The sequence below is a fragment of the Acinetobacter sp. AG3 genome, assembly GCF_022343575.1.
Lineage (GTDB): Bacteria > Pseudomonadota > Gammaproteobacteria > Pseudomonadales > Moraxellaceae > Acinetobacter > Acinetobacter guillouiae.
In genome coordinates this window covers 1,268,775-1,384,117 of the sequence record NZ_JAKQZD010000001.1, presented here as the reverse complement: position 1 = coordinate 1,384,117, position 115,343 = coordinate 1,268,775, and the positions used below count along the sequence as shown (strand labels likewise).

Annotated in this window: 111 protein-coding genes, 1 tRNA gene and 1 pseudogene (1 of these 113 only partly in view); 52 read left to right on the top strand and 61 right to left on the bottom strand. The window is 38.5% G+C overall.

Features of this window, described 5'->3' with window-relative positions:
* From L3V46_RS06410 to L3V46_RS06380, 7 genes are all read left to right on the top strand, one after another.
* A protein-coding gene (locus L3V46_RS06410; RefSeq protein WP_239045230.1) for a hypothetical protein crosses the window boundary here: on the top strand, window positions 1–164 show its end. The gene continues 337 nt to the left of window position 1, outside the view; the window shows 164 of its 501 coding nt (coding positions 338–501); its start codon lies beyond the left edge, outside the window; it ends in the stop codon at window positions 162–164.
* A gap of 493 nt (window positions 165–657) precedes the next feature.
* Window positions 658–1,407 carry an SDR family oxidoreductase gene (locus L3V46_RS06405; protein WP_239045229.1) on the top strand — a complete coding sequence of 250 codons (750 nt, stop codon included), beginning with the start codon at window positions 658–660 and terminating at the stop codon, window positions 1,405–1,407.
* 113 nt (window positions 1,408–1,520) lie between these two features.
* Complete coding sequence (locus L3V46_RS06400) at window positions 1,521–2,210, top strand: glutathione binding-like protein (protein ID WP_239045228.1); 690 nt, start codon at window positions 1,521–1,523, stop codon at window positions 2,208–2,210.
* A 312-nt stretch (window positions 2,211–2,522) separates the two neighbouring features.
* A complete protein-coding gene (locus L3V46_RS06395; protein ID WP_239045227.1) occupies window positions 2,523–3,245 on the top strand; it encodes a YggS family pyridoxal phosphate-dependent enzyme in 723 nt (240 codons plus the stop codon).
* Window positions 3,246–3,254: 9 nt separating this feature from the next.
* Window positions 3,255–3,533 (top strand): hypothetical protein, encoded by a 279-nt coding sequence (locus tag L3V46_RS06390; RefSeq protein WP_239045226.1) that lies wholly within the window; start codon window positions 3,255–3,257, stop codon window positions 3,531–3,533.
* A gap of 41 nt (window positions 3,534–3,574) precedes the next feature.
* Window positions 3,575–4,297, top strand: a complete 723-nt coding sequence (locus tag L3V46_RS06385) for a glutamine amidotransferase (protein WP_034616295.1) — start codon at window positions 3,575–3,577, stop codon at window positions 4,295–4,297.
* 10 nt (window positions 4,298–4,307) lie between these two features.
* Entirely contained in the window at window positions 4,308–5,621 is a 1,314-nt protein-coding gene (locus tag L3V46_RS06380; protein ID WP_034616294.1) for a GntR family transcriptional regulator, read from the top strand.
* A gap of 104 nt (window positions 5,622–5,725) precedes the next feature.
* Here L3V46_RS06380 and L3V46_RS06375 read toward each other — a convergent pair whose 3' ends face one another.
* From L3V46_RS06375 to L3V46_RS06365, 3 genes are all read right to left on the bottom strand, one after another.
* Complete coding sequence (locus tag L3V46_RS06375; protein ID WP_034616293.1) at window positions 5,726–6,778, bottom strand: triacylglycerol lipase; 1,053 nt, start codon at window positions 6,776–6,778, stop codon at window positions 5,726–5,728.
* Window positions 6,779–6,911: 133 nt separating this feature from the next.
* Window positions 6,912–7,964 carry a lipase secretion chaperone gene (locus L3V46_RS06370; RefSeq protein ID WP_239045225.1) on the bottom strand — a complete coding sequence of 351 codons (1,053 nt, stop codon included), beginning with the start codon at window positions 7,962–7,964 and terminating at the stop codon, window positions 6,912–6,914.
* 68 nt (window positions 7,965–8,032) lie between these two features.
* Window positions 8,033–8,728 carry an alpha/beta hydrolase gene (locus tag L3V46_RS06365; protein ID WP_034616282.1) on the bottom strand — a complete coding sequence of 232 codons (696 nt, stop codon included), beginning with the start codon at window positions 8,726–8,728 and terminating at the stop codon, window positions 8,033–8,035.
* 210 nt (window positions 8,729–8,938) lie between these two features.
* On the opposite strand from L3V46_RS06365, the gene L3V46_RS06360 reads away from it, so the two are divergent.
* Window positions 8,939–9,826: an AraC family transcriptional regulator gene (locus L3V46_RS06360; protein ID WP_151802995.1), complete on the top strand. Its 888-nt coding sequence runs from the start codon at window positions 8,939–8,941 to the stop codon at window positions 9,824–9,826.
* A gap of 70 nt (window positions 9,827–9,896) precedes the next feature.
* On the opposite strand, the gene L3V46_RS06355 is transcribed toward L3V46_RS06360, so the two are convergent.
* From L3V46_RS06355 to L3V46_RS06345, 3 genes are all read right to left on the bottom strand, one after another.
* Entirely contained in the window at window positions 9,897–10,205 is a 309-nt protein-coding gene (locus L3V46_RS06355; protein ID WP_004717116.1) for a helix-turn-helix domain-containing protein, read from the bottom strand.
* Between the two features lie 290 nt (window positions 10,206–10,495).
* On the bottom strand, window positions 10,496–11,356 hold the full coding sequence (locus L3V46_RS06350) for an arylamine N-acetyltransferase (RefSeq protein WP_239045224.1): 861 nt from the start codon (window positions 11,354–11,356) through the stop codon (window positions 10,496–10,498).
* Between the two features lie 27 nt (window positions 11,357–11,383).
* Entirely contained in the window at window positions 11,384–12,211 is an 828-nt protein-coding gene (locus tag L3V46_RS06345; protein ID WP_239045223.1) for an NAD(P)H-binding protein, read from the bottom strand.
* Between the two features lie 798 nt (window positions 12,212–13,009).
* On the opposite strand from L3V46_RS06345, the gene L3V46_RS06340 reads away from it, so the two are divergent.
* Window positions 13,010–13,870, top strand: coding sequence for a glycerophosphodiester phosphodiesterase family protein (locus L3V46_RS06340; protein WP_096734769.1), 861 nt, complete (start codon window positions 13,010–13,012; stop codon window positions 13,868–13,870).
* 37 nt (window positions 13,871–13,907) lie between these two features.
* Here the strand turns inward: L3V46_RS06340 and L3V46_RS06335 are convergent, their stop codons facing one another.
* Entirely contained in the window at window positions 13,908–14,771 is an 864-nt protein-coding gene (locus tag L3V46_RS06335; protein ID WP_239045222.1) for an AraC family transcriptional regulator, read from the bottom strand.
* 118 nt (window positions 14,772–14,889) lie between these two features.
* Between L3V46_RS06335 and L3V46_RS06330 the strand changes: the two genes are divergently transcribed.
* Window positions 14,890–15,423, top strand: a complete 534-nt coding sequence (locus L3V46_RS06330) for a peroxidase-related enzyme (protein ID WP_239045221.1) — start codon at window positions 14,890–14,892, stop codon at window positions 15,421–15,423.
* A gap of 97 nt (window positions 15,424–15,520) precedes the next feature.
* On the opposite strand, the gene L3V46_RS06325 is transcribed toward L3V46_RS06330, so the two are convergent.
* Window positions 15,521–15,967, bottom strand: a complete 447-nt coding sequence (locus tag L3V46_RS06325) for a thioesterase family protein (protein WP_239045220.1) — start codon at window positions 15,965–15,967, stop codon at window positions 15,521–15,523.
* A gap of 90 nt (window positions 15,968–16,057) precedes the next feature.
* Window positions 16,058–17,458: a Do family serine endopeptidase gene (locus L3V46_RS06320; protein ID WP_004823133.1), complete on the bottom strand. Its 1,401-nt coding sequence runs from the start codon at window positions 17,456–17,458 to the stop codon at window positions 16,058–16,060.
* Window positions 17,459–17,684: 226 nt separating this feature from the next.
* Between L3V46_RS06320 and nadB the strand changes: the two genes are divergently transcribed.
* Window positions 17,685–19,328 (top strand): L-aspartate oxidase, encoded by a 1,644-nt coding sequence (gene nadB, locus L3V46_RS06315; protein WP_239045219.1) that lies wholly within the window; start codon window positions 17,685–17,687, stop codon window positions 19,326–19,328.
* Between the two features lie 283 nt (window positions 19,329–19,611).
* Here nadB and L3V46_RS06310 read toward each other — a convergent pair whose 3' ends face one another.
* From L3V46_RS06310 to pabC, 8 genes are all read right to left on the bottom strand, one after another.
* Window positions 19,612–20,385 (bottom strand): helix-turn-helix transcriptional regulator, encoded by a 774-nt coding sequence (locus L3V46_RS06310; protein ID WP_239045218.1) that lies wholly within the window; start codon window positions 20,383–20,385, stop codon window positions 19,612–19,614.
* Window positions 20,386–20,403: 18 nt separating this feature from the next.
* Window positions 20,404–20,784 (bottom strand): hypothetical protein, encoded by a 381-nt coding sequence (locus tag L3V46_RS06305; protein WP_034616260.1) that lies wholly within the window; start codon window positions 20,782–20,784, stop codon window positions 20,404–20,406.
* Between the two features lie 108 nt (window positions 20,785–20,892).
* On the bottom strand, window positions 20,893–21,774 hold the full coding sequence (locus L3V46_RS06300) for a histone deacetylase (RefSeq protein ID WP_034616257.1): 882 nt from the start codon (window positions 21,772–21,774) through the stop codon (window positions 20,893–20,895).
* 4 nt (window positions 21,775–21,778) lie between these two features.
* A complete protein-coding gene (locus tag L3V46_RS06295; protein WP_004823139.1) occupies window positions 21,779–22,759 on the bottom strand; it encodes a hypothetical protein in 981 nt (326 codons plus the stop codon).
* 488 nt (window positions 22,760–23,247) lie between these two features.
* Entirely contained in the window at window positions 23,248–23,664 is a 417-nt protein-coding gene (locus L3V46_RS06290) for a PaaI family thioesterase (RefSeq protein ID WP_151803289.1), read from the bottom strand.
* A 449-nt stretch (window positions 23,665–24,113) separates the two neighbouring features.
* The gene (tmk, locus tag L3V46_RS06285; protein WP_004823143.1) at window positions 24,114–24,713 is read right to left on the bottom strand and encodes a dTMP kinase; all 600 of its coding nucleotides are present in this window, start codon (window positions 24,711–24,713) and stop codon (window positions 24,114–24,116) included.
* Window positions 24,714–24,722: 9 nt separating this feature from the next.
* Entirely contained in the window at window positions 24,723–25,784 is a 1,062-nt protein-coding gene (mltG, locus tag L3V46_RS06280) for an endolytic transglycosylase MltG (protein ID WP_239045217.1), read from the bottom strand.
* Window positions 25,777–26,598, bottom strand: a complete 822-nt coding sequence (gene pabC, locus L3V46_RS06275; RefSeq protein ID WP_239045216.1) for an aminodeoxychorismate lyase — start codon at window positions 26,596–26,598, stop codon at window positions 25,777–25,779. Before pabC ends, mltG begins: the two co-directional genes overlap by 8 nt.
* Before the next feature lie 163 nt (window positions 26,599–26,761).
* Here pabC and L3V46_RS06270 point away from each other — a divergent pair, with 163 nt between their 5' ends.
* From L3V46_RS06270 to L3V46_RS06240, 7 genes are all read left to right on the top strand, one after another.
* The gene (locus L3V46_RS06270) at window positions 26,762–27,772 is read left to right on the top strand and encodes a sulfate ABC transporter substrate-binding protein (protein WP_004823146.1); all 1,011 of its coding nucleotides are present in this window, start codon (window positions 26,762–26,764) and stop codon (window positions 27,770–27,772) included.
* 43 nt (window positions 27,773–27,815) lie between these two features.
* Window positions 27,816–28,421 (top strand): alpha/beta hydrolase, encoded by a 606-nt coding sequence (locus tag L3V46_RS06265; RefSeq protein ID WP_209827220.1) that lies wholly within the window; start codon window positions 27,816–27,818, stop codon window positions 28,419–28,421.
* 80 nt (window positions 28,422–28,501) lie between these two features.
* A complete protein-coding gene (gene cysT, locus L3V46_RS06260; protein ID WP_004717179.1) occupies window positions 28,502–29,335 on the top strand; it encodes a sulfate ABC transporter permease subunit CysT in 834 nt (277 codons plus the stop codon).
* The gene (gene cysW, locus L3V46_RS06255) at window positions 29,332–30,228 is read left to right on the top strand and encodes a sulfate ABC transporter permease subunit CysW (protein ID WP_004717181.1); all 897 of its coding nucleotides are present in this window, start codon (window positions 29,332–29,334) and stop codon (window positions 30,226–30,228) included. Before cysT ends, cysW begins: the two co-directional genes overlap by 4 nt.
* A 10-nt stretch (window positions 30,229–30,238) precedes the next feature.
* Window positions 30,239–31,300: a sulfate ABC transporter ATP-binding protein gene (locus L3V46_RS06250; protein ID WP_004823148.1), complete on the top strand. Its 1,062-nt coding sequence runs from the start codon at window positions 30,239–30,241 to the stop codon at window positions 31,298–31,300.
* A gap of 55 nt (window positions 31,301–31,355) precedes the next feature.
* Entirely contained in the window at window positions 31,356–32,285 is a 930-nt protein-coding gene (locus L3V46_RS06245; RefSeq protein ID WP_004717184.1) for a CysB family HTH-type transcriptional regulator, read from the top strand.
* A 253-nt stretch (window positions 32,286–32,538) separates the two neighbouring features.
* Window positions 32,539–33,756, top strand: a complete 1,218-nt coding sequence (locus tag L3V46_RS06240) for an outer membrane protein transport protein (protein WP_239045215.1) — start codon at window positions 32,539–32,541, stop codon at window positions 33,754–33,756.
* 93 nt (window positions 33,757–33,849) lie between these two features.
* Here the strand turns inward: L3V46_RS06240 and carO are convergent, their stop codons facing one another.
* Window positions 33,850–34,578 (bottom strand): ornithine uptake porin CarO, encoded by a 729-nt coding sequence (gene carO / locus L3V46_RS06235; protein ID WP_004823152.1) that lies wholly within the window; start codon window positions 34,576–34,578, stop codon window positions 33,850–33,852.
* A gap of 304 nt (window positions 34,579–34,882) precedes the next feature.
* Here carO and dapD point away from each other — a divergent pair, with 304 nt between their 5' ends.
* From dapD to L3V46_RS06205, 6 genes are all read left to right on the top strand, one after another.
* Window positions 34,883–35,704, top strand: a complete 822-nt coding sequence (dapD, locus tag L3V46_RS06230; protein WP_239045214.1) for a 2,3,4,5-tetrahydropyridine-2,6-dicarboxylate N-succinyltransferase — start codon at window positions 34,883–34,885, stop codon at window positions 35,702–35,704.
* A 109-nt stretch (window positions 35,705–35,813) separates the two neighbouring features.
* Window positions 35,814–36,524: a 7-carboxy-7-deazaguanine synthase QueE gene (gene queE / locus L3V46_RS06225; RefSeq protein ID WP_239045213.1), complete on the top strand. Its 711-nt coding sequence runs from the start codon at window positions 35,814–35,816 to the stop codon at window positions 36,522–36,524.
* Window positions 36,525–36,560: 36 nt separating this feature from the next.
* Window positions 36,561–37,232 carry a 7-cyano-7-deazaguanine synthase QueC gene (gene queC, locus L3V46_RS06220; protein WP_004717194.1) on the top strand — a complete coding sequence of 224 codons (672 nt, stop codon included), beginning with the start codon at window positions 36,561–36,563 and terminating at the stop codon, window positions 37,230–37,232.
* Window positions 37,233–37,245: 13 nt separating this feature from the next.
* Window positions 37,246–37,656 (top strand): hypothetical protein, encoded by a 411-nt coding sequence (locus L3V46_RS06215; protein ID WP_004717195.1) that lies wholly within the window; start codon window positions 37,246–37,248, stop codon window positions 37,654–37,656.
* A 65-nt stretch (window positions 37,657–37,721) separates the two neighbouring features.
* Window positions 37,722–38,414: a diphthine--ammonia ligase gene (locus tag L3V46_RS06210; RefSeq protein ID WP_239045212.1), complete on the top strand. Its 693-nt coding sequence runs from the start codon at window positions 37,722–37,724 to the stop codon at window positions 38,412–38,414.
* A gap of 9 nt (window positions 38,415–38,423) precedes the next feature.
* A complete protein-coding gene (locus tag L3V46_RS06205) occupies window positions 38,424–38,885 on the top strand; it encodes a peroxiredoxin (protein ID WP_239045211.1) in 462 nt (153 codons plus the stop codon).
* 156 nt (window positions 38,886–39,041) lie between these two features.
* Here the strand turns inward: L3V46_RS06205 and L3V46_RS06200 are convergent, their stop codons facing one another.
* Window positions 39,042–39,641, bottom strand: coding sequence for a LysE/ArgO family amino acid transporter (locus tag L3V46_RS06200; RefSeq protein WP_239045210.1), 600 nt, complete (start codon window positions 39,639–39,641; stop codon window positions 39,042–39,044).
* A 181-nt stretch (window positions 39,642–39,822) separates the two neighbouring features.
* On the opposite strand from L3V46_RS06200, the gene L3V46_RS06195 reads away from it, so the two are divergent.
* Entirely contained in the window at window positions 39,823–40,713 is an 891-nt protein-coding gene (locus L3V46_RS06195) for a LysR family transcriptional regulator ArgP (protein ID WP_004823159.1), read from the top strand.
* 208 nt (window positions 40,714–40,921) lie between these two features.
* On the opposite strand, the gene gstA is transcribed toward L3V46_RS06195, so the two are convergent.
* Window positions 40,922–41,527, bottom strand: coding sequence for a glutathione transferase GstA (gene gstA, locus L3V46_RS06190; protein ID WP_239045209.1), 606 nt, complete (start codon window positions 41,525–41,527; stop codon window positions 40,922–40,924).
* A 97-nt stretch (window positions 41,528–41,624) separates the two neighbouring features.
* On the opposite strand from gstA, the gene L3V46_RS06185 reads away from it, so the two are divergent.
* Window positions 41,625–42,536: a LysR family transcriptional regulator gene (locus L3V46_RS06185; RefSeq protein ID WP_239045208.1), complete on the top strand. Its 912-nt coding sequence runs from the start codon at window positions 41,625–41,627 to the stop codon at window positions 42,534–42,536.
* 75 nt (window positions 42,537–42,611) lie between these two features.
* On the opposite strand, the gene L3V46_RS06180 is transcribed toward L3V46_RS06185, so the two are convergent.
* Both L3V46_RS06180 and L3V46_RS06175 read right to left on the bottom strand, forming a co-directional pair.
* A complete protein-coding gene (locus L3V46_RS06180) occupies window positions 42,612–43,175 on the bottom strand; it encodes a YceI family protein (protein WP_239045207.1) in 564 nt (187 codons plus the stop codon).
* Window positions 43,176–43,237: 62 nt separating this feature from the next.
* Window positions 43,238–43,804: a nicotinate-nicotinamide nucleotide adenylyltransferase gene (locus tag L3V46_RS06175; RefSeq protein ID WP_034612542.1), complete on the bottom strand. Its 567-nt coding sequence runs from the start codon at window positions 43,802–43,804 to the stop codon at window positions 43,238–43,240.
* Window positions 43,805–43,905: 101 nt separating this feature from the next.
* Here L3V46_RS06175 and L3V46_RS06170 point away from each other — a divergent pair, with 101 nt between their 5' ends.
* Both L3V46_RS06170 and L3V46_RS06165 read left to right on the top strand, forming a co-directional pair.
* Complete coding sequence (locus tag L3V46_RS06170; RefSeq protein ID WP_004717217.1) at window positions 43,906–44,706, top strand: enoyl-CoA hydratase; 801 nt, start codon at window positions 43,906–43,908, stop codon at window positions 44,704–44,706.
* Window positions 44,707–44,804: 98 nt separating this feature from the next.
* The gene (locus L3V46_RS06165; protein ID WP_004717220.1) at window positions 44,805–45,563 is read left to right on the top strand and encodes a nitroreductase family protein; all 759 of its coding nucleotides are present in this window, start codon (window positions 44,805–44,807) and stop codon (window positions 45,561–45,563) included.
* A gap of 56 nt (window positions 45,564–45,619) precedes the next feature.
* Here the strand turns inward: L3V46_RS06165 and L3V46_RS06160 are convergent, their stop codons facing one another.
* The 6 genes from L3V46_RS06160 to L3V46_RS06135 all read right to left on the bottom strand — a co-directional run bounded on the left by L3V46_RS06160 (window position 45,620) and on the right by L3V46_RS06135 (window position 54,021).
* Window positions 45,620–45,934 (bottom strand): NGG1p interacting factor NIF3, encoded by a 315-nt coding sequence (locus tag L3V46_RS06160; protein WP_239045206.1) that lies wholly within the window; start codon window positions 45,932–45,934, stop codon window positions 45,620–45,622.
* Between the two features lie 195 nt (window positions 45,935–46,129).
* Entirely contained in the window at window positions 46,130–49,153 is a 3,024-nt protein-coding gene (gyrA, locus tag L3V46_RS06155; protein ID WP_239045205.1) for a DNA gyrase subunit A, read from the bottom strand.
* A gap of 522 nt (window positions 49,154–49,675) precedes the next feature.
* Window positions 49,676–50,494 carry a zinc ribbon domain-containing protein gene (locus L3V46_RS06150; RefSeq protein ID WP_239045204.1) on the bottom strand — a complete coding sequence of 273 codons (819 nt, stop codon included), beginning with the start codon at window positions 50,492–50,494 and terminating at the stop codon, window positions 49,676–49,678.
* 735 nt (window positions 50,495–51,229) lie between these two features.
* Window positions 51,230–52,162 carry an FAD-binding protein gene (locus L3V46_RS06145; RefSeq protein WP_004717227.1) on the bottom strand — a complete coding sequence of 311 codons (933 nt, stop codon included), beginning with the start codon at window positions 52,160–52,162 and terminating at the stop codon, window positions 51,230–51,232.
* Window positions 52,163–52,179: 17 nt separating this feature from the next.
* Window positions 52,180–52,932 carry an electron transfer flavoprotein subunit beta/FixA family protein gene (locus L3V46_RS06140; RefSeq protein ID WP_004823176.1) on the bottom strand — a complete coding sequence of 251 codons (753 nt, stop codon included), beginning with the start codon at window positions 52,930–52,932 and terminating at the stop codon, window positions 52,180–52,182.
* Between the two features lie 483 nt (window positions 52,933–53,415).
* Window positions 53,416–54,021, bottom strand: a complete 606-nt coding sequence (locus L3V46_RS06135) for a LysE family translocator (protein ID WP_056518144.1) — start codon at window positions 54,019–54,021, stop codon at window positions 53,416–53,418.
* A 116-nt stretch (window positions 54,022–54,137) separates the two neighbouring features.
* Here L3V46_RS06135 and L3V46_RS06130 point away from each other — a divergent pair, with 116 nt between their 5' ends.
* The 3 genes from L3V46_RS06130 (at window position 54,138) to L3V46_RS06120 (ending at window position 55,916) form a co-directional block, all read left to right on the top strand.
* On the top strand, window positions 54,138–54,632 hold the full coding sequence (locus L3V46_RS06130; RefSeq protein ID WP_004717233.1) for an Lrp/AsnC family transcriptional regulator: 495 nt from the start codon (window positions 54,138–54,140) through the stop codon (window positions 54,630–54,632).
* Between the two features lie 24 nt (window positions 54,633–54,656).
* Complete coding sequence (locus L3V46_RS06125; protein WP_239045203.1) at window positions 54,657–55,211, top strand: GNAT family N-acetyltransferase; 555 nt, start codon at window positions 54,657–54,659, stop codon at window positions 55,209–55,211.
* Window positions 55,212–55,364: 153 nt separating this feature from the next.
* A complete protein-coding gene (locus L3V46_RS06120; RefSeq protein WP_239045202.1) occupies window positions 55,365–55,916 on the top strand; it encodes a GNAT family N-acetyltransferase in 552 nt (183 codons plus the stop codon).
* A gap of 1 nt (window position 55,917) precedes the next feature.
* Here L3V46_RS06120 and L3V46_RS06115 read toward each other — a convergent pair whose 3' ends face one another.
* The 3 genes from L3V46_RS06115 to L3V46_RS06105 all read right to left on the bottom strand — a co-directional run bounded on the left by L3V46_RS06115 (window position 55,918) and on the right by L3V46_RS06105 (window position 58,458).
* On the bottom strand, window positions 55,918–56,289 hold the full coding sequence (locus L3V46_RS06115; protein ID WP_004717237.1) for a hypothetical protein: 372 nt from the start codon (window positions 56,287–56,289) through the stop codon (window positions 55,918–55,920).
* Window positions 56,290–56,518: 229 nt separating this feature from the next.
* A complete protein-coding gene (locus L3V46_RS06110; protein ID WP_239046755.1) occupies window positions 56,519–57,418 on the bottom strand; it encodes a tyrosine recombinase XerC in 900 nt (299 codons plus the stop codon).
* Between the two features lie 80 nt (window positions 57,419–57,498).
* Window positions 57,499–58,458, bottom strand: coding sequence for a M28 family peptidase (locus L3V46_RS06105; RefSeq protein WP_239045201.1), 960 nt, complete (start codon window positions 58,456–58,458; stop codon window positions 57,499–57,501).
* Between the two features lie 139 nt (window positions 58,459–58,597).
* Between L3V46_RS06105 and rlmH the strand changes: the two genes are divergently transcribed.
* From rlmH to L3V46_RS06085, 4 genes are all read left to right on the top strand, one after another.
* Window positions 58,598–59,080 (top strand): 23S rRNA (pseudouridine(1915)-N(3))-methyltransferase RlmH, encoded by a 483-nt coding sequence (gene rlmH / locus L3V46_RS06100; RefSeq protein WP_004717243.1) that lies wholly within the window; start codon window positions 58,598–58,600, stop codon window positions 59,078–59,080.
* 126 nt (window positions 59,081–59,206) lie between these two features.
* Complete coding sequence (locus L3V46_RS06095; protein WP_239045200.1) at window positions 59,207–59,983, top strand: class III extradiol ring-cleavage dioxygenase; 777 nt, start codon at window positions 59,207–59,209, stop codon at window positions 59,981–59,983.
* A 166-nt stretch (window positions 59,984–60,149) separates the two neighbouring features.
* Window positions 60,150–60,920 (top strand): META and DUF4377 domain-containing protein, encoded by a 771-nt coding sequence (locus L3V46_RS06090; protein WP_004717248.1) that lies wholly within the window; start codon window positions 60,150–60,152, stop codon window positions 60,918–60,920.
* A 277-nt stretch (window positions 60,921–61,197) separates the two neighbouring features.
* Window positions 61,198–61,614, top strand: coding sequence for a DUF4377 domain-containing protein (locus tag L3V46_RS06085; RefSeq protein WP_004823181.1), 417 nt, complete (start codon window positions 61,198–61,200; stop codon window positions 61,612–61,614).
* 76 nt (window positions 61,615–61,690) lie between these two features.
* Here the strand turns inward: L3V46_RS06085 and gdhA are convergent, their stop codons facing one another.
* A complete protein-coding gene (gdhA, locus tag L3V46_RS06080) occupies window positions 61,691–63,034 on the bottom strand; it encodes an NADP-specific glutamate dehydrogenase (RefSeq protein WP_004823182.1) in 1,344 nt (447 codons plus the stop codon).
* A gap of 345 nt (window positions 63,035–63,379) precedes the next feature.
* Here gdhA and L3V46_RS06075 point away from each other — a divergent pair, with 345 nt between their 5' ends.
* Window positions 63,380–64,183: an RnfABCDGE type electron transport complex subunit B gene (locus L3V46_RS06075; protein WP_004823183.1), complete on the top strand. Its 804-nt coding sequence runs from the start codon at window positions 63,380–63,382 to the stop codon at window positions 64,181–64,183.
* Entirely contained in the window at window positions 64,180–64,857 is a 678-nt protein-coding gene (nth, locus tag L3V46_RS06070) for an endonuclease III (RefSeq protein WP_034612511.1), read from the top strand. Before L3V46_RS06075 ends, nth begins: the two co-directional genes overlap by 4 nt.
* Before the next feature lie 118 nt (window positions 64,858–64,975).
* Here nth and L3V46_RS06065 read toward each other — a convergent pair whose 3' ends face one another.
* From L3V46_RS06065 to L3V46_RS06045, 5 genes are all read right to left on the bottom strand, one after another.
* Complete coding sequence (locus L3V46_RS06065) at window positions 64,976–65,326, bottom strand: SH3 domain-containing protein (protein ID WP_239045199.1); 351 nt, start codon at window positions 65,324–65,326, stop codon at window positions 64,976–64,978.
* A 188-nt stretch (window positions 65,327–65,514) separates the two neighbouring features.
* Entirely contained in the window at window positions 65,515–65,730 is a 216-nt protein-coding gene (locus L3V46_RS06060; protein WP_004823188.1) for a hypothetical protein, read from the bottom strand.
* 91 nt (window positions 65,731–65,821) lie between these two features.
* Window positions 65,822–66,475: an adenylate kinase gene (adk, locus tag L3V46_RS06055; protein WP_004717260.1), complete on the bottom strand. Its 654-nt coding sequence runs from the start codon at window positions 66,473–66,475 to the stop codon at window positions 65,822–65,824.
* A gap of 83 nt (window positions 66,476–66,558) precedes the next feature.
* Window positions 66,559–67,875 (bottom strand): hypothetical protein, encoded by a 1,317-nt coding sequence (locus tag L3V46_RS06050; RefSeq protein ID WP_004717262.1) that lies wholly within the window; start codon window positions 67,873–67,875, stop codon window positions 66,559–66,561.
* Window positions 67,876–67,936: 61 nt separating this feature from the next.
* Window positions 67,937–68,476 carry a hypothetical protein gene (locus tag L3V46_RS06045; RefSeq protein WP_004823189.1) on the bottom strand — a complete coding sequence of 180 codons (540 nt, stop codon included), beginning with the start codon at window positions 68,474–68,476 and terminating at the stop codon, window positions 67,937–67,939.
* A 347-nt stretch (window positions 68,477–68,823) separates the two neighbouring features.
* On the opposite strand from L3V46_RS06045, the gene mrdA reads away from it, so the two are divergent.
* Entirely contained in the window at window positions 68,824–70,893 is a 2,070-nt protein-coding gene (gene mrdA / locus L3V46_RS06040; RefSeq protein ID WP_239045198.1) for a penicillin-binding protein 2, read from the top strand.
* 4 nt (window positions 70,894–70,897) lie between these two features.
* Window positions 70,898–71,446 (top strand): 16S rRNA (guanine(966)-N(2))-methyltransferase RsmD, encoded by a 549-nt coding sequence (rsmD, locus tag L3V46_RS06035; protein WP_035371214.1) that lies wholly within the window; start codon window positions 70,898–70,900, stop codon window positions 71,444–71,446.
* A gap of 162 nt (window positions 71,447–71,608) precedes the next feature.
* Here the strand turns inward: rsmD and L3V46_RS06030 are convergent, their stop codons facing one another.
* Window positions 71,609–71,809, bottom strand: coding sequence for a hypothetical protein (locus L3V46_RS06030; protein WP_239045197.1), 201 nt, complete (start codon window positions 71,807–71,809; stop codon window positions 71,609–71,611).
* 137 nt (window positions 71,810–71,946) lie between these two features.
* On the bottom strand, window positions 71,947–72,567 hold the full coding sequence (locus L3V46_RS06025; protein ID WP_081407368.1) for a hypothetical protein: 621 nt from the start codon (window positions 72,565–72,567) through the stop codon (window positions 71,947–71,949).
* Window positions 72,568–72,942: 375 nt separating this feature from the next.
* Between L3V46_RS06025 and L3V46_RS06020 the strand changes: the two genes are divergently transcribed.
* Window positions 72,943–73,704 carry a 3-oxoacyl-ACP reductase gene (locus L3V46_RS06020; RefSeq protein WP_239045196.1) on the top strand — a complete coding sequence of 254 codons (762 nt, stop codon included), beginning with the start codon at window positions 72,943–72,945 and terminating at the stop codon, window positions 73,702–73,704.
* 149 nt (window positions 73,705–73,853) lie between these two features.
* Here L3V46_RS06020 and sucD read toward each other — a convergent pair whose 3' ends face one another.
* From sucD to sdhC, 10 genes and pseudogenes are all read right to left on the bottom strand, one after another.
* Window positions 73,854–74,744: a succinate--CoA ligase subunit alpha gene (gene sucD, locus L3V46_RS06015; protein ID WP_004717274.1), complete on the bottom strand. Its 891-nt coding sequence runs from the start codon at window positions 74,742–74,744 to the stop codon at window positions 73,854–73,856.
* Window positions 74,745–74,756: 12 nt separating this feature from the next.
* On the bottom strand, window positions 74,757–75,923 hold the full coding sequence (sucC, locus tag L3V46_RS06010) for an ADP-forming succinate--CoA ligase subunit beta (protein WP_004717276.1): 1,167 nt from the start codon (window positions 75,921–75,923) through the stop codon (window positions 74,757–74,759).
* Window positions 75,924–76,091: 168 nt separating this feature from the next.
* Window positions 76,092–77,525, bottom strand: a complete 1,434-nt coding sequence (lpdA, locus tag L3V46_RS06005; protein WP_004717278.1) for a dihydrolipoyl dehydrogenase — start codon at window positions 77,523–77,525, stop codon at window positions 76,092–76,094.
* A gap of 60 nt (window positions 77,526–77,585) precedes the next feature.
* Window positions 77,586–78,800: a 2-oxoglutarate dehydrogenase complex dihydrolipoyllysine-residue succinyltransferase gene (gene odhB, locus L3V46_RS06000; RefSeq protein WP_004717280.1), complete on the bottom strand. Its 1,215-nt coding sequence runs from the start codon at window positions 78,798–78,800 to the stop codon at window positions 77,586–77,588.
* Complete coding sequence (locus L3V46_RS05995; protein ID WP_004717282.1) at window positions 78,800–81,637, bottom strand: 2-oxoglutarate dehydrogenase E1 component; 2,838 nt, start codon at window positions 81,635–81,637, stop codon at window positions 78,800–78,802. The genes odhB and L3V46_RS05995 overlap by 1 nt, the downstream gene beginning before the upstream one ends.
* A 138-nt stretch (window positions 81,638–81,775) precedes the next feature.
* Window positions 81,776–81,878: pseudogene (locus tag L3V46_RS05990) on the bottom strand (hypothetical protein); the annotation flags it as partial.
* A 370-nt stretch (window positions 81,879–82,248) separates the two neighbouring features.
* Complete coding sequence (locus L3V46_RS05985; protein WP_004717284.1) at window positions 82,249–82,959, bottom strand: succinate dehydrogenase iron-sulfur subunit; 711 nt, start codon at window positions 82,957–82,959, stop codon at window positions 82,249–82,251.
* A 14-nt stretch (window positions 82,960–82,973) separates the two neighbouring features.
* On the bottom strand, window positions 82,974–84,872 hold the full coding sequence (locus L3V46_RS05980) for an FAD-dependent oxidoreductase (RefSeq protein WP_004717286.1): 1,899 nt from the start codon (window positions 84,870–84,872) through the stop codon (window positions 82,974–82,976).
* A gap of 12 nt (window positions 84,873–84,884) precedes the next feature.
* Window positions 84,885–85,250: a succinate dehydrogenase, hydrophobic membrane anchor protein gene (gene sdhD / locus L3V46_RS05975; protein ID WP_004717289.1), complete on the bottom strand. Its 366-nt coding sequence runs from the start codon at window positions 85,248–85,250 to the stop codon at window positions 84,885–84,887.
* On the bottom strand, window positions 85,250–85,648 hold the full coding sequence (gene sdhC / locus L3V46_RS05970) for a succinate dehydrogenase, cytochrome b556 subunit (protein WP_126606943.1): 399 nt from the start codon (window positions 85,646–85,648) through the stop codon (window positions 85,250–85,252). Before sdhC ends, sdhD begins: the two co-directional genes overlap by 1 nt.
* A 1,070-nt stretch (window positions 85,649–86,718) precedes the next feature.
* Between sdhC and gltA the strand changes: the two genes are divergently transcribed.
* From gltA to L3V46_RS05955, 3 genes are all read left to right on the top strand, one after another.
* Complete coding sequence (gene gltA, locus L3V46_RS05965) at window positions 86,719–87,993, top strand: citrate synthase (protein WP_004717293.1); 1,275 nt, start codon at window positions 86,719–86,721, stop codon at window positions 87,991–87,993.
* 262 nt (window positions 87,994–88,255) lie between these two features.
* The gene (locus L3V46_RS05960; protein ID WP_239045195.1) at window positions 88,256–89,824 is read left to right on the top strand and encodes a peptide MFS transporter; all 1,569 of its coding nucleotides are present in this window, start codon (window positions 88,256–88,258) and stop codon (window positions 89,822–89,824) included.
* Window positions 89,821–91,623: an aminopeptidase P family protein gene (locus tag L3V46_RS05955; protein ID WP_239045194.1), complete on the top strand. Its 1,803-nt coding sequence runs from the start codon at window positions 89,821–89,823 to the stop codon at window positions 91,621–91,623. The genes L3V46_RS05960 and L3V46_RS05955 overlap by 4 nt, the downstream gene beginning before the upstream one ends.
* Window positions 91,624–91,947: 324 nt before the next feature.
* On the opposite strand, the gene L3V46_RS05950 is transcribed toward L3V46_RS05955, so the two are convergent.
* Together L3V46_RS05950 and L3V46_RS05945 are read right to left on the bottom strand one after the other, a co-directional pair.
* Complete coding sequence (locus tag L3V46_RS05950; protein ID WP_239045193.1) at window positions 91,948–92,598, bottom strand: hypothetical protein; 651 nt, start codon at window positions 92,596–92,598, stop codon at window positions 91,948–91,950.
* Window positions 92,599–92,634: 36 nt separating this feature from the next.
* Window positions 92,635–93,303 carry a YARHG domain-containing protein gene (locus L3V46_RS05945; RefSeq protein WP_239045192.1) on the bottom strand — a complete coding sequence of 223 codons (669 nt, stop codon included), beginning with the start codon at window positions 93,301–93,303 and terminating at the stop codon, window positions 92,635–92,637.
* A 206-nt stretch (window positions 93,304–93,509) separates the two neighbouring features.
* Between L3V46_RS05945 and L3V46_RS05940 the strand changes: the two genes are divergently transcribed.
* A complete protein-coding gene (locus tag L3V46_RS05940) occupies window positions 93,510–94,193 on the top strand; it encodes a DUF2306 domain-containing protein (protein ID WP_239045191.1) in 684 nt (227 codons plus the stop codon).
* A 43-nt stretch (window positions 94,194–94,236) separates the two neighbouring features.
* Here the strand turns inward: L3V46_RS05940 and L3V46_RS05935 are convergent, their stop codons facing one another.
* The 4 genes from L3V46_RS05935 to L3V46_RS05920 form a co-directional block, all read right to left on the bottom strand.
* Window positions 94,237–95,763, bottom strand: coding sequence for an NAD(P)/FAD-dependent oxidoreductase (locus L3V46_RS05935; protein ID WP_239046754.1), 1,527 nt, complete (start codon window positions 95,761–95,763; stop codon window positions 94,237–94,239).
* A gap of 293 nt (window positions 95,764–96,056) precedes the next feature.
* Window positions 96,057–96,902 carry an SDR family NAD(P)-dependent oxidoreductase gene (locus tag L3V46_RS05930; RefSeq protein ID WP_239045190.1) on the bottom strand — a complete coding sequence of 282 codons (846 nt, stop codon included), beginning with the start codon at window positions 96,900–96,902 and terminating at the stop codon, window positions 96,057–96,059.
* Window positions 96,903–96,930: 28 nt separating this feature from the next.
* The gene (locus L3V46_RS05925; RefSeq protein ID WP_034612487.1) at window positions 96,931–97,884 is read right to left on the bottom strand and encodes a metal-dependent hydrolase; all 954 of its coding nucleotides are present in this window, start codon (window positions 97,882–97,884) and stop codon (window positions 96,931–96,933) included.
* Window positions 97,885–98,260: 376 nt separating this feature from the next.
* Window positions 98,261–99,217: a metal-dependent hydrolase gene (locus L3V46_RS05920; protein ID WP_239045189.1), complete on the bottom strand. Its 957-nt coding sequence runs from the start codon at window positions 99,215–99,217 to the stop codon at window positions 98,261–98,263.
* Between the two features lie 726 nt (window positions 99,218–99,943).
* On the opposite strand from L3V46_RS05920, the gene L3V46_RS05915 reads away from it, so the two are divergent.
* The 3 genes from L3V46_RS05915 to L3V46_RS05905 all read left to right on the top strand — a co-directional run bounded on the left by L3V46_RS05915 (window position 99,944) and on the right by L3V46_RS05905 (window position 103,514).
* The gene (locus L3V46_RS05915) at window positions 99,944–100,453 is read left to right on the top strand and encodes a hypothetical protein (protein ID WP_239045188.1); all 510 of its coding nucleotides are present in this window, start codon (window positions 99,944–99,946) and stop codon (window positions 100,451–100,453) included.
* 386 nt (window positions 100,454–100,839) lie between these two features.
* Window positions 100,840–102,465: an NAD+ synthase gene (locus L3V46_RS05910; protein ID WP_034612475.1), complete on the top strand. Its 1,626-nt coding sequence runs from the start codon at window positions 100,840–100,842 to the stop codon at window positions 102,463–102,465.
* 5 nt (window positions 102,466–102,470) lie between these two features.
* A complete protein-coding gene (locus L3V46_RS05905) occupies window positions 102,471–103,514 on the top strand; it encodes a hypothetical protein (RefSeq protein WP_239045187.1) in 1,044 nt (347 codons plus the stop codon).
* 129 nt (window positions 103,515–103,643) lie between these two features.
* Here L3V46_RS05905 and L3V46_RS05900 read toward each other — a convergent pair.
* The 5 genes from L3V46_RS05900 to rlmE all read right to left on the bottom strand — a co-directional run bounded on the left by L3V46_RS05900 (window position 103,644) and on the right by rlmE (window position 108,120).
* A tRNA-Met gene (locus L3V46_RS05900) sits at window positions 103,644–103,720 on the bottom strand.
* Between the two features lie 221 nt (window positions 103,721–103,941).
* The gene (locus L3V46_RS05895; RefSeq protein ID WP_004717317.1) at window positions 103,942–104,256 is read right to left on the bottom strand and encodes a DUF5713 family protein; all 315 of its coding nucleotides are present in this window, start codon (window positions 104,254–104,256) and stop codon (window positions 103,942–103,944) included.
* Window positions 104,257–104,414: 158 nt separating this feature from the next.
* Window positions 104,415–105,269, bottom strand: coding sequence for a dihydropteroate synthase (folP, locus tag L3V46_RS05890; protein WP_239045186.1), 855 nt, complete (start codon window positions 105,267–105,269; stop codon window positions 104,415–104,417).
* A 131-nt stretch (window positions 105,270–105,400) separates the two neighbouring features.
* Entirely contained in the window at window positions 105,401–107,290 is a 1,890-nt protein-coding gene (gene ftsH / locus L3V46_RS05885; RefSeq protein WP_004823226.1) for an ATP-dependent zinc metalloprotease FtsH, read from the bottom strand.
* Between the two features lie 179 nt (window positions 107,291–107,469).
* Window positions 107,470–108,120 (bottom strand): 23S rRNA (uridine(2552)-2'-O)-methyltransferase RlmE, encoded by a 651-nt coding sequence (gene rlmE, locus L3V46_RS05880; RefSeq protein WP_004717323.1) that lies wholly within the window; start codon window positions 108,118–108,120, stop codon window positions 107,470–107,472.
* Between the two features lie 198 nt (window positions 108,121–108,318).
* On the opposite strand from rlmE, the gene yhbY reads away from it, so the two are divergent.
* Together yhbY and L3V46_RS05870 are read left to right on the top strand one after the other, a co-directional pair.
* Complete coding sequence (yhbY, locus tag L3V46_RS05875) at window positions 108,319–108,642, top strand: ribosome assembly RNA-binding protein YhbY (RefSeq protein WP_004717326.1); 324 nt, start codon at window positions 108,319–108,321, stop codon at window positions 108,640–108,642.
* 11 nt (window positions 108,643–108,653) lie between these two features.
* Window positions 108,654–109,193, top strand: coding sequence for a DOMON-like domain-containing protein (locus L3V46_RS05870; RefSeq protein WP_004717328.1), 540 nt, complete (start codon window positions 108,654–108,656; stop codon window positions 109,191–109,193).
* A gap of 113 nt (window positions 109,194–109,306) precedes the next feature.
* Here L3V46_RS05870 and L3V46_RS05865 read toward each other — a convergent pair whose 3' ends face one another.
* Window positions 109,307–109,771 carry a hypothetical protein gene (locus L3V46_RS05865; RefSeq protein WP_004823229.1) on the bottom strand — a complete coding sequence of 155 codons (465 nt, stop codon included), beginning with the start codon at window positions 109,769–109,771 and terminating at the stop codon, window positions 109,307–109,309.
* Window positions 109,772–110,090: 319 nt separating this feature from the next.
* On the opposite strand from L3V46_RS05865, the gene carA reads away from it, so the two are divergent.
* From carA to greA, 3 genes are all read left to right on the top strand, one after another.
* Window positions 110,091–111,230, top strand: coding sequence for a glutamine-hydrolyzing carbamoyl-phosphate synthase small subunit (gene carA / locus L3V46_RS05860; protein WP_004823230.1), 1,140 nt, complete (start codon window positions 110,091–110,093; stop codon window positions 111,228–111,230).
* A 14-nt stretch (window positions 111,231–111,244) separates the two neighbouring features.
* Window positions 111,245–114,478 carry a carbamoyl-phosphate synthase large subunit gene (carB, locus tag L3V46_RS05855; RefSeq protein WP_004823231.1) on the top strand — a complete coding sequence of 1,078 codons (3,234 nt, stop codon included), beginning with the start codon at window positions 111,245–111,247 and terminating at the stop codon, window positions 114,476–114,478.
* 93 nt (window positions 114,479–114,571) lie between these two features.
* Entirely contained in the window at window positions 114,572–115,048 is a 477-nt protein-coding gene (gene greA, locus L3V46_RS05850; RefSeq protein WP_004717337.1) for a transcription elongation factor GreA, read from the top strand.
* Window positions 115,049–115,343: the final 295 nt, after the last annotated feature.

Here is a 115,343-nt window from a genome sequence, read left to right as displayed (position 1 = left end):
TCAAATCTCAGGTGATCTTCTCTTCTTTCTTTAGCCGCGGTCATAAATGGTTCTCAACACCCACCTTGAAAATGATGACAGTTCCGCATCGCCTCATTGCACCATATTTACTTAACACTGCTACTGAACGTATGAAATTAAAATCATACATTTTTGTTGTTTAAAAATAGCACATCTCAAAATTGAGTAATGTCACTCATACAATTGCATGTTTTTTTTACAGATAAGCTCTCCATTGAGAGCTTTATTTTATTTCTTCATCTTGCTCAAATTATTTTTCCTAACCCCATATTCCCTTCTAATCGATGTTGTAATTTTGCCTAGCTTGATTGAGCAGCCACTCCATTATCCTGCCTTTTCGGCTGTAGATGATGATTTAAAGTGATTCAACACATTTAAGCGTAGATGATAAAAATCATGTCCTGCGTAAAGAGTCCCTCCAATCTCTTTCGATTCCACACCCCCTCTCATCATCGCAAGTTATCAATACACATCCACATGATCAGACTGATCAGCGACCCATCAACTGATATAAAAAGTCGAGTCGAAAGTACGTTGCTAGATCAAATTAAAATAATTTAGAGGCTTTTTGACTCTTTTCCAAGGCTCCAATCGTTTTAGTAGTACATCACTTCATTAGACATTGGAGAAATCGTCATGAATCTGAAAGATAAAAAAGTTGTGGTTACTGGTGGTAGTCGTGGTCTCGGTTTAGGTCTAGTTGAAGCGCTGGTTGATCAAGGTGCAAAAGTAACTGTGGTTGCACGTAATGCCAAAGATCTTGATGCTGTCGCTGAACGGTTAGGGGTTGATACAATTTCTGCGGACATCACAGATGAAGCTGCGGCACATCGTATCATTGCAGACATTCGTCCAGATGTCCTTGTGTTAAATGCTGGAGCAGCGCCGCGAATGGGGCTTCTGGATGAATTAACTTGGGAAGAGTTTTCTATAAATTGGGAAACTGATGTCAAAGCAGCCTTTTTCTGGTTTCAAGCTGTATTAAAAACACCGCTAAATCCAGGCAGCCGAGTTTTAGTGGGATCTAGTGGTGCAGCTGAGTCTGGTTCTCAGATGACAGGTGGCTATGCCAGTTCTAAACGTGCGCTTTGGTTCATGACCAAATATGCCAATTTGTTTTCGCAAGATAAAAATCTTGGTATTCAGTTTCAGGCCATCGTTCCTCGCATGATGATCCTTGGTACGGGCGTTGGTGACTCAGCAGCAGGTGCTTATGCAGCTGCCATGGGAATTACACCTGAAGAATTTGTGTCCCGTTTCGGATTACCTATGCCACCAAGAGCTTTTGGTGATCATGTGATTTCAATACTTAAAGAGCCTCAATTTGCTGAGAGTATGGTACTGGGACTCAATGGTAATGATGGCGTGACGGTTATCGATTTATAACCACCACTCAAAAGATCAGGGTTATACAGCCTGCGCTAAGTGAAGCTGTTATCTCCCTGACCATAATTTAAATCAGTTGATTTTCGCTCAAAACCTTATTAAGGCATCATCCTATGATTCACCTACATTACTGGCCAACGCCAAATGGCCATAAGATCACTATTTTTCTTGAGGAAGCAGGACTTAAATATGATGTAATACCTGTGAATATCGGTCGGGGGGATCAGTTAAAATCAGCCTTCCTTGCTATTTCACCCAATAACCGTATTCCAGCAATCATCGATGATAGTCCAGACGATGGTGGCGAGCCTTTGAGTGTGTTTGAGTCTGGCGCAATTCTTCAATATTTGGCTCAAAAGAGCGGATTATTTCTCTCCAGTGAACCCAGAGCACGAATCATGGCCTTGGAATGGCTGTATTGGCAAGTCGGTGGGCTTGGTCCAATGTTAGGTCAGAATCAACATTTCGCAAAGTATGCACCTGAAAAAATTCCTTATGCAATCGAACGTTATGTCAATGAAACCCGACGCCTCTATAAAGTGTTGAATACTCATCTCGACGGACGTACTTTCATTACAGGTCAAGATTACTCAATTGCCGATATGGCAGCATATCCTTGGATCGTTCACCATGAAGAACATGGCATAAAGCTTGCTGATTTCCCTCATATTAAATCTTGGTTTGAAACAATCCGTGAACGCCCTGCTATTCAGCGTGCATATAAAGTAGCTGAGAAGGTACAAGTGATGGATCCAACTCAGGACAGCTTGGCACACAAAATATTATTTGGTTTGACTCAATAACGTCAGGTCGTAACGAAATGAATTTGTTGCTGAACGATACATTATTCAGTAATCGTGTAGATGAGTCCTGAGATGCATGTCGTTACGATCAAATCCACTAGAGTCTGTTGACAATTCGTCAGGTACCATTTACTGGCAAAAAAACACGCTAATCCCCACTACGCCTTACGCTACAAACAAAGCAGGGCTTTGCTCTTGCTCAGGTAGCAAAAATAAATTCTGCTGAGTGGAGGTGTTCTTTAATCATTTGTTTATTGAACACGCTCATGATATTGTTCTATACAATAAATAGTTTTGTCATAGGTCAATATTGTGCTCAAAGAAATTATTTCAGACAGACTGAGTGAAATTAAATTAACGATTGAGAAAGCCTGCCTCAAGGTGAATCGAGATCCTTCTGAAATCAGATTATTGCCCGTCAGTAAGACCTTTTCAGCAGAACATGTCCGAGCAATTCACGCGCTAGGATATGACTGTGTAGGGGAAAATAAAGTTCTTGAAGCCAAGAGTAAATATGAGGAACTAAAACAACTTAGCAATTTAAAATGGGTGCTGATTGGGCATCTACAGCGCAATAAAGTGAAATATGTAGCCCAATTTATCAGTGAATTCCATGCCTTAGATCGCGTCGAACTTGCTTACAAACTGAATAGCGCCTTAGAAAAAGAAAATCGGGTTATGCCTGTCTTTGTCCAAGTCAATACATCAGGCGAAAGCAGTAAATATGGCATTCAGCCTCACGAGCTAGAACATTTCATAGAACAATGTCTGCCATTTAGCTACATAAAAATCGTTGGATTGATGACTTTGGCAATACATAGCCATGTCCCTAATGAGGTCAGGCAGTGTTTTCAGCTTTTAAGAACCCTAAGAGATCAAATTTCAAAAAAGCACCCAGAGATACAACGGCTTTCAATGGGTATGTCTGGAGATTTTGAACTTGCGATCGCTGAAGGTGCAACAGATATCAGGATTGGACAAGCAATTTTTGGCGCACGTTCCAAACCAGACAGTTATTACTGGCCTACTGAATAGAGCATCACGATGAAAACTCATTATCAGATCAATATATATCGAGAAAAAAAGTTACTCGGTACTTTTACACCCAATCATCTTGCTTCACAAAATTCCATTCAACAACTCATCGCAACATTGACAGCAATTGATCCTATTGAAGTTGAGTTTGTACAAGTGACTGAAGATATGCGTGTTCTGATCTATCAAAATGGTCAGATGAGAACGTTATCCTCTCAATACTCTTATCAAAATACAACTGCAGATTCAGTTTTTCAACAGAATGAAGAGTCATCCAATTCAGTTTGATTTATAGCGCTGACCCACACTTATTTTACCGAGAGACAAACATGAACATGATAAAACACCAAGTTATTAATGTGATCCAATTTTTAAGTTTTGAGGATACAGGAAGCTTTACTCCCGTACTAAAACAGATGGGCTATGACATTTGCGTTTTTCAAGCAGGTGTAGATGACCTAAGTGCCATCTTACAAGAAAAGGACCCGCTTATCATTCTTGGCGGGCCAATCAGTGCATATGACATCATCACCTATCCTTATCTCAAAGAAATCATCGTGGGATTGAAGCAACGATTAATAACCAATTATGCAACTTTTGGTATTTGTTTGGGTGCTCAACTGATTGCCACTGCTTTAGGTGCAAGAGTATATCCCGGTCACATCAAAGAAATAAGATGGGGGCGTTTATCCTTGAGTGCTCAGGCATTTGCATCACCTTTAAGGTTTCTTGAAGGTATACACGTTTTACATTGGCATGGTGATACCTTTGATTTACCTAGCGTTGGCACACACTTGGCTAGTTCAATTTATTATCCAAATCAAGCATTTAGTGTAGGAAATAATATTATAGCATTACAGTTCCATGCTGAAGCAGATCCTAAACAATTTGAAAGATGGCTCATCGGTCATACTGATGAATTAAAGCAACATAAGATAGATATTTTGGATTTAAGACTTGAGAATCAATATTATGGCAATATACTGGCAGACAAAGCAAAACTTGTACTTGAAGACTGGTTAAATAACTTGATCGGGTTTGAAAGTAAATGATTGGATCTATATGGCTGAAATTAAAGGTAAAACATCTCAGGACATTCAAAATAGTATTCGAGAACTTATTCAGAATGGGATTTTGAAGGAGGGGGAATTATTACCCAATATTCGCGCTTTGGCCACTGAGCTGGAAGTCAATCGTAATACAGTTGCTGCCGCCTATAAAGATTTAGCCTTAATGGGGATTGTTGTATCCAAAGGGCGTGCAGGCACTCAAGTTCGCAAAAGTCCACAAATTAATCGTTTTGAAAATCTTCAAAAAACCAATCAAACATTTTTTGACCTCGCGCATGGAAATCCATGTCAGAATTTTTTACCTCAATTAAATGAAATCAACTTTAATTTTAATACTTCGTATTTATATGGTGACAGTACCAAGCTTTCAGTGCTTGAAGCGTTTGCACGAAATGAAATTTTTGCTGATGTAAATAATCAAAATTCTGAAATTGAATTTACCCATGGTGCGGTAGATGCAATTGAAAGAATTCTCAATGCACATTTAATCCAATCTGACAGTATTGCGATTGAGCAACCAGGTTTCATTACCAGTATTCATACTTTACAGGTGAATCGCTTTAATATGGTGTTTTTCCCAGTCACAGCACAAGGCTATGATCTTAATAGTATAAGAAAAGCACTAGAGCAAAAAGCCAAAGCAATTGTTATTACACCAAGAGCGCAGAATCCGACCAGTTATAGTCTTGAGGCTAAAACGGCACAAGAATTACATCAGTTATTTTCTGAATACCCTGATGTACTCATTATTATTGATGATCACTTTTCATTACTTGCCACAACACCTTATTATCACATTGTGCCTGAATCTACCCGACATTGGGCGGTGATAAGATCTGTATCAAAATTTTTAGGTCCGGACTTTAGATTTGCATTTATCAATTGTGATCCTCAGACTGCGACCAGACTAAGGATGAAACTAAATCCAAACTGTACCTGGGTGAGTCATATCTTACAAAAGATGATTTTTTCGCTTATGACATCGGAAAAAGTTCATCAATTAATGAATAAAGCAAAAATACAATATCAGACAAAAAATCAAGAAATCGTTAAAAAATTATTGGATCAAAAGCTTCTAGATATAAGTTATTGTGATGGTTTAAATCTATGGATCGAACATGTGCAAGCTCAGGAAATAGCCTATCAACTCGCGCTAATGGGATGGAAAGTCAGACTTGGAAAAGAGTTTTCATTAGGCCAAGATATTAAAGCTATACGTATCACCACTTCTGAATTAGATGAACAAAAAGCGATGGACCTATTCAATGATTTATCATTTATCTTAACTAAAATAATGACACTCTAAAATTTATGCTTTTCATCCATTATTTTTTGATAGCGATCTTAAACTAAGGAAAAGTAGAAAACTAATTTCCTACTTTCCTTCATGAAAAACATTGAATTTAAAAATCAGAAACCTGCCAATTTTAAACGATTAGCATGCTGACTATATAACGGAACTGGATCTGCACCAGCACCAGAGCCAACAAGTCCGACAATCTGATTAACTTCATCCAAATGGTTCTGTGGATAATTATCGCGAATGACATTGCCCAAATGAGATGAACATATTGGTACCAAACCATCACTATCACTACCAGTGCTCAATTTGATAAATGCTTCACCCGCAAGCAACCCGTAAGCTGTAGGATCTAATAAATTTGTGAGTCCGCCTTTACCTGACCATGAATAATAATTCACACCATTTACTGTAGCTGCTCCAGAACCACACTCAGTCACTGGAATACCTTGCGGGAAAGTGGCATTAAACTCACCAGCCCCAGCCTTGGTCAAACCTGCAAGTGCACTTAAAACATCTTGATCATATGCACCACCATTGCTAGAAGTCCCCCCCAGAAAACTTTCTATACCTGTAAACATATTGATTACAGCTCCGATAGTTTTATCAAAGCCTATTACACTGGCTGGTTTACGTATAAATGTTTCCACCAAATCTGCAACAGGACTCCCTTTATTTGAACCCGCAATACCTGTTACGGATGCAACTAAATCAGGACGAACCCCAGCAACATAGCGAACAGTTTGCACACCTTGGCTATGACCAATCAGGTTAACTTTTTCTGCACCTGTTAAAGCCTGAATCGTGAGAACTTGTTTAAGTAATTGTTCACCACGTACTGCATCAGAGTTAGCAGCAGATGTGTTAGTTACATATACATCAGCGCCTTGGCGACTTAAATCTTGAGGAATACCATGCCAGTAATTGATCGGTCCAATCTGAGAAAAACCAAATAAACCATGTGCAAATATCAAGGGATACTTAGTTTTGGCATAATCTGTTTTTTTAGAGAACAGTCCCCAATCCGTTGCAGATGTTTTGCTACAACCCGCTTGATCGTTTTTGATACCGCAATTTTGATAACTTGTAGTTACAATTGCTGAGCTGTTAACCGATGTGAATATGATGGCCCCAAATACCAAGGCCGGGATTGCTTTTTTCATTGTTCAAGACTCCATATATTTGAACATTATTTTTGTATTACATTGATTTCTTGATACTTCAAAATATTTCCCTGAAAATCTCCTTGTTTAATTCTCAATGCTATATTTCTGTTATTGATCGTTTCCTCATTGCCTATTCAGCGACTTTTTTATTCGAATTAGCCTGCATCTGTTCAAAAGTCTGTGCACGAATTCGTTCTTCTGGGCTGCTAAAAGATTTATTACGTAATTCATTTATTGCAGCCTGTTGTTGAGTCGCATCTTGCTGACTCGCTGTAATTTGTGCTCTCGCTGCAAGATAACTATCTACTCTTTTTTGCCACTGGCTTTCCTGTAAATCAACCTGAGTGAGGCGATCTGCTGCTGCCGCACCGACTAATTTTTTACGCATCTCGTACAGCTCACTTGCTGAACCTCCACGTTGATTAATCTCAGTGGTCAATTCCTGTAATTGGTTGTATTGTAAAATTGGCTGCATACTTGCTTTCAGTTCTTCTGGCTGTTCATTCAGCAATGCTGCACTTTTTTCTGCCTTCTGATTTGTGCTTAAGCGTTTATCATTATTGATCGCGTATTGTGCAATTGCGTACTGGTCATAGCTTTCTTCTTGGGCAAAAAATACATCTGCTTCCTGTGGCGTAAAAATCTGTCTACGCAGCTTAACTATAGCTGAAGCTACTGTTTTAAAGTCCTTTGCACTGTTGGTCTGAGCTGCAGGTAGCTTTTCACGCTGATGCAGATAATCCATATACTTATCAAGTAATTGATAAGAATATGGTTGAGCAGTCGTTGGTAGAAGACCAGCAAGGTATTGACGAATATCAACAACAATACTGCTTTCAGTTTTTTCACCAATACTTGAAAGAAAATAATCGAAACAGTCGCGAATGCCACGCGACAAAACCAATTGCCCTTTCGTATCAACCTGTAAAGGGCAGTTCACCTCTGTCCCCCGCAGTGATGGTGCCAACTCAGGCATAACACCATGAAACTTTAATACTTGTTGATTTGTATCAGAAACTGACGCAACAGTACTTACCGATTGCTGATTTTGTAATGCGGAGTCTGAACTTGATGGGGCTATTACAGTATTGGTTTCTGGTTTTAAATACCATACTATTCCGACAAGAAATAATACGACCAAACCCAGTAATAGAAATTTTCTATATCGGTTTATAACATCCATGTTATATCTCTTTTCAATATTTTATTATGTTTTTCACAACCTCAGATTTTCTGATACTTCGAAAATCTTTAACCAGCTAGAAAAGTAGCTGCTTCATCAATAAGTTCTGTTACTTCAACAGGTTTTGATGCCAAAGATGCATGACTGGCATTCAGTGAAATTATTTTTTTAGCTGACATTCGTGCTGACATCATATTTTGATTCTCAGGATTAATCATTCGATCATCTATAGAGATTTGATACCAAGATGGTTTAGTTTTCCATGCTGGTGAAGTAATCACATCACCAAACGTACTAGCCAACGGTGCCTTTTGGGTTACTGCCATGACCAAACCTTCATCCGCAGTCAAATCTTGACAAAAGCTTTCATGAAATTTATCAGCTTTTAACCAGAGATAACCATCACTGTCTGGTGCTAAATTTGGCGCCGCTTCAGGTAAATTTTGTTGGGTAATCGCCCCAGGGCTTTCACCTGAATCAGGTGCAAATGCAGCAATATAAACCAGACCTACAACATTGGGTAAATTTCCAGCTTCTGTGATGACAGCACCGCCATAGGAATGACCAACCAACAAAACATCACCATCTATTTGTTTAATCATTTTTTTTGTACGTTCTACATCATCAGCCAGTGAGGTCAACGGAATCTCAACAGCATGCAGAGATGAATATCCTCTAGCTGCCAATTCTAGAATAACTTTATTCCAGTGCGCTGCGCCTCCCCAAAAGCCATGTACCAATATAACCGTTGGTTTTAAACTCATTTGCTACTCCAGAAAATTATTATGTTCATATTCAAGTGATCTAGCTTTTCAAGAAGTTTCATGGCATAACTATTAAGAGCGAATTAATAATTGATACTTTTGGTCAGTCAAAGCTTCCTGCAATGATTATTAGGCATATATTACCGGCTAACAATCACCAAGAATGCAAAGTTTTTGCAGAAACAGTATTTTTCTCGGAATTCCAAAAATATGCTTAGTTCGTTTTCAGATACTTTTTTTGATATCTATCGGTTATCAGGTATAGCAGGCAAAATCCATAGTATTTCAACTCTTTTGTCTGGAGAAATACTAGAATTTTCTCCAAATCATGGCTATATACATATTATTCAGAAAGAAAAATGCCTTTTAACAATGGATCATCTGGAACATCATCTGGAATTAAAACATTGCGACATAGTTGTGGTCTTACCTGGTAACTTTCACAGTATAAGCTTGAATACAGATGCATTTCAGGATGCTAAAATCATCACCTGTACAATCGATTTTTCAGGTATTTATGGCTCAGCTATTGCCGAGGGGTTACCTGCTTTTATTCATGTCCCTTTTACCTGTAAAGCCACAAATATTATTGCAGAATGGGTTCCAATCACTGTTCATGCAATTCAACAGGAACTCAAAGCGCCTTCGATAGGCAGTCAGATTATGCTAACCAGAATTATTGATCTATTATTTATCTGGTCAATTCGGTGCTGGCTTAGCACTGTTGAACCGAATCATAAAAGCTGGATTTCAGCATTACAGGAACCGATGATCAGTAAAGCCATGTCTTTAATGCATAATCACCCACATTTTGACTGGACTGTTGAAGAACTTGCAAAATCTACCAATTATTCTAAATCAAGCTTTTACAAGAAATTTACAGAATCTGTCGGGACCACCCCAATACAATATTTAAAATCGCTGAGAATGCGATTAGCCAGTGAATTGTTATTAACCACGCAAAAAAGTATTTTTCATATTGCTGAGCTTGTTGGCTATTCCTCTCAGGCTGCATTCAGCCGAGTATTCTCCCAAACATTTAACTACTCACCTTCTGAGTTTAGAGAATCCTTTAAAAATAATCCTGCACAGGAATAAAACACAACTGCGCTTATTAACAATGTATTGTGCAAAATATTGTTAAATCAAAGTATTTTAATAGTTAGCTTCAGTATTCATTTAAGTCTGCTTCGGAATCTGGCATGCCAAATTTGAGTTCATCACCAACTTTGGCGATTGCGTGAATAGCGGGTAGGAATTTTGCACCAATAACTGTTAATTTGTATTCTACAGAGGGCGGCGATGTCGGGATTGGCAGACGTTGTATAATTCCTTTACTTTCCAAATGACGTAGACGTTCTGTTAATACTTTTGCGGTAATTGATGGCAAGTCAGCTCTTAACTCGCCAAATCGACGTGGTCCAGCACTTAAACACCAGATGATTTCTGCAGTCCAAGCGCCCCGTAGCAGTGCCATACTCTTACTCAAGGGACAGACATTATTTGGCGAAGGCGCACGGTTTTTTCGTAGCTTTAGCCCCAAAGTTTCCTCCATTCATTCTTGAGATTTTCTCTGAGATTTCTTATTTATTCATGTATTGAATATTAATTCCAAGGATGATATTCCACTGACATACTATGCTGAAAATATGCGCAAGCTGCAACCTGATGATTATCGTGAATCTTACTTAAGCCTATTTGCGATGATTCATTCAGGTCTGTTTAACAGCTTGCAAGCGTTGCTTGTTGTTCTTAGAAGCGCATCTTTCACTCGGCAGGATTGATTATTTTTTTAAATATGAAAGCCACATTCAGTTGTTGCGTATTAATTTTAAAATACTTCTCAAGATATTCGCGAAATTCATCTTCGCTTGTGAGCTCTTTTTTTATTGAATGATTTTTACCATGGATCTTTACAGTCGTTCCACTTAAGTTTATTCGTTCATCTCGAGTAACTGCAGCAAGCATCAAATGTTGAGTAAATATAGAATCTGGTGATGTTGCAATATACCAATTGGCAATCACAGCATCCGACTCCGAGACTTTCTGTTCTGGATCAAGTGCATAAATATTGACCCACTCATCACGTATATAAGCTTGAAGCATAATCTTCACACCCGTCAGGGCACTTTCAGCAACACCACTGTCTTTTACATCAATAAAACGGAAAGCTTCATGCGGTGTATTCTGAATTTCCCCGAGCTTATCCAGTGAAAGAACGGCAGTCGGAGTCGTTCCACCAAAACTGGGATCAAATAAATATAATTTATCCACCAGTTTTACCACAGTCACCAAATGAGTACGAATCGGAGCTTCTATAGGTTGAGATTGATAATATACGCGCCCCAAAAGATTAAAAGCCTCATATCCCAGTTCGTTTAATACTGTTCTAGTCAGCGTACTCTGTTCCAAACAATAGCCTTCTCGTCCTTGATCAAGTAATTTATCTGCGATCTGTGATAATTCCATAGACACGTTATCACCAAGAAAAGAAGAAATATTTCCAAACGGGATGCTGGTTACATGTAGAAATAACAACTTTTTTAGATTCTCAAGCGTAGCTAAATACTTGTCTTCTACGCCCAATTTGGTTAAATATTTTTGTGAAACTGATAATTCTAAAGACATCGCTTTGCTACCTTATAAATTATAAAACTAGAATTTATTTGATTTTACAAAATCAGTGAATTTAATCGGATCGCGCCCCAGAACCTGAGTAACTCCCTTGCCAATATTTTCATTTCGCCCATCGAGAATTTCAGAAAATGCCTGCGTCATATGCGCTGCAATAAATTCATCCAGTCCTGCATTCTTTAAATATTGTCTATATGCTTCTTGATTAAGGTATTGATACTGTATATTTCGTTTAAGCTTTACTCCAATAGCATTCACCGCTTCAGCGAAAGTCAATAACTCTGAGCCTGTGACTTCATAAATTTTGCCGTTATGTGCATTATTAGTCAGACATTCAACCACCACGTCTGACAAATCTTCTAAGTCAACGAACGGCTCTTTTACAGTATCTGCCATAAACGTCACTTCGCCAGATTTTATGCCATGTAGAAAATGACCTTCACTGAAATTTTGGTTAAACCATGCTGAACGAATGACAGTCCAATCAAGTTCAGCCTGCATTAAAATTTTTTCACACTTCTCAACAGATGCTTGACCTCTGCCTGATAATAATACAGCTTTGGAAACAGACTGATTCATCATTTCTGTGATCAATCCTTCAATCTGTTGTTCTGCTCCTGACATTGAAGTATCTGGATGAACAATGTAAACAATTTCAATATTCTTCAGTGCTGGGCCAAATGTACTGCTATCATTCCAATCAAAATACCGTTCACTTTCTACATGCGCATTGATGGTACGAGTAGTGACAATTGGATTAAATTTATGCGACTTTAATTTCTCTGCGACGCGTCGTCCATTTTTGCCTTTTCCACCGATGATCAGAATATTCTTGGTCAAACTTTTCATAGATTACCACTTCATTAATTTAAAAAATTACTAGATTTTAGATACTGTTTAACGAAACAGTGCATATTTAACTACATGAAAAATTTCATCAAATTAATAATAAAATTCATAAGCTAAGGAGCCTTTTGATGTAGTTATCATTGCACTTACTGTCTACATTGAGCGATCTCAGTATGCGCAAAGCATGATCCAATATGAATAGAATTACAGAAGACTTATACAAATCTATGGTATCCATTTGGAAACGAGTTTAATCACGAAATCGCTAAAAATTGCTCGTAATACCCACGGCATCTAATCCATGATCTCTACTCTAATATTTTGTTTTTAAAATAAATATTTTTTGATCTGCGTATGTATATTTAACAGGATTTTATCAATGCGAAATAAAGATGGTCAGTCAATGATATGTATGATTACGCATTAAAAACCATTTAACTTTCAAAAACCCCTAATGAATATTTAATTATTTGACATGCCATGATATTGTTCTGTTGTTTTAATTATTTTGTCACAGGACAAATAATAAAGATCTAATCTTCTTTTCAGTTATGGATCTTAAGCTAATGATTGAACAGAAAAATTTATTTAAGTTAAACAAAATCATTAGTTTAATTTATTCACTATAAATAGTCACATTTTATAAATGACGACAATTTAAGCTAAAAATATAGTGAAAACGGCATAAGACTCCAATATAGCTATAAATTTTAATCCATAGGTTGCAATATTATTATGAAAAATAGCGTGTTTAAAAACATCATGTTGATATGCATATTCGGTCATGGACTACATAGCATGGCATTAAATGCAGCGCCTTACTCAAATCAAACGGGTCAATCACCACTAATTGTTGCGCATCGCGGTGGAACGGCGGATGCGCCTGAGAACACAGCCTATGCAATTGATCTCGCTCTAAGGAATCACGCAGATGTGATCTGGATCAGCGTACAGTTAAGCAATGATGGTGTTCCAGTACTCTATCGTCCTAATAATCTGAATGCTTTAAGTAATGGCCAAGGTTTGGTCTCTGCATATACTGTAAAACAATTACAGGGCTTGGATGCAGGATGGAATGTCGCCCGCAATACAGGACAACAAACGATTTACCCATGGAGAGGTAAAGGAATCCGTATCCCAACACTTCAACAGGTGCTTACTCAATTTCCTCGAACCACTTTTTATATTGATATTAAATCGCCTGATGCAGATCCGGTGCAAATTGCTACGGCTATTAAACGTGTACTCGTTTCCACCAACTCACTTAACCGAGTAAGGCTCTACTCCACTGAACGCCGTTATACAGATGCCGTCAAACAGGTCGGTCAACTTCCGTATTTTGTTGCAAGAGATGATACTCGGGATATTTTAGCTCGTGTCGCGTTAAACCATAATTGCCAGGCTGCTCAGGAACCAATTGGGTGGCACGGTTTGGAGTTAAGACGGCAGGTTGAGGTTGTAGAAACCTATACCTTAGGTGAAGGCCGTTCAAAAGCAGAGTTTGTTTGGGATAAGGAAATTATGAACTGCTTTAGGACACAAGCAGCAAATCGTATTGTGCTGTTCGGTATCAATTCTGAAGCAGACTATCGGATAGCAAAACAGTTAGGTGCTGAAGCCGTAATGGTTGATTCCCCTGCTCAATTTTCCAATCGGTGAAGTGTTTAAGTTAAGTCATAAATCATTACACTAAGCATTAGACAGGATGGCTGGTCAACCATTCTCGGGGAGACATGCCTACTCTGACTGAAAATGCGCGAGATAATGCTGATGGATTAGCATAACCCAGTTCTTCAGCCAATATTTTAATTGAATGCCCTTCACGTAATCTACTTTGTGCCAAAGCAATACGCCAGTCTGTTAAATATTCAGCTGGTGTCTGTCCCATCACATCACGGAAGGTATTGGCAAAAGCTGTTCTAGACATACATGCCAGTTCAGCCATGCGCTCTAGTGTCCACGATTCACCCGGATATTCATGCATTCCCACCAGCGTGCGTGCCAAACGTGGATCTGAAAGGCCAATAATAAGTCCAGTACTTACCTCTGCTTCATGAGGATGATCTAATAGCCAACGTAATAGTTGAAGCACCACCACTTCAAATAAGCGATTCGCTAATAATCGTTGCCCACAACGGGCATGGTCGGTTTCAGCAAATAATAGTGCAAGCGCCTGATCCAATCCTTGTACACGCGCTAGAGGGAGTGCAATTACGGCAGGTAATGCCCTTACCAGTGGATTCTGTTGTCCACCATCCAGTATCAACCGTGCGCAGGTAAAATCAGCACCTTCTCTGGGCGGGTTATGAAAATGATGTGTAATTGGCCCAGGATAAAAAAGAAGCGTTGGTTCATCAAAACGCATGCGTCTTGGCAAATGCGCCATAGCTGGATGACTGACTTCCAGTTGTCCCTGACGTAAGACATGTAAATAGCCATACCCGTCACAAGCATCAAAATGGCTGACGCCACATAACACACCAGTATGGTACAACTCTGCCTGCATGCGGAAACGATCAAGCAGACCTGAAAGGCGATCAATGGGGTGAATAGTTTTCATTTGAACGAATTGATATATTTTATGAACATATTGTATCTAATCATACAGAAAATTTACACATAATAATCAAAGTTTGATGCACTTCTACTATCACTACGATCCTTTTAAGGAGATCAATATGTCACGTATCAACCTTGACACTCAACTCGCACCCCGAGCAAGTCAGCCTTTATTAAGCCAAATTCAACAAGCTTTTGGTACGACTCCAAATATGTTTAAGGTAGTGGCAAATTCGCCAGCAGCTTTACAAAGCATGTGGTCCTCTTTTGCTGCTTTAGGTAAAGGTACACTTGGTGCAAAATTAGGTGAACAGATTGCTGTTGCAATCGCCAATTTAAACCGCTGTGAATATTGCTTAGCAGCACATACTGTACTCGGTCAAAATGCTGGCGCTAGCGCTGCTGAAATGGCTGAAGCGCAAATAGGAAAAGCAACTGATGATAAAACAGCAGCAGCACTGACTTTTGCTTTAAAGGTGGTCAATCAACGAGCTCAGATGACTGACGCTGATATCACAACACTTCGCAATGTAGGTTTTAATGAGCAACAAATCGTTGAGATCATGGCGCATGTGGCTTTGAATATATTCACCAACTACATCAATATTGCACTAGATACGCCAGTAGACTTTCCACGAGTCGAATTGATATAAAACCTACCGACCTCTCGTGTAAAACAGAGAGGTCGCTTTCATTAAATATAAGATTTTCTTTATGTGTTATTGCACTTCATCTAAAAATCCAAGTAATTTAAATAATTGAACTTAAATCAAAAGGATCTATTGCAGGATCAATGGGTTGATAGGCTTGGATAAAAGTTGGTGACATCCGTTTCGGACGCCCTGAAGCAATTTCTATACATGCCCATTTGGTATTGCCAGTAAAGAGTAAGCTGTTATCTTTGGCATTAAAAAAAGCATACTGACGGAAAGAATAAAGTGCGTTGATCTCGTATAACCAAGTTCTCAAAATAACATCATCATCTAACATTGCGGCTTTGCGATACTGAACATGATGTTCTACGGCAACCATTGCATGTTTCATTTCTAAATACTGATCGAGTCCAACACCCAATGTTTCGATATGTGCAGATGCAACATCCTGCATCCATTGTACATAGACCACATTGTTTACATGACCTAAGACATCTATATGCTGTGGTTTTACTTTGATTCTTAAATCAAATACTGAACTCATATCTTCTTTCCTTTTCCACTCTTTCAACCATCCGTATAAGTTTGACATAAAAAAGCCACTCTTTGAGTGGCTGATTCTGATCAGTTGTATTTATTGAATACGTAATCCAATCATAGCATGTTGTCCTTCACGAACAATCGCTACACGCGCTACCGTATTTTTCTGTAGCTCTGAAATAGCATCAACAAAATCATTCGGTGTATTTACTTTCTTGTTATTTACTTGGGTGATCACATCACCAGGTAAAATCCGTGACTGTGCCGCTAAACCGCCTCTGGTTACATCTTGAATAAACACACCACCCTTAACATTTAAACGATTCTTTTCTTGTTCAGTTAAAGCACGAATCGCAACACCAATGATAGGCCCTTTATTTGGCTTAGCCGAAGTGTTGGTATTGTCAACTTTTGCAGGGGTATCATCTGGTGCAACAGTTAAAGTTGCTGTAATTACTTTTGGTTTATCGTCACGTAAAACTTCGAGCTTAACAGATTGATTAGGTTGAGTACGATTCAAATAATTTAATAATTCAGAGGTGCGTGATATTGGCGAACCATTATATTTTAAGATTACATCGCCTGATCTAAAGCCCGCTTTTTCTGCAGGTGAATTCGGCGCAACTTGGGTAATCAACGAACCTTCTGGTTTATCTAATTTATAAGCTTCTGCTAAGTTTCGATCGATATCTTGCAGCATTACACCAAGATAAGAACGGGTTACTTTACCATTCTTTTTCAACTGATCAGCGACATCCATTGCTACATCAATTGGAATAGAGAATGACAAGCCCATATAACCACCCGTACCACTAAAGATACGAGAGTTTACACCGACAACCTGACCTTGTTGGTTAAATAGCGGACCACCTGAGTTACCCGGATTTAACGCCACATCGGTTTGAATAAATGGTACAGAGGTTTCCCCCATCATATTCCGTGACTTGGCACTGACAATCCCTGCTGATGCAGAATAATCAAAACCAAATGGTGAACCAATTGCAAGAACAGGCTGCCCGACTTTAAGTTGATCTACATTACCCACAGATAATGATGGGAAATTATTCCCCTCAACTTTCAATAAAGCCACATCTGTACGTTCATCGCTACCCACCACTTTTGCATCAATTTCACGGCGATCATTCAGCATAATCGTCACTTTAGAAGCATCTTCAACCACATGGTGATTTGTCAGTAAATAACCATCTTTACTAATAAAGAATGCACTACCATACGCAGTCTTTTCTTGTGGCGCGCGTTGTTGTGGAATAATGATTTGATTACCAAAGAAACGCTTTAGAATTTCAGGTACTTGTTGCTGTAACAACTCTTCCTGAGATAACTTTTTAACAACATTAACACTCACAACAGCTGGACTGACTTGTTCAACCAAGTTAGAAAAATCCACAGGTGTTGAAGCTTGAACTTGTGATGTTGCCGCAGCGACAGTAAATACTGCTGCATACATTCCTTTTTGTATTAGACCATTACTCATTTCTCACGAACCTGCATCTGATGATTATTTGCTTAAAAATGTTTGTAACATATTATTTAATATCGTTACGTAAAAATATGTTTACATTTTTTTATAAAACAAGACTTTACTTAATTTTATATTAAAAGCCTTGGAATATCTTATTTATACTAAAATCTGACACATGTGACTATTGTAATTTGTTAAAAAAAAGAGTGTTATTAGCAAACATTTTTCAAATTAGCTGATGGACATGTCTAATTTAAGTACAACTCATCAATTTGACGTGGTTATTGTGGGGAGTGGCGGTGCAGGCTTAAGTTTAGCCTTATCTTTGCCTGAACATTTTAATATTGCTGTTTTAGCGAAATCAACCTTAACCGATGCAAGCACATATTTTGCACAAGGTGGCGTTGCTGCTGTACTTGATGAAACAGATTCCATTCAACAGCATATTGATGACACTATGATTGCAGGCGCACAGTTATGTGAGATTGATGCAGTCAAACATACCGTTGAAGGTGGTCGACCTTCTGTCGATTTCTTACTCAACCATGGTGTACAGTTTACTTTAGATGAAGATGAACAATTACATCTCACTCGTGAAGGTGGACATTCACAACGTCGCATTATTCATTCAGCCGATGCCACAGGTAAAGCCATTTCGACCACACTGGTTCAACGCGCTCAAGAAAAGAAAAATATTCATATTTTTGAAAATTACATTGCGATTGATTTAATCACCACACATAAATTAGGACATAAACAACAGCCCAATCGTGCGGTCGGTCTTTATGCACTTGATGAAAACAACGAAAAAGTTCATACCTTTTTAGCCCCATTTACTGCCCTGGCTTGTGGTGGTGCAATGAAAGCTTATTTATATACATCAAATCCTGATATTGCCACAGGCGATGGTATTGCCATGGCATATCGTGCAGGCTGTCGTGTTGCAAATATGGAATTTAATCAATTCCATCCAACCTGTTTATATCATCCTCAAGCACGCTCATTTCTGATTACGGAAGCAATGCGTGGTGAAGGTGCATATTTACGTTTACCTGACGGTGAACGCTTTATGCTGCGCTTTGATGAACGTGCCGAGCTTGCTCCACGAGACATTGTTGCACGCGCCATTGATTATGAAATTAAACGCTTAGGCATCCGTCATGTCTGGTTAGACATCAGTCATAAACCAGCTGAATTTGTTAAAGAACATTTCCCAACCTTATACGCGCGCTTATTGGAACTTGGTATTGATATCACCAAGGATATGATTCCCGTTGTCCCCGCAGCACACTATACTTGTGGTGGTGTGGTGGTCGATGAACATAGCCAAACTGATTTAGCTGGTTTATATGCGATTGGTGAAACGTCATATACAGGGTTACATGGTGCTAACCGTATGGCCAGCAATTCACTACTTGAATGCTTTGTATATGGTATGAGTGCTGCCAAGGATATAGAAGCAAAGTTTAATTCTCACTTTGATATACCGACCGTGCCTGAATGGGATGCTTCACAATCGACCAATCCTGATGAAGATGTTGTGATCCTGCAGAATTGGGATGAACTCCGCCAAACCATGTGGAACTATGTCGGGATTGTAAGAACCACAAAACGTTTACAACGTGCATTGCATCGTATTGAAATGTTGAAGAAAGAAATTACTGAATATTATCAGGATTATCATGTCAGTAAGAACTTGATTGAACTACGTAATTTGGTCATGGTTTCAGAGATGATTGTTCGTTGTGCCATGCAACGTAAAGAATCACGTGGTCTACACTACACGCTTGATTATCCTGAGCTTTCACCTGAGTTAAGAAAAACGGTATTAACACCACCAAACTTTACAGTCGAAACACCATTGGTAAATGAAGCAGTTTAAACCCCTTTAAAATTGTAAAAAATAGTCAGATCATTCTGGCTATTTTTATATAATGGAGCTTAATGAGCAAGAACAAAGCACTGCTTTGTTTGTAGCGCAAGAATGTGATAACACAAGGAGAGGCACCGCTACAGATATAGTAGCGCAAGGTCAGACATCGTCTACGCAAATCAATTTAAATTTTTCAAGCTAAAATGCGACAGTGCAAATCTTTTAATAATTCATAAAGTTATAAATTCATTTTGATAAAATGCAATAAATTCTTCTACTTAAAAATAAAACCTTATGTTTGCTGCATATAATTTCGAGGAGAAAGCTGCATTATTTTCTTAAACATCACAATAAATGAGCTATCACTGTCATAGCCTAATTTCATCGCAACCTGATGTACTGAATCTCCTTCTGTTAACCACTGTAATGCCAATACAACATGTAACTTTCTTCGCCATTGATTAATACTCATCCCTGTCGTTTGATGAAAAGTTCGTGTAAGGCTTCGTTCACTCATACAACATAACTTTGCCCATTCAGCCAAACTTTGATTTTGCTCAGGATATTTTAATAAATGGTGGGCCAATTTGACTAAACGAAGATCTTGTGGAATGGGTAAATAAAATGTTGGCTTTACAACTGATTGAATTTCATCTAACAAGCATTGCTGCAAACGGAGGTCTTTTTCTGAAAGTACCGTATCAGACAAGGTTTCAACTCTTTCCAATAAGGCATTCAGCAAATTTGTCACTTGCAACATGGTGCAATTCGGTTCTAAAAGATGATCAAGTTGGGAATCAATAAATGCAACATAGCCAGAAGAGACACCATAACTACTGACTTTATGTGGCACATTTGACGGAATCCATAAAGCCTGTTGTGCTGGAACAACCCAAATACCAGACGGTGTTTCCACCGTAATTAAGCCATTAACCGTCATCATCAATTGGCTTTTTACATGCTGATGTGACGCAAGCTCCCAATCAGGAACTTGCTGATGTATTTTTAATACAATAATTGCTTGGTCTATTTGATCTACAAAAAAAGGATCCACATTATCAAGCATGGTTTGCCTATATATTTATCACTTTAAAACAGCGTCGATGACTTTCTGCGCTTGTTGTTGATTGTCTACAATAAACATCGGGTAACCAGTAAACTTAATAAAGTTATTGGCAAATTTTTGCGTTTCAAGTCGAATATTTTCATCAGGTTCAATATGAATCAATGCTTTCACATATTGGGTTAAAATTTCACGTTTTGCTTTAACCCATGCTGCAACTTGCTTGCGTTCTTCATGATCATTTTTTTGTTCAGGAAAGGCCCCTTCACTGATAAAAACAAAAGTTTCTTTGCGACTCAATAATGACTCATAAATTGCAATTGTTTCATCAACTGAAACTGCATCTTCAGCTTGATAACTAATACGAACGATTGGAAAGTTTTCTAAATTTTGAATAAACATGATAATCACCATAAATGAGAATAATTATCATTGTATGGATTTATACAGATCGTACATTACTAAATTCAGCCAAAAAATACGGTATTCCAGCCAAATTTAACAGCGAGTTTAGTCTTTATTTTTTCCATAATAAATACGATGCGCTATATGAAAAGTTTCAGCATGTAATTTTGCTAAATCATCTAAGTTCTGATAGCCCCCTGCAAGTACAAACATGATCGGAATATTGTCACGTTTGGCAAGGTTAAACACCATTTCATCTCTTTTTTGAATCAACTCTGTCGTAAACCATGCTGAACCATAAGGATCTGCTTGATGACAATCCATCCCTGCCTGATAAATAATAATATCTGCTTTCCACTCATTTGCTCGCTGAAAAGCTTCATGCAATGCCATGGTATATTGAGCAAAACTTCCATGCTTGGTGTGAATATGACGGCTTTCCGCCCGCTCATAGGTGGGGTAGCCAAAAGCCAATCCGTAAATACTAAAATTATATAAATTATCTAATCTGCGAGTAAAATCAGCCGTCCCATCACCACCATGCTGATCGCAATCCAAAATAAAGATGCGCTTATTTGCATAATGTTGTGCAATTAATGCCAAACCATTAAAAGTACAATATGAGCCGCCATATTCATAATTGGCATGGTGAAACCCTTGCGCAATATTGGCGGCAATCCCATGTTGGAATGCCAGTTCAGTTGCCAACAATTGCCCAGCATTGATGGAGAGTACCGCATCCCTTAATTGTTCATTCCAAGGCTTAAAACCAGCAAACGTTGCCAGTTTTGCCGGTTGTCCTGTTAAAAAAGCCTCAACATATTTAGGCGAATGTAAGGCCTTTAAAATTTCTGGATCAATTTGTTGTGGTTCATGAAATTTATAATGATTAAATTGCTGTAGTTGCTCTGCGACTGCAACAAGTTTTTCCATGCTATTGGTATGTGTTTGAGCAAAATAGCGTGGAGAAAAACAAACATTTAACATAAAGCTATCCGAGACTGAGTGCTCTCAATTGTGATTTTGCAACATCATTGAGTTGTTTTATAAGTGTTGTGTCAGGACTAAACAGCCCATTATTCACTTGTTGTTCAAAATGTGTCGTAAATGCCCTTTGTCGATTCTCAGGTGAAATGGCTAAAGTGGTTAATCGCAAAAACCAAAAACCTTGAATCTCTTTATAAGGAATAATATAGCCTTTAAACTCTTGATTGGGGACTTTGTTGGCAATTTGTTCAATATCATAATCGACAGAAAATAAAGAACCAATCGGAATACGAATTCCATTCATCAATAAAGGTTGTAAATTTATACAGGAATGATTATCCCCCATATTCATTTTTTCAATCAACAGCGGACGATTTTGATCATCTACAAAAATGTTGATTGAGCCTTGTCTTAACATGGAACGATGGGCAATCTTTAAGAAAAATGCTTCTGCCATTGGACATGAGCCCACTTTAGGCTTGCCGTCAAGCGTCGCAATTTCAACATAACCTGTTTCATCTGCTGTTTTGGGTAAAATCACATCTTCCAACATAGCGCAAATCACATGGCTTTCTTCTAATTGTGCTTGTTGCGATAAGCGTCTTAAGTTTGCTTGGATTGCAACTTCTTGTTCAACTAAGGCTTTAAACTCATCATCTTTGGCTTGAGTAAGAAAATTTTGAATCGATTTATTTTGATCTAAGTTATGCCAATCATCGATGTCTAAACCATAAGCATTTTTTTGCTCAAGGATCTTTTTTAATTTCTTAAAATCATAATCTTTAAATATTTTTAAATCAGTTGCTTCAACTTGATCACGCGGAAAATTAATGTACTCAGCCAATACGCGTGTAGCCTGCGTATAACCGCAACCACGGCGTTCAGTTTGATGTGAATAGTGTTCATTCAACATCTCCGTCAATTTATCTGATAAAGGAAAAACCTGTTCCTTAAACAAATCTACGACTTCATGACCTGATGACATATTCTTTATTCCATTTAATCTATATTAATTTTCAAAATAAACTATTTATTATGAATAAATTAGCATTATCCCTTGCAGAACTCAATATATCACTCAAGTTGTAATTGCATCTATATCAATCAATACAATTGATTATTTATTATTCTTTTTGATATTCATGCTCACATACCCATACATGATTTAAGTATCCATTAAAGATCTTTCATAAATCAAAAAATGACCATGTTGAGTGAATCAGATTGGTATTGAAAGTCCCTTCTCCCTTTGGGAGAAGGCTAGGATGAGGGGGATTTTATGATGATCTATGGCTTTAAAAAGAACTAACGTAAGAAGTCTATTGTTAATGACGCTATAACCAAAAATATAGATTGATGATCAAAACAATTTAACCATCACTAAAAATAGTGAGTATTAACACACCATCAGAAAACCCAGTAAGGACTATAAAAAATTTCGTCCAATACGCATTTTTAAAATCCCTGAATGATTTATTTTTGTGGTGGAACAGAATACGTTCCTGTCACATGTGCAACAGGATCATCCGAACCTAAAGAATAAATCCAGACCTCACCGACAATTAAAGCTTTACCCACTTTCATCAATTTACACACACCACGAATATCAACACCACCCGTTGGCTTGCGTAAAAAATTAATATTCATATTGGTCGTAACCGTCAAACCGACTAAACCAATTTCACCCATAATCGCAACATAAAGTGCAAAATCTGCTAGGGCCATCATGGTTGGACCTGAAACAGTTCCACCTGGTCGTATATCTTGATCACTGACGTGCCAAACCAAAGAAGCCCCTTTTTCAGTTACTTCTTCAATTTCACAACGTTGTAAGCTAGGTGAAAAAAATTGCTGTAAGAATTGTACGATTTCAGCTTTCGAGCTTTTCATAATTAAAGTCTTTATATCCCTGACCTAAAACAATATAAAGACTTTTTCGGTTCAAAACACTAGGGGCTGTTGACAATTCGTCTATGTTTGCGACTATAAGTGTTTTTTAGGCAATACTAGGCACGAAATACGAAATTTAGTCATTCTAAATGATGAGAAACATCGTTTCGCAAGGTAACAACGTATCGACAAAAAACACTTAAGTCCCCCGCTGCGCCTTGCGCTGCAAACAAAGCAGTGCTTTGTTCTTGCTCAGGGTTGTGACTAAAATTATCTCAGTCTGCGTTATGAAACTCGAAAATAGTCTCGCTATTCTCTTCCTTTCATGCCTTGCCTGCTCAATTTTAGCCTCCAACGCAAGCCATTTATGAAATGCCAACAGCCCCTTTATCGTTCAAATCAATAGAATAAATTGCTCAATTTCACTTATTTAGAGGATTGATTGGCGCTTATTTTAAATAACTCAACGCCTCAGCAAATACTTGCTCTGGTGCTTGAGTCGCATCTAAGCGTTTCATTCGTTGAGAATCACGCAAATGAATTTCAGAAAACCCACTGCGTACCGATTCAAAAAACACCACTTTTTCTTGTTCAAAGCGGTCTAATGCACCGCGTGCACGGGCACGGTTCATTCCCAATTCAATTGGCGCATCCAACCAAAAAGTAATATCTGGCATTTTAGAAACAAAATTTTCATTGAGCAGTTGTAACTTATCTCGACTTAACCCGCGACCTGCACATTGATAAGCAAAACTTGAATCGACAAAACGGTCACACAGTACAATCTTGCCCTCAGCCAAGGCAGGTAAAATCACAGCTTCCAAATGTTGTGCTCGTGCTGCATACATCAGCAATAACTCCGTGTCATTACTCATCTGTTCTTCATGATTGACCGACAGCAATAATGAACGGATTTGTTCAGCTAAAGGCGTACCACCAGGCTCACGTGTTAAAACAACCTGTTGACCTTGTTGTTGAAAGTAATCAAATAACTTTTGAATGAGCGTGGTTTTTCCTACACCTTCAGTACCTTCAAAACTTATAAACATGCTCATTCCTTAATTCTTAGACCGCATAACTTGAATATATTCTTGCACTGCACGATTATGATCATTCAGATTGGTTGTAAATTTGTGCCCACCATTACCTGTGGCAACAAAGTAAATGTTTTCAGAGTTATCTGGATGCATCGTCGCTTCAATGGCTTTTTTGCTTGGTAAAGCAATCGGTGTTGGCGGTAAACCATTGATCGTATATGTATTATAAGCACTCGGAGTACGTAAATCCTGCTTTGAAATCTTACCCGTATATTTATCACCCATCCCATAAATCACGGTAGGATCGGTTTGTAAACGCATGCCCAGTTTTAAACGACGATAGAACACACCTGAAACCTGACGTAACTCGCTGTCTACACTGGTTTCTTTTTCAATAATCGAGGCCATGATTAAGGCTTCATATTTATTTTTATAAGGTAAGTCTGGCGCGCGTTTTTCCCAAGCTTCATCTAAAATTTTCATTTGACGTTGGTACAGGTCAGTCAAGATTTGCTTATCCGTTGCACCTTTATCAAAGAAATAAGTATCAGGCGCAAATAAACCTTCTGGGTGATCATAAGGAATATTTAAGGCTTTCAGCATTTCACCACTCGGAAGCTGAATCACCGATTTTTCAACCAATGGATCTTTTTTCAATGACTGAATTAATTGCTTCGCTGTCGTCCCTTCTATCACCAAAAGTCGACTCATCTGTGCATTTTCAATATTAGAAACCATTTCTAATACTTGGCGTACATTCATACCTTTAGTGACTTCATACACACCAGCTTTCATGGTGTCATGAATGAAAATTTTCCGATAAAGCTTAAGAATGATTGGAAAACTAACCTTATCTTCCTTGGCCAATTGATCAATAAAACCGGTATAGGTTTCACCATTTGAAATAGACAGCTTTTGTTTTTGACCCGTCACTGGATACGCTTTAAAAATACTCATTTTTAAAATGATTGCAGTCATGATCAAAAAAACAACCAGAACGATCGCAATGCCTTTATAGATGTTATTGCTCACTTGGGCTTGAGTTTTCTTTTTAGATTTTGGCTTAGGTTTGGTTTTAGGCATGAGAATTAAACTGACTTAAATTTAAAGTATTAAATAACTCAACACAGGATTGAGTGTCTAGATGTTGATGACTCAACGTTTCGACCACTTTCATTGGACTGAGGGCATTGCAAAAGAACAGGCTTTGAAAATGTCGAATTTCATCCATATCGATAAAACGCTGTTCACAGGTGACACCATAATGTTGCATCCGTGACAAAATCTCGGCACGCATCACACCATGTACACCATTATAACGAAGTTCAGGCGTAATCCATCTATTGTTTATCCGAATAAAACAATTACTGCTCACACCTTCAACAACTGAACCTTGTACATCTGTGACTAATGCTTCTAACCAGCCTTTTGCCTGAGCTTCTTTTTTCAGTAACACTTGTTCTAAACGGTTTAAGGTTTTTAAACCCACCAAATTCGGCATCAATAAACCAATTGCTTGGTCCAATACACCACTGTGAATTAATTCAGGCTGGAAGCACGCGGTTGTTTTTGGATAATAAACCACATAAAGATCGGCCTCATGTTCAGGCATTGCATAGCCACGATCGCCATCGCCTCGACTAATGATGATCTTCAATGTACCGTTTAATATTCCATTTTTTTGTCTTAAACATTGTAGCGTCTGATCCAACAACTCAAAATTCACATCTAAAAATAAACGTTCAGCCGCCAACTTCAATCGAGCACGATGTAAAAGCTCCAACTCCATAACATCTTGATGTATTCGAACTGTGCTAAAACAACCATCTCCATAATGAAATGCTCGATCTAAAAGTGAAATAGAATCAACAAATTGAGCATTTTTAAAACAGATCATTAAGCAATTTCCTATGGCTTTGCACGAATACTATAAGCAATATCAGCATTTTCTTTTTCTCTTTTATTCATATAAAATTCGTTTTTTATTATTTTTTATGGATAAAGACTAGCGTTATCCTCACTCCATCTTACCGAACTTCAGAATTAAATGGGGCAAAAAAATGCAGTTCTCTAAACTTAAATTTGCTGTGGCAGCAGTACTGATCTCAACCACATCTTTCAGCGTTGCTGCAAAAGATTTTTTAAATGTATCTTATGATCCAACACGAGAATTGTACGATAATTTTAACAAACAATTTGCAACGTTTTGGAAATCTAAAACGGGTCAAGACATCCAGTTTAAACAATCACATGGTGGCTCTGGTAAACAAGCGCGTGCGGTTATTGATGGTTTGCAAGCAGATGTTGTGACTTTAGCATTGGCCGCAGATATTGACGCAATTGCGCAAAATACAAATTTATTGCCAAAAGACTGGCAAAAGAAATTCCCACAAAATTCTACACCGTACACATCAACAATCGTTTTCCTCGTCCGTAAAGGTAACCCGAAAGGCATCAAAGACTGGGGCGATTTGGTAAAACCAGGTGTAGAAATTGTAACACCAAACCCTAAGACTTCAGGTGGAGCACGCTGGAACTATTTAGCAGCATGGGCTTGGGCAAAACATAAATATGGTTCAGACGCGAAAGCACAAGAGTTTGTACGTCAAATTTATAAACAAACTAAAGTACTCGATTCTGGTGCGCGTGGTTCTACGACGACATTTGCAGAACGCGGTATTGGTGATGTGTTATTGGCTTGGGAAAATGAAGCGTATTTATCTACACGTGAACAACCAGGTAAATTTGAAATCATTACCCCATCACTGTCGATCTTGGCAGAACCACCTGTCGCAATTGTTGAAAAGAATGCTGAAAAAGACGGTAACTTAAACTTAGCGAAAGCATATTTAAACTATCTGTATTCACCTGCTGGTCAAGACATTGCAGCGAAAAACTTCTACCGTCCGCGTAATGCAGCAATCTTGCAAAAGTATGCGACAACATTCAAACCGTTAAAATTGGTCACAATTGATAAAGAGTTTGGTGGTTGGACTAAAGTTCAAAAGCAACATTTTGAAAATAATGGTGTTTTTGATCAAATCGTCAAAGCCAATGCAAGTAGCAAATAACTGTTTAAAATAAACTTAAGTGAAAGGAAACAGGAGCATAGACATGATTCATACAATTATTGTTCCAGGCGTTGGTGGTAGTGATTACGATCACTGGCAGTCTAAATTACAACGTGAACTCATGTCTTGCTCGCGCGTACAACAACAAGATTGGAACTTACCTATTCTTAAAGACTGGATTGCCCAATTTGTTGCGACTGTCGTAAATGCTACGCAACCTGTTCAAATTGTTGCACATAGTTTCGGATGTTTAACCACGGTTGCTGCTTTGGCTCAGCACCCTGAAATCACAGCTAAAGTAAGAAAAATTATTTTAGTTGCACCAGCTAATCCAGCACGTTTTGGTGAGGCTGGTTTTGCTCGAAACAGTATCGGTGACTATGAAGCTTATTTTCACGAATTGAAAATCACAGTCCCTGCTGAAATGATTATTTCTGAAAATGATCCTTGGTTAAATTTTGAAGATGCACAGAAGCTTGCGAAAGCATGGAAAATTCGACCTCGAAATTTAGGTCAGGTTGGACATATCAATGTTGCATCAGGCTTTGGACACTTTCCTGAAATTTATGATCATTTAATTTTTAATCAGCAAAATTTCTTTATCAGTAATGCTGATGACAACAAGTTGTTATTTAAATTTGCAATTTAATCATTGCCTTTTAAGCTTGCAAAATCGTTTTAAATTTGCTTATTGATTTCAATAAGCTTTCTCTCTTTTGAGGAGTCATCATGTCGCAGCGATCCCGAGTGCTGCCAGGTTTTGGTCTTTCACTAGGCTTCACCCTAGCGTATCTATCATTAATCGTACTGATACCACTGTCTGCCGTATTCATAAAATCATTAGGCGTAGGTTGGGATGGTTTATGGGAAATCTTGAGCTCTGAACGTATTTTAAAATCATTACAGCTCAGTTTTACCACCGCCCTGATTGCAGCTTTGATCAATGTCATTTTCGGCTTTTTATTGGCTTGGTGCTTAGTCCGTTATTCATTTCCTGGTAAACGTATAGTAGATGCATTGGTGGACTTACCCTTTGCATTACCTACAGCGGTCGCAGGTATTGCGTTAACCTCTTTATATGCATCAACAGGTTGGATTGGTCATTTGCTTGAGCCTTTAGGGATTAAAATTGCCTATACCTCACTGGGTATTACGCTTGCTTTAATTTTTATTGGTATTCCTTTTGTGGTTCGTACAGTACAGCCAGTTTTAAGTGATCTTGAAACTGAGCTAGAAGAAGCCGCTTCTGCATTAGGTGCAAATCGTTTTCAGATCGTGACAAGAATCATTTTACCGATTTTATTTCCAGCATTACTGACTGGCTTTGCATTGGCATTTGCGCGCGGTGTGGGTGAATATGGTTCGGTCATCTTTATTGCAGGCAATATTCCTTACGAAACTGAAATTGCTCCGTTAATGATCATTACCCGTCTTGAAGAATATGATTATGCAGGTGCGACGACAATTGCAGTGGTGATGCTGGTGATTTCTTTCTTTATCTTGTTCCTAATTAACTTGGTACAAGCTTGGGCAAGTCGCCGTACAGGGAGAACCGCACGATGAGCTTAAATACCAACAGCAATGCTTTAGCTGAAAAACTGCAATCTCGTGATGCGACACGTGAACCAGCTTGGGTACGTAATACCCTACTGATTATTGGTCTGATTTTCTTTTTAGGCTGCTTAATTCTACCGTTGGTGCTTATTTTTGTTGAAGCATTTAAACAAGGGATTCAAGTCTACTTTGCCTCACTGGTTGACCCTTATACCCTGTCTGCAGTCAAACTCACATTATTGACTGCAGCCATTGCAGTACCTTTGAATGTGATTTTTGGTGTTACAGCAGCATGGTGTGTTGCCAAGTTTAATTTCCGTGGAAAATCATTCCTAACCACCATTATTGATACGCCATTCTCAGTCTCACCGGTGATTGCTGGTTTAATGCTGGTTTTGATCTTTGGCTCTCAAGGTTGGATTGGATCATGGCTAATTGAACATGATATTAAAATCCTCTATGCGACACCGGCCATTATCCTCGCAACTGTATTTATTACTGTTCCTTTTGTTGCACGTGAATTAATTCCATTGATGGAAGCACAAGGAACAGAAGAAGAAGAAGCTGCAATTGTGCTGGGTGCTTCGGGTTGGCAAACCTTTTGGAAAATTACCATTCCAAATATTAAATGGGGTCTCATTTATGGCGTGATTTTGTGTAATGCGCGTGCCATGGGTGAATTCGGTGCAGTATCTGTGGTTTCAGGCCATATTCGTGGCGAAACCAATACCTTACCGTTGCATATTGAAATTTTATATAACGAACCAAATTCGATTAGTGCTGCTTTTGCCGTCTCAACATTGTTAGCATTTTTGGCCATCATTACCCTAATTTTAAAAACATGGGTTGAATATCGCCAAGAAAAACAAGATCGCGAAAGTAAAGAATCAACTGTTTCTTAAGGAATTGCACATGAGTATTCAAGTTAAAAATATTGAAAAAAACTTCGGTGCATTCCATGCACTTAAAAACATATCGCTAGATTTTCCAGAAGGTCAATTGGTTGCCCTGCTTGGTCCTTCTGGCTGTGGTAAAACCACATTACTGCGCATTATTGCTGGTTTAGAATCAACTGATAGAGGACAAGTTATCCTTGAAGGAACAGATGCAACCAATATTCACGTACGTGAACGTCAAGTTGGTTTTGTATTTCAGCATTACGCACTGTTCCGTCATATGACTGTTTATGACAATGTTGCATTTGGTTTACGTGTTCGTCCAAAGGCGACTCGACCAAATGAAACTGAAATCAAAAAACGTGTTACCCGTTTATTGGATTTGGTACAACTTGGTTTCTTGGCAGATCGTTATCCAGCACAATTATCTGGTGGTCAACGCCAACGTATTGCATTGGCACGTGCCTTAGCTGTTGAACCACGTGTATTGCTCTTAGATGAACCGTTTGGTGCATTGGATGCCAAAGTACGTAAAGAATTACGCCGTTGGTTACGGACTTTACATGATGAATTACATATCACTTCAATCTTTGTAACCCATGACCAAGAAGAAGCCTTAGAAGTTGCTGATCAAATCGTGGTGATGAACAAAGGTGATATTGAACAGATTGGTTCACCGCGTGAAGTTTATGAAAAGCCTGCAACCCCGTTTGTATTTGACTTTTTAGGTCAAGCAAACCGTTTTGAAGGTGAAAACCATCAAGGCATCATTCAAATTGGTGAAGATCGCATCCAACTGCCTACGGCGACACAAACCGCAAATGGTAAAGTGATTGCCTTTGCTCGCCCAAATGAATTGAAAATTCACACGCAACCGACTGAAAATACAATTCAAGCAACCTTCTTACGTGAGTTATGGATTGCGGGTAAAGTCATGGCAGAGTTACAAGATCGTCAAGGACAACTGATTGAAATTGCTTTAAATCCTGATGAAGCAAAATTACATCAATATCGACCAAATCAAACAGTTTGGGTAAGTGCATCTACACTTCACCTATTTGAAAATCAAGTCGCGTAATCGACGACAGGATGAATATTACCCCTATTCATCCACATTTGAGGTATCGAACATCATGAACTTTCAACAATTACGAATTATCCGAGAAACAGTTCGTCAAAATTACAACTTAACCGAAGCATCTGCTGCACTTTATACTTCGCAATCTGGTGTCAGTAAGCATATTAAAGATTTAGAAGATGAATTGGGTGTACAGCTGTTTGTTCGTAAAGGTAAACGGTTATTAGGTTTGACAGAACCTGGTCAAGCGCTGTTGAGTATTGTTGAACGCATGCTTATTGATGCTGACAATATTAAACGTCTTGCCGATGATTTTAATAAAGTTGATGAAGGTACGCTTACAATCGCAACAACACATACACAAGCACGTTATGTGTTACCACCGATTGTCAATTTATTTAAAAAAGCATTTCCCAAAGTTCATTTGATTTTGCAACAAGCCAGCCCTGTTGAAATCTCTGAAATGTTATTGCTTGGTTTGGCTGATATCGGTATTGCAACTGAATCTCTAACCACTGAAGATAATTTGGGCAGTGTATCTTTCTATAACTGGAAACACAGTATCATTACGCCACAAGATCACCCACTGACTAAGCTGAATCCTAAAGAGATTACCTTAGAAAAATTGGCTGAATTTCCAATTATCACCTACCACGGCGGTTTTACAGGACGTTCTAAAATTGATAAAGCGTTTGAAGATGCCAATTTAGATGTAGATATCGTCATGTCAGCACTGGATGCCGATGTGATCAAAACTTATGTTGAACTGGGAATGGGTGTCGGTATTGTCAATGATGTTGCTTATGACACAGAACGCGATAAACGTCTAAAACAAATCGATACTGATATTTTTGGTTTAAATACAACATGGATTGCGGTTCGTAAAGGCCATTTACTTCGTGGCTATGGCTATGAGTTTATTTCACTCTGCTCACCAGAAGCCGATATCAAAGCATTGAAAAAAATTGCCTATCCTGATGATTAAACTTTGAGATAAATGATTAAGAAAGAAATTAAGTCATCAAGGAATAAATCGTCAATAAATAAACCATCAAATAGTCATGATGATCAAAGATAGAGAGCTACGGCTCTCTTTTTTATCATTTAAAAATTAAACACAAACTCTTAAGAATAATTAATCTATTTGATTTTATTTAATATTTTATTATAAGCATGGCTTTTTAGTATAAAATTTAGTCTTATCTTTATCACTGATCAATTTATTTCGGGGGGAATGAATGAATTCTATTGCTTGGGGCTTAACCCTTGGAAGTTTTGTTCCTCTTTTTAGCCATGCCGCGGGTATGGAGAAATCTGACCAGTCTATCCTTGCTTTTTTAGAACCAAATCATTATGTAGAATTGTCTTATGCAGAGCTCTATGCAAATGTTTCAGGGCAACTCCCTCAACATGAGCAATTCAAACAACTCGGCGTTGAAGATTTTTCCACAGGCAACCTTGTCAACAATTACCACTTTGTCAATGCTGCTGCAAAACTGCAAATGGCCCCACAACTTTCATTTGGACTGATTTATGATCAGCCTTATGGTGTTGATCTTAGTTATGAATATCGCCCACAGAGCTTTGCTGGAAAACAACTTTTAGAGTCGGGTCAATTTAATTTTAAAAGTCAAAATTTTTCGATGCTATTGGGTTATCAACCTAGTGCGAATTGGAATATATATGCTGGTGGCATTTATCAACAGTTCGAAGGTGAACTCAAAGTCTTTGGAGCAAACTATTCAGCGATGAGTGGCTATCATGCACAGCTAAAACAAAGTTCAGGTCATGGTTGGCTCGCAGGTTTAAGCTATCAAATTCCAGAGTATGCAATAAAAACTGCGATTACCTATCGTTCCAAGATCAATCATCAATCTGCAATCACTGAGGATGTTTCAGCGCAAGCTTTAAGTATTATTCCTTTTGCTAAAACACAAATCACCACGCCTCAATCCGTCAATCTGGATCTTCAGACAGGTTTAACACCATCGAATATTCTTTATGGCAATTTGAGGTGGGTCAATTGGAAAGATTTTGAAATTCAACCAAGACAATTTGGTGCAGTGGTTAAGATTGCTGCTGAACAATACCCTGAACTGATCAAACCTTTTAATCTGATTGATTACAACAAGGATCAATGGTCTGCAAAGCTTGGGCTTGCGCATGTATTTTCACAGCAATGGGTTGCCACTACAGATATTTCATGGGACTCAGGCAATGCTAATCCCGCTGGAACACTCAATCCTTCAGATGGTTTTTATGCTTTAGGCTTGGGTGCTTTATATAACATCAATCCCCAGAGCTTTATTTCTTATGGGGTTAAATATTTTAAATTCAATAAAGCAAAAGTTAGCAACTTAGACGCCAATACTTCAATTGTCCAAAACTCAACTTTATCTGAAGTGGGCCATAATGATGCTTTTGCACATGGAATTCGAGTTGGCTATCGCTTTTGATTCATCTAAAAATTCAATTCAGCTATCAAAAATACCAAGTTCAAAATAAAAAACGAGCCGGAGCTCGTTTTTTATTACATGATTAACAATAAATTACCAGTGGTAGCTTACGCCCACTTTACCAACTGGTAACCATTTATATTTGTCATCGTTACGGATTTTGTTTTCTTCAGCAGCTAAATCTCTATCAAAATTAGCACCGTTTACGTTTACGAACTCACCTTTTGAAGCTAAGTTTACAGATGGGTTACCAGTATAGTACGCACCAACTTCACCGAATACACCAATATTTTTAGTGATCTTAGGCGCAAAACCAAAACCTACATATGGAGCAATATTGTTTTCATAGCTCATTTTCCCTGAAACTTCACCATTAAAGTTATAGTTATTTCCATTTACTTTAATAGTGCCGTCATTTGAGCGCTTTTTCAGATCATACTCAGAATCTACATAGCCTACACCAGCTGCTACATATAAACCTTGAGCCCAAATATTCTGACTAGCACCCCAAGGGCGAATCTCAGCATTTAAATAAGCTAACTTATTGTCCATATCTGCATCGTATTTTGTACCGTTGATAGAAACATCATCAGTCCAAGAAATATCACCACCGTTATAACCCAATGCTAAACCAACATAAGGGTTAGCAGTCCAAAGTAAAGCACCACCGTAGCCAGTTGTACCCACTTCAAGACGAGCGCCTGTAGGGATTAATTGGTTTGCTTCAAATGCATAACCTTGGTCAACAACAGACCCATCAGCCATTGCTAAACCAGAAGCAGATAATGCAGCTGTAACAGCCAATAATTTTAACACTTTCATTTATGTCTCCTCAAAAAATAGAGTTTGTTCTTTAATCATTAATGTGTTGGACTCGAAACGATCATATGTGATTCGTTCTTCACAATTAATAGAGAAATTGATTACTTTTTGTTATTTTTTGATACAATTGGATATTAATTGTTGTTTTTAAAAGGAATAAAATAAATAAAAACTTAACAATTCACTTATTTGGTTGTTTTATTTTAAATTATAAGATTAGTTTTTTCGATTGAAACTAGATTTTATATCTAATCTGAGTCGAATTTGGTGTAGAATCTTTTAAAATTTTTTGGGAAGGAAGATCATGTCTCAGCTTTCAACGATCATTGAACAAGCGTTTGAAAACCGTGCCAACTTTACAGCAGTAGATTGTCCTGCTGAAGTACGTCAAGCTGTTGAAGAAGCCATTGCTGGCTTAGATAACGGTACACTTCGTGTAGCTGAAAAAATTGACGGTGAATGGATTGTTCACCAATGGTTGAAAAAAGCTGTTTTATTGTCTTTTAAATTAAACGATAACAAGCCAATTGAATCATGTGATCTTCGTTTCTATGACAAAGTAGAGACTAAATTTACGGCTTGGACTGAAGAACAATTTAAAGCTGCTGGTGTACGTGTTGTACCACCTGCTGTTGCGCGTAAAGGTTCTTTCCAAGCGAAAAATGTTGTATTGATGCCTTCTTATGTAAACATTGGTGCTTATGTAGATGAAGGCACAATGGTTGATACATGGGCGACTGTAGGTTCATGTGCGCAAATCGGTAAAAATGTTCACCTTTCAGGTGGTGTAGGTATTGGTGGTGTGCTTGAACCGCTTCAAGCAAATCCAACAATCATCGAAGATAACTGCTTTATTGGTGCACGTTCTGAAATCGTTGAAGGCGTGATTGTTGAAGAAGGCTCAGTCATTTCAATGGGCGTATTCATTGGTCAATCGACTAAGATTTTTGACCGTGAGACAGGTGAAATCCATTATGGTCGTGTACCAGCTGGATCTGTCGTTGTTTCAGGCAGCCTACCGTCTAAATGTGGTACATATAGTTTATATGCTGCAATTATTGTCAAGAAAGTTGATGCTAAAACACGTGCTAAAACAAGCTTGAACGAATTGCTTCGCGAAGACTAATTTATTTTCCCTCGTGGAATTTTAGTTATCTAGCGTAGCAATCGCTTCTCATCTCTACGGTCAATCGTGATCGTAGAGATTTTTCATTTTGTAATCTGTGGTAAATTTCATGAATTCTCTTCGTTCTTCGACTATTCCTGTTTCTGATCCGTCTGCGGGGCTGCGTATCACGGAGATTTTTTATTCATTGCAAGGTGAAGCCAACACTGCGGGTTTACCGACTGTTTTTATTCGTTTAACAGGTTGCCCATTACGCTGTTCCTATTGCGATACCACCTATTCTTTTGAAGGTGGCGAACGCCAATCGCTTGACCAAATAATTCAAACAACATTAGATTATAAAACGCCTTATATCTGTGTCACAGGTGGCGAACCGCTCGCTCAGCCGAATGCCTTACCCTTAATGCAACGTTTAGCAGATTTAGGTTGTGAAGTTTCTTTAGAAACCAGCGGTGCTTTAGATGTCTCTAAAGTCGACCCACGTGTTTCAAAAGTTTTAGATTTAAAAACCCCAACTTCGGGTGAGGTTGCACGAAATTTACTCAGCAACCTTGATCATTTAACTCAACATGATCAAATCAAATTTGTGATTTGTAATCGTGAAGACTATGAGTGGTCTAAACAGCAAGTTGAACAATACGCTTTAGCGCAAAAAGTCAGCACAGTATGGTTTTCTCCTGCTTTTGCAGTGGAAAAAGGTGCGGCACGTTTGCCTCAGCTTGCGCGTGATTTAGCACAATGGATTTTAGAAGACCATCTCCCTGTTCGCTTTCAGTTGCAATTACATAAATTGCTTTGGAACGATGAAACTGGTCGTTAAATTTATCGTCAATTATTAATATTTGGAGAGTTGGATATGCGCCCTCGTGCCGTAGTCTTATTATCTGGTGGCTTAGACTCAACGACGTGTTTGGCTTGGGCTCAAGCAAACTATGACTGTATTGCCCTAAGTTTTATGTATGGTCAACGCTCTACCACTGAACTCGATGCAGCCCGCGCTTTAACGCAACGTGCAGGTGTAGAACATCGTGTGATTAATATCGATTTAGGTAATTTAGGTGGTTCAGCGCTTACAGACCTTAACATTGATGTTCCTGATCATGAAACAGATGGTATTCCTGTAACTTATGTTCCAGCACGTAACACCATTTTCTTGTCTTACGCACTTGCAGCCGCAGAAGTTTTTGATGCTCAAGCGATCGTGATTGGTATCAATGCTGTTGATTATTCAGGATATCCTGACTGCCGCCCAGAGTTTATCGAGGCCTTTGCCAACATGGCTCGTCTTGCAACGAAAGTCGGTGTAGAAGGAAAACCTCTTAAATTTGAAACACCTCTGTTACATTTATCCAAAGCGAATATAATACGCTTAGGCATCGAACATGGCGTAGACTATAGTCAAACGGTTTCATGCTATCAAGCAGATGACCAAGGACGTGCTTGTGGCAAATGTGATAGCTGCCGACTTCGTAAAGAAGGTTTTAAGGATGCAGGTATTGCAGACCCAACACGTTATATACCGCAATAACAAGGTACTGTTTATGAAAAATTTAAAATCAAGTCTTATTCTTTCTGCTTTATTTTCAGCTTCGGCTTTAATGGGATCTACGGCTTTTGCTGCTGAATCAAATGCAGTTCAACAAGCCTATAAGAGTGCAAATGTTAAATCTGCACTTATTGGCGTGTGTAAAACGGAAACAGCTAAAGGTGGTAAATTAACTTCTGCTGAAGTAAGTAAATACTGTAGCTGTGCTGTTGAATCTGATGGTAAGTTAACCAACGATCAAAAATGGCAAATTCAAAGTGCCATTAACCAAAAGAAAAGCCCAGCAACACTTGCTTTCGTTCAAAAAAATAATCAAGACCTTCAAACATGTTTTGGTCCTCAGTTAACAGGTAAATTAAAAACCTTAACTGAAGAAGCAATGAAAGCAGCACAAGCGAAGAAATAATTTCTTCTTGTTGCAAAGAGCCTGCCCATGCAGGCTCTTTTTACAATTGGATGATACAAAACCATATGCAGGACCAATGGAATACTGTGATACAGCAACAAAAATTTGTTGCTTCATATAGTGGCGGGAAAGATAGTAGCCTAGCTTTATATCACGCTTTGCAAAGTGGACAAGCCGTAGCTCTCATTGTCATGCTAGAAGAACATGGACAAAGATCTCGTTCTCATGCCATGCCGCTTGATATCATTGATGCCCAAGCAGAGCTGATTGGTTTACCTATACTTAAAGCATCAGCCACGTGGGATGACTATGAACATCAATTTGTAAATCTCCTCAATCAAACCAAACAACTGGGTGCAGAAGCACTTGTTACTGGTGATATTGATCTGATTGGACATGCGCAATGGAACCAATCAGTCTGTGAACAAAGCCAATTGCAGTTATGTATGCCATTATGGCAAAAACCTCGGCTTGACATTGTGGGTGAATTTATTCAACTGGGTTTTGTCAGCATCATTGTGACGATTAATTTAAACCTCGGTATGCGGATTGAAGATTTGGGTAGAGTTTTAACAGCTGATTTTGTGGATGAATTAATCGAACGTGGGATTGATCCATGTGGTGAAGCGGGTGAATTTCATACCACGCTGATAGATGGTCCAATTTTTAAAAAGCCACTTTTACTAAATAAAGGTGATATTCTCTATCATGAAAATTATGCCTTTTTAGCACTTGAACTTAAACACAACAGCATTTAAGGACAAACAATGACTGAACAAATACAACTTCCGAATCAGAAATTCCCAACGACGACAGGTGAAATCAACCTCACTGAGCTCTCTACAGATTGGTTAGTTTTATATTTTTATCCAAAAGATTCTACACCTGGCTGTACCACTCAAGCGGTTGGTTTCTCTTGTATAAAAGACCAATTTGACGCTTTAAATACCACCATCCTTGGTGTATCACGTGACTCTGTAAAAGCACATCAGAACTTTACGGAGAAGCAAGCATTGACCATTAATCTGATCAGTGACAAAGAAGAAGTATTATGTAAACACTTTGATGTGATTAAAGAAAAAAATATGTATGGTAAACAAGTGATGGGGATTGAGCGCTCAACATTTATTTATCATCAAGGCAAACTGGTTAAAGAGTATCGTAAAGTTAAAGCGGCTGGACATGCTGAACAAGTTTTAGAAGACTTAAAAGCACTACAAAAAGCTTAACTGCAAAAGTCCCTACTCGCTCTAAAGTTAACGTGATTTTAAGCGTGTCAGGGACTTTAAATCTTCTTATTGAAAACATCCTCAAGCCCGACATAGATTGTTTCCTCTTTCCGTATTGAAAAAGATCATTACGCTGACTTGATCCAACAATACCAATCAAAGCAGCAAAGAGATTGCAATTCCCCACATAACCAATGCAATAATAAAATCTAATATTTGCCATGCGCGTTGATTTTGAAAAACCGGGAGTAAAAAGCGTGCACCAAAACCTAAGCTAAAGAAGAATAACCACGATGCTGTTACTGCACCAATCGCAAAATAAAGTGCGGTAGCTTCAAACTTTGTCGATATAGAACCAATTAAAACCACTGTATCCAAATAAACATGTGGATTAAGCCAAGTTAAAGCTAAACAAATCAGAAGCATTTTCATCAGCTTGGATTCATTTTGTTCACTCGGTTTTAAACCTGTCGATGTTCTAAAAGCTTGTAGAAAATGTTGCGCCCCATAAACCAATAAAAACGTTGCTCCAAAATATTTTGCCCAATCGACAAACTCTGGATGGGTTTGAATGACTTTTGAAAATCCAAGTACACCCAATAAAATTAAAATCGAGTCAGATGCGGCACAAACAACACAGACCCAAAATACATGTTGCTTTTTTAAACCTTGTTTGAGTACAAAAGCATTTTGAGCGCCAATTGCAATAATCAAGCTAAACCCAACAGCCAACCCCTGCATATAACTTTGCAACATTTTAAAACTACACTTTTAAAGTTTTGAATGGACTGTGCTATTATCCAAACTTATCTCTTTAAATGAGTATTTCTAAATAAATATCATCTTAGCTAAGTTTTTCTTAGTTGCTTGTGATGTGGCATTTTTAAAATAACTTATATCTTTATATAAAAAACGCCCAATTTTTTAGAGGATCAGCATGTTACAAAGTAAGCATAGTGAAGCATTTCTAGCAGTTGCCGAAACAGGTAGCTTTGAGCAAGCTGCTATTCGTTTAAATATCACAGCATCAGCGGTAACGCTACGTTTACAAACTTTGGAAAAACAACTAGGGCAAGTGCTGATCATTCGAGAAAGACCATGTAAAGTCACTCTAGCGGGTCAGGAAGTGTTACTTTTCCTGCAACATCATCGCTTGATGGAACAAAATTTAATTCAGAATCTTCAAGGGCAAAGTTCACAATCACAATTTTTTAAATTAAATATCGCCACTAATGCCGATTCATTGGTGACGTGGCTATTACCGACAATTCAACACACCTTACTCACAGAAAAAATTGTTATAGACTTAAAAATTGATGATCAAACCCAAACCCACCACCTTCTTGAAGCGGGATTGGTCAATGCCTGTATCTCAACCGAATCAAAACCTATGAAAGGCTGTGAGGCGATTCATTTAGGTACAATGAGCTATAGGATGGTTGCTACACCGAATTTTATTCACACTTACTTTCAGCATGGTATTCAACGTGAAACGTTACGGCATATCCCTGCTGTTATTTTTAATGATAAAGACCATGTACATGCCGAAGTTTTACAACACGTTTTTGGTTTGATGCCAAGCAGCTATCCATGCCACTTTATTCCTTCTGCAACATCTTTTGTAGATGCGATTTTGCTCGATTTGGGTTATGGCATGGTACCTAAAATGCAAATTCAAAAAGAATTAGCAACAGGACAATTGCTTGAAATCATGCCCAAAGCAAGAACCGATTTACATCTATATTGGCATCATTGGAAACAACAATCCAAGCAACTGGAAAAGCTCACATTAGATTTAATTCGCAATACTCAGTCTATTCTGGATTAGGCTTTATAGAAGCTATGACTCGTCCTAAATTAAAGTATCTTATTTTAATGCGTATAATCAAAAACTTTTAGAATAACCCAGTCACGATTTTCGCTATAAAGCAGTGTTAAAACATCATAGAAATACTTTGCTTCAATCACATACTTCAAGCTTAGAGCTGCCGTAGTTTTACTCAGTATTTATAAAACATACGGCATTGGATTTTTTCCTAAAGAAGACCTTCAGCTTGCATGGCTTTTTGTACAGATGGATGTTGTTGCATTTGCTCCATAAAAGCCTGTAAAGATTTCAAATGACTTAAGTCCAAATTGATCAATGTTGCCCAACGAGTCACAACAAATAAGTAAATCTCTGCAATGGTAAATCCTTGCCCCAACAGATTTTCTGAATCATAAATTTGCTCGTCGACCCATGTATATTGTTTTAATAATTTCTCTTTAAAAATATTTTTACTCGTATCATCAAACCCTTTTTGAAAAAATGGTGCATACGATTTATGTAATTCTGAACTAATATAGTTCATCCACTCCAATACTTTATAGCGCTTTAAATCACCAAATGTAGGTAATAAATCACTACGTTTAGCAGTCTCAACCAAATACTGGCTAATGATCGCACCCTCACTCAAATGCAAGTCATCATCACTGATTAAAAATGGCACTTGACCTTTCGGGTTAATTTTCAAAAAATCCTGACCTTGTTCCGTCTGGTGATTTTTAAAAGAAACTTTCACTAAATTAAAATCTTGGTTAATTTCTTGTAATACGATATGAGGGGCAAGTGAACATGCACCCGCTGTGTAAAAAAGTTGCATCTGCTTATTCCTTAAGTTGCTTTAACTTCATGCTATTCTTAACATCGTGAACAATAAATACTCATAATATCAATTCAGTTATTACATGGTGTATATAATGAACACAACATTCAAACGAACAATGTTGAGTAGTGTTGAAATATTTTGTCTCGTTGCTGAACAACGAAGTTTTTCCAAGGCTGCCTATCAAGCTGGTTTGACACCCGCAGCGGTAAGCCGATCCATTGCTCGTTTAGAAGGTCGCTTAGGGATTCAACTGTTTAATCGAACAACACGCAATGTTCGTTTAACCCAAGCGGGTGAGGAATATTTTTTAGAGTGTCAGCAGGCCCTCAAACAAATTGCTGAAGTCGAATTAAGATTAAAAAATAAATCAGCTCAACCTTCTGGAACAATCAGGATGAGTTTACCAACACCTTTTGGTCACTTTAGAGTTCTACCTCTCTTACCTCAATTTCAGCAGCTTTACCCTGAAATTAACTTGGATATACAGCTCACCAATAAAAATGTAGATTTCATTACCGAAGGTTTTGATCTTGCAATTCGGGGGCGTAATGTGCCTGAATCCAATTTAATCGCTCGTTGTTTAGAAAAAGCCGACTTACTGATTGTCGCCTCTCCTGAATACTTAAAGAAACATGGCACACCTACTGAGATTGCCGATTTACAACATCATCAATGTATTCAATTTATCTTACCCAGCACAGGAAAAGAAGTGCCGTGGTCTATGCTCATTGAAAATGAAGTTGTAGAGATTCAAACGCAAGGACACTTGAATTGCAGTGAAGATATTTTAGCCACCATTACCTTAGCTCAACATGGTGGTGGCCTATTGCAAACCTGTCGTTTTATTATTGAAAATGATTTAAAACAAGGAAAGTTGGTCGAAGTACTACAACAATATTCAGGTACTCAACGGCAATTTTCCCTGCTTTATCCTAAGAATAAATACGAACAACGACACATCCGCTTATTCATTGATTTTTTAATTGAACATCTAAAATATTAGACTCAAAAAACAGGCTCGAAATAACGATGAGATTAGAAAATAACGCACCCTGATCCTTTCTATCTCTGCTGTTTTCTATTGTGCTTTCCACTGCCCAGACACTTGGATATTCACTTTTTCTCCAACGCCACCCACAGCTTTTTTCATTCCGAAATCACTACGCTTTATGATTGTAGTAGAACTAAAATCCAGCAATTTTGGATTATTTAGATTGGGTTTAATTGTCGCATTAAAAGTTACAGGCTTAGTCACATTACGCAAGGTTAAATTACCTGAAATTAGATACTTATTATTAGCAAGCGGTTTAAATGCCGTACTTTTAAAAGAAGCGGAAGGATATTTAGCAGCGTAAAATAAGTCTTCACCCATAATCATATTTTTCAAGGAAGATTTATTAATGCTTAGGCTATTTACATCCATCACAAATTCAGTAGATGCCTTTTGCGGAGCGCTCGTATCAAAATTAAGGGAAGAATTAACACGCTTAAATTGCCCTTTGACGATGTTCATACCCAATGAGTCGATATGAAATCCAACATCACTATTGGGTGTCAATGTCCAAGACGCGGCATAACTTGAAATCGAAATAACGAAGCTACCCAATAAAACAGCGTTTATAGCGACTGATTTAAACTGCATGCAATACTCCATTCATATTCTATATATTTCTATTCAGTGTATTGCAATGCACACAAAAAACATTAAAGATTTGATTTGTCTTGCGTTTGGTATTTGTACTTTAATTGTTGGTAAATTTCCGTTTTCTGAAACTTTTCTAAAAACTCAGCTGTGCCCAAAGGAAATTCGACCTGATAAATTTCACCACGATAATACGCTTCACGTAACGGGGTCGCAGAGATAGAGCCGACTAAACTATCCAATTCAACCATTTGCCATTCTGGAAATAGTTTTAAGTAATAAGATGAATCATCTTTAAAATGACCAATTAAACCAATCTTATCGGTCTCTAAAACTGTAGCATTGACCAAGGACTTAACCAGCTCTACCCATTTAGTATCATTATAAACATCAATAACATGTACAAATTTGATTCGTTTTTGATCCGCTTCAGAAAAATTAGACAAAATCATTTGTTCCCGTTCTGATGCCAGAAAAGGATTTTTAGTATTCCGTTCATTTTGCGCAGAACCCAAGGCCAAAATTACATATTGGCTTTGTTGTAATGCAATTTTAATGGTTTGCATATGCGCGAGATGAAAGGGCTGAAAGCGTCCAATATAAACAAGATAATCAAATTTATAAGTCATAAAAGTAATTTTTTATGAACTCATCAGTTGCAACAGAATTTCAAATATGCGACATAATGAGGGCATAAAATCCAATTAAATTTTAAAGCAAGGATAGTACGATGACACTTAGTTGTATTCAACAGCCACATCAACATTTAAACGCAAATTTAGAGAATGGTGTACTGACTTTAGCAATTAATCGACCAGAAGCAAAAAATGCACTGTATGGTGAATTGTATCTATGGATTGCAAAAGCCTTAGATGAAGCTGATCAAGATCGTGATGTTCGTGTGGTGATCTTACGTGGTGCAGATGCTGACTTTAGTGCGGGTAATGATATGAAAGACTTTATGGCTTTCATTCAACAACCACTTGAAGGTAAAGAAGGTGATGGCCCTCCATTTGTATTATTAAAATCTGCTGCACGTTTATCTAAACCATTGATCTGTGCAGTCCGTGGTGTGGCGATTGGGATCGGAGTAACAGTACTTTTACATGCTGACCTCGTTTATGCAGACAATACTGCCCTATTCCAAATTCCATTTGTTAGCTTGGGACTTTCTCCAGAGGGTGCTTCAAGCAAACTCTTAATTCAACAAGCGGGATATCATAAAGCAGCTGAATTGCTGTTAACTGCACAAAAATTTAACAGTGAAAAAGCACTCAATGCTGGCTTAATCAATAGTATTGAAGACGATGTATATGGTCACGCTTTGCATCAAGCACAAACCCTTGCAGCACTTCCATTGGCTTCAATCAAACAAACCAAAGCGTTAATGAAGCATAATCTTGAAGAGATTATTCAATGCGTGGATGATGAAGCGGTGATCTTTATGCAACGCGTTAAATCACCTGAAATGGCTGAAGCCGTTGCTGCATTTATGCAAAAGCGTAAGCCAAACTTCTCGCAATTTAATTAATTGAGTGAATCTGAGCAAAGCCACTGCATGACTAATATTCAGTGGCTTTGCTCATTTTGAATCCAATAAAACTGTTCATTTAATTATGGGTAAAGATCATGTCACAAGATACAACGACCAAGAAGCGCTATTACGAACCCGCTCCACAAGATATCGATATTGAAAATTTCCGTAAAGTCATAGAAAGTCGTCGCTCAGTCCGTAAATACACTGAAAAGCAAATTCCTGCCGATGTTTTAGATGCTTGTTTAGATTTGGCTTTATTGGCACCAAACTCATCAAATCTTCAGCCTTGGACGTTCTATGTGGTTCAGTCTCAAGCGAAAAAGAAACAATTAGTCAAAGCTTGTTTAAGCCAATTATCAGCAAAAACAGCTGCAGAACTGATTGTATGTGTGGCACGTATTGACCGCATTGATGAAATGGCAAAAAACAATTTAACCCATTTCCCCATGCCTGAAGCGCCAAGAGCGGTAAAACAATATTATAAATTTATCGCATATAACTATAAAACTGGTTATCTGAATGCTTTAGGTAACTTTAAAAAAGTGGCTTTTAAAGTTGCACGCACTTTAGATAAACAACTCCCTGTTACTGCGTTTAACCCAGCTGATGCAAAGCTTTGGGCCAGTAAAACGACAGCCTTGGCTTGTGAAAACTTGGTATTGGCTCTACGTGCTTATGGTTTTGACAGTTGCATGATGGAAGGTTTTGATGAACCCTTAGTTCGCAAGATCCTTAATCTAGGTGATAAAGAATTTCCAGTCATGGTGATTAGTGCCGGTGAACGTGCTGAAGATGGCGTATTCTTCCCACAATACCGTTTTGATCGTGATTTGTTTATTCAAAAAGTTTAATTTTAGCTTATAAATTCCTCCTCTCTATTCAGAAGAGGGTTGAGATTTTTAAACTATTATTCAATATCAATGATTTGAATAAACTCAAAAGCAGGTTCTTCATAGGGATGACTTGCTTTTAAAGCGATTGCCACTTGTTTGGCCTTGTGCTCAGGAACGATGGTTTCCACTCGCCATTCTGGCAATTGCTCTAAATGATCTAACTCACCAATAAATGGCTTTGCAGCGCTTAACGGTTTAAATTGCCCTGTTCCTAACACTTGCCAAGCGCAATGTTCATAATCACCAATACCACCCGCTCCTGCTTGAAAAATTGCAAGTTTGGTAGCTTCAAGGTGTGATTCTGGAACATAGTAGATCAGTTTAAGCATATTATTTTATATTCAAAAACTCGATTATAGCTTTGTTCATATTTACTTTTACTTATTTTTTATTTGGTTTTCGTTAGAAAAAAGCTATGTATCGTTAGCTCAATTCATAAGATTTAAACAGAACTGTAGATTTTATAAGCTTGATCAGAATACAAAAAAAAGAGCGCCTAAGCGCTCTTCTTATTTCTCTATAAATTACTCGTCAGATTCAGTATTATCAGACTCAGTTTCACCTTCATCCATAATAGTTTCATCATCAACTAATTTTTCAGAATCAATTAAATTCTCTGAATCTAAAGCAGTCTCGCCTTCGATCGCGTCTAACTGATCGATAATCTCATCATCAGCTTCGACAGCTTCAACTGCAACCACACCGACCAAGACTTCTTCATTACCTAAGCGGATCAAACGGACACCTTGGGCATTACGACCTGTTCGCGCTACTTCAGAAGCACGAGTACGAACCAGTGTTCCACCATCAGAAATCAACATCAATTCTTTAGATTCATCGATGGCAACAGCGCCCACTAACTCACCATTACGTTCAGATGTTTTAATGGCAATAACACCTTTACCACCACGTTTTTTAGTTGGGAAGTCATCTACTGGTGTACGTTTACCATAACCATTTGCAGAAGCACATAATACTTCACCAGTTTCTGGTACAACAACTAACGAAACGATTCGGCTAACCACATTGGTATTTGAATCTGCAGCATCTTCATCATCTGAATCTACATCAACTTCAACATCTTCATCTGTTTGTGCCGCAGCCAATGCCACACGCATACCACGAACACCTTTCGCAGTACGACCCATCACACGAGCATCAGTTTCAGAGAAACGGATTGCTTTACCTTCATTTGAGAACAACATGATTTGCTGTTCACCATCAGTAATTGCAACACCAATTAAAGTATCTTCTTCTTTCAACTCAATCGCACGTAAACCATTCGAACGAACATTACCAAACTGCTCTAATTCAACACGTTTTACTGTACCTGATGCTGTTGCCATAAATACATAGAAGTTTTTACGCACACTTTCTACACGTTCAGCAAATTCAGCAATTAATTCATCATCAAGATCAGAAGCAGAAAGCTCAATACCAATTTCTTTGAGTTGCTTACGTAAAGCATCTGATAAGTCATCTGGATTTTCACCAAGCTCTGCAAACGCAGCTTTTAGTGCTTCGTAATGTGAGTCGATAATTGTGTTTTCACGCAGTTGAGCAACGTTGGCACGGACAAAAGTTCTAAACTCAGTTAAACGCTCAGTAAATTTCTTCGGAGCATCGATTACAGGAAGAATCGCTGTAATGGTCTCTTCTGCATCCAGTGGTAATAAGTTCACCATTGGGCGGCCTTTTGCACCACGTGACGCTTGAGGTACTTCAAATACTCTTAAGCGATAAACTTTACCTACATTGGTAAAGCATAATACAGTTGCATGGTTCGATGTCACGATTAAATGTTGAATATAATCGTCTTCTTTCATCGATGTTGCAGATTTACCACGTCCACCACGGCGCTGCGCAGCATAATCAGACAATGGTTGTGTTTTTGCATAACCTGTTTTTGAAACAGTTAAAACAACTTGCTCTTCTGGAATCAAATCTTCACGAGAGAAATCAATACGTGATTCAACAATGTCCGTTTTACGTGCATCGCCATATTGTTGAAGAACCAATGCAAGCTCTTCACGAATCACATTCATCAAAAGATTGAAGTCATTTAAAATTGCTGTAAGCTCAGCAATTTGAGCTAAAATTTCAGAATATTCAGCTTGTAACTTATCTTGTTCAAGACCGGTTAAACGATGTAAACGTAATTCTAAAATCGCACCAACCTGAGCTGGAGATAAACGATAAAGCTGACCATCCAAACCAAATGGACGACTTGGATCTTCGCCTTCAATCTCATCTGGACGAACTGAAATTGCACCCGCTTTTTCTAGCAATGCAACAACATTTCCACCCGCCCATTCACCAGCAAGTAAACGCTCACGTGCTTCAGCTGGATTCGCAGAAGTCTTGATGGTTTCGATGATTTCATCAATATTGGCTAAAGCAACAGTCAAACCTTCTAAGATATGACCACGCTCACGCGCTTTCCGTAATTCAAACATGGTACGGCGTGTCACTACTTCTTGACGGTGACGAATAAATGCCGCAATGATGTCTTTTAAATTCATCAGTTTAGGTTGGCCATTGTCTAGGCAAACCATGTTGATACTGAATGAATTTTCAAGTTGAGTATTTAAAAATAAGTTATTGACAATAACTTCAGCGTTTTCACCACGCTTTAAGTCAATTGCAATACGCATCCCATCTTTATCAGATTCGTCTCGAAGTTCTGAAATACCTTCAAGTTTTTTCTCTTTGACCAATTCAGCAATACGTTCAATGGTTCTTGCTTTATTGACCTGATAAGGAATTTCAGTGAAAACAATCGTCGTACGACCAGTTTTTTGGTCTTCTTCAAAATGGTATTTACCACGAATATGCAAACGACCTTTACCTGTACGGTAAGCATCTACAATTCCTGATTTACCATAGATAATGCCGCCTGTAGGGAAATCTGGACCAGAAATATATTCCATCAATCCTTCAATTGAGATGTTCGGATTATTTGCATAAGCCAAACATGCATTAACTACTTCTGTCATGTTGTGTGGCGCCATGTTGGTCGCCATACCGACAGCAATACCTGTCACACCATTGATCAATAAGTTAGGAATACGTGTTGGCATAACCTGAGGAATACGCTCAGAGCCATCGTAGTTATCTTCCCACTCGACTGTATCTTTTTCTAAGTCAGCCAACATTTCATGGGTGAGCTTACGCATACGGACTTCGGTATAACGCATTGCTGCTGCGCTGTCACCATCGACAGAACCAAAGTTACCCTGACCATCAACCAATTGATAACGTAGACTAAAATCTTGAGCCATACGAACAATTGTTTCATAAACAGCTGAATCACCATGTGGGTGATATTTACCGATTACGTCACCAACAACACGTGCAGATTTTTTATAGGCTTTGTTATAGTCGTTGCCTAACTCGTGCATAGCGAACAGCACACGACGATGAACAGGTTTTAAACCATCTCTCACGTCTGGTAATGCACGAGATACAATAACACTCATGGCATAATCGAGATATGAGCTTTTTAGTTCATCCTCAATGGCAATCGGTCTAATTTCCGATACGCTCATGCATACTCCTTATTACAAACAGTGCAAGCAGCAACTGCTCATTTATATAATCTAGCTAGTCAAAATTTAGCTCAAAAAGCGTTGAGCCAAAATCTAAAATTCAGTCGCACAGTATAGCATAAAACCAAGTGATTTTGTGCCTATCCGACCACACTATAATCATGATTTTTTGTAGTATTTTTAAACAATTTTAACGATTTATTGACAATAAAAAACCGCCTGATAGGGCGCTCAATTAAGTATCGCTAAATTTATAAATGATTGGGTATTTTTATCTCAAAACCTGACCTATTTTTATCTATCCAATCATACTCAATGGTGTGCTTCATTCACTATTTTTGCGATGTTTATCAGTAAAAAATCAATCACATCAAACAGGTTTGTATCGGATCGATTAAAACAACTCAAACATGAAAATTGCCATATATAGATATGGCAAAAAATATGAGCAAAGTGATACTAAGTCCAACTCCACTGATCAGAAAAATCTAAACACTTCCAAATATAGAGTGTTGTGAATTTCTATAATTTATATGGATCTGCCTGAAGCAATTCACAGTGTTGCAGCAAATCATCACTGATTGCTACGCGATAACACTGCCAATCACGAATTTGATTATTTTCAAGCTGTGGAACCATATATATTCGACTTGCAGGCGCATCAGTGAATTTACCCACTAAAATCCCTTGCTGTGTAATTTCAATTTGATCAAAAATAAAATCACTAAACTGGGTCTGTTCAAACTTTTCAATATCTTTTAGGCTCGTCGCAAAACGATGCTTGGCATCATAATACTGTGCTAAGCGTGCTTGATAAGCTTGCATATCAAAATAACGTGCTTGGTATTCATTAGACACCACCTCTTCGCTTGCGGGTAGTGCTTCATCTGTTGTCGCGGCCTCATCTTGATTGGATGACCCAATAACAGACATTACGATAGGAATAACCACACTTGAAATAACCCCAAGCACTGCGGGACCAAACATAAATACAGCTAAAAGTATCCAGACAATTTTAAAATTTTTCTTTTTAGGCTGATTTTGAGACTCTCTTTGTGTATTTGCGACTCTCTGCTGCCATGATTCAAGTAACGCACTCGCCTTATCTCCTACAGAAGCATGCTGATTGCTCTCGGTTTCATTGTTCGGCGGAGTCTGACGATGTTTTATATTATGCGTGGGATTTGACTGCTCTTGCTTATTTTCACGGCGTACAGAAAATTCAACATTGCTATTGCCTGTTAAATTGTTGGTCTGTTTAACCTGTTTTAAACGAGTACCACAAACACCACATTTCATGGCTTCATTGATATTCTCAGCGTAACATTTAGGACACTTCATATTTATAGCTATTCTAGGTGAGATGATAAGGAATTGAGCAATAATGGAAAAGCGCAAGGATTTAAAACGACAGAATCAGCCAGTCTAACGCGCCAACAAGTATAGAATTAAAAGAATGGTCAAGAGACACTACAGGATTAAATACAATGTTGTGCCTGTAACAGCTGATTTACACTGGAATTTTCTGTATGTCGCCAGTATACGATGGAAAATTTAATTGTGTTTATGCTTTGATCTTATCGGGTTTAAAATTGGACTTCAAGGTATTTATCCACTGATTCTCTCTTGTTCTTTTCGCCAAAGCATTGATCTCGTTACATCAATTACTTATTGATAAAATAATCACTCAAGATACAGCATCTTAAACATAAAAATTAAGATCAGAAAAAATGAAAATAGCATTTTTGATCACTATTTTTATTTTATGACAGCTTATGTTTAAAACCACTTTTATAAATCAAAAAACATCGTGTAGCGCGAATCATATGAATTTTGCAAGGTTCCTTATCCCTATGAGAAAAAATGACAATAAAGGAACTTTTAAGTTGATTTAGACTATAAAAAGGACTGATGAGAGAAGCTACTCAGAGTTTCTTTATTCGAATAGAGAATAACCCACCATCACGACTTTATTTATCCGTGCACACCATCCATCTATTTATTCAATAAATTTCTAAAATAAAAAAACGCACTTAGGAAATCCTAAGCGCGTTTTTTTGAAACTTAATTCGAGAATTAAAGTTTAGAAACTAATTCTGGAACAACAGTATTCAAATCACCAACTAACCAGTAGTCAGCTACAGCATTGATTGGTGCTTCTTCATCTTTGTTGATTGCAACAATCACTTTAGAATCTTTCATACCTGCCAAATGCTGGATCGCACCAGAAATACCTACAGCGATGTAGAGATCAGGCGCAACGATTTTACCAGTTTGACCAACTTGCATATCGTTAGGAACGAAGCCAGCATCAACCGCAGCACGTGAAGCACCTTGAGCAGCACTAAGCTTGTCAGCAAGAGGATCAAGTACTTTATGATAGTTCTCACCAGAACCAACACCACGACCACCCGATACAACGATACGCGCAGCAGTTAATTCAGGACGTTCTGATTTCACAATTTCTTCAGAAATGAACTTAGAAATACCTGCATCACCTGTAGAAGCCGCTGATTCAACTGCAGCAGAACCGCCTTCAGCAGCAACAGGATCAAAAGCTGTACCACGTACAGTTGCAAGAACAATTGCTTCGTCAGATTGAACTGTAGCAATGGCATTACCTGCATAAATTGGACGTTTGAAAGTTTTAGGACCTTCAACAGCAATGATGTCAGTAATCATGCTTGAGTCTAAAAGTGCAGCAGCGCGTGGCAAAATGTTCTTACCTGTTGTTGTTGAAGCAGCAAGGATATGTGAATAACCTTTACCTAATTCAGCAACAAGTTTCGCTACATTTTCAGCCAATTGGTTTGCATAAGCTGCATCATCAGCAAGCAAAACTTTGCTTACACCAGCAACTTTCGCAGCAGCATCTGCAACTGCTTGAGCACCAGAACCTGCAACCAATACAGTGATATCACCACCGATTTTTTGAGCCGCAGCAACAACGTTTAAAGTTGCACCGTTAAGTGTCTTATTGTCGTGCTCAGCGATAACTAAAATACTCATGATTTTATCCTTCTGTATTAGATCACTTTCGCTTCATTTTTAAGTTTTTCAACAAGCTCGTCTACAGACTTCACTTGTACACCAGCTTTACGCTCTGCAGGTGGTTCAACTTTAACTGTTTTAAGTTTAGAAGTTGCTGTAACACCGAAATCTGCAGGAGTTTTCGTATCAAGTGGCTTTTTACGTGCTTTCATAATGTTTGGAAGCGCAGCATAACGTGGCTCATTCAAACGTAAGTCAGTAGTGATGATCGCTGGAGTATTTAACTCAACAGTTTGTAAACCACCATCAACTTCACGAGTTACTTGAACTTTATCGCCATTTACTGTTACTACAGAAGCAAATGTACCTTGACCAGCGCCAAGTAAAGCACCCAACATCTGACCAACTTGGTTAGAGTCGTCATCAATTGCTTGCTTACCTAAAAGCACAAGTTGTGGTTGTTCTTGTTCAACAACAGCTTTTAGGATTTTAGCAACTTCTAAAGCGCCAAGTTGACTGTCATCAGCCTCAACTAAAATACCGCGGTCTGCACCAAGCGCCATAGCAGAACGAATTTGTTCTTGCGCTTCTTTTGGTCCAATAGAAACAACAACGATTTCTGAAACTGTTCCTTTTTCTTTTAAGCGAACCGCTTCTTCAACTGCGATTTCATCGAATGGGTTAATTGACATTTTAACGTTAGTAAGGTCTACCCCACTATTGTCCGGTTTAACGCGAACTTTAACGTTGGCATCAACCACACGTTTTACAGCAACAAGAGCCTTCATGTAATCCTCGGCTGTTTTAGCAAAAGTAAATGTTAAGAAGAGTTATAATAACGCTTCATTTAAAATTATTTAGGTGTCCTATCTTGCAATGTGATTGGCATTTCGGTCAAGTCACAATTCGCAAAACTACTGTAAAAAGTCATAAAAAAGCTTGAACGTACAGTTCACATTTTTTCTAAATAATTTAACTTAGACACGTAAGGCTACTATTTCGACAATATTTATATATTGATAAATAACATTATTTGTATTGATTCTGTATAAATAATCAAAAGAATTAAGATAAATTATCAATCAATCAAAGGGATGACACTAGCCTTTCATCGATACTGCTACGCTCTGTCATTTTAGACAGATTCAGCAATTTTTCTAAGTATGTTTATTGATTAAATTTGTGAACTTTTTGGCATTAAACTTGTAACAAAATACTAAATATGCAAAAACGGGCTTCTTTTCAGAATCACCCGTTTGTTTCTGCTTGGATTAATTTGCCAATAACCATGCAGCTGCAATGGTCAACAAAGTCCCTGAACCACCATCAATCCATTTTTGCTTACGTTCATTGATGTGCTGCTCTTTGGTCAATTGAGCAATCAAAAGGCTCAAACCACAATACACCAAGAATATCAAAGCAATAAAAATTGCTGACAAGGCTAAGCCTTGAAACACAGTGTTGCCTGATTTATCGATAAATTGTGGCAAAATCGCAAAATAGATCAACATGCCTTTTGGATTCAACAATGCCGTAACAAAGCCTTTGCGGATAGGATTTGAAACTGCTTTCTGCTCAATACGTAATGTCTTTTGGCTAAATACTGATTTAATCAAATGAAATGCCAAATACAATAAATAGGCGATCCCCAAATATCGAATCGTCTCAAACAATACTGGGAATGAAACAATAATTGCGGCAATGCCAAGCGCAACCAAAATCGAATGAACCAGATAGCCAGAACAAATACCGATTGTCGCCATCATGCCTGCTTTCGCATCTTTACCTATCACTTGTGACAGGATAAATAACATATCTGGTCCTGGTGTGAAAATTAACGGAAGTACCGTTAAGGCAAAAAGTACAAATACAGACATCTCTTTTCCCTTTCTGAAGTTTGACTACGAGAAGAAAACAGTATCTTTTAAAATGCTTAAAATAGGATTTCAAATATTCTATAATGATGATTATTTTTCAAATTAAATTCTAATTTATGAAAATTTCATCTAAGACTATTCTAATCAAGCTAGACCGTATTGATAAAAATATCATTCGTGCTTTACAAGCCAATGGTCGAATCCAAAATAATGATCTGGCTCGTGAGATTGGGCTCTCGCCTTCATCATGCCTAAGACGAGTTCGACTCTTAGAAGAAGCCAAAGTTATCCAAAACTATACAACAGTGGTGGATCCACAAAAAATTGGCTTTCAATTGATGCTATTCTCAAGAATCTGGTTGTTAGGGCAAGATGCTGAAACCATTGATACCTTTATTGAAGCAATGAAAGAACTGCCTCAGGTCATGGAGTGTTATATTATTCTGGGTGAATGTGATGCGATGTTAAAAGTGGTGGTCCCTGATTTAGAAAGCTATCGTAAATTTCAGTCGACACATTTGACCAAAAAGAATGGTATTACCAGTGTAAAAACGGATGTCCCAAGTCAAATTATTAAACAAAGCTTTCAGCTACCTCTTGAAGATCTGTAATTCAAAAATACGTATTAGGTGAATATGAAAACATTTAATCGCCCTGTTCGATTAGAAACACCCAGACTTATGCTTAGACAATGGCAAGCTCGTGATTTTGAAGCTTTTGCAGATTTAAATGCTGATCCAGAGGTTATGCGGTATTTTCCAGCGACCTTGTCAAAAAATGAAAGTGACCTTTTGGCACATCGATTTCAAGACTCAATTACCGAATGTGGTTGGGGATTTTGGGCGGTTGAGTTAAAAGAAAATCAGCAATTTATCGGTTTTGTGGGTCTAGCCAATCAAGCGGAAAGATATGCTTTCTCTCCTTGTGTTGAAATTGGTTGGCGATTTGCACAACAATATTGGCATCAGGGCTATGCAACAGAAGCAGCTCAGCAATGTTTGGTATTTGCATTTGAAAAATTAGCTTTAGAACAAGTTGTTTCTTTCACATCTGTACTGAATCAAGCTTCGGAAAAAGTGATGCAACGACTTGGTATGGATTATGTTGAAAACTTTATGCATCCCGCTTTAGACAAAAACCATGCTTTGGCTGAACATGTACTTTATCGTATACAAAATCCAAAGCTGTAACGCTGGTCAATATGCGGGTTATCTTGGGCGATGCAAAATTTTATATCGTAAAACAAAGATCTGCATATCGAACCAAATATGACTGAGGCAATGCGTTAACAATTATCGCCCTTTTCTATCTAAGCAGTGCTTTGATCAGGATGTTTAATAAAAATGATTTATGAATTATGTACAGATCGTCTTTTACTTCGACAATGGCAAGCTTCTGATTACGAAGCATTTGCAAAAATCACAGCAAACCCTGAAGTGATGCAATTTTTCCCCAAAATTTTAAATCGTGAGCAAAGTGACGAACTGGCAAATCAGATTAAATATTTAATCGAAATCAAAGGCTGGGGACTTTGGGCCGTTGAATTGATTGAAACCCAAGAGTTTATTGGGTGTGTTGGACTACATCAACAACCCTCAAAATTTGAATTTTCACCATGTATAGAAATTGGCTGGCGACTTGATCCAAAATTTTGGAATAAAGGCTATGCAACTGAGGCAGCTCAAGCATGTCTAAGATTTGCATTTGAAGAACTGAATTTTCAAGAGATTGTTGCATTTACAGCTAAACATAATCTTGCTTCGCAAAATGTCATGAAAAAAATTGGAATGAGCTTTTCTCATAACTTTCTACATCCTGATTTTGATGAGCACCATCCACTACATGAAGAGAAGCTCTATCGAATTCAAAAACAAGATTTTCAATTTGAGTATTGAACTATTTCGCCATGCTTGCTAAAAAATCACGATGAATATGGCTTAAATCAATCAAATCTTGATTTTTGAGCTCCAGCACTTGCCAAATCTCAATAAAGTCTTCTTTTAAGTCAATATGATTAGACACTGTTTGAGCCGCTTGCCATTGTTGGTCTGATATCCATAAATAGGTCTGATTGGTTGCGGTATTTACAGCTTGAACTTTACCCTCAGCATTGATACCCAATACTTTTCCTTCTTGCGGTAAGGTTGCCTCAATTTTGGGGAGGCTAAATTCTACAAAATGTTTAATTTGACGTAAGCCATAGCCCTTAAAAATTTCTTTTTGAGCGTCAGTCAGTTGCTTATATTTTTGTTCAAGTTCAGGGATCATTGAAAGACCTAATTTTTTTGCAAAATTGAATCAATAGAAATGTATTGAATAAATACCAAACCTAGATATACATGAGAGCATTTTTAAAAACAATTATCTATTCGACTTTTTTCTGTGCTAAATGTGTTTAAGCACTGTGCATTTTATTAAAAAACCAACAGTACTTCTCAACAGGTCTATTCGCTACAAAATACAAAAATCAACGCTTAATAAAGCCTTATATTCAAGGTCAATTTTTTATTTTCGATGCAGCAGCTCTTGGATGCGCTTGATCATAAACTTGTGCCAGATGATCAAAATCGACGTGGGTATAAATCTGTGTAGTGGTTAAATTGCTATGCCCTAACATTTCTTGCACTGCACGCAGATCTCCACTATTGGACAACATATGACTGGCAAAGCAGTGACGTAATAAATGTGGGTGTAAATCAACATTTACCCCTGCACGTAGTGCTTGGTATTTGACTCGATTTTCAATCTGACGTGGGCTAATACTTGTGCCGCGTTGAGTAATAAATACTAAAGATTCAGGGCTAAATTCCCCCTTCCAGATTCGATAGATTTTTAACCATTCAATCAGACTCTCTCTCGCTTTAGAGCCGAAAGGTACAATTCGAGTCTTATTCCCCTTACCCGTGATACGCAATAAATGACGGGGAAAATCAATATCTCGTATGGTTAAACTTTGCACTTCCGCCAAGCGTAAGCCACTGGAATAGAGCAACTCGAGAATAGCCTTATCTCGTAACCACAATTGCTTCTCGATTGGCTTTTCAGGTTCGGGCTGATCCATGATTTGATTAACCGTTTCAATATCGATCATCCCCGGTAATGGTCGAGCTTGCCGCTTTATCTGAAAATCATCCGCTGCATTGATTTCTAAATAACCACCTTGTTTGGCCCACTTCATAAACTGACGAATTGAAGTTAGATGCCGTTGTAAACTACTGGTCGAAAGCTGATCTTTTTCAACACGATAAGCCACATATTCTCTTAAATCTGCAGCTTCGACTTGTTTTAACTCAATCTGCTTGTCATAACAAAAATCAATAAAGTTGGATACATCTCGAAAATAAGCATCTAAGGTATGTACCGATTGATTCTGTATTTTCCGATCCTTAATCCACATCGAGAGCAATTGCATTGCACCGTATTGCATAAGCTCTCCTTTGATCAAAATAGCAAATAATATAACCAGATTGAAAAATATCAGTCTTGTAAAACTGTATACACCACGCCATTGATGACTTCTGCCATCTTATTTAAATTGAGTTTTTCAACAGTATCCTCTTGGGTATGATAATGCTTATTTCTAAAAAAAGCCGTATCTGTGATCATAATAGCAGGGATATCGAAGCGCCAATAATTCAAATGATCTGAGAAATCCACGCCGTGTACAAATGATGGCGCTATCAATCTTTGACAATCAAGGCGTTTTAACGCTTTCATGGCATCACAATATTTTTCGCTCAAACCACGTGAAGTGAAATTACTCACTGCGCCAATAAAATTCCCATGTTTGGGATAAAACAAAGCTAATCCCGATGGATAATCCTGAACATTTTTATGGTCAAAATATCCAATCATTTCCAAAATATACACCGCTTGAATTTGATCTTTTTGTTTTAAAATGGATTGTGCATGAATATAACTCCCCATATGTTCAGTACGGAAATATGGAGGTTCTTCCAAAGTATAAAAGACAAAATCAACATTCTGTTTAAGACTGGCTTTATTGGCTGCTAAAATTCGTGCGATCTCTATTAGCCCCACCACACCAGAAGCATTATCATCAGCACCTTTGAAATTTCCATAAACATCATAATGTGCACCAACAATCACTTTTTTGGCATGACCCATTTGTAAGTGACAGATTACATTTCGATAGGTTTTGCCTTTGACTTGATAAGGCTGGTATTCACAAGGAATCGCAAACTGTTCAAGTTGTTGTTTAATGAATGCCGCAACTCGATCGAGCTCTTGAATATTTTGATAATTTCGAAACGCTTGTGGGTGAATCACTTGTTGTAAATAACTGTTTAAACGATCAGGTTCAGCTTGCTGATCATAGCGTTGTTCTGCAGCGACACTCCCTGTTGAAAGCCCACAGCTGAGCAATATAATGAAAAGATAGTTTAAATTTAAAAAATTTGGATAAGCTATTTGCATGTATAAATCCAATTTAAAAGCGTGTTGGTATAGCTATAATTTAAAAAAACAGCAATTAGACATTCAGTTCTTGTTGTACGCCTGAGAATAACCAATATCACGCTATAATGATGCAATTACCACGTTAGAAATTGTTAATATGAAAATCCGTATTCTGACCATTGGTCAAAAAATGCCTGCTTGGGTATTAACTGGTTTTGAGGATTACTTCAAAAGAATCCAACCTTTTGTACAGACGCAAATTATTGAACTCCCGATGGCAAAGCGTGGCAAAAATGATTCAGAAGCAGATATTTTAAAATATCGCCAAATTGAGGGTGATAGTATTCTCAGCCAACTGAAACACAATGAAGTATTGATTGCACTTGAAGTAGGCGGACGTGAATTTAGTACTGAAAAGCTGGCTGAAACCATGAAAGGCTGGATGCTTGAAGGTTATGATGTTGCACTGGCCATTGGCGGACCAGATGGGCATTCTGAAGCTGTGCGAAAAGCTGCTGCTTGGCACTGGTCACTGTCAAAACTGACTCTGCCCCATCCATTGGTTCGGGTTATGCTGATTGAACAACTTTATCGTGCGATGAGTATTAACCATAATCATCCGTATCATCGTGCTGGCTAGTCATATAATTGGGCAAAAGTTGCATTGTTGAAACAGTCTGTTGAAATAAAAGGCTTATTGAGAGCATACATTTTAGCTAGAATGGGCAATTCACGCTGTATTTAATGATCATTTAGGCACAAAGATATGAACTTACAAACACTCCCAGGTTTATTCATTTCACATGGCTCTCCCATGCTTGCGCTAGATCCTGAACAAGTCGGTCCTGCACTACATCGTCTTGGTCTAAATTTGCCAAAACCACAAGCCATCGTGGTGATGTCTGCCCACTGGGAAAGTGAGGCTTTAGAAGTCAATACAGGTGTACGCCCTGAAACATGGCATGACTTTCGTGGTTTTCCTCAAGCGCTGTATGAGATTCGCTATCCCGCACCAGGAAATCCTGAATTGGCGGAAGAAATTCTACATCTCTTGGCTGAAGCTCACCTCCCTGCACATGCAAATAGTACTCGACCTCGTGATCATGGTGTATGGATGCCTTTATTACATATGTATCCTGAGGCAGATATTCCAGTCATTGAAATTTCTTTACCGATGGATATGCATGCTGATCAAATCTACCAAATTGGTCAAGCACTTGCCCCACTCCGTGAAAAACAAATTTTATTGATTGGTTCAGGCAGTATCACTCACAATTTAAGAGAATTGTCATGGAACGGCAAAGATGGGAATGTTCCTGAATGGGCATCTACATTTAGAAATTATGTGGTGAGCAAACTCAACCATAGTAATTATGATGCGGTATTGGAATGGGATAGCATTCCTTATCTACAGAAAAATCACCCAACACTTGAGCACTTTGCGCCTCTTTTTTTCGCCATGGGTACAGGCCATCGCTTTAGTATTGTGCACAGTAGTTTTTCAATGGGTGCGCTAGGTATGGATATTTATCGTTTTGACTAAAGAACCTGATTGATCAAAATTCAGCAGAAATGATAACAATTTGTTAATTATTGTTTAACTTTTAGTTATATGGATACATATTGAAACCGAATTAATAAATTGTATCCATATCTTTTAGTGTTTCATGGTTTATCCTATGCATAGTTTTTTAAAACGTGAATAGAATATGAAATTCAAATATTTAGCATTAGCTGTACTTCCTTTAGCCCTAGCGGCTTGCCAATCTGGCGATATTCAAAAATTGGGTGATACCGCTGTGAAAGTATTACAACAACAAGGTAATGCAGAGCAAACATTAAATGCTTATCAATGGTCTTATCAACCAGCAGATACAAAACAACCCATCGTACTCAATTTTGCAGACCAACGTCTAAGTGTTGCGACTGGCTGTAACCGACTAATGACCAGTGCAAAAGTTGAAAACGGTTTATTAGTTACAGGCAATATTGCATCAACCAATATGATGTGTTCTCCTGAATTAATGAAACAAGAAAGTTTTGCTGCTGCATTGTTCCAATCAAATAAAACAGCATTTGTACTCGATACAGCAAACACTGAAAGCCCAACGCTGACTTTGGTAAACGCGACAGGTGGTAAAGTTGTATTTACAGGTAAAATGACACCTGAAACTAAATACCAAAGCCAAGGTGAAACAATTTTCTTAGAAATCAGCCCAGAAACTAAAGAATGTTCTGCTGGTGTAAGAAAAATGCAGTGTTTACAAGTACGCGAAATCAAATATGCTGACAATGGTGTAAAAACCCAAGTAGATAAAGATTGGACATATTTCTATGACCAAATCGAAGGCTTTACTCATAGCCCTGCTGAGCGCCAAGTGGTTCGTGTAAAACGTTATGAGATTAAAAACCCTGCTGCTGATCAGTCTAAATACGCTTATGTACAAGACATGATTATCGAACGTGAAACTGTAAAATAATTGTATAGAAAAGCTGAAGTTGAACTTCAGCTTTTCTTTGTTTAACTATTTATAAACATCTAGATTTAAATCAGTTTTATGTTTTTTCAGCCAGATAATCAAAATATTTCTATCTTAAACTTTGCATCTTTATTTTAATCGATGCAGAACATCTAATATTGAACAATAATTAAAAAAAGCAGTGAATATATTACACTCAATAATAGAAACTTAACAATCCATAGTGATTGCAGCAAAGCTCATTTTTTAATACAGCAAGATCGATAAAGGTAAAATCATGAATCACAAATTAAGCATTGCACTACTCTTACCATTGCTCGTCATGGCATGTAGCCAAGAATCCACAACTCAAAAAGTTCCAACGCCTGCATCTATAGAGACCCAAGTTTCAAATACAGCAACTCAACCACAAATTATTTTTTTAGAGGTCAGTCCTGAAACTCGACCTTGTACTGGTGTTGCACCACAAACCTGTCTTTTAGTCCGTGAATTAACATTGAGCGAAACTGGTCAAAAGAATTATACTGAGAAAGAAGCGAGTTATTTTTATGACTCTATTGACGGCTTTACCCATAATTCAAAGTCTACTCAAATTATTAAGGTCAAACGCACAGAAATTGCCAATCCTGCAGCTGATCAGTCTCAATACCAATATGAACTCGACTCAATTGTTGAAACCATTCCGAGCAAATAAGCTTGTCGCTGTTTTTAATTGCTCAGAAAAAAACCGATGCAAAAGCATCGGTTTTAAGTTCAAAATCAAACTGAAATTAGAACACGCCTTGCGCTAACATCGCATCGGCAACTTTGACAAAACCAGCAATATTTGCACCATTTACATAGTTCACTGTGCCATCTGCTTGAGTACCATACTTCACACAGTTACGGTGAATTTCTTTCATAATTGCATGTAGGCGCTCATCCACTTCTTCAAATGTCCACCCCAAACGAATCGAATTTTGTGACATTTCAAGACCAGAAGTGGCAACACCACCTGCATTTGACGCTTTACCTGGTGCATAAAGGATTTTTGCTTCTACAAATTTTTCTACAGCTTCTAGTGTTGAAGGCATATTGGCACCTTCAGCAACACAGATTACACCATTGGCAAGCAGTACATCTGCATCTTCTTCATTTAATTCATTTTGCGTTGCGCATGGCAATGCAATATCACACTGAATTGACCAAGGGCGTTGACCTTCTAAATATTCAAAACCGTGTTTTGAAGCAAACTCAGAAATACGTCCACGTTTTACGTTTTTAAGTTCCATCACTTCAGCAAGAAGCTCATTGGTAAAGCCATTTTTTACATGTACTGTACCGTTTGAGTCAGACAATGAAACCACTTTCGCACCTAAGTACATGGCTTTTTCTGCAGCAAACTGCGCCACATTGCCCGAACCTGAAATCACCACAATTTTATCTTTGAAGCTTTCACCACGAGTTTTTAGCATTTCTTCAGCAAAATAAACTGTACCAAAACCTGTTGCTTCTGGGCGAGCCAAAGAACCACCGAATGATGAACCTTTACCCGTAAATACACATGAAGTGTCATTACTGAGCTTTTTCATCATACCCGCCATGTAACCTACTTCACGACCACCCACACCAATATCCCCTGCTGGAATATCAGTATTAGAACCAAGGTGACGGTAAAGTTCGATGATTAATGCTTGGCAAAAACGCATGATCTCGCCGTCTGACTTGCCTTTCGGATCGAAATCAGAACCACCTTTACCACCGCCCATAGGCAGTGTGGTCAAGGCATTTTTAAACGTCTGCTCAAAACCTAAAAATTTTAAAATAGAGAGATTTACAGATGGGTGAAACCGCATGCCGCCTTTAAATGGACCAATAGCAGAATTATATTGAACACGAAAAGCACGGTTAACTTGAGTTTGACCCTTGTCATCTACCCATGAAACACGGAATTGAATCGCTCGTTCTGGCTCAACAAGACGTTCAAGCAAACCGTGCTCAGCATACTCTGGGTTTTTCTCAATAAATGGCCACAAACTGGTCATAACTTCTTCCACAGCTTGTAAAAACTCTGGTTGATTTGGATCACGTGCTTTAACGTAATTTAAAAAGTCATTCAGGCTATTATATTTCAACGCTCATTCCTCAGCAGAAAATGATACAAAAAAGGTCAACCCTTTTAATAAAATGATAAATTTTGGCGCAAAGTATTTAATCCCTTTTGTATATAATCCACAACCTTTTTTCAAATGTTTTTTCAAATAATATTTAAATTCAATATGATAATTTCTAATCACCCTCAAATAAAATGTCAATTTGTTGGCGTTTTTAACCAAAAAATATTCGATATTTTGATCTAAATTAGCGCATTTTTAGCGCCAAATTAGAGCAAAGATTTTCACTACAAAACATGCTAAAATTGCAAAATATTCTTCGCTTTTACCAAGCATTTGTTCATTTTTCTTTAAAGTTTTATTCACATGAATTCATCGCTTTCCTTCATTCAGCAAATAGATGCCATTTTGCCACAAACACAATGTGGACTCTGTGGTCACCGTGATGGGTGTCTACCTTATGCAAAATCTATTGTAGAAAAAGGCGAAGAAGCCAATAAATGTGTGCCAGGTGGGCAACCTGTTGCAGATGCGCTTGCGGATATACTCAATCGTAATAAACTCATTGCTGAACCAAGTGTCTGGCCAATTCAAAGCGATGGCCGTCCACAACGCATGAAAGCCATTATTCGTGAAGATGAATGTATTGGTTGTACCAAATGCATCAGTGCTTGCCCTGTAGATGCCATTATTGGTTCTGGAAAACTGATGCATACTGTACTTACAGATCTATGCACTGGCTGTGAACTATGCATTGCTCCCTGTCCAGTAGATTGCATTGATTTAGTTGAAGACATTCAGCCTATTCCAAATGACGAACAACGTCTCTTAGAACAAAATGACTTACGTGGTCGTTACTATGCACATATTCAACGTGAAGAAAAGCAACGCATCCATCGTAAAGGCCCTGTGGTTCGTGCAGAAATCGACACTGAACTCTTTGCACAAATAACACAGCAAAGTCAGGCTTTACCTACCATTGAAATCAACCAACCCACAATAAAAAATCCAATTGTTACAGATGCGAAAACCACCATTGAATTGGCTAAGCTGCGGACTCAAATTAAAAAACTAGAAAAACAATTGAGTGTTCGAGCAGATGAAAATAAGCAACATCAATTAAATGAATTGATTCAACAGTTATCTGTTTTGCAAGAGGATGCATCATGACTGTAAAGAATATGACCAAAAAGCAGATTCAGATTTTCTTTGAACGATTACGTGAGCAACGCCCAAATCCTAAAACAGAACTCAATTACTCAAACCCATTTGAGTTGCTTGTCGCCGTTACCTTATCGGCTCAAGCCACAGATGTAAGTGTCAACAAAGCCACTGATAAGTTATTCCCTGTCGCCAATACTCCTGAACAGATTTATGCATTGGGTGTAGACGGTTTAAAGCAATATATTAAAACCATTGGTTTATATAATGCCAAAGCTGAAAATGTGATTAAAGCTTGTAAGATTCTCATTGAGAAGCACAATAGCCAAGTTCCAGACAATCGTGCTGATTTAGAAGCTTTACCCGGTGTAGGTCGTAAAACTGCCAATGTTGTACTAAATACCGCCTTTGGTCAGCCTACAATGGCTGTAGATACGCATATCTTCCGTCTTGGCAATCGCACTGGACTGGCAGTAGGTAAAAACGTGCTTGAGGTCGAACATCGTTTAATTAAAGTGATTCCAAAAGAATTTATTATAGACTCGCATCATTGGTTAATTTTACATGGCCGTTACTGCTGTATTGCACGTAAACCCAAATGCAATGAATGTATTGTGTCAGATGTTTGTAATTGGCCTGATAAATATGAGTTTGGCGCTGCACGCGAAGTCAAAACAAAGTAACGAATAAACGAGAGATTTTAGCAAAGCATAATCATCGTTTAATTAAGATCATGCTTTGTCATTTTTCTGAGGAAGTTATTTTCTGAAGAAACAGCTAGCATCTTAAAATAGTTCTCAATCAAATCTGACTTAACACCTCTAAGGGCACCCAACCAGACTGATCATTAGATAATCTGCTACACCAAATCCAGCCATTTAGTTGTTCTTGTCCAAGCAATAGATCGCCATGATCAACATTGAGTTCTTTCGCTGTGTAATCTGCGATTGCATAGCCTTGATGCTTATTGATCCATTCAATGATTTGAGTAGGAACCCACCCCTCTAATCCATTGTCGACTGTGCAGAAATACCAATTGTCCCAATTCTCCGAGCCTTGATACTTTTCGCCTATGTTCAGCAAAGTCCCCTCTGAAAAATGAATAGGCTCTAAATATTCGCTACGATGTGCTGCTATGGCAATCAATTTCATTTGGACAGTCTTCTTATAATATGAATGCTGTGAATTTAGCATGTAGATGGATAATCAAAACACTTAGAATTAATTGTTTACACATCTCAATTATACAAATTCATCAGTTAAATTCATCAATTTGGAAGAATGAAGCGCGATGATAGATAAGGATTAATTTATCCTCTGCATGAATCTCCCTGTTTATTTTACTTTTTATTTTCCAAATCTTTCTTTAACTTTTCAAGCCGTTTCCACTCTTCAGCCACCTGTGGATGCACTTGGTAATTGCCTGATTTTCTCATTTCACGGCGTTGCTGAAGCTCTTCTTTTTGTGCTTTGCGTAGCAATTTAAAGCTCATATACAATAAGCCCAAAAGAAGCAATATACTCAAAATGACCAAGGCAATTAATACAAACTTCACTCTCTACGCCACTCTTGCAAAAAAAAAGAGACCTAATATGAATCAGGTCTCTGTTATTGTCAAAGCTTAAAAAAATGCTTTGAATGCGGTCTTATTTATCTAAAATCGCAAATAAATCTTTTTGGACATCTTCTATTGGACGTAAACCGTTCAATTTATTATAAGTCGGTGCATTTTCCCCAGAAGCTGCACGTCCTTGATAGAAACCAACAAGCTGTTCAGTTTCATTATGATAAGAGCCTAAACGCTTACGAATCGTTGCTTCTTCGTCATCTGGACGTTGCACAAGATCTTCGCCAGTTTCATCATCTTTACCTTCCACTTTCGGTGGGTTATAAATCGTGTGATAAACACGACCAGATGCTGGATGCTGACGACGACCAGAAAGACGTTTTACGATTTCTTCGTCTGGTACTTCAATTTCGATCACATGGTCAATGCTAATCCCTTCGTTCTCTAAAGCCTCAGCTTGAGGAATCGTACGTGGGAAACCATCGAAAATACAACCATTTACACAATCAGGTTGTGCAATACGTTCTTTCACTAAACCGATAATAAGCTCATCAGATACTAAACCACCTGATTCCATTACACTTTTAGCTTTAAGACCTAATTCAGTACCTTCACGAATTGCAGCACGGAGCATATCACCGGTTGAAATTTGTGGGACATTGTAGCGCTTACAGATCAACTGAGCTTGTGTACCTTTACCTGCTCCAGGTGGTCCGAGTAATATAATGCGCATAAAAAAACATCCTCATTTAAAACAATATGTATGATACCGTTTGCCATGACAAATTAAAACTTATCATCGTAATGGCATCAAATTTATAAGAAAGCCACAAATAAATGTATTAGACCAGCAAAAAATCCAGTCACACCACCGAGTACAATCAAAATCCATTCGTCTTCCTGAAATGCAGGACGTAACAGGTTTTGAAACTCTTTTGGGGTTAACTCTCTAATCCGCTCTTTAAACATCTGAAAAATTTTCTGTGCACGGCTCGCATTAAACGCAGGGTCGCAAACAGGCACCATCGTAATTTCAATTGACCGATCAATCAAGTCTGTCTTGAGTTTTGCATACTCTTTTAGTCCTAAAGACAATTGTAAAGAGGTCCGAACCAATGGAGTTTCCATAATTTCGTTAATATGACGCTTTACAATACGACGGGTTTTTTCTTTCTTAGGACCATACATCATTTCAGTCATGATTGATTTTAACGTAATCAAATCTTCAGTCACGACACTTGCAAAAACATCTGACACTTCTTCTTGGCGTTTCATAAACGCACCCTGAACATTATAAGTGCCAATTCTTGGAATAACAGGTTTAATCCATGGAAATTTTCGATCTTTTGTCCGTTCAAAAAATTGGGGATAGCGTACGTAATGTGGCTCTACTGGGTTGAAAACCATCCAGATTGCAATCCAGTTGGTTAAAAAGCCCCAAACGGCTGCAAAGAAAGGTACCGTCCAATGTTGTGGTACAAAGACATACACAAACATTTGGAAAATACCAAAGAAACTCCCGATTACAGCACTAATATGCCAAATAAAGTTAATTTCTTTTTGCCCAACTTTTAAAAACATACGGACCATCAAACGGCGATCGCCTTCCATTTGAGTCACGACCATATCCCGCATATTGACCAGTGACTCGACGTTCATGGTCAGTTCGGTCACGAGTTCTCTTAAGACACCCGGCAATTGTTTATGCGCTTGACCATAAATTCGACGTTTAATCGAATAAGGTAAATTTTCCCACAAAACAGCATTACGATCTAACATCACCTCATCAATCAAATGCTCAAGCTCAAAACCAACTTGTTCACCGATAATCCGAGCCATATCTTCAGGGTCCATTGCATCTAAAAATTCACGCAAAGAACCCAGTTTGGATAATGTATTGTCTGTGATGATGCCTGAAATTCGCCCAGCTTTGCGTGGCACAATCCCTTGCCAACCCACGGGTAAGGGACCAATATGAAACCCCCAAAACGTGATTGGATAAAATACCATTTTCAGTGCCATCCAAACGTGTGCCCACGTTACAAAGGCTGTCACTGGGATGATACTTAAAATGGCAAGATGATCAGGTCGAGCTGTAAAAGCGTGCCACAAACCATTAACGTATTCCAACATGCATGACTCTCGTATTTATTTCTATTTGCGGTCGAAGGATATGGATAAAATCATAAAAACTTTAGAACCCGACACTTAAGGTATAAGCAAATTGTATTTGTGGACGAGTTTCCAGGACCATATCTCCATTTTTATTATGAAGTTCACTACCTGCACCCATCCCCACACTAAATGTACTTATACGCTCTTTATTCAATAAAACATAAGATAAATCGGCACCACCACCATATTGGACTTCATCACTTCCGTCCACTTTTTTACTTTTAAGTGTTCCGCCATAGACCCCAAGATAGAATCCATTTTTATCTTTACCATTTAATACTACAGGAATTCTATAGCCGACTTGACCAGCAAATTCATGGTCGCCATTATAAAAAACACCTAATTTAGTATACGCAATTCCATAAGGATTTACCCATTCACCATTCGCATGGACCATCTGTTGCGTTACACCCGCACCGATATTCCATTTAGAAGCATCTTCAGGCTTAAACTTTGCCTCTGGTAAAATTCCCTTCATATCTGGCAAATAATCTTTAACATCAGCATGCGCGAAATTTCCGACAGCTACTAACATTAATAAGGGAAAGATTTTTTTCATTATTTTCTCCATTATCCCTAATCTTAACTTAGGTCGAATCTATTTATCCTTAAGGCTCGACTTTAACAGAATTATTTTGGCACTCATATACAAAACGCTATAAATTTAATGTCGCTAAGGTCAAATCCATATAGGCTCTATTGACAATTCCTCTATGTTTACAACGATGCATATTTTTCAGGTGAAATGTCAACGGACCTGTATAAGGCATAACAAATTTGTTGCAGAGACTGAGTTAAAATATATTTTGATGAGTTATTTGTGTTTTTTAATTTTTAAGACTCAATCTGGGGTAAAATGTTTGACCCCTAAATTCACCCATCTTTAAGTACTAAAGCCGACGACGTATGAAGCAGCAGTTTCCTCTAAAAAATGTCCAACAAGAAAAACGCATCTTTCGTAGTCGTGTCTTTTTTGCGATTGGTATTGTTTCATTTTTTATGTGCCTTCTGGTTGCACGTTATGCTTATCTGCAAATTTTCCATCACCAAGAATTTAGTGAAGCATCAGATAAAAACCGTATTCGACTCCAGCCTATCGCACCAGCACGTGGCTATATTTATGATCGTAATGGGATTTTACTGGCAGATAACTACCCTGTTTTTACTGCAACCCTCAGCAAAGCCGATGTCGAAGATATAGATGATACGGTTAAGCGTTTAATTCCAATTTTAAATCTGAATCAAGAAGATATTGACCGTTTTAACAGTCGGATTAAAGCCTCTAAAAAAACAGAACGAGTCACCTTAAAGCTAAACCTAACAGAACAAGATATTGCGCGCTTTAGTGAAGTCAAGTTTCAATTTCCGGGCGTTGATATCGAAACACAAATGACCCGCTATTATCCACATGGTGAGCTATTTGCCCATGTTATTGGCTATGTGGGTCGTATTAACGATAAAGAACTCAAAGCAATTGATAAAGATAGTTATGCTGGAACGAACCTGATCGGGAAAATTGGTGTAGAAAAATCCTATGAAGATTTACTGCATGGTGTTCCTGGTTATGAATCGATTGAAGCCGATGCACATGGTAATGTCTTACGTCATTTAGGCCGTAAAGAGTCGACTCGAGGCAATGATTTATATCTTTCACTCGATTATGGTCTGCAAACCATTGCAGCAGAACAGCTTAAAGATCGTCGTGGTGCAATCGTCGCAATTGACCCACGTACTGGTGAAATATTAGCACTGGTTTCAAGCCCAAGTTTTAATCCGAACTTATTTGTAACTGGTATTGGACATGCAGACTATACAGCCTTGCGTGACAACCTAGATCAACCGCTCTATAACCGTGCGGTCCAAGGAACTTACCCTCCCGGCTCTACCATTAAGCCGATGGAAGGCTTAGGCGGTATTCACTTTAAAACGGTGGATTGGGGAACTGCAATTTCCGATCCTGGCTATTTCCATTTACCCGGTGATTCACATAAATTCCGTGACTGGAAAAAGACTGGACATGGCTCAGTCAACTTACATAAATCCATTGTGGTTTCTTGTGATACTTACTTCTATATCTTGTCTTACCAGATGGGTATAGATCGCATGAATGAATGGATGCGCCAATTTGGTTTCGGTGAAAAAACCGGAGTAGATTTACCAAGCGAAAGTACAGGTCTATATCCAAGCCCTGAATGGAAAATGCGTACTCGAAAAAGCAAATGGCTTAAAGGTGAAACCATTTCTGTCAGTATCGGTCAAGGTGCGTTTACCGCGACTCCATTACAACTGGCGATGGCAACAGCAATTACCGCCAACCATGGTGCACATGTCACACCGCATGTATTACGTGAATCCAAAGGAGCAAAAAAGCATGAAGTACTCAATGCTCCGACAGGAAAAATCAACTTCAGTGGTACTGATGAAGACTGGATTAAAATGCGTGATGCAATGGTTGATGTTATTCAAACAGGTACAGGTCGTGGTATTCGTACACCAATGTACCAAATCGCAGGTAAAACCGGTACAGCACAGGTCAAGAGTATTGCCCAAGGCAAACGCTATAATGAAGCTGCACTTTCAGCACGCCAGTTAGACCACGGTTTATTTGTTGGCTTTGCACCTGCTGAAAACCCTGAAATTGCCATTGCTGTGATTTGGGAAAATGGTAAGCATGGTGGTTCTGCCGCCAAGATTGCTCGTCCTGTGTTTGATTACTGGTTGCTGACTCGCAAAAAGAATCCAATTGTACCGCTTAACCATCAAGTCAGTGGTGGCTTAATGACAGCAGGCATCAAACCGGGTGAACTGCCAAGTGGTGATGTTTCACTTGCAGCAGATCCAAATGCTTTGCCTAAACCGAAGCCAAATACACAGACCAATACGGCTAGCCAAAACCGTATACCAGCTCAAGGTCATAATACGACCACAGCTCAACCCACTCCTCCACCTGTACCTGAGGCTGATATCAGTGAATAATAAAGTGAAAAACCAATTACGTATTATTGGTGGAGAATGGAAACGTCGAGTTCTTCCTTTTGCTGATATCGATGGTTTACGTCCTACCCCTGATCGAGTGCGTGAAACATTGTTTAACTGGCTGATGTGGGATATTCAAAATGCCAAAGTCTTAGATCTTTGTGCTGGTTCTGGTGCTTTAGGATTTGAGGCACTTTCACGTGGTGCACGTCATGTCATCATGATTGAACCCAATGCCACGCAAGCTAAATTTTTAAAAGACAATATTCAGTTGCTTAAAGCTGAAAACTGTCAGCTGAAAATTCAAACAGCACAACAAGCCTTATCTAATTTAAATGAACAGTTTGATTTAATGTTTTTAGACCCACCCTATAGTTTAAATTTATGGGATGAATTGGCTCAAAAAGCGGATCAATACTTATCTGATCAAGCATTGATTTATGTAGAAGCAGATCGTGGCTTAAATCAACTGAATTTACCCTCAACATGGCAATTACAGAAACAAACCAAAGCTGGTGTAGTACAAGCAGGTTTATTTAAAAAAATAATCTAGGGTATTGCTCTCGTGTGGCATCCCCCTACAAAAAAGATAGTATTGCCTACACAAATATATTTAAACTTTCAATGCAAAGTGCGACAGTACCGCCCTACAAAAATAAAAATTAATTAAAAAAAATGGGCATACATTGCCCATTTTTATATTGAAAATAAAGAATTAACGCCCTTTCCAATTCCAGTCACGATCATTGCGATCTCGGTCATAACGACCATCACGACGCTGATCCCAGCGATGATCTGAATCATGTCGCTGATCATAACGACCATGACCGCCGCGATGACCATCATCAAATGGTGCAACAATACAGCCAGTTAATGAAATAGCAACCACACCCAACACAACAACTTTGTTTAACATGATGACTCACCTCTTCATCTCATTTTGTTTAAGTTAGTCTTTTAATGTGTAGTGCTAAACAAGCTTATGTTTCAAGTTGTAGTATTTCCACCATGATTTCTTCATGGTAATAAAAATGATCGATAAGATATTTATAGTTAATAGGTCAGCGTTCTAATCCAAAACAGACGCAATAATTGACCACGATCATAAGGAAAACTAGAGATGTATTCATAACCCACTTTGTTTAAAGCATTGATCTTAAATTCAATACCATAACCAAAAGAAAGATAAAGCTCACTTGACGCAGGATTATCATTTGAAGGATTGAGCAATGAGGTCTTTAATTGTTGTACATTATAAGCAGTATAATTAAACACACGAATACGCTCATTTTCATAAAATTTATTGGTTAAAATTGAATAATCTGCCAATTCATGCTCATGCTGTTCTGCTAACTTTTTTTGCAATTGATCTTGTTCAAAAAAAATATCATTTCGCTCAGTGATCATTTCAGTATTACTTAGGCTATTTTCTTGATTTTCAATTTTAAATAATTGCTCATCTTGCAATTGATCTGGTTGTCCTAATAATTCATCTTGATATTCTACAACTTGATTTTGTGCCTCTTCTGGCATAAGTGCCAGATCATCATAAGCATAAACATTTGAATTTATAAAAAATATATACATGACCATTAAATTGAGCAGGTAAATTGGTCGCATGTTTGGGCTAATCAATTCATCATTTTTATCGGAGTTATACCAATCAAAAAACAAGATGGTTGTCTCCTCTATTTGTTTATAAGTAATTTAAATGATCCGTCTAATTGTAGCCTACATATAGATCAAAATGGCTGAAGCACATCCAATATCAAATGTGCTTTGTTTGAATTATAAATAATATGATCAATATGTTAAACCAATCAACCATCATTCTGAGCCATCATTTCATCGATAGGATTTAAAAAGTTTAATTATTTGAATATTCATATGTAATTAATGCACTAAGATGCTTAAATTCCTCTAGAAGTTTTTTATATTTTTAATTTTGCATCGGTGCAATTGATAAACTTTGTAACTCATCTCTCAATCGAAGAGTCTGATCAATAAAAGTGCTAAAATTAAATTGATATCAAATGAGTTGATTTGAACATGGAAATACGAGATCAAATTATTTTAGTGACTGGTGGCGCACGTGGTTTAGGACTTGCAATTACCCATGCTTTGATTCGTGAAGGCGCAAGAGTTGTGGTGAATTATTTCAATAGTGAAGAATCCGCTCAACAACTTGCCAAGGAACATGCCGAACAGGTTTTTATTTACAAAGCAGATGTAACTAATGCAGATCAAGTCAACACGATGTTTAAAAAAGCAAAACTGCATTATGGACATGCAATCACCTCAGTGATTAATAATGCGCTATTGGCATTTAAATTTGATGGTGATCTACGTCCAAAAGTTGAAACGTTGAGCTGGCACAGTATGCAACAGCAATTGGACAGTGCAGTTAAAGCCGCTTTAAACACCACCCAAGCTGCATTAGAAGATATGAAAAAAGATCATTTTGGTCGAATCATCAATATTGGAACCAATCTTGTGCAGAATCCTGTGGTTCCCTATCATGATTATACTGCGGCTAAAGCAGCACTTTTGGCCTTTACCCGCACAACGTCACACGATTTAGGTCAGTATGGCATTAATGTAAATATGCTTTCAGGTGGTCTATTACGCAAGACTGATGCCAGCAGTGCAACACCTGATCAAGTGTTTGATTTGATCGCTGCCTCTACGCCCTTGCAAGAAGTCACCACACCTGAGCAGTTTGCAGATGCCGTGCTGATGTTTTTATCACCGTGGTCACGCGCTGTAACAGGACAAAATTTGATTGTGGATGGTGGTTTAGTCAAAGGCTAATCACAGATCACCCATCTTATATAAATCTCCTTTATCTTGATCACAAGATTAAACACTAACCATCAAGAAGCGACAACCAATACTCTACAACCAATAAAAATGGGAGCCGATTGGCTCCCATTTTTTAGCTTAAAAATTTAAACTTTGAATTAAACTAAGCCTTTCTTTTTTAAGACATCAAACATAGTTGAACCAAGTTCAGCTGGGCTACGCGTATATGCCATACCCGCTTTTTCAAATGCAGCAAACTTCTCTTCAGCAGTACCTTTACCGCCAGAGATAATCGCTCCTGCGTGCCCCATACGCTTACCTTTAGGCGCTGTTACACCCGCAATATAACCAACAACAGGTTTAGTCACATTAGATTGAATATACTCAGCAGCTTCTTCTTCCGCACTACCACCAATTTCACCAATCATGATGATTGCTTCTGTTTGTGGGTCTTCTTGGAAAAGTTTTAAGCAGTCAATTTGGTTCATACCCGGAATTGGGTCACCACCGATACCAATACACGTAGACTGACCTAAACCAAGCTTAGTCGTTTGAGCAACTGCTTCATAAGTCAATGTACCAGAACGAGAAATGATCCCGATTTTACCTGGTTGATGGATATGGCCTGGCATAATTCCAATTTTACATTCGCCCGGTGTAATAATACCTGGGCAGTTTGGACCGATTAAACGTGCATTATTACCATAAGTTTCAAGGTAACGTTTCGCTTTTAACATGTCTAAGGTTGGAACACCTTCGGTGATCACCACGATTAACTCAATACCAGAATCGACTGCTTCAACAATTGAATCCAGTACAAATGGTGCAGGCACATAAATTGATGTTGCATTTGCACCCGTTTCTTTTACTGCTTCACGCATTGTATTGAAAACAGGTAGACCAATATGAGTTTGACCACCTTTACCCGGTGTTACCCCACCAACTACTTTTGTACCGTATGCAATTGATTGCTCAGAATGGAATGTACCATTCTTACCTGTAAAGCCTTGTACCAATACTTTTGTGTCTTTATTAACTAATACGCTCATGATTGATACTCCTTACGCTTTCACAGCAGCAACAACTTTTTCTGCAGCATCAGCTAAGCCGTTCGCAGAAATTAATTTTAGACCTGATTCATCAAGTAATTTAGCACCTAATTCTGCATTGTTCCCTTCTAAACGAACAACTACAGGTACGGTTACATTTACTTCTTGAACCGCTGCAATAATCGCTTCAGCAATCATGTCACAACGTACGATACCACCAAAAATATTGATCAATACACCTTGTACAGATGAATCTGAAAGAATAATTTTAAATGCTTCAATGACGCGATCTTTAGTCGCACCGCCACCAACATCAAGGAAGTTTGCTGGCTGACCACCATACAGTTTGATGATGTCCATTGTTGCCATCGCAAGACCAGCACCATTCACCATACAACCAATATTACCTTCTAAAGCAACATAGTTAAGGTCAAATTCAGATGCTTTTAACTCACGCTCATTTTCTTGAGATTTATCACGCATCGCTGCAATTTCAGGCAAACGATAAAGTGCATTTGAGTCAATACCGACTTTGGCATCTACACATAAGATTTCGCCATTTTCACGAACTGAAAGTGGGTTAATTTCAAATAGTGCAAAGTCATTTTCAACAAATGCTTTGTACGCGCCTGTCATGATGGTTACAAATTGGCTGATTTGCTTATCTTTTAAACCCAATTGGAAGCCAACATCACGCGCTTGGAATGGCAGTAAACCAACCAATGGATCTACTTCGACTTTAATAATTTTTTCAGGTGTTTCTTCAGCAACTTTTTCAATTTCTACACCACCCTCTGTAGACGCCATGAATGTCACACGACGACTAGAACGGTCAACCACTGCACCTAAATACAATTCACGTTCTACAGGATAAACATCTTCACAAACAAGGATACTATTTACCGGCTGACCATTGGCATCCGTCTGATACGTGACTAAACGAGTACCTAATAGGCTTTTTGCATATTCAGCTGCTTCTTCTTTTGACTTAACAACTTTTACGCCACCCGCTTTACCACGACCACCTGCATGGACTTGGGCCTTCATCACAGCGAATTTGCCACTAATTTGCTCAAAGGCAGCAGATGCTTCTTCGGGCGTAGTGATTAAAATGCCTTCTTGAACTGGCATACCATATTTTTTTAACAGCGTTTTCGCTTGATACTCATGTAGATTCATGTTTTACCTTTTACTACTTTTCACATTGTTATGACACACCAATAATTAGACTTCCATCGCAATAACTATCGGCATTTATTAAAGTTTGTTCTTTTATTTTTAGATGATTATTCAATTAAAAACAACCATCAAAAGTAAAAAGAGCGGTCGAAACCGCTCTTTTTTGTGTTATTTACGTTTACGCTGAATCGCGTGAATCGCACGCCCATCAACAGCAAGCGCTGCTTCATGAACGACTTCAGAATAAGTTGGGTGACCGAAAGTCATCAATTGTAAATCTTCAACTGAAGATACAAATTCAAGTGCAATCATACCTTGGTGAACAATATCAGAAGCACCTGGACCAATGATATGCATACCCAATAAACGATCAGTTTTTGCATCTGCAACAAACTTCACAAATCCAGCAGATTCATTGGCAGCTAAAGCACGACCATTGACAGCAAATGGGAATTGACCGGTTTTAACGTCGTGACCTTTCTCTTTAGCTTGCTCTTCAGTCAAACCTACCCACGCAGCTTCAGGGTGTGTATAAATCACTGAAATAATAGTGTCATAATTCACTTGAGCAGCATGACCATGCATACGCTCAACTGCCATTACACCTTCTTCCATTGCTTTATGCGCAAGCATTGGACCACGTACCAAGTCACCAATTGCATATACACCGTCAACAGACGTTGCACACCAATCGTTCACTTCAACCAAACCACGTTCAGTTAATTTAATGCCTGAATCTTCAGCCAATAAACCTTCTGCATAGGCTTTACGGCCAACACAAACGATTAATTTATCAAAAGTTTGAGTTTTATCTTCGCCTGCTTGGTTATATTGAACAGTCACTTCACGACCATTCACTTCAGTACCTGAAACTTTAGCGCCAATACGAATATCTAAACCTTGTTTTGTTAAAAGTTTTTGATAATCTTTTGCCAACGCTTTATCCGCCATTGGTAAGAATGCATCTAATGCTTCAAACACAACAACTTCAGAGCCAAGACGACGCCATACTGAACCAAGTTCTAGTCCAATTACGCCTGCACCAATTACACCTAAACGTTTAGGCACTTCTTGGAATTCTAACGCACCTGTTGAATCAACGATAAGGTCTTCATCAACTTTTGCTACAGGAATATTTACAGGTACAGAACCAGTTGCAAGAATTACGAATTTAGGTTCTAAAACTTGAACATCGCCACCTTCTAATGGTGTGAATTCAACTTTTTTACCAGCAAGTAATTTACCTGTACCTTGTAACCACTCGATACCATTGCCTTTCAGCAATTGAGCAACACCGCCAGTTAAGTTATCTACAACTTTGTCTTTACGAGCAAGAAGCTTTTGAAGATCAAGTTGGACATTTTCAACTGTAATACCGTGAACATCTAAGCCATGAAGAGTGTCTTCATAGTGATGAGAAGAATCCAAAAGTGCTTTAGAAGGAATACAACCTACGTTTAAGCAAGTACCACCTAAAGATGGCTTACCTTTGTGTACACGTTTTTCGATACACGCAACTTTGAAACCAAGTTGAGCAGCACGAATTGCCGCTTCATAACCACCTGGCCCACCGCCGATTACCACTAAATCAAACTGAGACATGCTTATCTCCAAAAACGAGTTTAAAGGATCACTCTAAACTCGTGTTGTTATTCTAAAGAATTAAAGGTCAAGGATTAGTTTAGCTGGCTCTTCAAGTAACTCTTTAACAGTTACCAAGAAACCTACTGCTTCTTTACCATCAATCATACGATGGTCATAAGAAAGCGCTAAGTACATCATTGGAAGAATTTCAACTTGACCATTTACAGCCATAGGACGCTCTTGGATTTTGTGCATACCTAAAATAGCAGTTTGTGGTTGGTTCAAAATAGGTGTTGAAAGTAATGAACCGAAAGTACCACCGTTGGTAATTGTGAAAGTACCACCAGTCATATCTTCAATTGCTAATTTACCTTCACGTGCTTTTGCAGCATATGCACCAATACCTGATTCAACTTCAGCATAGTTCATACGGTCAGTATTACGTAATACTGGAACCACTAAACCACGATCAGAAGAAACCGCAACACCGATATCATAGTAACCATGATAAACAATATCATCACCGTCGATTGAAGCATTTACCGCAGGATAGCGTTTAAGTGCTTCAGTTACAGCTTTAACGAAGAATGACATAAAGCCTAAACGTGCACCATGACGTTTTTCGAAAGCATCTTTATATTGCTTACGCATTTCCATCACAGGTTTCATGTTAACTTCGTTAAACGTAGTCAACATCGCAGTTTGCTGTGTAGCAGCAAGAAGACGTTCAGCAACACGCTTACGTAAACGTGTCATTGGAACACGTTTCTCGATACGCTCACCAACAGCAACGCTTAATGGTGTTACAGCTGCAGCAGCTGGTTTAGTTTGATGATTTGCAACATCTTCTTTAGTGATACGACCACCACGACCAGTACCATCTACATCCGCAGCAGCAATACCTGTTTCAGTTAAAGCTTTACGCACTGCAGGTGCTTGATCTTGTACTTGAGCACGTTCAACAACAGGTGCATTACCCGCTTGAGTTTGTGCCGCAGCTTGTTCTACTTTCTCTTCAGATTGAACTGCTTGAGTTTGAGTAGCGCCAGAAACAGCACCTTCTTCAAATGTCGCAATAACTTCAGAAGAAAGAACTGTGTCACCTTCATTTTTGATGATCGCAGAGATAGTACCATCAGCAGGAGCAACAACTTCTAAAACAACTTTATCCGTTTCAATATCACAGATGACTTCATCACGTGATACCGCTTCACCTGGTTGTTTGTGCCAAGTTGCAATTGTTCCGTCAGCAACTGACTCTGGGAACACCGGTGCTTTAATTTCGGTTGCCATTATTTAGATTCTCCTGATTGTTCAGCTACGATCGCAAGTGCGTCATTCACGAGCTGAGCTTGTTGTTTTGCATGCAAATATGGTGAGCCACATGCAGGTGCAGCTGAAGCTTCACGTCCTGCATAGCTAATTTGAACTTGTAGAGCAGACTTCATTACACCTTCGTATAAACGAGGAGCAATGAATAACCATGCGCCTTGGTTCTTCGGTTCTTCTTGACACCAAACAAGTTCTTTTATGTTTGGATATGTCGCAAGCACTTCAGCAAGACGTTTTTCTGGGTATGGGTACAATTGTTCAACACGTACTACCGCAATGTTCAAGTTTTCTTCACGACGTTTTTCAAGTAAGTCGTAATAAACTTTACCACCACAAAGTACAACACGTGTTACATCTTGTTTGTTGATTTGATCCACTTCATCAATCACAGTCTGGAATGTACCAGTTGCAAGCTCTTCCAAAGTTGAAGTTGCAAGTTTATGACGAAGCAATGACTTCGGTGAAGTCACGATCATTGGCTTACGAATCGGGCGAATTGCCTGACGACGCATTGCATGGAAAATCTGTGCAGGTGTCGTTGGTGTAATCACTTGCATGTTTTCTTCAGCACATAACTGTAAGAAACGCTCAAGACGTGCAGATGAATGCTCTGGACCTTGACCTTCATAACCATGTGGAAGAAGTAATGTTAAACCACACACACGTTCCCATTTGGTTTCACCAGATGAGATGAACTGATCAATAACCACTTGGGCACAGTTTGCAAAGTCACCGAACTGAGCTTCCCAGATTACCAAGCTTTTTGGCAATGTTGTTGCATAACCATATTCAAATGCTAGCACAGCCATTTCTGACAATAATGAGTCATAAATTGCAGTACGTGGCTGGTTTTCTTTGATATGACACAGTGGAATATAAACCGAACCATCAACTTGGTTATGTAGCTTGGCATGACGGTGTGAGAATGTACCACGACCAACATCTTCACCAGTCAAACGCACCAAGAAACCATCATCAAGGATAGAAGCATAAGCTAAAGTTTCTGCTGCACCCCAGTTTAATGGCATTTCACCAGTTTGCATTTTCAAACGTTCATCGATCACTTTAGATACTTGGCGTTGCATCACGAAACCTTCTGGTAATTCGCGCATTTTTGTACCAATTTCTTTTAAGCGTTCGATTGGGAAAGTCGTATCCCAAACATCTGTATATTCATGGCCTAGATACGGTTTCCAGTCCACAAACATTTTATCATTTGGTTCAAGCACTAAAGCATTGGCAACATGGTTACCTGCTTCAAGATCTTCACGATATTTTTCAACTAAAGCATCTGCATCAGAACGATCTAATACTTTTTCTTGTACCAATTGATCCGCATAAAGCGTACGTGTAGTCGCTTTTTTATTGATCACTTGATACATCATTGGTTGTGTTGCTGCTGGCTCATCTGCTTCGTTATGACCACGACGACGATAACAGAACATGTCAATCACAACATCTTTACGGAATGTATGACGGAAATCATGTGCCAATTGCGCAACAAACAATACAGATTCTGGGTCATCACCATTGACATGGAAAATTGGCGCCTGAATCATTTTTGCAATGTCAGTACAGTATTCTGTAGAACGTGCATCACGTGGATCAGATGTAGTAAAACCAACTTGGTTGTTGACTACGATATGAACCGTACCACCTACGGTATAACCACGCGTTTGTGACATTTGGAAGGTTTCTTGGTTGACACCTTGACCAGCAAATGCAGCATCACCATGTACGATTACAGGCAATACGTCATCACCACCAATGTCTTTACGACGTACTTGGCGTGCACGGACTGAACCTTCAACCACAGGACCAACAATTTCTAAATGCGATGGGTTAAATGCCAAAGCCAAGTGAACTTCACCACCAGGTGTCATCACATTTGATGAGAAACCTTGGTGATACTTAACGTCACCTGAACCTTTTTTAGCTAAAGTTTTACCTTCAAACTCACCAAACAAATCAGCTGGGTTTTTACCCATGATGTTCACAAGTAAGTTTAAACGACCACGGTGTGGCATCCCAATTACGACTTCTTTACAACCTACAGAACCTGCACGTTGAATAAGTTCGTTTACCATTGGAATGAAAGATTCACCACCCTCTACACCAAAACGCTTCGCACCAACATACTTATTACCGAGGAATTTTTCTAAGCCTTCAGCAGCAGTTAAACGTTCAAGTACGTGTTTCTTTTGATCCGCCGAGAAACCGAACTGACCGCGTGCACCTTCAAGACGTTGTTGAATCCAGCGTTTTTCTTTGGTGTCAACAATGTGCATATATTCAGCACCAATAGAAGCACAGTATGTTGCCTCCATTGCGCTAACCATCTCACCTAAAGTTGCTTCAGTTTTACCAATCGCCAAATTTCCAGCATTGAAAACTGTATCTAGGTCAGACTTGGTTAAACCATGTGCAGCGAGATCTAAATCTGGCACATCTTCACGTTTAGCCAAACCTAGTGGATCAAGCTTCGCTTTTTGATGACCACGGTTACGGTATGCTGCAATCAGTTGCAAAACACCGATTTGACGACGTTCATGCTCAGTACTTACTTCACTTTGCACAACAGGCTGAACACGACTTGAATTACGACCTAATAATAAGAATTGCTCACGAATGTTTCCGTGTGGTTGGTCACCTTTAGGGAATTTATCGAAATATTGACGCCAATCCTCACCTACTGAGGTTGGAGAAGAAAGGTACTGTTCGTAAAGCTCTTCAATATACGCTGCACTATCAGCGGAAAGTTCAGTATCAAGACGCAATGCGTCAGCAACTTCTTGCATTTGTGGACCCATTTCCTATTGCAAAAACATTAGAGGGTGCTTTTTAAGCACTCCCATGATTGATAATGCCAAATCGGTAAATTGACATTCACCCATCAGATACTCATGACCAAGGGGCGTTATAAACATTAGCTTTTACTAATGCATACAATGAATCATAACGCCCTCAATGGCATCATCACTCACTTATATACTCAACCGAAGCTGAGCAATTTTTTGCAAATCGACTTAGAAAAAACAAAGGCTTTTTTGCTTTTTCTAAAGCGGTTCTAATCTTTGCTTATAAAATTATTTATAAACTGATCTGGATCACACTTATGTAGAAAAAATGTACCAAAAACATGGTGTGTTTTTCACATATAGTGGTTTGTTAAATCGTAACATGATCTGTCACTTCAATTGATTTTTTTGACACATACCACCTATAAATTAGCGAAATACATACAAGAAATAATCTATTATTATCCATCCATTTATATCGGGTCTGTTGATACTTTTTCAATGCTTAAAGCTTAGATCCCATTCACTCGAACAAAAAACAACCACCGCATTAAAAATCCAATAAAAAAAGAGCGTACATCCCAAGATGTACGCCCTTTTTTCACATCGTATTAACCCGCTTGATCGAGCAACATGCTACGGATATGACCGATCGCTTTTGTTGGATTCAAACCTTTCGGACATACAGACACACAGTTCATAATCCCTTTACAACGGAATAATGAGAATGGGTCATCAAGTCGTGATAAACGATCTTGTGTCGCAGTATCACGAGAATCAATAATGAAACGGTATGCATTCAACAATGCTGAAGGACCCAAGAATTTATCAGGGTTCCACCAGAATGATGGGCATGATGTTGAACAACATGCACAAAGAATACATTCATACAAACCATTTAAGTGCTCACGCTCTTCTGGAGATTGTAAACGCTCTTTTGGTGGTGCAGGTTGATTATTGATTAAGAATGGATGAATTTTGTCATACTGATCGTAGAACTGATTCATATCCACAACTAAATCTTTAACCACAGGCAGACCAGGTAATGGACGAATGACGATTTTTTCAGGTAAATCGTTCAGGTTCCATAAACACGCAAGACCATTTTTACCATTGATATTCACACCATCTGAACCGCAAATACCTTCACGGCAAGAACGACGGAATGTTAATGATTCGTCTTGAACTTTTAATGCTAAAAGCGCGTCAAGCAACATACGATGCTTATCCGTCAACTCTAGTTTAAAAGTCTGCATATACGGTGCTTTATCCTTATCAGGATCATAGCGGTAGATTTCGAATGTACGTGTACCTCTACTCATCTTATTTCTCCCGATTAGAATGTACGTGGTTTAGGTTCAATTGGGTCTACAGACAATGGGCTGTAACGTACTGGCTTGTATTCAAGATGGTTATCCGCTGAATACCATAAAGTATGTTTCATCCACTCATCGTCACGACGACCATATGAATAGTGCTCATCATCAGCAGGCAATTCATAATCTACAACAGTATGTGCACCACGACATTCTTTACGTGCAGCAGCAGAAATCAATGTTGCTTTCGCTACTTCGTATAAGTTTTCAACTTCCAAAGCTTCAATACGTGCAGTATTAAATACTTTAGATTTGTCTTTTAAATGAATGTTACGTACACGTGGTTCAATCGCAAGAATCTGCTTAACACCCTCATCAAGCAAGGCTTGAGTACGGAATACACCCGCGTGGTCTTGAACGATATCACGAATCGCATCTGCAACTTCTTGTGCATTTTCACCAGAAGTAGAATCATCTAAATGATTGATACGTTTCAACGTGTTCACAAGCACATCATTTGGAAGTGGTTGGTATTCATCACCGTGATGTTTAGTCACGTAATCGATGATGTGTTCACCAGCAGCTTTACCAAATACAACCAAGTCAAGTAATGAGTTGGTACCTAAACGGTTTGCACCATGTACAGACACGCAAGAACACTCACCAATTGCATAGAAGCCTTTTACAGGCACTGTGTAATTCATTGTACCGTTGGTTGTGTATTCATTTGCAGCTTTATCAAAACCTGCATAGAAATCTGCTGCATTTTTCGCTGTTTCAGGAATAACCACTTGACCATGAATATTGGTCGGAATACCACCCATTTGATAATGGATTGTTGGTACAACTGGAATTGGTTCTTTGGTGATATCCACGTTTGCGAATTTCTTACCAATCTCAAATACAGATGGTAAACGCTTCATGATGGTATCTGCACCCAAGTGAGTCATATCAAGTAGGATATAATCACCTTTAGGACCACAACCACGACCTTCTTTGATCTCTTGGTCCATAGAACGTGATACGAAGTCACGCGGAGCCAAATCTTTCAAAGTTGGAGCATAACGTTCCATGAACGGTTCGCCATCTTTGTTACGAAGGATTGCACCTTCACCACGACAACCTTCCGTTAACAATACGCCTGCGCCAGCAACACCCGTTGGGTGGAATTGCCAGAATTCCATATCTTGTAATGGAATACCCGCACGAGCAGCCATACCAAGACCATCACCAGTATTGATATAAGCATTGGTAGATGCACGGTAAACACGACCAGCACCACCTGTAGCAAACAATGTTGCTTTGGCTTGGAATACAGCAATTTTGCCTGTTTCTTGGTCAATTGCTGTTACACCGAGTACATCACCTGCTTCGTTACGGATTAAGTCTAATGCAATCCATTCAACGAAGAATTGAGTACCCATTTTCACGTTACTTTGATAAAGCGTATGAAGAAGTGCATGACCTGTACGGTCGGCAGCAGCACAAGCACGTGGAACTGGTTTTTCACCATAGTTCGCAGAGTGACCACCAAATGGACGTTGGTAAATTGTACCGTCAGCATTACGGTCAAATGGCATACCTAAGTGTTCAAGCTCATAAACAACTTTAGGCGCCTCACGACACATAAATTCGATTGCATCTTGGTCACCTAACCAGTCAGAACCTTTTACCGTGTCATAGAAATGATAGTGCCAGTTATCGTCTTGCATGTTACCAAGCGATGCACCAATACCACCTTGAGCCGCAACAGTGTGAGAACGTGTTGGGAATACTTTAGTTAGCACTGCAACTTTCAAACCTGCTTGAGCAAGTTGATATGAAGCACGCATACCTGAACCACCACCACCAACGATGACTGCATCGAAGAACTGGCTTGGAATATTTGAATAATCTTCTTTAGGGGTTAAAGCGCCCATGACATTTTCCTATCAATTCGCCCAAAAAATCTGGATTGCCCAGATCGCATATGCAATAACAGCAATAATCACTGCTGAAGTTAACACGATGCGTAAACCTGAAGCTGAAGGACCCATCTGACGAGTAGTCACATAGTCAGTGAATACTTGCCACATACCAATCCAAGCATGCGCAACAAGAGATAAGACTGCCAATAAAGATAAAATCTTCATCGGAAGTGTCATCATAAAGCCAAACCATTGCTCATAGTTAAATCCGCCATTGCACAGAATCCAACCTAATACCACAACAGTATAAACAGCTAGAACTACAGCACTTACGCGTTGGATATACCAATCACGAGAACCTGAACCCGTTAAACCTGTAGCACTTTTCATTAGAGAACGATCCATACAAATGAAGCGATAACTGATATCGCAGCCAAGATTAATGCAATAGTTGCTGCTACGCGACCGCTTTGCAACTCTTCAGCAAAGCCTAGGTCAGCAAGTAAGTGCTTAATACCCATAATGAAATGGAATAATAAACCAGCGACAAATACCCATACGATAAAACGTACAATGAAGCCACCAAAGATTGCTTGAACTTGAGCAAAGCCTTCAGGCGAAGACAAAGACTTGTCTAAAAGCCACAAAAGTACCGGTACGAGTAAAAATACGATGACACCTGATAGACGGTGTAGAATTGATGCAATAGCCACAGGGGATTTTAAGTTTACATCTAAAACTTGACCCATGGACAAATTGACAGGTCTGTTGCTTTTCACAGCGGGCATCCTGTAAGTAAAAACTCCATCCGGAGTTTGTTGGAATTAATTCGAAGGAAAGCTAGCATTGTCAGACAAATTTAATTGCCTGAACTTTAAACGACACTGAATTATAAAACGTGCACTGTCAAAATACAAACCATCGAAATTGGCTTTTTCTTTAAAAATCACTCAAATAAGAATCATTTACACCCATTTGAAAAATAAAGCAGATCACCCACCTCTGTTTTTCAAGGCTATCTCGTTATTTTTTATGACATTTAAACATATTACTTTTATACATAATTACGTCTTATATTATTTTTATAAATTTAGACTAAAGCACAACATTACGGACAAAATCGTCCTGTGGTTAATTTCTCCCTGCTGTTTTATTTTTCATCAGCTGGTTAAGCTTTAATAGATACCCAACATGTTATTTTAAAATAGTCCTTTATTCCTATTTTAAATGGGTGCCATTTAATTCAGTGATTTGACTGAAAGCTTTATAATAAGAAAGAAAGACTTAGTTTGTGAATAATTCATAATTTAGCTGCAAGATTTTATGGTATTTGATTATTCCTAAGGCAACTAAATGCCTATTTTTATACTGATTCGATTATTTTTTATCCTTTAAAAGCTTCAATAAAAACTATTTTTTAATCAATTAAGCATTAAAATGAAAATAAATATTTCATCAACTCGTTTGGGTGTTTTTTACACAAAAATAATGACAAAAGCTATGTAAGTCGTGAAATTCAGATGGTTTTAAAACAGCAACAATGCATTTCGCAACTTACAAAAGCCACAAAATATTGGTCAAAAATGCCATTTCCTGTCTAGCAATCACAATTATTTTTCTGCACCTTCTTTAGAATTTACCTTATTATACTGACCGACTCTGAAATTTAATGATCAATCTTACTGGTTAAAGTTAGACTAACTACTGATGAAAACATTGTTTTTTCATCCATAAGTATAATTGACAAAATTTCAGTACTCACTAAGCTAAATAGCAATTTTTGATCCGTCTGACTTGTACATTACAAGATGACTCAGCAAGTTAGATAAAATATCCACCAGGACAGGAGATCTATTGAATGTCTGCAGCAACTGGCAAGAAAGCCGTTCTAGAGCTTGATGGCAAAAAAATTGAATTACCAATTTACAGCGGCACATTGGGCCCAGATGTAATCGACGTTAAGGATGTGTTGGCTTCAGGTCACTTTACTTTTGATCCTGGTTTTATGGCGACAGCTTCTTGCGAGTCTAAAATCACTTTCATTGATGGTGATAAAGGCGTTCTTTTACACCGTGGTTATCCGATTGCTCAACTTGCAACTCAAGCTTCTTACTTAGAAACTTGCTATTTATTGTTAAGCGGTGAGCTTCCAACTGCTGAGCAAAAAACAGACTTCGAAAACAAAGTCCGCAACCACACAATGGTTCACGATCAAGTTAGCCGTTTCTTCAATGGTTTCCGTCGTGATGCTCATCCTATGGCGGTTATGTGTGGTGTAGTGGGTGCGTTATCTGCGTTCTATCACAACGGTTTTGACGTTGAAAACGTAGACCACCGTGAAATCACTGCAGTTCGTTTAGTTGCTAAAATTCCTACTCTAGCTGCTTGGACTTACAAATATACAATCGGTCAACCGTTCGTATATCCACGTAACGATTTAAGCTATGCTGAAAACTTCTTGTACATGATGTTTGCTACTCCAGCAGATCGTGATTACAAAGTTAACCCTATTCTTGCTAAAGCAATGGATCGTATCTTTACGCTTCATGCTGACCATGAACAAAATGCATCAACGTCTACAGTACGTTTAGCTGGTTCTACAGGCGCTAACCCTTATGCATGTATCGCTGCGGGTATTGCTGCACTTTGGGGACCTGCGCATGGTGGTGCAAACGAAGCTGTTCTTAAGATGCTCGATGAAATCGGCTCTGTAGAAAATGTTGCACCGTTCATGGAAAAAGTAAAAACTAAAGAAGTTAAACTTATGGGCTTCGGTCACCGAGTTTATAAAAACTTCGATCCACGTGCAAAAGTAATGAAAGAGACTTGTGACGAAGTGTTAAGTGCACTTGGTATCAATGATCCACAACTTGCGCTTGCAATGGAACTTGAACGTATTGCATTAAGCGATCCGTACTTCATCGAACGTAAACTTTACCCGAACGTAGACTTCTATTCAGGTATCATCCTTAAAGCGATTGGTATCCCAACAGAAATGTTTACGGTAATCTTTGCGCTTGCACGTACAGTTGGTTGGATCAGCCACTGGTTAGAAATGCACAGCGGCCCGTACAAAATCGGTCGTCCTCGTCAGCTTTATACTGGCGAAACTCAACGCGATATCAAACGTTAATTCGTTACGCGTTCAGATCGAACAAGAGACCACCCTTTGGGGTGGTTTTTTATTACATATTCATACCAATTGGTATAATCTATTTATTTTAAAATTCATTTAAAATCAAAATATAACAATACGAATAATAAGCATAGAAAACTGAAATTTATATTTTTACTATAAAACTTACAAATCACTACTTTAAAAAACACCCAACAAATAACTTTATTTTATATATTGTTTAAAAATTTTTAATCATACATTTTCAAAGGACTTGAAGATGCCTCAACATTTATCCAAACAAGTGCACGACCCAGATCAAGCTTTTTTTGGTCACCCCCAACCATTAAAAGGTTTATTTTTTACCGAGCTTTGGGAACGTTTTTCCTATTATGGTATTCGCCCTTTATTAATCCTCTATATGGCGGCTTTAGTTGCAGATGGCGGTCTCGGTTTAGATCGCCCAACAGCATCAGCAATTGTCGGCTTATTTGCAGGCAGTATGTATTTAATGACTGTATTGGGTGGATGGGTTGCTGACAATTATCTCGGTCAGGAGCGCGCTGTGTGGTACGGCTCACTGATCATCGCACTCGGACATTTATCCATTGCATTGGCAGCTTTATTTGGACATTTCTTTTTTTATTTTGGTTTAGTTTTGATTGTGATCGGTTCTGGTTTATTTAAAACCTGTATTTCCGTCATTGTTGGCACTTTATATCAGGCTCAAGATTCACGGCGTGATGCAGGATTTTCCATTTTTTATATGGGAATTAATCTAGGTTCGTTGATTGCCCCACTATTGACTGGTTTATTGGTTAAAGAACATGGTTGGCACTGGGGATTCGGAATCGGTGGCGTTGGAATGTTAATCGCCTTACTGATTTTTAAGTTAATAACTGTGCCTCAATTAAAACAATTTAATCATGTGCAAGGCAATGAAAATAACTGGGCTCGTCCTGTACATTACAATCCTAAAGCACCCCAAATGATCATAGGTTTTATTGCCGTTGTTGGCTTGATTATCGGTCTAGTTTCTCTTGGCATAATTAACATCAATCCAATTCAGATCGCCACATATTTCACGATCACAATCTGTATTTGTATTGCCTTATATTTCAGCTATCTATTACTCTTTGCTGGTTTGAATAATACTGAGAAAAAACAAATCATTATCTGTTTTATTTTACTCATCACCGCTGCACTTTTTTGGTCGGCATTTGAACAAAAACCAACATCTTTCAATCTTTTCGCCCAAGACTTTACAGATCGCCAATTCTTTGGCTTTGAAATACCCGCAGTTTGGTTTCAATCGATTAACCCGCTTTTCATTATTATTTTCGCACCGATCATCGCATGGCTTTGGGTTAAATTAGGCAAACAAAATCGTGACCCTAGCTATATCACCAAATTCATTATTGCTTTACTCCTCGCTGCGGGTGGTTTCCTCGTGATGAGCATTGCCAGTTACTTGATCACCCAAAATGGTGGAACTGTTTCTGCATTGTGGATCGCATCAAGCCTCCTGCTTTTAACACTAGGTGAATTATGCTTAAGCCCTGTTGGTCTTTCAACGATGACGAAACTTGCTCCAACCATCATTCGTGGACAAGTGATGGGGCTTTGGTTTACAGCATCTGCTTTAGGAAACTTGATGGCAGGTTTAATCGGTGGTCATGTTTCTATCCATGAAGTTGACCAATTACCCTTGCTATTTGTGCGATGTGTCATCGCTTTACTTCTTGGCGCACTCGTTCTATGGTTAATGAGAAAACCGATTCGTAAATTACTCAATCAAACATCGACCCCCTCTCAAAAATCTATTGATATGCAATTGGAAAAAGTATGAACAGTTTGTCACCTGCCAACAAATTAGAAAACCTTCGTACAATTATGAAGAAATATCAGCAGGATGCTTTTATCGCCATGAGTGCAGATCCACATATGTCAGAATATCTACCTGATTATTGGAAAATACGTCAATGGCTAACAGGCTTTACAGGTTCAGTCGGCACAATTGTAGTTACTCAAGACTTCGCAGGTTTATGGGTAGATGGTCGATATTGGGTACAAGCTGAACAGCAACTGGAAAATACAGGTTACGTTTTACAAAAGCAGACACCTGATGAATCATCAACATATTTGGCTTGGCTTTCACAACATTTAGCCAAAGATGCAAAAATTTCAGTCAATGGACACACCATTTCTGCCCTACAATTTGATGCGCTAAGTCTAGTTGCTCAATCCCAGCAATTTGAAATCCGAACAGATTTAGATTTGATTGGTGAAATTTGGACTGAACGCCCAGCACTGCCCCTACAACCCATTTGGCAAATGGCAGATGATTTAAATGCGCAAACACGCTTAGAAAAAATAACTGCGATCCGTCACAAACTTATTCAGAAAAAAGCAACGGGGCATTTTATTTCTGCACTCGATGATATTGCTTGGATTTTGAATTGTAGGGGGCGTGATGTTGAATATAATCCCGTGTTCTTAGCACACTTATATATTGACCATTCTCGAACTGTACTTTTTATTGATGATGCAAAACTTTCAACTGAAATGCAGCAAAGATTTGCTTTGGATAACATTGAAATCTTAGCTTATAACGCAAGCATCGAGTTTTTGCTCGAACTTAAACAACAAAATATTTTAATTGATCCTGCTAAAGTCTCAATTTCATATGCGCAGGCCATTGAGCAGCAAAGTCATTTAGTCCAAGACATTAATCCAAGCACTTTATTTAAATCGCAAAAACAGCCTATTGAAATTACCCATATACGCAGTGCAATGACCAAAGATGGTGTTGCCCTATGTCATTTCTTTCATTGGCTAGATAACGCATTGGCTGATAAAGAATCGATCAATGAACTCACCATCGACGAAAAAATTTCAGGCTTTCGCGCACAACAAGCAGGTTTTATTGGATTAAGCTTCTCGACAATTGCAGGCTTTAATGCCAACGGTGCATTACCCCACTATCGCGCTACAGAAGAAAGCTTTAGCGAGATTAGTGGTGATGGTTTGCTGCTGATTGATTCAGGCGCACAATATGATGAAGGAACCACAGACATTACCCGTCTTGTTCCTATAGGCACCGCAAGCGTTGAACAAAAGCGCGATTATACACTTGTATTAAAATGTCATATTGCGCTTGCTCAAACTGTTTTCCCTGAAGGCATTGCATCACCTCTTTTAGATTCGATCACACGTCAAACCCTGTGGAAATATGGTTTGGATTATCGTCATGGTACAGGTCACGGTGTAGGCTATGCATTGAATGTTCATGAAGGCCCACAAGTGATTTCATATTATGCCCCAGTCACACCCTCTACCAAGATGCGTGAAGGGATGATTACCTCTAATGAACCAGGCTTATACCATCAAGGCAAGTACGGTATTCGAATTGAGAATCTTGTCGTCAACAAAATTAAGCATTTTGAAGATACGACCTATGGTCAATTTTTAGAATTCGAAACACTAACGCTGTGCCCGATTAACCTAAGCTGTATTATTTTAACGTTGTTAAATGATGATGAAAAAGCATGGTTGAATCAGTACCATCAAACAGTCAGAGAGCGATTAGCACCTCACTTAGAAGGTGATGTTTTAAACTGGCTAAATGAAAATACCCAAGCTATTTAACATTTTCCGTAAAATTTAAAAAGCTCAAAGTAGCTGACTTTGGGCTTTTTTGAAAATCTATATACCATTGATGCATATAATAAAGATAAAATTCTGCACTTTTTAGCATAGTGAGTTTATGGAAAACACATACAACAAAATATCGTTTATCTTCAATAATAAAATTAACCGTCGAATATATCGGACGGTGATATGAATGCTGTGACTACCTTGCCTTACATTTTAAGTTTAATTACTTTGCACAGATGATGCTTCATTTTTCAGAGATGGAAAAAGTGAATCCCATCTGATCGAATCACCAAGCACTGCAATCAACACGGGGACTTATAGTACGATTTTAATTTTTTCCGTTTTGGTTGTAACTTTTGCATTTTTACACGCATTGGATGATTGAATAGTTTTAATCACTTCATTGCTGGCGGATAAAATCTTTAAACTTGAAACAATTTCCCCACCCGTTTTACAATCTTCCTCACCCAACTTCTCACTAAAACGCCCCGGATCACTCGAAGATTCAGCAGTTACAATAATTTTAGCTTTCCATCCATCAAAATAGACTAAATCAGTTGTCTGGGAAACTTGCCCCTGACCCGAGCCTGCAGATTCTATTTCAATCAAATCGATTGGTTTTGCTCGATATTGCACCGTATGTACTGTGAAATCATTGGCTTGACCACCGAACTCAAGTATTCGAGATTGTTTTAGTTTTGGGCGCGTCAATATATAGCCTCCCCAAAAATTTCGTCCTGCATTTTCAAATGTTACACCAGAGAGATAAGCCAGCTCTCCTGACAACAAACGAACCTCTTTTATATAATCAATCATTATCGCTTTGGCGGGTGTAGCTTGAGAAGCGTTTAGGTTCGTTATACTGTTGATCACTGCTTGATCTGTAGGTGTTGCTGCAAAACTTAGGGCAGATGAACTTAAAACAAAAACCATAATACTCAATCGAACTGAAGGATAGTGAAGCATAAGATAAATTCTCAGATTTTGTGATTGATTGTGTGCTTAACGACCCCATTCCATTTTCGCCATATACGGACGAATTTTTTTAATACGTTGGATATTGGTCTTTTCAATCTGAGTTAATTGATTTTCAACATTGGTACTGCATGGCATATACCAATTATCGTTAGCAAATTGAGAGGCAATCTCTTTATTGGCAAATGAATAACCATGACGCGCATAAATTTCATTACGCATCCAGTCCAGTTCTTCAGGAGGAATTTGTAGATCCTCATCTTTTAATAAACGTTGTGATGCAACTGGATAATCACCGACATCTTTTTGATAACGACACTGTTGCGGCTTTAAATCAAAATATTTTGGTTTAACCTTAGCCGTTGTAGATTCCCAACTAGACTCCAACACATTCGGCTGATTCTGTTTTACAGTAAACGTAAACACACCACTACTTGCTTTAGCACCACTTTCTGTTGCGGTAATTTTATAACCTTGTGAAGTCGTCTGTACTTTCCCTGAAAAATTTTGTTTATTTTTACCGAGAACACTATAGCCTTTGACCTGATTACGATCGATAGATTGGATGAAAACAGCAATTTTCTGCTCATCATATTTTCCAGACCAAGATTTTTGCAACTGTTGAATATCCAGTGCATAACTATTCTGGAAACCAATCATTCCTAATCCAACGAGTGTGATTAAACTTTTATTCATTGTTATACCTATTTGTTATGAAGATATTGGATGCATTTTCACATTGATTTTAGATTAAATTGTTTGCTTTGTGATCTACTTTAAGATAAATAAATCAGGATTCATTGTGGTTTATTTTAAAATCTATGCCATACCCAAACATAAATATGCTGTTTCAACCTATCTTCCACTATAATTTCTCAATCACCATTCCATTATAAGCAGTGATGAACAAAACAAAAACTACCTTGGCATATTCAAGCTTGAGTCTGATTTCACTCGTGATCTATGCTTATTTATGCTATCTCATGGTCGCAATATGTTTGCAATATTTCCCATGGCAAACTGATCAGCATTTTCTCTTGTTAAAGCAAGATGTAGTCAATACTCAACCTTGGCAGGTAGCTTTTAAAATCCATGTGATCAGCAGTAGTTTTGTACTCATCGCTGGATTTACACAGTTTTTCCGTGTCTTCCGCACGCGTTATCCCCGAATTCATCGCTGGAGTGGTTGGCTCTACATCATCACCATTTTGGGGCTGTCTTTACCCAGTGGCTTAATTTTAGCTTTTTCAGCGGCTGGAGGGTTATCCACACAAATCAGCTTTGTCTTATTAAGTTCACTCTGGGCGATCACCACCCTATCCGCTTTGTACTTTTTATTGAAAAAGCGCTGGATTTTACATCGTGACTGGATGATCCGTAGTTTTGTACTGAGCCTTTCAGCGCTGAGCTTAAGGACATGGAAAATCGTGCTTTATCAGTTACAACCATATTTTGATTGGTTAACCCCAATTCACATCTATCAGCTAGAATCTTGGTTAGGTTGGGTGGTCAATTTAATCCTAGCTGAAATCATTATTTTTGGATTACATCGTCGCACAAGACAAAAAATAAAAGCCCTAAATTAATTTAGGGCTCTCACAAAAAGTGTTAAGCAATTGAATGATAATCTTATTTTTTACTCACGCTATAATGGTTTAAATCTAGTTGTTTTAATTGATTACGTAATTGTTGCAATGACCATGGCCATGCTGCAAAGTTACGACCATTTTCATCCAGATAATAAGACTTACACCCACCCGCATTAAATACAGTGGTTTTTAAATGTTTTTGCAGACGTTTGTTATGCTGGGCAAGCACATCCGCTTTGATTTCAAAGCGAGTGAATTTTTGCTCACGCATTTTTAGCAAGCCATCAACAATATAGCCGACTTGTGCTTCTGCGATACCAATAAATGAATCATAGACCAGAATGTTTGGACCGAGGACCAAGAACGCATTCGGCACATGTTCAATACTGGCGCCCAAATATGCTTCAGGTGAACTATTTTTCCAACGCTCGGCAAGGACTTGACCATTGCTATCATAAACCCTTTTACCAATCGGAGGATGTGAAACTTCAAAGCCTGTTCCCCAAATAATCACATCCACTTCATGACGTTCACCATTTGCTGCAACCACTGTATTTCCATCAATTTCAACCAAACCATGTGCAATCAGATTCACATTATCTTGTTGTAGTGCTGGATAATAATTGTTTGCAAACAATAAGCGCTTACATCCAATGGTAAAGTTCGGTGTTACTGCTTTACGCAAGGTTTCATCTTTAATTTGTAGTTTGAGTAATTGCTTACTTAGGAAATTCACGGGTTCCAATACTTTAGGATTACGCAATCCAAAGTTAATCCCATTTAAAATCTGTGCAATGCTATTACGCCAAGTTTGTTGAATGATTGGGAAACGAGAAATGATCCCTTTAGCCGTTTCATTTAACTCCATATCCGCCTTGGGTAGTACCCACGGTGCTGTACGCTGGAATACGATCAGCTGTTTCGCTAAAGGTTGTACTTGTGGGATAAACTGAATTGCAGAAGCCCCTGTACCAATCACTGCAACACGCTTACCCGTTAAATCATAATCATGATTCCAACGTGCTGAATGGAACATTTCACCTTTAAAACTTTCAATTCCTTTTAATTTCGGCAAAGCAGGCTCAGTAATCGGTCCTGTCGTAAAGATCACCGTCTTGGCTTGATATTGACCTTTTGATGTTTCTAAGTGCCACATATGTTGTGCCTCATCCCATTTGGCACTGATTAATTCATTATTAAATTCAATTTTCTCACCAAGGTCATATTTTTCCACCACTTCCTCTAAATAGCTTAGAATTTCTGGCTGCTTGGCAAATAAATGACTCCACTTATGGCTTGGTGAGAAAGAAAATGAATAAAGTGCTGAGGGTACATCACAACCGCAGCCCGGATAATTATTGTCGCGCCATGTTCCTCCCACACGACTGGCTTTTTCAAGGACCACATAATCGTTATAGCCTGCTTGATTCATTTTATAAGCAGCAGCAATCCCTGAAATACCCGCACCAACCACAATGGTGTCATAGATGTGCACAGCTTCTTTGTGCTGAGTCTTTGGCGCTTTTTCTTCAGCCGATTGTTCAAGCTTTTTAGATTGAGCGCTTATTTGTGTTTCAACTTTTACCTCAGCCTTATTTTTAGCTTTAGCTGGAGTTTGGATTTCAGCTTTAGGGTGATTTGCTTTCGCTGGCTTTGTAACAGTCTTTGCCTCAACTTGCTTATCTACAAGCACTTTTTCTTTAAGCTGTTTTGCTTCAAGCGATTTGTCTTGTACAGTATTCTGTTGAGTCACCTGTTTAATGTCTTCGACTGTAGTTTGGGTTGAGTTTTGCTCTACGCTTTTCTCTTTAGGCAGCGTAGCTAAAGTTGTTTCTGTTGTCATCTTGATCTACTCGCAGCTTATTTGATGTATTTGTTAAATAATGGATATCCGATACCTAGCGCTTTGGCATATAAGGTGGGTGATACACGTTTTAATATCCAAAACAGTTTTGCATCTGGCTGAGGAATTGTGTACAGCTTGCCTGCATCCAAGTTATTTAAGGTTTTAATCACCACCTGATCACTGGTGGTAAATGCATGATTCATCAATAAATCATCTGCTAAACCCGCATAATGACCAGGCAAACGACCATTTTTCATAATATTTGTAGGCACTAATGTTGGACACAGCACATTCACTCGAATGTTGTCACCGCGAAGCTCTGCTGAAAGGGTTTCTGACAATGCCAATACACTGGATTTGGTCACGTTATAAGCGGTCATTTCGGGAGCTGCTGTATAGCCCGCAGCTGAAGCAACATTGATAATTGCCCCATAGCCTTGTTGCTTAAACTGAGGAACAAAATAATGACAACCATGAATAACCCCCCAGAGGTTGACATGCATACACCATTGCCAATCGTCCAGTGAAACTTCATCAAACTTACCGCCCAGACCCACACCCGCATTATTAATGATCAAGCTTACAGGATGATTCATTAATTTTTCGGCTTGTTCTGAAAGTGCTTTTACTTGCTCTTTCACACCCACATCACATTGCACAGCAAATGCTTTAGCTGAAGTTTGTGATTCAATCAAACTGACCGTTTCTTTGGCTGCATCCAGATTTATGTCAGCACAAACAATTGTTCCTCCGCGTTTTGCAAGTTCCATTGCAAAACTACGTCCAATGCCACTGCCTGCGCCAGTCACAACCGCATAAGCATTTTGGCTCGGCTTAACTTTTTTAGAAAAAATACCCATAAACTTTAAATCCATCTCTTTTAGGTTTTTATGAACGCAATGCAGGATAAAATTCTTTCGTCAAATATGGCGTAAGAAGACCTGTCTTTGGATTCAGCAGTTTCTCTTTGTAATAGTCCAAAAATTCAGATGTATCATGATCATTTGGATGAAAATCGGGACGCAGATAATCAAAAATATGTTTAAAGCTGCTGCCGTAAACACCATCTTTTAAGCCAAAGATCAGGCGAAAATTATATGGAATCTCCTTCCAATAACGTAAGCTAATCAGGTTCTTCGGATTGCGATAGAAAGGCACTAAAAATGATGCAGCTGAAATCAGCACCAAAATCGTGATCAATGCGGGAAAGAATCCAGCAATACGTAATAAATAGTTATTGGATAATTCTTGAAACACATCGAAAGCAATATCCTTATGCTCCGATTCTTCAAGCATATGCCACATCCAGATTGCCCGTTGTTTTTCATCTTGCGAACGGAAGAACACTTCTTCATGATTCATCATGTATTCTGCAAGTACCGCAGTAAAATGTTCAATACCAGCCATCAATGACAATTTCATCGGTTGTGGAAGACGCTCAAACCCATATTCAAATGCCCAACCAGCCCAAGTACGAAACAGTTTTACTGGCAAATCACGAATTAAATAGGCGTCATTTAACTCTTCATGCATTTTTGAATGAATCGCCTCTTGACCAATCAATGAGGTGACACGTTGCTTTAATAATGGATCGGTAATGAAATCACGATGATAACGAGCAGTATCAATCACAAGATCTTCACCACGAGTTAAGAAAATCGACAATGACGCAAAATATGCACTTGCCAATTCTGCATCCATATAAAATCGGTGATCTACTTGCTCTGGGTCAAAATCAAACTTCATATGTCGAATTGGAATAATCGGCGTTTGATTTTCCAGACTGAATGGCGCCGCAGCAAAAACTTTAGCAACGGCTTTCTTAATTGGCTTAGCGAACATAGCTGGTACTCTTTATTCATTTAATATGGCAATCCATTTCATCGTGTTAACGCTGATGAGCCACAGATCGCCTTTTGAGTAAAAACTCTACTTTGATGGCTAAAAATTACGACATGCTTTGTCAATTACCATTGGCACATGCATTCATTCGGTTTGCAAATTATGACAACCTTATATAATTGTCAGACAATCACTTTGAGGAGTTGCCTCCACTGATAAAGAATGTCCCTTAAAAACAATTTTTATAAAGTGCTTGGTTAAAATCACAGCTTTTAAAAAAAGCTTTTCCTTCAAAAATTGATGGAAAAGCTCAGTATCGATCTACAGCATCGTTTTTATATTGAATAGAAAATTTGAATGCTAAGATTGAATAAAATTACATCCGTAAAGCAGGGGTAAACTGTTTAACAAAATAAGGGGTGAGTGTGCCTGTTTCAGGATCAAGTAATTCTTTTTTGAAATAGTCTAAAAGCTCAGTTGTATCATGATCATTAGGATGAAAGTCTGGGCGCAAATAATCAAAAATATGGCCTAAACTGCTACCAAAAACACCATTGTCTCGACTAAATAATAAATCCCAACTGCCCTTTGCCTCTTTCCAAAAACTTAGACTAAAGCTATTCATTGGACGTCGTAAAAATGGCAACATCAATGCGCCAGCACCCACGCCTAGCCCCAAAGTAATCAACGCAATAAAGAATCCTGAAATTCGTAATGGATAATTTGCAGAAAGCACTTGATAAGTATCATAAGCAATATCTTTATGCTCAGACTCTTCCAGCATATGCCATAACCATAAAGCACGTGTTTTTTCATCAAGAGAATGATTAAAGATGTCTTGATGCGTCATGGCATATTGAGCAAAGACAGCGGTGAAATGCTCAATCCCAGCCATCATTGAAAGCTTTAAAGGTTGTGGGAATTTTAAAAAAGTATGATTAAAAACCTGTTCTGCTAAAAACCGATACAACTGCACAGGCAAATTATTTGGAATCATGGTTTCATTGTATTCTTCATGGACTTTGGAGTGAATTGCCTCTTGTCCAATCAAACTGGTTAGACGCTGTTTTAAAATTGGGTCTTGTATTTGATCACGATGATGTCGTGCGGTTTCGATCACCAACTCTTCACCATAGGTTAAAAAAATTGACAGTGCGGCAAAATAAGCAGTCGCCCACTCTTTTTGCATAAAAAATTTAACATCCAACTCATCTGGACTAAATTTAAAATTGAAGTGACGAATCGGGATATTCGCAATCTGATCTTTTAAATTAGGCAATCGACTTGGAAAAGCTTTTGCAAACACTTTTTTGACAGGCTTAGCAAGTAACATATGAAGCACCTATTGTTTATTTAGGGATCAAGGATTTGACTGAAAACCAGTCCAAATTCACATTTCAAGTAAAAAATCCTATTTATGTTGGAAAATTAAGTCATCTGGATTCAAATACCACTGACATTTCAGGTCAATCCATTGGCAATTTATGACTATTCAATAAAGTGTCTGACAAATAAGCGCTGAGCTTGCCTCTACTGATAAATAATGACCTTTGCGGACAAGTCATTAGCTTTGGCTTACTTAAATCATGATTTAATTTTTGGGTGTACCGAACCCTAACTACGGATACGCTACATAACTGAAATCAGGCAACAAGAAAAGTTTCATGTCAGCATATATATAGGGTCTGTTGACATTTCATAAATGGCTTGCGTTGTAGGCTAAAATTGAGCAGGCAAGGCATGAAACGAAGTGAATAGCGAGACTATTTTCGAGTTTCATAACGCAGACTGAGATAATTTTAGCCACAACCCTTCGGGACTAGAGTGTTTTTTGCTGCTACATCGTTACGAACTATTTATTTAGAATGACTAAATTTCATATTTCGTGCCTTGTATCATCTAAAAATCACTCATAGTCGCAAACGTAGACGAATTGTCAACAGACCCTAATAGACAGCTTTTTTAATCGTGGTGTATCTGAGTCACAGTTAATCTTTGGGTCAAACTGAATCAGTGCTAAACTTATGGATGTACTTTTTACACAGCACAAAATAAAACAATGTTCAATTTCATTTGGCGCTTTGTACAACTTCTTCGATTGGATCAATTCAAATATCGTAAATTGACAGATGGCGAAATTCGTATTAGCCAAAGTGTATTTGGAGATTTAATTGATTACAGCCAAGTCAAGGTGATGAATCATCCTTATTTACCGTGGCAGCCTGTTGGTATTTTGATGGCGCCCAATGGTTATATCCACTTAAAAGATGCAGACTATTGTGAAGACTTTTCCTGTATGAGCTTGGGTTACCAAGCTGTTTTTATTCATGAAATGGCCCATGTTTATCAATATCAGCGTCATGAAAATGTATTACTTAAGGGGGCGATTTTACAGTCCGCACTTTACCTGAGTTTGGGTAAATATAACCCTTATCGCTACACCCTCATTCAAGGAAAAGCTTATTTCGATTACAATATTGAGCAACAAGGTGATATCGCCAAAGATATTTATTTAAATCGAATTGAAAATATTATTCTGGATAAAAATGCAGTCAATCCTTCTATTTAAGTGCTTTGTTTTGATGCTAATTTATACAAATTAAGTGATACATTTCACAAAAAATATTTAAAGCTGATCTTTTCCAATATAAAATCCAAAAAATAATGAAAAATCACTAGTTTCTATAAAAAAAATACACTAAATTCATGAGGTCATTGATGGTGTACTGAATAAACTTAATGAATCACTAGCTTCTGACGTTTTTTTAGTTAAAATACTCAATGTCTGAAATTTTTGCCTTGCAAGAAAATAAAGATTTTTGATGATTTTTAATGATTTTATAGTTTCGCCCTTTGGCAATTTCTGTGATATCTATATACATATGTTGAATAACTACATTTTAAAAATCAACAATTTGTATATAAATTACCCTATTGGAATAGGATTTGGTTTAAATGAAAAGTTTTAAAATTGCTCTCGCGCAATTCTCTCCATTCATTGGTGATATTGAGTCGAACGTTCAAAAAATGATTGAACAAGCCAATGATGCAAAAAAACAGAATGCTGAAATTGTTGTTTTCCCTGAACTTTCTATAATCGGTTACCCTGCCGAAGATTTGCTTTTACGCCCAAGCCTAGCAAAGCGTACTGCACAAGCTTTCGAGAAACTGTCTACTGTTAAAGACATCGTGATGGTATTTGGTTTTGCCAATCTTACTGACGATGGTCAACGCTACAATGCTGCTGCGGTGATGAAAGATGGACAAGTTCTAGGGGTTTACAACAAACAAAATCTTCCTAATTACAGCGTTTTTGATGAAAAGCGTTATTTTAATGAAGGACATCAACATCTTGTATTTGAGTACTTAGGTCATAAGTTCGGGGTACTGATTTGCGAAGATGTATGGTCTTTAAATACAGTTCAACAGCTTGCTCAACTCAATGTGGAAAGTGTTTTGGTCTTGAATGCTTCACCTTATGAAGTCGGCAAACCGCAACATCGTATTGAAACATTAAAAGAGTTGGCAAAACAGCTCCATCTCAATGTGGTTTATATCAACCAAGTGGGCGGTCAAGATGATCTCATTTTTGATGGGACCAGTTTTGTCATTAACCATTCAGGTGAAGTTGCGTTACAAGCACCAAGCTTTAAAGAAGATCTCTACTTTGCTAACTACCAAATAGAAAACAAAGCCTATCAAGTGGTTGAAGCTGCACCAGCATTAAACACTATGGCTGAGATCTATCAAGCGTTGGTTTTAGCAACACGCGACTATGTACAACGCTCTGGTTTCCCTGGTGTGATTTTAGGACTATCAGGCGGTATCGACTCAGCTTTAACCTTGGCAATTGCAGTTGATGCGATTGGCGCAGATAAAGTTCAAGCCGTGATGATGCCTTATACCTACACATCACAAATTAGTGTGGAAGACGCCACAGAACAAGCAAAACGTATGGGTGTTACTTTTGGTATTGCCGAAATTCATCCTATCGTAAATAGCTTTATGCAGACCTTATTCCCATTCTTTGGTAACTCACCTGCGGATACAACTGAAGAAAACCTTCAAGCGCGTGCACGTGGTACATTACTTATGGGCTTATCCAATAAGTTTGGTAACCTTGTGCTTGCAACAGGCAATAAGTCTGAGCTTTCTGTCGGTTACTGCACACTGTATGGCGATATGGTAGGTGGTTTTGCTGTACTCAAAGATGTTTATAAAACCATTGTTTTTGAATTGGCTAAGTACCGTAACAGTATTTCTGAAACGCCGGTGATTCCTGAACGGGTTATTTCTCGTCCACCATCAGCAGAACTTCGTCCTGATCAAAAAGACCAAGACTCTTTACCTGCTTATGATGTACTTGATGCCATTCTATATGCATACATTGAGGAAGAACAAAGCCAAGAAGACATCATTGCCAAAGGTTTTGAACGTGCAATCGTGGAAAAAGTCATTCAGCTTGTCGACCGCAATGAATACAAACGTCGTCAAGGTTCAATTGGACCACGTATCAGCTCACGCGCATTTAGCCGTGAACGCCGTTATCCGATTGTAAATGGCTGGAAAGCAGGTGTATAAGCCTCGTGAATGTGAATAATTCACCTCCACCTTCGAGCTTTGCTCAGGAACTTGCTCAAGCACTCTTGCTTGAGCAAGTTCGCTTTATTAAAAAACAACTTTTAGATCAAAAAAATCCGCAATTTATTCAAAATTTTATTTCCCAAACCTATCAAAATGCAGACAAAATCCTTTTAAAAAATGTGATTCAGCTTGAGCAACTGCAGTCTGTGGTGCAAAAATATGCTTTTGAATTGAATTTAGGCGCAGATATTCTTGAATTTATCGGTGTCGTCGCTCAAAAAATTCATCAATATGCCATTCATAGTCAAACCATTTTCAATGATCTACTCTCAGATGAGTCTTTTGAACTGTGGATGTTTAAAATCTTAGAATTAGAACAATTAAGAGACTATATTCAAGAAAACTTACAGCACAACCCGCAGATTCAACAGGTTAGCCTACAGCTTGCCAACCAGATTTTAGAAAGCAACACCCCTTGGCTCAACCAGCTGCGTCAATACACCGTTAAACACAACCGTATTGGCGCGAAAGTCATTAGCTTTATTCAAGATCAGCAACACAATATTGAGCTTAAATTAGAACAGCAACTTGCAACTGCTATCCGTAGCCAACTCAGCAATATCATTCTACTGCCTAATGAAGACCTAGCAGATATCGCTACACATGTTTGGCATGAAGTTAAGCAACGCTCATTAAAAGAGGCTTTCTCTCAAGTTCAATCGATTGATTTTGAAGAATTCTTTATTCTTGTTTATGAAACTTGGAAAGAATTACGTCAAACAGAATATATGCAACAGGTTATTTTAAATGTTGTCGAAGCATTTTATGAATACTTTGGCGAATATAGCTTACAAGAATTACTACACTCGGTTGGGTTAGATCAAAACGATTTATTTATCGAAGCAGATCGCTTTATTCCACATACACTAGGTGCTTTAGATCAGCATGGCTTATTGGATGAGATCATTCAATCCTTGATTGCGCCATTCTACCTTGACACGCAAACACAAAGATTTATAGAAAATTATTTAGCAGAAAAAGCTTAATCAAATATTCAACTGGATTTTTTCAGTATTCTAAATATTCATAGCACGATGATAATTTTTATCTGTATCTAGTGATCTTTTGATGATGCACAAAAAAAGAGACCATGCAGTGAGCATGGTCTATAAAAATGGTGGCTATGACGGGACTTGAACCTGTGACCCCCGCATTATGAGTGCGGTGCTCTAACCAACTGAGCTACATAGCCATAAACTGTGTGCGCATTATCTAAAGTTATCTACCCTACGTCAAGCATTCAAACACACCAATGCTCATACTTTAAGCAATTGATATTTAAATGTTTAAATTTAATACATATTTATGTTTTTATCGAAAAAATCAGCTTAATAAGCAGCATAAATAAGTAAGGAATTAATTTCTCTCCCCCTATTTATCTCTAAAAATCGATAGCAAAAAAAAGAGAGTGGCTTACCACTCTCTATTTGCAACAAGTTCTTCCATTTCAATATCGAGATACCCTTGGTCTTGTACCACCATCATCATTGCTTCAGCAATATAATCAGCTGCAGTACCATCCAAAGAAGAATCAAGATCCTCAAACTGTGGCTTCATTTCATTAATTTCAGTCACAGTCAGTTTTGCCATAGAATAAATTTCTGCATCACTAAAGCTGGTTTTTGCCACTTTTTTAGCAAAATTTTCAATAAGTTGCTTAACCTCAGCAACTAGAATATCTGGATAATATTCATCATCGAACATTGGGAGAAGTAGATCGTTAAACATTGCAACCTAAAATAAAACAGCAATTCACGCGCTTATATAACACAAACCATACAATTCACCAAATTGATCGGGCAATTTAACTGATTAATTTTTCAGATGTAGATGATCAAAATTTTAAAAAAGATCAAACAATATCAGGGACTATTGATCATTCATCATTAAATTGCAGAGCGCATGGCTTGCCATACTTTAATTGCATCCGACATTGCTTTTACATCATGTGCACGCACCATACACGCGCCTTGTTGAATACTGAGCAAGTGTGCAGCAACACTACCTACAGCACGATGATTGGCATCTGCACCATCTAAAGCTTCACCAATGAAGCGCTTACGAGATAAGGCTGATAAAATTGGATAACCCATGTTGTTCAGTTGATAAAACTCATTGAGAAGCTTTAAATTTTGTTGTGCATTTTTAGCAAAACCAAAACCAGGATCTATCATAATATTTTTAGGCTGAATTCCTGCCTGCAGTGCATCATCTACGCGTTGCTGTAATTCAGCAATTACCTCTTGAATAACATCTTCATATTGGTCAAGATGATTCATTGTGGTTGGCTCGCCTCGCATATGCATAATAATCACAGGAATATTAAGCTCTGCAGCAGTCTCTAAGGCATGTGGACGAGTTAAGGCACGGACATCGTTCCAAATATGTGCACCAGCTTTAACCGCCTCACGAATGACTTCAGGCTGTGAGGTATCTATTGAAATAATGACCTCCAATTTGGCTAATTCAGCAACCACAGGAACAACACGACGTATTTCTTCGGCAATCTCGACTACAGATGCACCCGGACGTGTAGATTCACCGCCAACATCAATCACTGTCGCACCATCAGCCATCATTTGCTTGGCATAAGCAACAGCTTGATCTTTTTGATCATGCTTCCCACCATCGCTAAATGAATCTGGAGTGACATTCAAGATACCCATGACATGTGCTTGCGATAAATCCAGACTCAAACGCCCACATTGCAAAATTTGCTTGGGTAGTGGCATCAGTTGCATGTCAATTCTCCGTATTCAATTCAGGCTAGTTTAACAATTCAAATCAGTAGCACAGTGATTTTTTTTCATCTGTGAATTTTTTCGTATAAAAAAAGAGCCTCGATTGAGGCTCTTGTTTATTCACTGACTGATCAGGTCGCTGGTAATGGTGGTGGTGTTGATGGACCATCTGTAGGTGTTACATCAAGCACTGGATTTTCAGCCACATAAACCTTAGGTGGCTGAGGATCACGACCTTCCATGATGTCACGGATTTGATCACGATCAATCGTTTCCCACTCCATCAAGGCTTTTACCATTGCATGCGCAATATCTTTGTTATTTTCAAGGATATCACGCGCAACACGATACTGTTCATCTAGGATACGACGTACTTCTTGATCAACCTGTTGTTGTGTTGCTTCAGAAATCGTACGGCTACCGACATTTCCGAAGAAACCATTTTGGTTTTCATCTTCATAGACCATCACGCCCATTTTGTCTGACATACCGTACTTGGTCACCATTGCGCGTGCCATTTTGGTTGCACGTTCAAAGTCGTTAGAAGCACCCGTTGACATTTGATCAATGAAAACTTCTTCTGCAATACGACCACCGAATAAGATTGAAAGTTCATTCAACATCTTAGACTTGTAATGGCTGGTTTGATCATGTTCTGGCAACTGCCAAGTTACACCCAAAGCCCAACCACGTGGCATAATTGTTACTTTATGCACAGGGTCAGTCCCTGGAAGAATTTCTGCAACAATGGCATGGCCTGCTTCATGATAAGCAGTCGCGCGACGTTCTTCTTCACGAATCACCATCGACTTACGTTCAGGGCCCATGTAGATCTTATCTTTTGCATCTTCAAAGTCATGCATATCGACGGTGTTCTTGTTACGACGAGCAGCAAACAATGCAGCTTCATTGACAAGATTCGCCAATTGCGCACCAGAGAAACCAGGTGTACCACGTGCCAATACTTTAAGATCAACACCTGTTACCGAAGGAAGTTTCTTCAAATGCACAGCCAAGATCTGTTCACGACCTTTAATATCTGGCAGACCCACCATCACTTGACGGTCGAAACGCCCCGGACGAAGTAATGCTTTATCCAGTACATCCGCACGGTTTGTTGCAGCAATGACGATAATCCCTTCATTCCCTTCGAAACCATCCATTTCAACAAGCATTTGGTTGAGTGTTTGTTCACGTTCATCGTGACCACCACCCGTACCTGAACCACGATGACGACCGACTGCATCAATCTCATCAATAAAGATGATACATGGTGCATGGCGTTTCGCCTGTTCGAACATGTCACGCACACGAGATGCACCCACACCAACGAACATTTCAACGAAGTCAGAACCTGAAATACTAAAGAATGGAACTTTGGCTTCACCAGCAATCGCTTTCGCAAGTAAAGTTTTACCTGTACCTGGAGGACCAACCATCAATACGCCTTTAGGAATTGTTGCACCTAAGCGTTTGAATTTTGCAGGGTCTTTCAAGAAATCAACGATTTCCACAACTTCTTGTTTTGCTTCATCACAACCAGCAACATCGGTAAAGGTCACTTTGATTTGGTCTTCTGAAAGCATTTTTGCTTTAGATTTACCAAAACTCATTGGACCATTTTTACCGCCTGCACCACCACCCATGTTACGCATAAAGAACATGAACAATAAAATAATTAAAAGCACAGGAAAGCTTGCGATGAGAAGTTGCATCAATAAACCTTGACGTTGAGGTGCAGTACCTTCAACTACAACGTTATTTTTGATGAGTGTAGGCATCAATTCAGGATCTTGAACTGCTGGGCGAATACTTTCAAAGTTCGAACCGTTCTTTTTTTCGCCGCTTATTCTTTCACCATCAATTGTGACTTTACTAATTTGACCAGCATTCACCGCTGTGACGAATTCTGAATAATTCATCGCAGAAGGCTTACTGCGGTCACTGAGATTGCTGAAGATTAAGATCAGCACACCCAGTATGACCAGCCACAATACGGCATTTTTGAAGTAATCGCTCAAAGCTTTATTCCCATATATAACTATTTTGATCAGGCTCAATCTTGCTTGATCGTAACAAAAAGCGAGTAATGAATTTCGCAATAAAGGTTAAAAAGGTACAAAATGCACAATTTTTAACAACTTGGCAAGCATTTGTTGGCAATTCATTACGAAGAATGAACATACATCAAAAACACCAGCTATTGCGAAACTTTTTTACGGCCCTGTCCAATTAAAAAAACTTCTTTTGAACGTGCACGTGAAGCAGCTGGTTTTGCTGTTTTTAACACATCAAAACTATCCACGACTTGCTTTCGGAACTCATCAAAACCAGTTCCTTGGAAAACTTTAACTAAAAACTGCCCTTTTGGTCCAAGAACCTTGTTGGCAAAATCTAATGCAAGTTCACACAAGTAAATCTGGCGAGGTTGATCTACAGCCCTATTACCTGATGTATTGGGGGCCATATCTGAAATTACAACGTCTACAGTGCGTCCATTTAAAATATTTAACAATTTTTCGAAAACTTCTTCTTCTCTAAAGTCACCTTGTAAGAAGGTAACATCAGGTAAAGCATCCATTTCTAAAATATCTGAAGCAATCACTAAACCTTTATCACCGACCAGTTTACCTGCGATTTGCGACCAACTTCCTGGTGCAGCCCCCAAGTCAACCACGGTCATCCCTGGTTTAATCATTTTGTGTTTTTCTTGAATTTCAAGAAGTTTATATGCAGCACGAGCGCGGTAACCTTCTTTTTGTGCTTTTTTCACAAAAGGGTCATCTAAATGCTCTCTCATCCACGCACGACTACTTTTGGATAACTTCTGGTTGGTAATGCGTGTAGCCATAACTCTCTTGATCTAAACCGATAACTAACTTCTGATTGTACGTGAAAAAAATTCTCATTGCAGTATTCATATTGATTTAAATCGACAGATATTGATATGTTTTTTTGAATAAGCTTCATCGATTATTTCTACAGAATTTACAGCGTAGTGATATGGCTTTTGTTATACTAAGTCGTTTCTAAAATTAGGTTATCTTTTATGGCGGCTCTATCTATCCAAGAACGTAAACGTTTACGTCAAATCGGACATGCGTTAAACCCTGTTGTAATGCTTGGCGATAAAGGCTTGACTGAAAGTGTCGTTGAAGAATTAAACCGTGCTTTAAATGATCACGAGTTAATTAAAGTCAAGGTTACAGGTGAAGACCGCGAAGCACGTGCTGCAACGATTACTGAAATTGCCAATGTCACTGGTGCGGAAGTTGTTCAAACAATTGGTAAAATTGCATTGCTTTATAAAAAAGCTGCGAAACAAAATCCAAAATTGTCTAATTTAGTTCGCCACGCTCATCTTTCAAATTAAGATTTATTTTCATGGCAAGTTTCGAACTGAATGCATTTGATCGTCGTTTTCAAAGTATCTCCCTAGTTGGTGCGATTGAACAAATTAGCCCATATACACTCAATGTCGGTTATTGGTTAAGAGATCCCAATCAATTCATAATTTATCCTGAACTGGTTACAGCAAATCCACGTCAGGATTTCCTTTGGGAAAATACCTGTTTTGAGATTTTTATTGGTGTGCAAGGTGAAGATTATTATCGTGAAATTAATCTATCCCCTTCTCAAGCTTGGCAAGCTTACCAATTTGAAGAATATCGTTATCCTGAAAATATGCCACCTGTCGCTGCTTATGACATTGAATTAAATCAGTTAAAGCGCACGCATTATGGATTAAATGTCAGCATAGATCTTAGCGAGTTCATGCTTGCCAATAAATTAAAATGGTCAGACTTATTTTTGGGTTTAAGCGCTGTTTTAAATACCACGCAAGGTCAACATTTCTTTGCCATGCAACACAGTGGCCAACAAGCCGACTTTCACAATAAACGTGATTGGTTACATACATTTTAAAATACGCTTATGTAAACTGTGCTTGAAAATAAAAAAGTGAGGCAACTAGCCTCACTTTTTTATTGCCATTTCTCTTAAAAATGGCCTTCCTCAAAACATAAGCTTTACATATCTTATTGTTTTGTAGTTACTTTATTCCAAACTTCTAAAGTATGATCTTTTGAACGCTTTAAAGTTTCAGTTAACTGTACTTTATGTTTGCTCGAAATTTGTGAAACATCTTCACGAATTTCTTTACCAACTTCAGTTAACTCTTTCACTAAAATGCTTAATTCTGCTTTTAAGAAATCAGCCAATTCAACCAAATCTTTTTGTGAAGTTGAAAATTGTGATTTGATCACATCAAGACGTTGTACCAAATCTTGTTTAAAGTTTTGTACTTGATCTTGAACTTGCTCAGTTAATTGCTCTGATTCTGCTTCAAGTTTAGTTTTAGTTTCGGTAACCGCTTCAGCAACTTTTTGCTGTGCTTCTTTACCTAACTTCTCTAAATTTTCTGTAGTTTCAGTCACAACTTCTTTCAAAGCCGCAGTCTCTTTTGTTACTTTATTTGTAACAGTTTCTTTAGATATAGTCATATTGATTCCCCCTGGAATGTGAGTCAATAAGATACATTGAAAGGATAAATTTTAGATTTTGATTTGTCTGACAATATTTAAATACTTACAATTTCAAACAATTCACTTTAAAAGCAGAATTAATGCTAAATAGCAAGGTATTTATCTTAGATTATCCCTCGAAATAAAATAGACTTTCGAGAGGCTCATGCGTATAATGCGCTGTTAAGTTACAAGCGAGCAGACAAGAGGAGGGTAGGATTTAGTAAGCCTTCCTTTTTTTTCGTCTACTCGCTTTTTTACAGCCCTATTTTTGTGGTTTTAGTTCAGGAGCTATGGTTTGAGCACCCCCGCCATTTTAGCCCTTGCTGACGGTACTGTTTTTAAAGGTACATCGATCGGCGCTACGGGAAGTACGACTGGTGAAGTCGTTTTTAACACTGCCATGACTGGTTATCAAGAAATTTTGACCGACCCTAGTTATGCACAGCAACTTGTAACTTTAACTTATCCTCATATCGGTAATACTGGTTGTAATGAAGAAGACGCTGAATCAGGTCGAATTCATAAAGTTTGGGCGAATGGTTTAATCATTCGTGACCTACCGTTATTACACAGCAATTTCCGAGCTACTCAGTCTCTTGGCGAATATTTACAACAACATAATGTCGTTGCCATTGCAGATATCGATACTCGTAAATTGACACGTATTTTACGTGACAAAGGCGCACAAAACGGATGCATTCTTGCCGGCGATAATATTACTGAAGAAGAAGCTATTGCAAAAGCACGTGCCTTTGGTGGTCTAGATGGTTTAGACCTTGCGAAAGAATGTTGTGACCCAGAAGGTTTTGAATGGACCGAAGGCTCATGGACATTGGGCCAAGGCTTTTCTCAACCAGAAGCAAAATTTCATGTTGTTGCATACGATTATGGTGTCAAAACCAACATCTTACGTATGCTTGCAGACCGCGGATGTAAATTAACTGTTGTTCCTGCACAAACACCTGCTGAAAAAGTATTGGCGTTAAATCCAGATGGCGTATTTTTGTCAAATGGACCTGGCGATCCAGCAGCATGTGATTATGCAATTGCAGCAGTAAAAACCATTGTTGAAACTACAAACCTACCTGTTTTCGGTATTTGTTTGGGTCATCAAATTCTAGCTTTAGCTTCTGGCGCTAGAACTGTGAAAATGCCACATGGTCACCACGGTGCAAACCATCCTGTACAGAACCTTGAAAATGGTACAGTGATGATTACTTCTCAAAACCATGGCTTCGCAGTAGATGCAGAAACTTTACCTGCAAACCTTAAAGCTACGCATAAATCTTTGTTCGATCAAACCCTACAAGGTATTCATCGTACAGATAAACCTGCGTTTAGCTTCCAAGGTCACCCTGAAGCAAGCCCTGGTCCACATGACTGTGCCCCATTGTTCGATCATTTCATCGAACTTATTGAAGCATCTAAGAAGTAATTAAGGAAGCGATCATGGCTAAACGTACAGACATTAAAAGCATCTTAATTATTGGTGCGGGTCCGATTGTCATCGGGCAAGCATGTGAGTTCGATTACTCAGGTGCGCAAGCATGTAAAGCCCTTCGTGAAGAAGGCTACCGTGTTATTTTGGTGAACTCTAACCCAGCCACCATTATGACTGACCCGACTATGGCAGATGCAACGTATATCGAACCGATTACGTGGCAAACTGTTGCACAAATCATTGAGAAAGAACGCCCAGATGCGGTTCTTCCGACAATGGGTGGTCAAACGGCATTAAACTGTGCATTGGCACTAGATGCTAACGGTATTTTAGAAAAATACAATGTTGAATTGATTGGTGCGACCAAAGAAGCCATCGAAAAAGCGGAAGATCGCAAACTTTTCGATATCGCAATGCGCAAAATTGGTTTGGAATGCCCACGTGCTGATGTTGCAGAAAGCATGGAACATGCGCTTGAAATTCAAGCCCGTTTCGGTTTCCCTGTGATTATCCGCCCATCATTTACGATGGGTGGTTCAGGTGGTGGTATCGCCTATAACAAAGAAGAATTCATTGAAATCTGTGAACGCGGTTTTGATCTTTCTCCAACCAAACAATTATTGATTGATGAATCATTAATTGGCTGGAAAGAATATGAAATGGAAGTTGTTCGTGATAAAAACGACAACTGTATCATTGTATGTACCATTGAAAACTTCGATCCAATGGGTGTGCATACAGGTGACTCCATTACTGTTGCACCTGCACAAACTCTGACAGATAAAGAGTTCCAATTACTGCGTAATGCTTCTTTAGCAGTGCTACGTGAAATTGGTGTAGAGACAGGCGGATCAAACGTTCAGTTCGGTATCAACCCGAAAGATGGCCGTATGGTTGTGATCGAGATGAACCCTCGTGTATCTCGTTCCTCTGCGCTTGCGTCTAAAGCAACAGGTTTCCCTATTGCCAAAATTGCAGCAAAACTTGCAGTGGGTTATACCCTTGATGAATTGAAAAATGACATCACTGGTGGAACAACGCCTGCGTCATTTGAACCTGCAATCGACTATGTGGTAACCAAGATTCCTCGCTTTAACTTCGAGAAATTCCCACAAGCTGATGCAACACTCACTACACAGATGAAATCTGTGGGTGAAGTCATGGCAATTGGTCGTAACTTCCAAGAATCAGTACAAAAGGCACTTCGTGGTCTTGAAGTCGGTGCTTGTGGTTTCGATGAGAAAATTGCGGTGGGTACTGAAGGCGCGAAAGATAAAATCTTGGTAGAGCTTAAAGTGCCAGGCCCTGAGCGTATTTGGTATGTTGCTGATGCATTCCGTCATGGCTTCACATTAGATGAAGTATTTGCTGCAACCAATATCGATCGTTGGTTCTTGATTCAAATCCAAGACATCATTCAGTCTGAAGAGCAAATCAAAACTTTAGGTTTTGGTGATTTGAACGCTGACAATATCCGTGCATTTAAACGTAAAGGTTTATCTGATTTACGTATTGCAGACTTGATGGGCATTTCGCAAAAGCAATTCCGTAAGCACCGTTGGAACTTGGGTGTATACCCTGTTTACAAACGTGTAGATACCTGTGCAGCTGAGTTCGAGTCAGATACTGCTTACATGTACTCAACTTATGATGACGAATGTGAGGCGAATCCATCTAACCGTGACAAGATCATGGTGATCGGTGGTGGTCCTAACCGTATTGGTCAAGGGATCGAGTTCGATTATTGCTGTGTTCACGCTGCCCTTGCAATGCGTGAAGATGGTTATGAAACCATTATGGTTAACTGTAACCCTGAAACGGTTTCAACTGACTATGACACATCTGATCGTTTGTACTTTGAACCGATCACTTTAGAAGACGTTTTAGAAATCGTACGTACAGAAAAACCAAAAGGTATTATCGTACAGTACGGCGGTCAAACACCTTTGAAATTGGCTCGTGCTTTAGAAGAAGCAGGCGCACCAATTATCGGTACGTCTCCAGATGCAATTGACCGTGCAGAAGATCGTGAACGTTTCCAACAGATGATTCAACGTTTGAATCTTCGTCAACCAAGCAACAGCATTGTTAAATCTGCTGAAGAAGGTATGGCTGAAGCATCTAAAGTGGGTTATCCGTTGGTTGTACGTCCATCTTATGTTCTTGGTGGTCGTGCGATGGAAATCGTATACAACGACGACGAACTTAAACGTTACTTGCGTGATGCTGTACAAGCGTCTAACGAAGCACCTGTACTGCTTGACCATTTCCTTGATGATGCAACAGAAGTCGATGTTGACTGTGTATCTGACGGCAAAGATGTGGTGATCGGCGGTATTATGCAGCATATCGAACAAGCGGGTATTCACTCTGGTGACTCAGCATGTTCAATTCCGCCTTACTCTCTTTCTACAGAGATTCAGGATGAAATGCGTCGTCAAACCGTTGCTATGGCGAAAGAGCTTGGTGTGATTGGCTTGATGAACGTACAGTTTGCTGTTAAAGGCAATGACGTTTATATTCTTGAAGTGAACCCACGTGCGTCTCGTACAGTACCGTTCGTTTCTAAATGTATCGGCGAATCATTAGCAAAAGTTGCAGCACGTTGTATGGCGGGTCAATCTTTAGAATCTCAAGGATTCACAAAAGAAATTATCCCAACGCATTTTGCTGTGAAAGAAGCAGTATTCCCGTTCAACAAATTCCCAGGTGTAGACCCGATCCTTGGACCAGAAATGAAATCTACTGGTGAAGTAATGGGTGTTGGTACAACTTTTGGTGAAGCTTTCTATAAAGCTGTGTTAGGCTCTAATGATCGCTTACCGGGTAAACCAACTGAAGGTGAAGTGAAGCACGTATTTATTTCAGTACGTCATTCAGATAAACCTCGTGCCGCGGGTATTGCGAAACAATTGGTGGATTTAGGCTTCAAAATTATCGCAACTGGCGGTACTTATGATGTCATTAAAGACGCTGGTATTGAATGTGAACGTGTGAATAAAGTAACAGAAGGTCGTCCAAATATTGTCGACCGCTTGAAAAATGGCGAGATTCACCTCATTATCAATACTACAGAAGGTAAACAAGCTCAGCAGGATTCATTCTCAATCCGTCGCTCTGCGCTTCAAGGTAAAGTGTATTACACAACAACCTTGAATGGTGCTGATGCTGTATGCCAAGCTTTAGCAATTAAATTGCCAATGGATGTATATCGCTTGCAAGATTTGCAAACACTAGGTTAATTCGTTTCCGATAAGTCCCGTCATCTTATCGGTGGCGGGCTTTTTTCATTTTATAAACCTGTATTTTTTAAAATACTGAACTGAGGGACAACAATGCAACGTTATCCTATGACTCCTGAAGGCAAGGTCGCCTTAGAGAAAGAATTGCAACAGCTAAAATCTGTTGATCGTCCACGTATTATTGCTGCAATTGCAGAAGCACGTGAACATGGGGATTTAAAAGAAAACGCAGAATACCATGCAGCCCGCGAGCAACAAGGTTTTTGTGAAGGTCGTATTCAAGACATCGAAGGTAAACTTGGTGCTTGCCAAGTCATTGATGTTAAAGGACTTGAACAAACTGGTCGTGTGGTTTTTGGTGTGACAGTAACCATTGAGAATTTGGATACTGAAGAAAAGAAAACCTATAAAATTGTAGGTGATGATGAAGCTGACTTTAAGATCAATAAGATCTCAGTGAACTCACCTATTGCGCGTGGTCTTCTTGGTAAGAATGAAGGCGACGAAGCCAAAATCACCACACCACAGGGTGAAGTGGAATATGAAGTGGTAAGTGTTGAATATATTTAACACATACTAGGGCTGATGATTCAGCCCTTTTTATTGGGCTAAAAATATAATATCAATAACAAAAAACGAATCACTTTTATATTCAGTCATCAATCATTGACTAAGACAAACAGACTCAAATATTTTTTGTCAAAAACTCAAGATATATAGTCAAACCACCTCATTATTCATACAAGTGAAGGGTGACTATAGATAAAAAAATTTAAAAACAGTCAGATCAGAATAATCCTACATTCACCCAGAAAATAACACTGCTCGCCTATCCATTGAATAAATATCAAACATCATCTATACA

What these genes read in the sequence shown, in the direction of transcription:
- L3V46_RS06405 (WP_239045229.1), top strand. Translation starts at nt 658, where the DNA reads ATGAATCTGAAAGATAAAAAAGTTGTGGTTACTGGTGGTAGTCGTGGT.
- L3V46_RS06400 (WP_239045228.1), top strand. Translation starts at nt 1,521, where the DNA reads ATGATTCACCTACATTACTGGCCAACGCCAAATGGCCATAAGATCACT.
- L3V46_RS06390 (WP_239045226.1), top strand. Translation starts at nt 3,255, where the DNA reads ATGAAAACTCATTATCAGATCAATATATATCGAGAAAAAAAGTTACTC.
- L3V46_RS06385 (WP_034616295.1), top strand. Translation starts at nt 3,575, where the DNA reads ATGAACATGATAAAACACCAAGTTATTAATGTGATCCAATTTTTAAGT.
- L3V46_RS06380 (WP_034616294.1), top strand. Translation starts at nt 4,308, where the DNA reads ATGGCTGAAATTAAAGGTAAAACATCTCAGGACATTCAAAATAGTATT.
- L3V46_RS06375 (WP_034616293.1), bottom strand. Translation starts at nt 6,778, where the DNA reads ATGAAAAAAGCAATCCCGGCCTTGGTATTTGGGGCCATCATATTCACA.
- L3V46_RS06370 (WP_239045225.1), bottom strand. Translation starts at nt 7,964, where the DNA reads ATGGATGTTATAAACCGATATAGAAAATTTCTATTACTGGGTTTGGTC.
- L3V46_RS06365 (WP_034616282.1), bottom strand. Translation starts at nt 8,728, where the DNA reads ATGAGTTTAAAACCAACGGTTATATTGGTACATGGCTTTTGGGGAGGC.
- L3V46_RS06360 (WP_151802995.1), top strand. Translation starts at nt 8,939, where the DNA reads ATGCTTAGTTCGTTTTCAGATACTTTTTTTGATATCTATCGGTTATCA.
- L3V46_RS06355 (WP_004717116.1), bottom strand. Translation starts at nt 10,205, where the DNA reads ATGGCACTGCTACGGGGCGCTTGGACTGCAGAAATCATCTGGTGTTTA.
- L3V46_RS06350 (WP_239045224.1), bottom strand. Translation starts at nt 11,356, where the DNA reads ATGTCTTTAGAATTATCAGTTTCACAAAAATATTTAACCAAATTGGGC.
- L3V46_RS06345 (WP_239045223.1), bottom strand. Translation starts at nt 12,211, where the DNA reads ATGAAAAGTTTGACCAAGAATATTCTGATCATCGGTGGAAAAGGCAAA.
- L3V46_RS06340 (WP_096734769.1), top strand. Translation starts at nt 13,010, where the DNA reads ATGGCATTAAATGCAGCGCCTTACTCAAATCAAACGGGTCAATCACCA.
- L3V46_RS06335 (WP_239045222.1), bottom strand. Translation starts at nt 14,771, where the DNA reads ATGAAAACTATTCACCCCATTGATCGCCTTTCAGGTCTGCTTGATCGT.
- L3V46_RS06330 (WP_239045221.1), top strand. Translation starts at nt 14,890, where the DNA reads ATGTCACGTATCAACCTTGACACTCAACTCGCACCCCGAGCAAGTCAG.
- L3V46_RS06325 (WP_239045220.1), bottom strand. Translation starts at nt 15,967, where the DNA reads ATGAGTTCAGTATTTGATTTAAGAATCAAAGTAAAACCACAGCATATA.
- L3V46_RS06320 (WP_004823133.1), bottom strand. Translation starts at nt 17,458, where the DNA reads ATGAGTAATGGTCTAATACAAAAAGGAATGTATGCAGCAGTATTTACT.
- nadB (WP_239045219.1), top strand. Translation starts at nt 17,685, where the DNA reads ATGGACATGTCTAATTTAAGTACAACTCATCAATTTGACGTGGTTATT.
- L3V46_RS06310 (WP_239045218.1), bottom strand. Translation starts at nt 20,385, where the DNA reads ATGCTTGATAATGTGGATCCTTTTTTTGTAGATCAAATAGACCAAGCA.
- L3V46_RS06305 (WP_034616260.1), bottom strand. Translation starts at nt 20,784, where the DNA reads ATGTTTATTCAAAATTTAGAAAACTTTCCAATCGTTCGTATTAGTTAT.
- L3V46_RS06300 (WP_034616257.1), bottom strand. Translation starts at nt 21,774, where the DNA reads ATGTTAAATGTTTGTTTTTCTCCACGCTATTTTGCTCAAACACATACC.
- L3V46_RS06295 (WP_004823139.1), bottom strand. Translation starts at nt 22,759, where the DNA reads ATGTCATCAGGTCATGAAGTCGTAGATTTGTTTAAGGAACAGGTTTTT.
- L3V46_RS06290 (WP_151803289.1), bottom strand. Translation starts at nt 23,664, where the DNA reads ATGAAAAGCTCGAAAGCTGAAATCGTACAATTCTTACAGCAATTTTTT.
- tmk (WP_004823143.1), bottom strand. Translation starts at nt 24,713, where the DNA reads ATGTTTATAAGTTTTGAAGGTACTGAAGGTGTAGGAAAAACCACGCTC.
- mltG (WP_239045217.1), bottom strand. Translation starts at nt 25,784, where the DNA reads ATGCCTAAAACCAAACCTAAGCCAAAATCTAAAAAGAAAACTCAAGCC.
- pabC (WP_239045216.1), bottom strand. Translation starts at nt 26,598, where the DNA reads ATGATCTGTTTTAAAAATGCTCAATTTGTTGATTCTATTTCACTTTTA.
- L3V46_RS06270 (WP_004823146.1), top strand. Translation starts at nt 26,762, where the DNA reads ATGCAGTTCTCTAAACTTAAATTTGCTGTGGCAGCAGTACTGATCTCA.
- L3V46_RS06265 (WP_209827220.1), top strand. Translation starts at nt 27,816, where the DNA reads ATGATTCATACAATTATTGTTCCAGGCGTTGGTGGTAGTGATTACGAT.
- cysT (WP_004717179.1), top strand. Translation starts at nt 28,502, where the DNA reads ATGTCGCAGCGATCCCGAGTGCTGCCAGGTTTTGGTCTTTCACTAGGC.
- cysW (WP_004717181.1), top strand. Translation starts at nt 29,332, where the DNA reads ATGAGCTTAAATACCAACAGCAATGCTTTAGCTGAAAAACTGCAATCT.
- L3V46_RS06250 (WP_004823148.1), top strand. Translation starts at nt 30,239, where the DNA reads ATGAGTATTCAAGTTAAAAATATTGAAAAAAACTTCGGTGCATTCCAT.
- L3V46_RS06245 (WP_004717184.1), top strand. Translation starts at nt 31,356, where the DNA reads ATGAACTTTCAACAATTACGAATTATCCGAGAAACAGTTCGTCAAAAT.
- L3V46_RS06240 (WP_239045215.1), top strand. Translation starts at nt 32,539, where the DNA reads ATGAATTCTATTGCTTGGGGCTTAACCCTTGGAAGTTTTGTTCCTCTT.
- carO (WP_004823152.1), bottom strand. Translation starts at nt 34,578, where the DNA reads ATGAAAGTGTTAAAATTATTGGCTGTTACAGCTGCATTATCTGCTTCT.
- dapD (WP_239045214.1), top strand. Translation starts at nt 34,883, where the DNA reads ATGTCTCAGCTTTCAACGATCATTGAACAAGCGTTTGAAAACCGTGCC.
- queE (WP_239045213.1), top strand. Translation starts at nt 35,814, where the DNA reads ATGAATTCTCTTCGTTCTTCGACTATTCCTGTTTCTGATCCGTCTGCG.
- queC (WP_004717194.1), top strand. Translation starts at nt 36,561, where the DNA reads ATGCGCCCTCGTGCCGTAGTCTTATTATCTGGTGGCTTAGACTCAACG.
- L3V46_RS06215 (WP_004717195.1), top strand. Translation starts at nt 37,246, where the DNA reads ATGAAAAATTTAAAATCAAGTCTTATTCTTTCTGCTTTATTTTCAGCT.
- L3V46_RS06210 (WP_239045212.1), top strand. Translation starts at nt 37,722, where the DNA reads ATGCAGGACCAATGGAATACTGTGATACAGCAACAAAAATTTGTTGCT.
- L3V46_RS06205 (WP_239045211.1), top strand. Translation starts at nt 38,424, where the DNA reads ATGACTGAACAAATACAACTTCCGAATCAGAAATTCCCAACGACGACA.
- L3V46_RS06200 (WP_239045210.1), bottom strand. Translation starts at nt 39,641, where the DNA reads ATGTTGCAAAGTTATATGCAGGGGTTGGCTGTTGGGTTTAGCTTGATT.
- L3V46_RS06195 (WP_004823159.1), top strand. Translation starts at nt 39,823, where the DNA reads ATGTTACAAAGTAAGCATAGTGAAGCATTTCTAGCAGTTGCCGAAACA.
- gstA (WP_239045209.1), bottom strand. Translation starts at nt 41,527, where the DNA reads ATGCAACTTTTTTACACAGCGGGTGCATGTTCACTTGCCCCTCATATC.
- L3V46_RS06185 (WP_239045208.1), top strand. Translation starts at nt 41,625, where the DNA reads ATGAACACAACATTCAAACGAACAATGTTGAGTAGTGTTGAAATATTT.
- L3V46_RS06180 (WP_239045207.1), bottom strand. Translation starts at nt 43,175, where the DNA reads ATGCAGTTTAAATCAGTCGCTATAAACGCTGTTTTATTGGGTAGCTTC.
- L3V46_RS06175 (WP_034612542.1), bottom strand. Translation starts at nt 43,804, where the DNA reads ATGACTTATAAATTTGATTATCTTGTTTATATTGGACGCTTTCAGCCC.
- L3V46_RS06170 (WP_004717217.1), top strand. Translation starts at nt 43,906, where the DNA reads ATGACACTTAGTTGTATTCAACAGCCACATCAACATTTAAACGCAAAT.
- L3V46_RS06165 (WP_004717220.1), top strand. Translation starts at nt 44,805, where the DNA reads ATGTCACAAGATACAACGACCAAGAAGCGCTATTACGAACCCGCTCCA.
- L3V46_RS06160 (WP_239045206.1), bottom strand. Translation starts at nt 45,934, where the DNA reads ATGCTTAAACTGATCTACTATGTTCCAGAATCACACCTTGAAGCTACC.
- gyrA (WP_239045205.1), bottom strand. Translation starts at nt 49,153, where the DNA reads ATGAGCGTATCGGAAATTAGACCGATTGCCATTGAGGATGAACTAAAA.
- L3V46_RS06150 (WP_239045204.1), bottom strand. Translation starts at nt 50,494, where the DNA reads ATGAAGTGTCCTAAATGTTACGCTGAGAATATCAATGAAGCCATGAAA.
- L3V46_RS06145 (WP_004717227.1), bottom strand. Translation starts at nt 52,162, where the DNA reads ATGAGTATTTTAGTTATCGCTGAGCACGACAATAAGACACTTAACGGT.
- L3V46_RS06140 (WP_004823176.1), bottom strand. Translation starts at nt 52,932, where the DNA reads ATGAAGGCTCTTGTTGCTGTAAAACGTGTGGTTGATGCCAACGTTAAA.
- L3V46_RS06135 (WP_056518144.1), bottom strand. Translation starts at nt 54,021, where the DNA reads ATGTCTGTATTTGTACTTTTTGCCTTAACGGTACTTCCGTTAATTTTC.
- L3V46_RS06130 (WP_004717233.1), top strand. Translation starts at nt 54,138, where the DNA reads ATGAAAATTTCATCTAAGACTATTCTAATCAAGCTAGACCGTATTGAT.
- L3V46_RS06125 (WP_239045203.1), top strand. Translation starts at nt 54,657, where the DNA reads ATGAAAACATTTAATCGCCCTGTTCGATTAGAAACACCCAGACTTATG.
- L3V46_RS06120 (WP_239045202.1), top strand. Translation starts at nt 55,365, where the DNA reads ATGATTTATGAATTATGTACAGATCGTCTTTTACTTCGACAATGGCAA.
- L3V46_RS06115 (WP_004717237.1), bottom strand. Translation starts at nt 56,289, where the DNA reads ATGATCCCTGAACTTGAACAAAAATATAAGCAACTGACTGACGCTCAA.
- L3V46_RS06110 (WP_239046755.1), bottom strand. Translation starts at nt 57,418, where the DNA reads ATGTGGATTAAGGATCGGAAAATACAGAATCAATCGGTACATACCTTA.
- L3V46_RS06105 (WP_239045201.1), bottom strand. Translation starts at nt 58,458, where the DNA reads ATGCAAATAGCTTATCCAAATTTTTTAAATTTAAACTATCTTTTCATT.
- rlmH (WP_004717243.1), top strand. Translation starts at nt 58,598, where the DNA reads ATGAAAATCCGTATTCTGACCATTGGTCAAAAAATGCCTGCTTGGGTA.
- L3V46_RS06095 (WP_239045200.1), top strand. Translation starts at nt 59,207, where the DNA reads ATGAACTTACAAACACTCCCAGGTTTATTCATTTCACATGGCTCTCCC.
- L3V46_RS06090 (WP_004717248.1), top strand. Translation starts at nt 60,150, where the DNA reads ATGAAATTCAAATATTTAGCATTAGCTGTACTTCCTTTAGCCCTAGCG.
- L3V46_RS06085 (WP_004823181.1), top strand. Translation starts at nt 61,198, where the DNA reads ATGAATCACAAATTAAGCATTGCACTACTCTTACCATTGCTCGTCATG.
- L3V46_RS06075 (WP_004823183.1), top strand. Translation starts at nt 63,380, where the DNA reads ATGAATTCATCGCTTTCCTTCATTCAGCAAATAGATGCCATTTTGCCA.
- nth (WP_034612511.1), top strand. Translation starts at nt 64,180, where the DNA reads ATGACTGTAAAGAATATGACCAAAAAGCAGATTCAGATTTTCTTTGAA.
- L3V46_RS06065 (WP_239045199.1), bottom strand. Translation starts at nt 65,326, where the DNA reads ATGAAATTGATTGCCATAGCAGCACATCGTAGCGAATATTTAGAGCCT.
- adk (WP_004717260.1), bottom strand. Translation starts at nt 66,475, where the DNA reads ATGCGCATTATATTACTCGGACCACCTGGAGCAGGTAAAGGTACACAA.
- L3V46_RS06050 (WP_004717262.1), bottom strand. Translation starts at nt 67,875, where the DNA reads ATGTTGGAATACGTTAATGGTTTGTGGCACGCTTTTACAGCTCGACCT.
- L3V46_RS06045 (WP_004823189.1), bottom strand. Translation starts at nt 68,476, where the DNA reads ATGAAAAAAATCTTTCCCTTATTAATGTTAGTAGCTGTCGGAAATTTC.
- mrdA (WP_239045198.1), top strand. Translation starts at nt 68,824, where the DNA reads ATGAAGCAGCAGTTTCCTCTAAAAAATGTCCAACAAGAAAAACGCATC.
- L3V46_RS06030 (WP_239045197.1), bottom strand. Translation starts at nt 71,809, where the DNA reads ATGTTAAACAAAGTTGTTGTGTTGGGTGTGGTTGCTATTTCATTAACT.
- L3V46_RS06020 (WP_239045196.1), top strand. Translation starts at nt 72,943, where the DNA reads ATGGAAATACGAGATCAAATTATTTTAGTGACTGGTGGCGCACGTGGT.
- sucD (WP_004717274.1), bottom strand. Translation starts at nt 74,744, where the DNA reads ATGAGCGTATTAGTTAATAAAGACACAAAAGTATTGGTACAAGGCTTT.
- sucC (WP_004717276.1), bottom strand. Translation starts at nt 75,923, where the DNA reads ATGAATCTACATGAGTATCAAGCGAAAACGCTGTTAAAAAAATATGGT.
- lpdA (WP_004717278.1), bottom strand. Translation starts at nt 77,525, where the DNA reads ATGTCTCAGTTTGATTTAGTGGTAATCGGCGGTGGGCCAGGTGGTTAT.
- odhB (WP_004717280.1), bottom strand. Translation starts at nt 78,800, where the DNA reads ATGGCAACCGAAATTAAAGCACCGGTGTTCCCAGAGTCAGTTGCTGAC.
- L3V46_RS05995 (WP_004717282.1), bottom strand. Translation starts at nt 81,637, where the DNA reads ATGCAAGAAGTTGCTGACGCATTGCGTCTTGATACTGAACTTTCCGCT.
- L3V46_RS05985 (WP_004717284.1), bottom strand. Translation starts at nt 82,959, where the DNA reads ATGAGTAGAGGTACACGTACATTCGAAATCTACCGCTATGATCCTGAT.
- L3V46_RS05980 (WP_004717286.1), bottom strand. Translation starts at nt 84,872, where the DNA reads ATGGGCGCTTTAACCCCTAAAGAAGATTATTCAAATATTCCAAGCCAG.
- sdhD (WP_004717289.1), bottom strand. Translation starts at nt 85,250, where the DNA reads ATGAAAAGTGCTACAGGTTTAACGGGTTCAGGTTCTCGTGATTGGTAT.
- sdhC (WP_126606943.1), bottom strand. Translation starts at nt 85,648, where the DNA reads ATGCCCGCTGTGAAAAGCAACAGACCTGTCAATTTGTCCATGGGTCAA.
- gltA (WP_004717293.1), top strand. Translation starts at nt 86,719, where the DNA reads ATGTCTGCAGCAACTGGCAAGAAAGCCGTTCTAGAGCTTGATGGCAAA.
- L3V46_RS05960 (WP_239045195.1), top strand. Translation starts at nt 88,256, where the DNA reads ATGCCTCAACATTTATCCAAACAAGTGCACGACCCAGATCAAGCTTTT.
- L3V46_RS05955 (WP_239045194.1), top strand. Translation starts at nt 89,821, where the DNA reads ATGAACAGTTTGTCACCTGCCAACAAATTAGAAAACCTTCGTACAATT.
- L3V46_RS05950 (WP_239045193.1), bottom strand. Translation starts at nt 92,598, where the DNA reads ATGCTTCACTATCCTTCAGTTCGATTGAGTATTATGGTTTTTGTTTTA.
- L3V46_RS05945 (WP_239045192.1), bottom strand. Translation starts at nt 93,303, where the DNA reads ATGAATAAAAGTTTAATCACACTCGTTGGATTAGGAATGATTGGTTTC.
- L3V46_RS05940 (WP_239045191.1), top strand. Translation starts at nt 93,510, where the DNA reads ATGAACAAAACAAAAACTACCTTGGCATATTCAAGCTTGAGTCTGATT.
- L3V46_RS05930 (WP_239045190.1), bottom strand. Translation starts at nt 96,902, where the DNA reads ATGGGTATTTTTTCTAAAAAAGTTAAGCCGAGCCAAAATGCTTATGCG.
- L3V46_RS05925 (WP_034612487.1), bottom strand. Translation starts at nt 97,884, where the DNA reads ATGTTCGCTAAGCCAATTAAGAAAGCCGTTGCTAAAGTTTTTGCTGCG.
- L3V46_RS05920 (WP_239045189.1), bottom strand. Translation starts at nt 99,217, where the DNA reads ATGTTACTTGCTAAGCCTGTCAAAAAAGTGTTTGCAAAAGCTTTTCCA.
- L3V46_RS05915 (WP_239045188.1), top strand. Translation starts at nt 99,944, where the DNA reads ATGTTCAATTTCATTTGGCGCTTTGTACAACTTCTTCGATTGGATCAA.
- L3V46_RS05910 (WP_034612475.1), top strand. Translation starts at nt 100,840, where the DNA reads ATGAAAAGTTTTAAAATTGCTCTCGCGCAATTCTCTCCATTCATTGGT.
- L3V46_RS05895 (WP_004717317.1), bottom strand. Translation starts at nt 104,256, where the DNA reads ATGTTTAACGATCTACTTCTCCCAATGTTCGATGATGAATATTATCCA.
- folP (WP_239045186.1), bottom strand. Translation starts at nt 105,269, where the DNA reads ATGCAACTGATGCCACTACCCAAGCAAATTTTGCAATGTGGGCGTTTG.
- rlmE (WP_004717323.1), bottom strand. Translation starts at nt 108,120, where the DNA reads ATGGCTACACGCATTACCAACCAGAAGTTATCCAAAAGTAGTCGTGCG.
- yhbY (WP_004717326.1), top strand. Translation starts at nt 108,319, where the DNA reads ATGGCGGCTCTATCTATCCAAGAACGTAAACGTTTACGTCAAATCGGA.
- L3V46_RS05870 (WP_004717328.1), top strand. Translation starts at nt 108,654, where the DNA reads ATGGCAAGTTTCGAACTGAATGCATTTGATCGTCGTTTTCAAAGTATC.
- L3V46_RS05865 (WP_004823229.1), bottom strand. Translation starts at nt 109,771, where the DNA reads ATGACTATATCTAAAGAAACTGTTACAAATAAAGTAACAAAAGAGACT.
- carB (WP_004823231.1), top strand. Translation starts at nt 111,245, where the DNA reads ATGGCTAAACGTACAGACATTAAAAGCATCTTAATTATTGGTGCGGGT.
- greA (WP_004717337.1), top strand. Translation starts at nt 114,572, where the DNA reads ATGCAACGTTATCCTATGACTCCTGAAGGCAAGGTCGCCTTAGAGAAA.